103 protein-coding genes and 11 pseudogenes (1 of these 114 only partly in view) are annotated in these 115,343 nt (G+C 40.6%); 55 read left to right on the forward strand and 59 right to left on the reverse strand.

Features of this window, described 5'->3' with window-relative positions; genetic code table 11:
* Positions 1 to 163, reverse strand: partial view of a CsbD family protein gene (locus RS130_RS22425; RefSeq protein WP_316027769.1) — the 5' portion only. The gene continues 26 nt to the left of window position 1, outside the view; the window shows 163 of its 189 coding nt (coding positions 1–163); its start codon is at positions 161 to 163; its stop codon lies off the left edge, out of view.
* 248 nt (positions 164 to 411) lie between these two features.
* On the opposite strand from RS130_RS22425, the gene RS130_RS22430 reads away from it, so the two are divergent.
* From RS130_RS22430 to RS130_RS22440, 3 genes are all read left to right on the forward strand, one after another.
* Positions 412 to 846 (forward strand): alpha/beta fold hydrolase, encoded by a 435-nt coding sequence (locus tag RS130_RS22430; protein WP_316027770.1) that lies wholly within the window; start codon positions 412 to 414, stop codon positions 844 to 846.
* Between the two features lie 70 nt (positions 847 to 916).
* Positions 917 to 1,420 (forward strand): alpha/beta fold hydrolase, encoded by a 504-nt coding sequence (locus RS130_RS22435; RefSeq protein WP_316028126.1) that lies wholly within the window; start codon positions 917 to 919, stop codon positions 1,418 to 1,420.
* 105 nt (positions 1,421 to 1,525) lie between these two features.
* The gene (locus RS130_RS22440) at positions 1,526 to 1,711 is read left to right on the forward strand and encodes an SEC-C metal-binding domain-containing protein (RefSeq protein ID WP_316027771.1); all 186 of its coding nucleotides are present in this window, start codon (positions 1,526 to 1,528) and stop codon (positions 1,709 to 1,711) included.
* 167 nt (positions 1,712 to 1,878) lie between these two features.
* Here RS130_RS22440 and RS130_RS22445 read toward each other — a convergent pair whose 3' ends face one another.
* Complete coding sequence (locus tag RS130_RS22445; RefSeq protein ID WP_316027772.1) at positions 1,879 to 2,796, reverse strand: class I SAM-dependent methyltransferase; 918 nt, start codon at positions 2,794 to 2,796, stop codon at positions 1,879 to 1,881.
* A gap of 546 nt (positions 2,797 to 3,342) precedes the next feature.
* Between RS130_RS22445 and RS130_RS22450 the strand changes: the two genes are divergently transcribed.
* Together RS130_RS22450 and RS130_RS22455 are read left to right on the forward strand one after the other, a co-directional pair.
* On the forward strand, positions 3,343 to 5,442 hold the full coding sequence (locus RS130_RS22450; protein ID WP_316027773.1) for an ATP-binding protein: 2,100 nt from the start codon (positions 3,343 to 3,345) through the stop codon (positions 5,440 to 5,442).
* Positions 5,443 to 5,583: 141 nt separating this feature from the next.
* Positions 5,584 to 6,006 (forward strand): helix-turn-helix transcriptional regulator, encoded by a 423-nt coding sequence (locus RS130_RS22455; RefSeq protein ID WP_316027774.1) that lies wholly within the window; start codon positions 5,584 to 5,586, stop codon positions 6,004 to 6,006.
* Positions 6,007 to 6,035: 29 nt separating this feature from the next.
* Here RS130_RS22455 and RS130_RS22460 read toward each other — a convergent pair whose 3' ends face one another.
* Complete coding sequence (locus RS130_RS22460; RefSeq protein WP_316027775.1) at positions 6,036 to 6,707, reverse strand: hypothetical protein; 672 nt, start codon at positions 6,705 to 6,707, stop codon at positions 6,036 to 6,038.
* Between the two features lie 567 nt (positions 6,708 to 7,274).
* On the opposite strand from RS130_RS22460, the gene leuA reads away from it, so the two are divergent.
* The 4 genes from leuA (at position 7,275) to leuD (ending at position 12,129) form a co-directional block, all read left to right on the forward strand.
* Positions 7,275 to 8,834: a 2-isopropylmalate synthase gene (leuA, locus tag RS130_RS22465; RefSeq protein ID WP_316028127.1), complete on the forward strand. Its 1,560-nt coding sequence runs from the start codon at positions 7,275 to 7,277 to the stop codon at positions 8,832 to 8,834.
* A 6-nt stretch (positions 8,835 to 8,840) separates the two neighbouring features.
* Positions 8,841 to 9,929 (forward strand): 3-isopropylmalate dehydrogenase, encoded by a 1,089-nt coding sequence (gene leuB / locus RS130_RS22470; protein WP_316027776.1) that lies wholly within the window; start codon positions 8,841 to 8,843, stop codon positions 9,927 to 9,929.
* 135 nt (positions 9,930 to 10,064) lie between these two features.
* Positions 10,065 to 11,492: a 3-isopropylmalate dehydratase large subunit gene (leuC, locus tag RS130_RS22475; RefSeq protein WP_316027777.1), complete on the forward strand. Its 1,428-nt coding sequence runs from the start codon at positions 10,065 to 10,067 to the stop codon at positions 11,490 to 11,492.
* Between the two features lie 19 nt (positions 11,493 to 11,511).
* Positions 11,512 to 12,129, forward strand: a complete 618-nt coding sequence (leuD, locus tag RS130_RS22480; RefSeq protein ID WP_316027778.1) for a 3-isopropylmalate dehydratase small subunit — start codon at positions 11,512 to 11,514, stop codon at positions 12,127 to 12,129.
* Positions 12,130 to 12,200: 71 nt separating this feature from the next.
* On the opposite strand, the gene RS130_RS22485 is transcribed toward leuD, so the two are convergent.
* Positions 12,201 to 12,947: a hypothetical protein gene (locus RS130_RS22485; RefSeq protein WP_316027779.1), complete on the reverse strand. Its 747-nt coding sequence runs from the start codon at positions 12,945 to 12,947 to the stop codon at positions 12,201 to 12,203.
* A 307-nt stretch (positions 12,948 to 13,254) separates the two neighbouring features.
* On the opposite strand from RS130_RS22485, the gene RS130_RS22490 reads away from it, so the two are divergent.
* Together RS130_RS22490 and RS130_RS22495 are read left to right on the forward strand one after the other, a co-directional pair.
* Complete coding sequence (locus RS130_RS22490; RefSeq protein WP_316027780.1) at positions 13,255 to 15,591, forward strand: Ig-like domain-containing protein; 2,337 nt, start codon at positions 13,255 to 13,257, stop codon at positions 15,589 to 15,591.
* Between the two features lie 19 nt (positions 15,592 to 15,610).
* Positions 15,611 to 16,969 (forward strand): carbohydrate binding domain-containing protein, encoded by a 1,359-nt coding sequence (locus RS130_RS22495; protein WP_316027781.1) that lies wholly within the window; start codon positions 15,611 to 15,613, stop codon positions 16,967 to 16,969.
* A gap of 347 nt (positions 16,970 to 17,316) precedes the next feature.
* Here RS130_RS22495 and RS130_RS22500 read toward each other — a convergent pair whose 3' ends face one another.
* Entirely contained in the window at positions 17,317 to 18,201 is an 885-nt protein-coding gene (locus RS130_RS22500; RefSeq protein ID WP_316027782.1) for a LysR family transcriptional regulator, read from the reverse strand.
* A 146-nt stretch (positions 18,202 to 18,347) separates the two neighbouring features.
* Between RS130_RS22500 and RS130_RS22505 the strand changes: the two genes are divergently transcribed.
* From RS130_RS22505 to RS130_RS22525, 5 genes and pseudogenes are all read left to right on the forward strand, one after another.
* Positions 18,348 to 19,073 (forward strand): outer membrane protein, encoded by a 726-nt coding sequence (locus RS130_RS22505; protein ID WP_316027783.1) that lies wholly within the window; start codon positions 18,348 to 18,350, stop codon positions 19,071 to 19,073.
* Between the two features lie 97 nt (positions 19,074 to 19,170).
* Complete coding sequence (locus RS130_RS22510) at positions 19,171 to 19,521, forward strand: siderophore-interacting protein (protein WP_316027784.1); 351 nt, start codon at positions 19,171 to 19,173, stop codon at positions 19,519 to 19,521.
* A gap of 52 nt (positions 19,522 to 19,573) precedes the next feature.
* A pseudogene (locus tag RS130_RS22515) lies at positions 19,574 to 19,941 on the forward strand (siderophore-interacting protein).
* 98 nt (positions 19,942 to 20,039) lie between these two features.
* On the forward strand, positions 20,040 to 20,543 hold the full coding sequence (locus RS130_RS22520) for a nuclear transport factor 2 family protein (RefSeq protein WP_316027785.1): 504 nt from the start codon (positions 20,040 to 20,042) through the stop codon (positions 20,541 to 20,543).
* A 190-nt stretch (positions 20,544 to 20,733) separates the two neighbouring features.
* On the forward strand, positions 20,734 to 21,336 hold the full coding sequence (locus RS130_RS22525; protein WP_316027786.1) for a DUF4202 domain-containing protein: 603 nt from the start codon (positions 20,734 to 20,736) through the stop codon (positions 21,334 to 21,336).
* Positions 21,337 to 21,788: 452 nt separating this feature from the next.
* Here the strand turns inward: RS130_RS22525 and RS130_RS22530 are convergent, their stop codons facing one another.
* Entirely contained in the window at positions 21,789 to 22,694 is a 906-nt protein-coding gene (locus RS130_RS22530; RefSeq protein WP_316027787.1) for a DUF2608 domain-containing protein, read from the reverse strand.
* 264 nt (positions 22,695 to 22,958) lie between these two features.
* Here RS130_RS22530 and RS130_RS22535 point away from each other — a divergent pair, with 264 nt between their 5' ends.
* From RS130_RS22535 to RS130_RS22550, 4 genes and pseudogenes are all read left to right on the forward strand, one after another.
* On the forward strand, positions 22,959 to 23,213 hold the full coding sequence (locus RS130_RS22535; RefSeq protein WP_316027788.1) for a hypothetical protein: 255 nt from the start codon (positions 22,959 to 22,961) through the stop codon (positions 23,211 to 23,213).
* Positions 23,214 to 23,401: 188 nt separating this feature from the next.
* Complete coding sequence (locus RS130_RS22540; protein WP_316027789.1) at positions 23,402 to 23,761, forward strand: hypothetical protein; 360 nt, start codon at positions 23,402 to 23,404, stop codon at positions 23,759 to 23,761.
* A 324-nt stretch (positions 23,762 to 24,085) separates the two neighbouring features.
* On the forward strand, positions 24,086 to 24,382 hold the full coding sequence (locus tag RS130_RS22545; protein ID WP_316027790.1) for a hypothetical protein: 297 nt from the start codon (positions 24,086 to 24,088) through the stop codon (positions 24,380 to 24,382).
* A pseudogene (locus tag RS130_RS22550) lies at positions 24,351 to 24,856 on the forward strand (GGDEF domain-containing protein). The gene RS130_RS22545 and the pseudogene RS130_RS22550 overlap by 32 nt, the downstream one beginning before the upstream one ends.
* A gap of 578 nt (positions 24,857 to 25,434) precedes the next feature.
* Here the strand turns inward: RS130_RS22550 and RS130_RS22555 are convergent.
* From RS130_RS22555 to RS130_RS22570, 4 genes are all read right to left on the reverse strand, one after another.
* Positions 25,435 to 26,007, reverse strand: a complete 573-nt coding sequence (locus RS130_RS22555; protein ID WP_316027791.1) for a hypothetical protein — start codon at positions 26,005 to 26,007, stop codon at positions 25,435 to 25,437.
* 297 nt (positions 26,008 to 26,304) lie between these two features.
* Entirely contained in the window at positions 26,305 to 27,021 is a 717-nt protein-coding gene (locus RS130_RS22560) for a M48 family metallopeptidase (RefSeq protein ID WP_316027792.1), read from the reverse strand.
* A complete protein-coding gene (locus tag RS130_RS22565; RefSeq protein WP_316027793.1) occupies positions 27,018 to 27,284 on the reverse strand; it encodes a hypothetical protein in 267 nt (88 codons plus the stop codon). Before RS130_RS22565 ends, RS130_RS22560 begins: the two co-directional genes overlap by 4 nt.
* 87 nt (positions 27,285 to 27,371) lie before the next feature.
* The gene (locus tag RS130_RS22570) at positions 27,372 to 28,451 is read right to left on the reverse strand and encodes a YjgN family protein (protein ID WP_316027794.1); all 1,080 of its coding nucleotides are present in this window, start codon (positions 28,449 to 28,451) and stop codon (positions 27,372 to 27,374) included.
* 275 nt (positions 28,452 to 28,726) lie between these two features.
* On the opposite strand from RS130_RS22570, the pseudogene RS130_RS22575 reads away from it, so the two are divergent.
* Positions 28,727 to 29,708 (forward strand): annotated as a pseudogene (locus RS130_RS22575) (transposase).
* A 547-nt stretch (positions 29,709 to 30,255) separates the two neighbouring features.
* On the opposite strand, the gene RS130_RS22580 reads toward RS130_RS22575, so the two are convergent.
* The 16 genes and pseudogenes from RS130_RS22580 to RS130_RS22650 all read right to left on the reverse strand — a co-directional run bounded on the left by RS130_RS22580 (position 30,256) and on the right by RS130_RS22650 (position 48,692).
* Complete coding sequence (locus tag RS130_RS22580; protein ID WP_316027795.1) at positions 30,256 to 32,181, reverse strand: CRTAC1 family protein; 1,926 nt, start codon at positions 32,179 to 32,181, stop codon at positions 30,256 to 30,258.
* 94 nt (positions 32,182 to 32,275) lie between these two features.
* Positions 32,276 to 32,452, reverse strand: coding sequence for an ASPIC/UnbV domain-containing protein (locus tag RS130_RS24020; protein ID WP_428982882.1), 177 nt, complete (start codon positions 32,450 to 32,452; stop codon positions 32,276 to 32,278).
* Complete coding sequence (locus RS130_RS22585) at positions 32,443 to 33,201, reverse strand: FG-GAP repeat domain-containing protein (protein ID WP_316027796.1); 759 nt, start codon at positions 33,199 to 33,201, stop codon at positions 32,443 to 32,445. Before RS130_RS22585 ends, RS130_RS24020 begins: the two co-directional genes overlap by 10 nt.
* A 35-nt stretch (positions 33,202 to 33,236) precedes the next feature.
* Positions 33,237 to 33,794, reverse strand: a complete 558-nt coding sequence (locus tag RS130_RS22590) for an FG-GAP repeat domain-containing protein (RefSeq protein WP_316027797.1) — start codon at positions 33,792 to 33,794, stop codon at positions 33,237 to 33,239.
* 1 nt (position 33,795) lies between these two features.
* A complete protein-coding gene (locus RS130_RS22595) occupies positions 33,796 to 34,227 on the reverse strand; it encodes an FG-GAP repeat domain-containing protein (RefSeq protein ID WP_316027798.1) in 432 nt (143 codons plus the stop codon).
* A 75-nt stretch (positions 34,228 to 34,302) separates the two neighbouring features.
* Positions 34,303 to 34,806, reverse strand: a complete 504-nt coding sequence (locus RS130_RS22600; RefSeq protein WP_316027799.1) for an alkaline phosphatase family protein — start codon at positions 34,804 to 34,806, stop codon at positions 34,303 to 34,305.
* Complete coding sequence (locus tag RS130_RS22605) at positions 34,790 to 35,797, reverse strand: sulfatase-like hydrolase/transferase (RefSeq protein ID WP_316027800.1); 1,008 nt, start codon at positions 35,795 to 35,797, stop codon at positions 34,790 to 34,792. The genes RS130_RS22600 and RS130_RS22605 overlap by 17 nt, the downstream gene beginning before the upstream one ends.
* A gap of 14 nt (positions 35,798 to 35,811) precedes the next feature.
* Positions 35,812 to 37,263, reverse strand: a pseudogene (locus RS130_RS22610) (aldehyde dehydrogenase family protein).
* Positions 37,242 to 38,393 (reverse strand): mandelate racemase/muconate lactonizing enzyme family protein, encoded by a 1,152-nt coding sequence (locus tag RS130_RS22615; RefSeq protein WP_316027801.1) that lies wholly within the window; start codon positions 38,391 to 38,393, stop codon positions 37,242 to 37,244. Before RS130_RS22615 ends, RS130_RS22610 begins: the two are co-directional and overlap by 22 nt.
* 187 nt (positions 38,394 to 38,580) lie before the next feature.
* On the reverse strand, positions 38,581 to 39,321 hold the full coding sequence (locus RS130_RS22620) for a hypothetical protein (RefSeq protein ID WP_316027802.1): 741 nt from the start codon (positions 39,319 to 39,321) through the stop codon (positions 38,581 to 38,583).
* Positions 39,322 to 39,453: 132 nt separating this feature from the next.
* Positions 39,454 to 40,878, reverse strand: coding sequence for an Ig-like domain-containing protein (locus RS130_RS22625; RefSeq protein ID WP_316028128.1), 1,425 nt, complete (start codon positions 40,876 to 40,878; stop codon positions 39,454 to 39,456).
* A 20-nt stretch (positions 40,879 to 40,898) separates the two neighbouring features.
* Complete coding sequence (locus RS130_RS22630) at positions 40,899 to 41,234, reverse strand: hypothetical protein (RefSeq protein WP_316027803.1); 336 nt, start codon at positions 41,232 to 41,234, stop codon at positions 40,899 to 40,901.
* Positions 41,235 to 41,310: 76 nt separating this feature from the next.
* Positions 41,311 to 41,850, reverse strand: a complete 540-nt coding sequence (locus tag RS130_RS22635; RefSeq protein ID WP_316027804.1) for a TonB-dependent receptor domain-containing protein — start codon at positions 41,848 to 41,850, stop codon at positions 41,311 to 41,313.
* Positions 41,804 to 45,019: a TonB-dependent receptor domain-containing protein gene (locus RS130_RS22640; RefSeq protein ID WP_316027805.1), complete on the reverse strand. Its 3,216-nt coding sequence runs from the start codon at positions 45,017 to 45,019 to the stop codon at positions 41,804 to 41,806. Before RS130_RS22640 ends, RS130_RS22635 begins: the two co-directional genes overlap by 47 nt.
* Before the next feature lie 589 nt (positions 45,020 to 45,608).
* Complete coding sequence (locus RS130_RS22645; RefSeq protein WP_316027806.1) at positions 45,609 to 47,102, reverse strand: sulfatase-like hydrolase/transferase; 1,494 nt, start codon at positions 47,100 to 47,102, stop codon at positions 45,609 to 45,611.
* 27 nt (positions 47,103 to 47,129) lie between these two features.
* On the reverse strand, positions 47,130 to 48,692 hold the full coding sequence (locus tag RS130_RS22650; protein ID WP_316027807.1) for a sulfatase-like hydrolase/transferase: 1,563 nt from the start codon (positions 48,690 to 48,692) through the stop codon (positions 47,130 to 47,132).
* 547 nt (positions 48,693 to 49,239) lie between these two features.
* Here RS130_RS22650 and RS130_RS22655 point away from each other — a divergent pair.
* Complete coding sequence (locus tag RS130_RS22655; RefSeq protein ID WP_316027808.1) at positions 49,240 to 49,554, forward strand: hypothetical protein; 315 nt, start codon at positions 49,240 to 49,242, stop codon at positions 49,552 to 49,554.
* Positions 49,555 to 49,805: 251 nt separating this feature from the next.
* Here the strand turns inward: RS130_RS22655 and RS130_RS22660 are convergent, their stop codons facing one another.
* From RS130_RS22660 to RS130_RS22705, 10 genes are all read right to left on the reverse strand, one after another.
* On the reverse strand, positions 49,806 to 52,247 hold the full coding sequence (locus tag RS130_RS22660; protein ID WP_316027809.1) for a beta-galactosidase: 2,442 nt from the start codon (positions 52,245 to 52,247) through the stop codon (positions 49,806 to 49,808).
* Positions 52,248 to 52,540: 293 nt separating this feature from the next.
* Positions 52,541 to 55,306 carry a hypothetical protein gene (locus tag RS130_RS22665; RefSeq protein ID WP_316027810.1) on the reverse strand — a complete coding sequence of 922 codons (2,766 nt, stop codon included), beginning with the start codon at positions 55,304 to 55,306 and terminating at the stop codon, positions 52,541 to 52,543.
* Positions 55,257 to 56,477 carry a hypothetical protein gene (locus RS130_RS22670; RefSeq protein WP_316027811.1) on the reverse strand — a complete coding sequence of 407 codons (1,221 nt, stop codon included), beginning with the start codon at positions 56,475 to 56,477 and terminating at the stop codon, positions 55,257 to 55,259. Before RS130_RS22670 ends, RS130_RS22665 begins: the two co-directional genes overlap by 50 nt.
* Positions 56,444 to 57,184: a hypothetical protein gene (locus RS130_RS22675; protein ID WP_316027812.1), complete on the reverse strand. Its 741-nt coding sequence runs from the start codon at positions 57,182 to 57,184 to the stop codon at positions 56,444 to 56,446. Before RS130_RS22675 ends, RS130_RS22670 begins: the two co-directional genes overlap by 34 nt.
* A gap of 271 nt (positions 57,185 to 57,455) precedes the next feature.
* A complete protein-coding gene (locus RS130_RS22680) occupies positions 57,456 to 58,205 on the reverse strand; it encodes a FadR/GntR family transcriptional regulator (RefSeq protein ID WP_316027813.1) in 750 nt (249 codons plus the stop codon).
* A 144-nt stretch (positions 58,206 to 58,349) separates the two neighbouring features.
* The gene (locus RS130_RS22685; protein WP_316028129.1) at positions 58,350 to 58,628 is read right to left on the reverse strand and encodes a beta/alpha barrel domain-containing protein; all 279 of its coding nucleotides are present in this window, start codon (positions 58,626 to 58,628) and stop codon (positions 58,350 to 58,352) included.
* Positions 58,577 to 58,942 (reverse strand): beta/alpha barrel domain-containing protein, encoded by a 366-nt coding sequence (locus tag RS130_RS22690; protein WP_316027814.1) that lies wholly within the window; start codon positions 58,940 to 58,942, stop codon positions 58,577 to 58,579. The genes RS130_RS22685 and RS130_RS22690 overlap by 52 nt, the downstream gene beginning before the upstream one ends.
* Positions 58,943 to 58,980: 38 nt before the next feature.
* Entirely contained in the window at positions 58,981 to 59,367 is a 387-nt protein-coding gene (locus tag RS130_RS22695) for a 2-dehydro-3-deoxygalactonokinase (protein ID WP_316028130.1), read from the reverse strand.
* A 28-nt stretch (positions 59,368 to 59,395) separates the two neighbouring features.
* Positions 59,396 to 59,860 (reverse strand): 2-dehydro-3-deoxygalactonokinase, encoded by a 465-nt coding sequence (locus RS130_RS22700; RefSeq protein WP_316027815.1) that lies wholly within the window; start codon positions 59,858 to 59,860, stop codon positions 59,396 to 59,398.
* 14 nt (positions 59,861 to 59,874) lie between these two features.
* Positions 59,875 to 61,443 (reverse strand): MFS transporter, encoded by a 1,569-nt coding sequence (locus RS130_RS22705; RefSeq protein WP_316027816.1) that lies wholly within the window; start codon positions 61,441 to 61,443, stop codon positions 59,875 to 59,877.
* Between the two features lie 292 nt (positions 61,444 to 61,735).
* Between RS130_RS22705 and RS130_RS22710 the strand changes: the two genes are divergently transcribed.
* From RS130_RS22710 to RS130_RS22725, 4 genes are read left to right on the forward strand one after another with little or no spacing between them, the layout of a single operon-like run.
* Complete coding sequence (locus tag RS130_RS22710; protein ID WP_316027817.1) at positions 61,736 to 63,361, forward strand: WD40/YVTN/BNR-like repeat-containing protein; 1,626 nt, start codon at positions 61,736 to 61,738, stop codon at positions 63,359 to 63,361.
* Positions 63,352 to 63,639 carry a hypothetical protein gene (locus RS130_RS22715; RefSeq protein WP_316027818.1) on the forward strand — a complete coding sequence of 96 codons (288 nt, stop codon included), beginning with the start codon at positions 63,352 to 63,354 and terminating at the stop codon, positions 63,637 to 63,639. Before RS130_RS22710 ends, RS130_RS22715 begins: the two co-directional genes overlap by 10 nt.
* Positions 63,596 to 64,231, forward strand: a complete 636-nt coding sequence (locus tag RS130_RS22720) for a WD40/YVTN/BNR-like repeat-containing protein (protein WP_316027819.1) — start codon at positions 63,596 to 63,598, stop codon at positions 64,229 to 64,231. Before RS130_RS22715 ends, RS130_RS22720 begins: the two co-directional genes overlap by 44 nt.
* A 41-nt stretch (positions 64,232 to 64,272) precedes the next feature.
* The gene (locus tag RS130_RS22725; RefSeq protein WP_316027820.1) at positions 64,273 to 64,485 is read left to right on the forward strand and encodes a hypothetical protein; all 213 of its coding nucleotides are present in this window, start codon (positions 64,273 to 64,275) and stop codon (positions 64,483 to 64,485) included.
* 90 nt (positions 64,486 to 64,575) lie between these two features.
* Here RS130_RS22725 and RS130_RS22730 read toward each other — a convergent pair whose 3' ends face one another.
* From RS130_RS22730 to RS130_RS22740, 3 genes and pseudogenes are all read right to left on the reverse strand, one after another.
* Entirely contained in the window at positions 64,576 to 65,217 is a 642-nt protein-coding gene (locus tag RS130_RS22730) for a hypothetical protein (protein WP_316027821.1), read from the reverse strand.
* Positions 65,218 to 65,474: 257 nt separating this feature from the next.
* Positions 65,475 to 66,083, reverse strand: coding sequence for a glycoside hydrolase family 127 protein (locus RS130_RS24025; RefSeq protein ID WP_428982883.1), 609 nt, complete (start codon positions 66,081 to 66,083; stop codon positions 65,475 to 65,477).
* A gap of 132 nt (positions 66,084 to 66,215) precedes the next feature.
* Positions 66,216 to 67,492 (reverse strand): annotated as a pseudogene (locus tag RS130_RS22740) (glycoside hydrolase family 127 protein); the annotation flags it as partial.
* A gap of 511 nt (positions 67,493 to 68,003) precedes the next feature.
* On the opposite strand from RS130_RS22740, the gene RS130_RS22745 reads away from it, so the two are divergent.
* Entirely contained in the window at positions 68,004 to 68,462 is a 459-nt protein-coding gene (locus RS130_RS22745; protein WP_428982833.1) for a rhomboid family intramembrane serine protease, read from the forward strand.
* Positions 68,463 to 68,548: 86 nt separating this feature from the next.
* A pseudogene (locus RS130_RS22750) lies at positions 68,549 to 69,248 on the forward strand (VC0807 family protein).
* A gap of 220 nt (positions 69,249 to 69,468) precedes the next feature.
* Here RS130_RS22750 and RS130_RS22755 read toward each other — a convergent pair.
* Positions 69,469 to 70,755, reverse strand: a complete 1,287-nt coding sequence (locus RS130_RS22755) for an alkaline phosphatase (RefSeq protein ID WP_316027824.1) — start codon at positions 70,753 to 70,755, stop codon at positions 69,469 to 69,471.
* A 240-nt stretch (positions 70,756 to 70,995) separates the two neighbouring features.
* The gene (locus tag RS130_RS22760; RefSeq protein WP_316027825.1) at positions 70,996 to 71,949 is read right to left on the reverse strand and encodes a chemotaxis protein CheV; all 954 of its coding nucleotides are present in this window, start codon (positions 71,947 to 71,949) and stop codon (positions 70,996 to 70,998) included.
* Between the two features lie 198 nt (positions 71,950 to 72,147).
* On the opposite strand from RS130_RS22760, the gene RS130_RS22765 reads away from it, so the two are divergent.
* Entirely contained in the window at positions 72,148 to 73,092 is a 945-nt protein-coding gene (locus RS130_RS22765; protein WP_316027826.1) for a LysR family transcriptional regulator, read from the forward strand.
* A gap of 43 nt (positions 73,093 to 73,135) precedes the next feature.
* On the opposite strand, the gene RS130_RS22770 is transcribed toward RS130_RS22765, so the two are convergent.
* The 6 genes from RS130_RS22770 to RS130_RS22795 form a co-directional block, all read right to left on the reverse strand.
* Positions 73,136 to 74,251 (reverse strand): nucleotidyltransferase family protein, encoded by a 1,116-nt coding sequence (locus RS130_RS22770; protein ID WP_316027827.1) that lies wholly within the window; start codon positions 74,249 to 74,251, stop codon positions 73,136 to 73,138.
* Positions 74,244 to 75,113 (reverse strand): HprK-related kinase A, encoded by an 870-nt coding sequence (locus tag RS130_RS22775; protein ID WP_316027828.1) that lies wholly within the window; start codon positions 75,111 to 75,113, stop codon positions 74,244 to 74,246. The genes RS130_RS22770 and RS130_RS22775 overlap by 8 nt, the downstream gene beginning before the upstream one ends.
* On the reverse strand, positions 75,103 to 75,315 hold the full coding sequence (locus tag RS130_RS22780; protein ID WP_316027829.1) for a hypothetical protein: 213 nt from the start codon (positions 75,313 to 75,315) through the stop codon (positions 75,103 to 75,105). Before RS130_RS22780 ends, RS130_RS22775 begins: the two co-directional genes overlap by 11 nt.
* A gap of 80 nt (positions 75,316 to 75,395) precedes the next feature.
* Complete coding sequence (locus RS130_RS22785) at positions 75,396 to 75,824, reverse strand: hypothetical protein (RefSeq protein ID WP_316027830.1); 429 nt, start codon at positions 75,822 to 75,824, stop codon at positions 75,396 to 75,398.
* Between the two features lies 1 nt (position 75,825).
* Positions 75,826 to 75,957, reverse strand: coding sequence for a twin-arginine translocation signal domain-containing protein (locus tag RS130_RS22790; protein ID WP_316027831.1), 132 nt, complete (start codon positions 75,955 to 75,957; stop codon positions 75,826 to 75,828).
* A 158-nt stretch (positions 75,958 to 76,115) separates the two neighbouring features.
* Positions 76,116 to 76,895 (reverse strand): S1 family peptidase, encoded by a 780-nt coding sequence (locus RS130_RS22795; protein WP_316027832.1) that lies wholly within the window; start codon positions 76,893 to 76,895, stop codon positions 76,116 to 76,118.
* A 425-nt stretch (positions 76,896 to 77,320) separates the two neighbouring features.
* On the opposite strand from RS130_RS22795, the gene RS130_RS22800 reads away from it, so the two are divergent.
* The 10 genes and pseudogenes from RS130_RS22800 (at position 77,321) to RS130_RS22845 (ending at position 89,217) form a co-directional block, all read left to right on the forward strand.
* Complete coding sequence (locus tag RS130_RS22800) at positions 77,321 to 77,500, forward strand: hypothetical protein (RefSeq protein WP_428982834.1); 180 nt, start codon at positions 77,321 to 77,323, stop codon at positions 77,498 to 77,500.
* 525 nt (positions 77,501 to 78,025) lie between these two features.
* Positions 78,026 to 78,301, forward strand: a complete 276-nt coding sequence (locus RS130_RS22805; protein ID WP_316027833.1) for a YdcF family protein — start codon at positions 78,026 to 78,028, stop codon at positions 78,299 to 78,301.
* Between the two features lie 47 nt (positions 78,302 to 78,348).
* A pseudogene (locus RS130_RS22810) lies at positions 78,349 to 79,178 on the forward strand (patatin-like phospholipase family protein).
* Positions 79,179 to 79,207: 29 nt separating this feature from the next.
* Positions 79,208 to 80,031 (forward strand): annotated as a pseudogene (locus tag RS130_RS22815) (PEP-CTERM/exosortase system-associated acyltransferase).
* A gap of 52 nt (positions 80,032 to 80,083) precedes the next feature.
* Positions 80,084 to 82,048, forward strand: a complete 1,965-nt coding sequence (locus RS130_RS22820; RefSeq protein ID WP_316027834.1) for a ThiF family adenylyltransferase — start codon at positions 80,084 to 80,086, stop codon at positions 82,046 to 82,048.
* Between the two features lie 200 nt (positions 82,049 to 82,248).
* On the forward strand, positions 82,249 to 82,965 hold the full coding sequence (locus RS130_RS22825; protein WP_316027835.1) for a PEP-CTERM sorting domain-containing protein: 717 nt from the start codon (positions 82,249 to 82,251) through the stop codon (positions 82,963 to 82,965).
* A 423-nt stretch (positions 82,966 to 83,388) separates the two neighbouring features.
* Complete coding sequence (locus RS130_RS22830; protein ID WP_316027836.1) at positions 83,389 to 84,105, forward strand: PEP-CTERM sorting domain-containing protein; 717 nt, start codon at positions 83,389 to 83,391, stop codon at positions 84,103 to 84,105.
* Positions 84,106 to 84,536: 431 nt separating this feature from the next.
* Positions 84,537 to 85,253 carry a PEP-CTERM sorting domain-containing protein gene (locus RS130_RS22835; protein ID WP_316027836.1) on the forward strand — a complete coding sequence of 239 codons (717 nt, stop codon included), beginning with the start codon at positions 84,537 to 84,539 and terminating at the stop codon, positions 85,251 to 85,253.
* A 283-nt stretch (positions 85,254 to 85,536) separates the two neighbouring features.
* Positions 85,537 to 88,251: an XrtA/PEP-CTERM system TPR-repeat protein PrsT gene (gene prsT, locus RS130_RS22840; protein WP_316027837.1), complete on the forward strand. Its 2,715-nt coding sequence runs from the start codon at positions 85,537 to 85,539 to the stop codon at positions 88,249 to 88,251.
* Between the two features lie 93 nt (positions 88,252 to 88,344).
* Positions 88,345 to 89,217 (forward strand): JmjC domain-containing protein, encoded by an 873-nt coding sequence (locus tag RS130_RS22845; protein ID WP_316027838.1) that lies wholly within the window; start codon positions 88,345 to 88,347, stop codon positions 89,215 to 89,217.
* Positions 89,218 to 89,726: 509 nt separating this feature from the next.
* Here the strand turns inward: RS130_RS22845 and RS130_RS22850 are convergent.
* Positions 89,727 to 90,809: a glycosyltransferase gene (locus RS130_RS22850; protein ID WP_316027839.1), complete on the reverse strand. Its 1,083-nt coding sequence runs from the start codon at positions 90,807 to 90,809 to the stop codon at positions 89,727 to 89,729.
* Between the two features lie 120 nt (positions 90,810 to 90,929).
* Between RS130_RS22850 and RS130_RS22855 the strand changes: the two genes are divergently transcribed.
* Positions 90,930 to 92,048, forward strand: a complete 1,119-nt coding sequence (locus RS130_RS22855) for a GNAT family N-acetyltransferase (RefSeq protein WP_316027840.1) — start codon at positions 90,930 to 90,932, stop codon at positions 92,046 to 92,048.
* Here RS130_RS22855 and RS130_RS22860 read toward each other — a convergent pair.
* The 4 genes from RS130_RS22860 to wecB all read right to left on the reverse strand — a co-directional run bounded on the left by RS130_RS22860 (position 92,032) and on the right by wecB (position 96,543).
* Positions 92,032 to 93,072: a FemAB family XrtA/PEP-CTERM system-associated protein gene (locus tag RS130_RS22860; protein WP_316027841.1), complete on the reverse strand. Its 1,041-nt coding sequence runs from the start codon at positions 93,070 to 93,072 to the stop codon at positions 92,032 to 92,034. The genes RS130_RS22855 and RS130_RS22860 overlap by 17 nt on opposite strands.
* Positions 93,073 to 93,127: 55 nt before the next feature.
* Positions 93,128 to 94,105: a right-handed parallel beta-helix repeat-containing protein gene (locus RS130_RS22865; protein WP_316027842.1), complete on the reverse strand. Its 978-nt coding sequence runs from the start codon at positions 94,103 to 94,105 to the stop codon at positions 93,128 to 93,130.
* Positions 94,106 to 94,168: 63 nt separating this feature from the next.
* Positions 94,169 to 95,416: a UDP-N-acetyl-D-mannosamine dehydrogenase gene (gene wecC / locus RS130_RS22870; RefSeq protein WP_316027843.1), complete on the reverse strand. Its 1,248-nt coding sequence runs from the start codon at positions 95,414 to 95,416 to the stop codon at positions 94,169 to 94,171.
* Positions 95,416 to 96,543 carry a non-hydrolyzing UDP-N-acetylglucosamine 2-epimerase gene (wecB, locus tag RS130_RS22875; protein ID WP_316027844.1) on the reverse strand — a complete coding sequence of 376 codons (1,128 nt, stop codon included), beginning with the start codon at positions 96,541 to 96,543 and terminating at the stop codon, positions 95,416 to 95,418. The genes wecC and wecB overlap by 1 nt, the downstream gene beginning before the upstream one ends.
* A 189-nt stretch (positions 96,544 to 96,732) precedes the next feature.
* Between wecB and RS130_RS22880 the strand changes: the two genes are divergently transcribed.
* From RS130_RS22880 to RS130_RS22895, 4 genes are read left to right on the forward strand one after another with little or no spacing between them, the layout of a single operon-like run.
* Positions 96,733 to 97,098, forward strand: coding sequence for a polysaccharide deacetylase family protein (locus RS130_RS22880; protein WP_316027845.1), 366 nt, complete (start codon positions 96,733 to 96,735; stop codon positions 97,096 to 97,098).
* Positions 97,099 to 97,135: 37 nt separating this feature from the next.
* Positions 97,136 to 97,642, forward strand: coding sequence for a polysaccharide deacetylase family protein (locus tag RS130_RS22885; RefSeq protein ID WP_316027846.1), 507 nt, complete (start codon positions 97,136 to 97,138; stop codon positions 97,640 to 97,642).
* Positions 97,635 to 97,952, forward strand: coding sequence for a hypothetical protein (locus tag RS130_RS22890; protein ID WP_316027847.1), 318 nt, complete (start codon positions 97,635 to 97,637; stop codon positions 97,950 to 97,952). Before RS130_RS22885 ends, RS130_RS22890 begins: the two co-directional genes overlap by 8 nt.
* A 56-nt stretch (positions 97,953 to 98,008) precedes the next feature.
* A complete protein-coding gene (locus RS130_RS22895) occupies positions 98,009 to 98,608 on the forward strand; it encodes a glycosyltransferase family protein (RefSeq protein ID WP_316027848.1) in 600 nt (199 codons plus the stop codon).
* A 518-nt stretch (positions 98,609 to 99,126) separates the two neighbouring features.
* Here RS130_RS22895 and RS130_RS22900 read toward each other — a convergent pair.
* Positions 99,127 to 99,885, reverse strand: a complete 759-nt coding sequence (locus RS130_RS22900) for a hypothetical protein (protein WP_316027849.1) — start codon at positions 99,883 to 99,885, stop codon at positions 99,127 to 99,129.
* Positions 99,886 to 100,202: 317 nt separating this feature from the next.
* Between RS130_RS22900 and RS130_RS22905 the strand changes: the two genes are divergently transcribed.
* The 5 genes and pseudogenes from RS130_RS22905 to RS130_RS22925 all read left to right on the forward strand — a co-directional run bounded on the left by RS130_RS22905 (position 100,203) and on the right by RS130_RS22925 (position 106,534).
* The gene (locus tag RS130_RS22905) at positions 100,203 to 100,766 is read left to right on the forward strand and encodes a hypothetical protein (protein WP_316027850.1); all 564 of its coding nucleotides are present in this window, start codon (positions 100,203 to 100,205) and stop codon (positions 100,764 to 100,766) included.
* A 13-nt stretch (positions 100,767 to 100,779) separates the two neighbouring features.
* On the forward strand, positions 100,780 to 103,200 hold the full coding sequence (locus RS130_RS22910; RefSeq protein WP_316027851.1) for a putative Ig domain-containing protein: 2,421 nt from the start codon (positions 100,780 to 100,782) through the stop codon (positions 103,198 to 103,200).
* A 295-nt stretch (positions 103,201 to 103,495) separates the two neighbouring features.
* Positions 103,496 to 104,671, forward strand: a pseudogene (locus RS130_RS22915) (UbiA family prenyltransferase); the annotation flags it as partial.
* Positions 104,668 to 105,039, forward strand: a complete 372-nt coding sequence (locus tag RS130_RS22920) for an EamA family transporter (RefSeq protein ID WP_316027852.1) — start codon at positions 104,668 to 104,670, stop codon at positions 105,037 to 105,039. The pseudogene RS130_RS22915 and the gene RS130_RS22920, both read left to right, overlap by 4 nt.
* Before the next feature lie 325 nt (positions 105,040 to 105,364).
* Complete coding sequence (locus RS130_RS22925) at positions 105,365 to 106,534, forward strand: hypothetical protein (protein ID WP_428982835.1); 1,170 nt, start codon at positions 105,365 to 105,367, stop codon at positions 106,532 to 106,534.
* A 52-nt stretch (positions 106,535 to 106,586) separates the two neighbouring features.
* Here RS130_RS22925 and RS130_RS22930 read toward each other — a convergent pair whose 3' ends face one another.
* The 6 genes from RS130_RS22930 to RS130_RS22955 form a co-directional block, all read right to left on the reverse strand.
* On the reverse strand, positions 106,587 to 107,465 hold the full coding sequence (locus RS130_RS22930) for a glycosyltransferase (RefSeq protein ID WP_316027853.1): 879 nt from the start codon (positions 107,463 to 107,465) through the stop codon (positions 106,587 to 106,589).
* Positions 107,440 to 107,733, reverse strand: a complete 294-nt coding sequence (locus RS130_RS22935) for a glycosyltransferase family protein (RefSeq protein ID WP_316027854.1) — start codon at positions 107,731 to 107,733, stop codon at positions 107,440 to 107,442. Before RS130_RS22935 ends, RS130_RS22930 begins: the two co-directional genes overlap by 26 nt.
* Positions 107,733 to 108,998 carry an asparagine synthase (glutamine-hydrolyzing) gene (gene asnB / locus RS130_RS22940; protein ID WP_316028132.1) on the reverse strand — a complete coding sequence of 422 codons (1,266 nt, stop codon included), beginning with the start codon at positions 108,996 to 108,998 and terminating at the stop codon, positions 107,733 to 107,735. The genes RS130_RS22935 and asnB overlap by 1 nt, the downstream gene beginning before the upstream one ends.
* A 98-nt stretch (positions 108,999 to 109,096) precedes the next feature.
* Complete coding sequence (locus RS130_RS22945; RefSeq protein WP_316027855.1) at positions 109,097 to 109,627, reverse strand: asparagine synthetase B family protein; 531 nt, start codon at positions 109,625 to 109,627, stop codon at positions 109,097 to 109,099.
* A 33-nt stretch (positions 109,628 to 109,660) separates the two neighbouring features.
* Complete coding sequence (locus RS130_RS22950; protein ID WP_316027856.1) at positions 109,661 to 110,044, reverse strand: acyltransferase family protein; 384 nt, start codon at positions 110,042 to 110,044, stop codon at positions 109,661 to 109,663.
* Positions 110,045 to 110,070: 26 nt separating this feature from the next.
* Entirely contained in the window at positions 110,071 to 110,724 is a 654-nt protein-coding gene (locus tag RS130_RS22955; protein ID WP_316027857.1) for an acyltransferase family protein, read from the reverse strand.
* A 479-nt stretch (positions 110,725 to 111,203) separates the two neighbouring features.
* Between RS130_RS22955 and RS130_RS22960 the strand changes: the two genes are divergently transcribed.
* The 6 genes and pseudogenes from RS130_RS22960 (at position 111,204) to RS130_RS22980 (ending at position 114,710) form a co-directional block, all read left to right on the forward strand.
* Positions 111,204 to 111,890 (forward strand): glycosyltransferase family protein, encoded by a 687-nt coding sequence (locus tag RS130_RS22960; RefSeq protein WP_316027858.1) that lies wholly within the window; start codon positions 111,204 to 111,206, stop codon positions 111,888 to 111,890.
* A gap of 192 nt (positions 111,891 to 112,082) precedes the next feature.
* On the forward strand, positions 112,083 to 112,493 hold the full coding sequence (locus RS130_RS22965; protein WP_316027859.1) for a sugar 3,4-ketoisomerase: 411 nt from the start codon (positions 112,083 to 112,085) through the stop codon (positions 112,491 to 112,493).
* Positions 112,490 to 112,717: pseudogene (locus tag RS130_RS24030) on the forward strand (LbetaH domain-containing protein); the annotation flags it as partial. The gene RS130_RS22965 and the pseudogene RS130_RS24030, both read left to right, overlap by 4 nt.
* 69 nt (positions 112,718 to 112,786) lie before the next feature.
* A pseudogene (locus RS130_RS24035) lies at positions 112,787 to 112,918 on the forward strand (DapH/DapD/GlmU-related protein); the annotation flags it as partial.
* Positions 112,919 to 112,959: 41 nt separating this feature from the next.
* On the forward strand, positions 112,960 to 114,075 hold the full coding sequence (locus RS130_RS22975) for a DegT/DnrJ/EryC1/StrS family aminotransferase (RefSeq protein WP_316027861.1): 1,116 nt from the start codon (positions 112,960 to 112,962) through the stop codon (positions 114,073 to 114,075).
* Complete coding sequence (locus RS130_RS22980) at positions 114,072 to 114,710, forward strand: glycosyltransferase family A protein (RefSeq protein ID WP_316027862.1); 639 nt, start codon at positions 114,072 to 114,074, stop codon at positions 114,708 to 114,710. Before RS130_RS22975 ends, RS130_RS22980 begins: the two co-directional genes overlap by 4 nt.
* Positions 114,711 to 115,343: the final 633 nt, after the last annotated feature.

Genomic DNA, 115,343 nt, shown 5'->3' on the forward strand with positions numbered 1-115,343 from the left:
CAGCTTGCTCTTTACTCATTCCATACTTTTCTTGCATTTTGCCGTAGAAAAGATCGAATTCTCCGTCTATTTCGGCAACTTCATCATTGCTCAATTTTCCCCACTTTTTTTGGATTGAGCCACTTAGCTGATTCCATTTACCTTTTGCTATTTCTTTGTTCATGATAACTCCTGTTTAGGTGTTGGGTTAATACTCACCTGAACCAGAAGCGAAACCTGTGCCATCAATTAAAATGTTGAAAAATAACAGTTTTATTAACAAGCATTACCTATAAATACAATTAGGTATGTAGTTATTACAGAGTTACGTGCAATTTGTACCGAGTCCTGTCAATTGATTAATCAAGCCTATTGTTAATTGCTTTGGTGATGGATAGTATTCATGCTCATTTTTGAAAAAAGAGAGTTATCTTGAAGAAAGGTCTACCATTATTTACAGCAGTATTATTATTAATAGGGTGTGAACGAGCGCAATTTGACGACGAAATTACCCGAACTCACGGACTGCCAGACAAAAACGCTGAGTACCAAAAACTACTTACGCAAAAAGCTGTAAACCTTAAAGATGACGAACTCTACAACCGCGTACTTACTCTATGGGACACCCCTTATCGCGAATTGCGTTTGCCAACATCTATCGGAAAAGCGCATATTATTGTTTCAGGTCCGGCGGATGGAAAACCCCTATTCTTACTTCATGGAATGAACGCAGATGCAACTATGTGGTACCCCAATGTTAAAGCGCTATCAAACAATTATAGAGTGTATGCTATTGATGATATTTTAGGCCAAGGGCAATCTACATTAGGAGATGTCAACCCATCCATTGACAATCTAACAACCTGAGTACTTTGAAATTTTTGCAGCGCTTAAATTAGAGAAAGTAACACTGATAGGCGCATCCCAAGGAGGTTGGATTGCAACTAATTTGGCACTCAGTCAGCCAGACAAAATCGAACAACTAGTCTTACTAAGCCCTGCACAAACCTTTACTTGGCTTGACTTTAATATGGATATTATAGAGAACATATTATTTGCTTTAGATCCGCAACGAGACGCATTAAGCGATATATTAAAAACCCTATCTAGCAATGTGCAAGGTATTGATCAAACCTATATTGACCATTTTTATCGAACCGTCAAAACAGCCTCTATTTCCCCATTATTAATGGATATGACCCCCTTCACAGATGAGCAACTAGCCTCACTAACCATGCCAATATTGTTTCTGGCAGGTGATCAAGACTTATTTAATAACCAGCAAAGCGTCGATCGCGCAAAGTCTTTGTTACCTTGTGTGCAGGCTGAAATTGTTTCTGACAGCGGCCATTTCATCACCGTAGATCAAGCCGATTTGGTTAACAATAAGGTAATAGAATTTCTTAATTTAGCCGGACATAGTAAAACAACTGCATGTTAGCTGTTTTGACTTGTTGCTCGATTAGATTAACCTCTTAATTAAATTCAGTTAGACTGGTCTAAGACCACACAACAGAAGTATTGTAGAAGTAGGATTGAAAAGACAATGACTGATAAAAATGACAGCTTTACTGGCAAAAGTAACAACAGTAAAACAACGACTTGTACTAACACAAGCTGTTGCCCTCCCCAAACACCAATTATACGAGCCACTCCCAAAGTTGGCCGTAACGATCCATGTATTTGTGGAAATGGCCTCAAGTACAAAAAGTGCTGTGGAAAAAATGCCTAACAACACTTTTGCCTATAGATAAACTATACAGAAGGAACCACAAAAATAAGCGACGTATTCTGCTATTGCCTGCTGCTAATCAGTATGAAATAAAAAAACCGACTTATTTATTTGCTAGAGGTGCTGCTACCTCTAGCATTCTGTCAACTTATACTCACCACTGTCTGTTATTTGCTGATCTCAATAACCTTAGCCCCTTTAAAGCTGAGATTGAGAAACATATAGTCCATATGGTATTTCTCGGGAATAATTTTTTTGATTTCACTCGCACTGATTGGTGCGTGCGTCAACAATTCAGCTTGTTCTCTAGGCACGCCAATCACTAATTGAAACAATTTGAGCCCGTTAGGTACAATATGAAACCATCTGTTATCAGAGTTTTCTGGTATCGACTCTTTTAACTCAGATGTTGTCCACGCCGCGTACATTGAATCTCTGAATTGTTCATAAAAATGATTAAGACCTTGGTCCAAGTAATCCTTACCAGACACTTTCAAGTAAAGTTCGGTTAGTGATTTAGTTTTTTGCCTAATTGGATCAAGTAAAACAATTGCACCGTCAGGACGGCATACTCGCTGGGCTTCTTCTAATACTCGCCTTACGTCTTTTATGGTATCTAGATGATGGGCTCCGTCTGCAAAAGTCACTAGGTCAAAAGAGTCATTCTCAAAATCTTTTAGATCCATAATATTACTCTTACAAAAAGTCACATTATCCTGTTCGTTGACCTCTTCAGCATGGCTGTTGGCAATGTCTATCATTCTATCTGACAGATCCACACCAGTTGTTTTTTTCATATGCAACTGTTGATGCAAAAAGACGGTAAGGCGCCCTGGACCAGAACAAAGATCCAAGCAATGGTCTATTTGTTTATCCCCTTTAACTTGCTTAGCAACATTGAGCAACATCGCATAAATGCTACTCATATTGGTGTTCATAACCTTGGAATATTCCCTGACGTCTTCTTCGCTAGTAGTAATTGTATTGGGCTCAGGAACTCTTACTAGTTCCTGCTTTGAAAATGAGTTTTTGCATAGGTACTTTATTACATAAAAACCTTTTAGCACTTCAGAAACTATATTCATCTTCACTCTCATGTTGAGCTAACGCTCAAATATCTGGATAGATTAGCTACCAAACATTTAAGGCATCATTAAAATTTCATTAATTGTTAATGAATCTCGCCCACCTGACAAGCACTTTATATGTCGGTAATTCGAGTCCAGCATGCTGGGTGATTTTTGTATAACGCCGCATATTTAAGTCAGTTTTAAATGCAGAATTATTCGGTATATTTAATAAAAACAACAGATTACATCGAACAATCAAAAATTAAACACAACTAATATAGGTCAAAAATATAAACCAAAATGAACTACCAGTCCCCTATTTTTTAGCTGTGGCCTATAGCCACCAAAGCGCTTAATTCTCCCTTCGTTATGCACAAATCATGTACAAATCGACATTTTTACCAGTATGAGATCAATATTGTTAATAATAAGCCCATAAGCATTTAACCTTAGTACTCACTTTTTGACAAAGACTACCTGTTTTTTAAAAAACACTGTTTTTCTGACCGAATTGGCTTAAATTGTCAGTAAGTGGACGTCGTAAGAACATAGGTAACCTCCATGCTTTTAGAACGTGAAACGGCACTTAGTGAAATATTTAACTGTATCGAAACTATGCCAAAATCTGGAAAAATTCTATTGCTTAGTGGTGAAGCAGGCATAGGCAAAACCACACTGCTTGAACATATACGCTTGCAGATAGATACCACAATAGACATGCATTGGTCGGGGTGTGACCCACTATTTACCCCACGCCCCTATGCACCTATTTATGATTTTGCGCAAATATTTTCTCCTACATTACTTTGTCAACTTGAAAGCTGTGCTACACCGAACATAATCTTTGCTAGTTTTTATCAAGCCATCAGCCATCTAACAAAACCCACCATTTTAGTCATTGAAGATGTTCATTGGGCAGACAATGCCAGTTTGGATTTAATCAAATACTTGGTTAGGAGGATTTCGTTTTTGCCCTGTTTATTATGTTTAAGTTATCGCGATGATGAGATTTCGCAAAGTCACCCTTTGCGCTCAGTGCTAACGCTGCTGCCCTCGGCCCACACAAAGCGGATCTGTCTGACTCCTCTAGGAAAAGAGTCAGTCGCTAAGTTGAGTCAAAAAAGCCACTACGACCCAGACAATTTACATAGAATTACAAACGGTAATCCTTTCTTTGTCACTGAGCTGTTAGCAAACAAACAAGTAAATCAGCCACTTATTCCTCTATCAATTAAAGAAGCAATAGGTAGTCGCGTGCAAAATTTAGCCCAAGGAGAATGTCAACTAATTCAGCTGTTGAGCCTTATTCCATATAGTATTCCCGTCACCCTGATCCACGCTCTTTTTGGTGAAAATGGTGACTCATTCGCCATGGCATGTGTGGCTCGAAAACTATTGCAGTGCGATCCAAACCAAGTTTTTCGATTTAGACATGAACTAGTTAGACTGGCAATTTTGGACAATCAACCTGCACACCAACAAAAATCCGGGCATAAGCGGATATTACAATGCCTAGAGCAAACATTGCTAAGTACCGACTCAGCTTGGCTTGTGCATCACGGTGTGGGCGCACTCGATGAAAAGTGTGTGCTCAAGTATGCCCCTATTGCCGCGGCGAATGCTGCCGCTTTAGGTGCACATAAAGAAGCCGCTTCATTTTATAGCAAAGCCCTTAGTTTTGTTGAGTATGCCGATACTGAGCTTGCCGCTAGCCTGCATCAAGACTGGGCTTATGAAGTAGGGCTAACAACGCATATGGATCAATCAGTCATCGATGCTAGGCGTCATGCAATTAGCTTATGGCGGGCACTAGGAAGATTCGATAAAGTCGGAGAAAATCTACGCTCCCTATCACGTTTGTACTGGTACCAAGGGCAAGCAGAAAAAGCCGAACGATACGCTACTGAAGCAATTCAAACCTTTGAATCCATTCCTGCCTCAAATGGCTTAGCCATGGCATACTCTATGCGTTCTCAATTAGACATGCTGAACGAAAGAACAGATGATGCAATATTTTGGGGCAACAAAGCCTTAGCGTTAGCCGAACAATTTTCTAGCCCAACGATTAAAGCTCATGCCTTAAATAACATTGGTTCTGCACTCGTGATGCAAGGAAACACCGAAGGCGAAACATTACTCGAACAAAGCTTAGTCATCGCCGAACAAAATGGATTGCATGAAGACGTAGCCCGTGTATACACGAATTTTTCTGACTATTGTATTCGATTCAAAAAGCTCGACATGGCAGAAGCGCTAACCACTAAAGGGATTCAATATGATATTGCTCATGATTTAGACTCGTGGACCTACTACCTAGTTGGATTGCAAGCACTATTACGCCAAGAACAAGGACGCCTAATCGATGCACAAACGATTGCCTCAGGGGTGCAACAAATTGATAATCAAACCTTATTAATGAAGCTCCCGTCGTTAATCGTACTTGGCCGAGTAAGCTCCCGTTTAGCCACCTCAGATAGCCATGACTTGCTTTGTCGAGCATTAGAAGATGCCGAATCAACCAATGAATACCAGTACATGATCCCAGCAAGGTTTGCCTTAATCGAGCATTTTTGGCTTTCTGCAGATATTACGCAATCTAGCAAGGCTAACAATCACCTTAATTGGCTAAGTCAATTGCCAAAATCGGTGCTCAACACCTGACAACTTGGGGAATTAAACATTTGGCAAAAACGCTTCAATTTAACTACCGATAAGCTGCTACTGCATTCATTACCAAAACCCTATCAATTAGAGCTTAAGGATAATAATCTAGGAGCTTTTGCAGCGTGGCAAGCCCTTGGTATGCCATTTGACGCTGGGTTAAGCCTATTACACGCCCCTACAAGTAATATAAATGAAAGGCAAGAGAACTTGCTAAACGCATGGCATATTTTTGAAAAAATCAGTGCAAAAGCAGCCTTACGCTGGATCCGGATGACAGCCACTCAGCAAGGATTTGCCCATATTTTGCCTAGAGTTCGTCGAGGCCCTTATTCTAAAACCCGTCAGCACCCCATTGGTTTAACAAACAAAGAACAACAAGTGTTAGCCTTACTCATGACTGGCGCGAGTAACCATGAGATAGCAACCTCACTGTCCCGTTCTAATCGTACTGTCGAAAACCATGTATCATCCATATTAAGTAAACTGAATGTCGACAATCGTGTTGAAGCCTTACTTAGAGTGCAAAACGAACCTTGGCTTTCGGATTGCTCAGCAAAATAACGCGCTTCAAAACTCAGCAACCTTCTACTTTAATCTTGTAGGGTAATGGCAATCAGATCTTTTATGTCATAATTAGTTTGCGTACGCACCTCTACGACATCTAGTCGCCTGAAAGCAGAATCAATAAAATCCAGATTATTGCGTTCTAATATTACTTCGTCTCCCTGAGTAATAGTGACGTTTGCAGCATACCCTGCCGAATGCCCACCATTCATATCTAATACTACACGTATTTCATGAGGTAAATTTGGTTGTAAGGTGGCGTAACCAATTCCCACATCATCCCCCCAAACCACATCAATTCTATTCAACTCGTATCTAACACGTACCGCTTCATCTCCTTGCTCATCCCGAAAAATAATGTTCGTTACAACTCGACCTATTGATTCCCGAGAGCCCGTCCACACGATCTGATAACGATCTGGCACAGCGTGTTCTGGGTCTGTTTTAAATTCGGCGCGCTCACCTATTCTAATCGCGCGTCCCAAATCAAAAGCCGTGTCATCGGTGACAAATACAGGGGCATACAAAGTACCAAACCGATCCCCATCAGGCGGACCGAGAATAACTTTACTTGGCAGCATATCCAATGATGTACCCGCACTGTAACGATCTTGGTCGACGTTAAGGATCCCTGAAACACAACTACTCATCAAAACCAAAACAATGCTAATCGCTCCAACCTTCTTAAAATTAAACATAGCACTTCCTTTTTAATTTGATTGACTCTATCTAAACCTGTCGGTTTAAATCATGACGCCCTGTAATGTTAGTTTCTGGCGAATTGACTACCATGAGTAAATGTACTCAATTTCTTAAGCACCCTACCTATTTTTGGGTCATGAATTTTCACTCAACTGAGAAACCAACAAAGGGACGGTGATAGGGCAGAGCAAAACTATAGCGAATGATAAATTTGCTCAATTTTTAAACGACAGTATCGATATACGCCAAATTTGGCCAAAAATTTAATTTTATACTTTTAAGTTATATGCTTTAGGACAAACGGCAGTTGACCTTAAGCCCCTTCCGCGTTACAAATACACTTATAAATTGTACGTTTACTTTTTAAAGAATTTAAAACATGAAATACGCTTTTATTACTCTATCACTCCTGCTGGCAGCAAGACTGCACGGGTAGGTTGTAAGCAAGCGTAACGCATTTACAAAAACCCGTGCTAAGCACGGGTTTTTTTGTATGTATTTTTCATTTATTTCACACTCAATCAACAGAGCACATTAAGGAGAAGTTATGTCTAACGGGGTTAATACTAGCCAAGGTTAAGATTTTTGACACCACCTTGCGGGACGGCGAACAAGCCCTACCTGCCAGTTTAAGCGTTAAAGAGAAACTGAAAATTGCTCTGGCGCTTGAGCGTTTAGGTGTAGATATTATAGAAGCAGGCTTCCCGGTGTCATCACCAGGAGATTTCGAATCGGTGCGAGCCATCGCTCGTGAAGTTAAAAATGCGACCGTCTGTGGCTTGTCTCGTGCATTAGCGAAAGATATAGACGCCTGTGGAGAATCCTTAAGCGTGGCGGAACATTTCCGCATTCACACTTTCATCGCCACCTCAGACATTCATGTCAATACCAAACTACGTAAATCACAAGATCAAGTTGTAGAAATGGCCGTCAGAGCGGTTAAGCATGCTTGCAAATATACCGACGACGTAGAGTTTTCATGCGAAGACGCTGGTCGTACGCACATTGATTACTTATGCCGCATGGTAGAAGCCGCCATCCATGCAGGTGCTACCACAGTCAATATTCCCGATACGGTTGGATACACTACACCAACTGAGTTTGGTGGCATTATTCAAAACTTATTTAACCGCGTACCTAATATCGACAAGGCGGTTATTTCGGTACATTGTCACAATGACTTAGGGCTAGCTGTGGCCAACTCTTTAGCCGCTGTTGAACAAGGCGCACGCCAAGTAGAAGCCACGATTAATGGTTTAGGTGAACGAGCGGGCAATTGTTCGCTAGAAGAAATCGCCATGATATTACAAACCCGCGAAGCCCGCTTAGGTTTACAAACCAATATTAAGAGCCAAGAAATATCTCGTACCTCAAAGTTAGTCAGTAACTTGTGTAACATGCCAGTACAAGCCAACAAAGCCATTGTTGGCGCGAATGCCTTTAGCCATTCTTCGGGCATTCATCAAGATGGCGTGTTGAAAGGCCAAAACACTTACGAAATTATGACGCCAGAAAGTGTCGGCATTAATAAAAACAACTTAAATCTGACCTCTCGCTCTGGTCGCCATGTGATTAAACATCGTTTAATGGAATTAGGGTATGCTGAAGCTGATTTTGACTTAGAAACCGTTTATGCCGCATTTGTTAAATTAGCCGATAAAAAAGGCCAAGTATTTGACTATGATTTAGAAGCACTATTATTTTTCAGTCAGCAAGAACAAGAAGAGCAATATTACCAACTCAAGTATTTGCAAGCCAATTCAGGGAAAGAAATCATTCCAAGTGCCACCGTTTGTATGCAAGTTGGAGGCATCGACATTACCGAATCAGCAGTAGGTAATGGTCCTGTAGACGCAGCTTACAATGCGATAACCAAAGTATTAGGTCACGAAAATGTAGATATTGTTGACTTTAAACTCGACTCAAAAGGCGAAGGTGCTAATGCCCTAGCTCAAGTATCAGTAGTAGCCGAGTACAATGGCCGCCGCTTTAACGGTATTGGTTTGGCCACTGACATAGTTGAATCTGGGGTAAAAGCCCTTATCTACGTACTCAACAATACACATTTAGCAGATCAAATCGATCAGCAAAAAAGACAAAACGTTAAAATTTCAGGGGTATAGAAAAGAATGTCTGACTACAAGTTAGCAGTATTAGCAGGCGATGGCATCGGTCCAGAAGTCATGGTTGAGGCCAAAAAAGTATTAGCCGCAGTGAGCAACAAGTTCGACCTTAAGTTTGAGCTAAATGAATATGACGTAGGTGGGATTGCCATCGATAATCATGGCCAAGCACTGCCACCAGCTACCCTAAAAGGTTGTGAAGACGCTGATGCCATTTTATTTGGTTCAATTGGTGGCCCTAAGTGGGATAACTTACCACTAGAACAACGCCCGGAACGTGCTGCTTTGCTTGCCTTACGTGGACATTTTGATTTATTCAGTAATTTACGCCCAGCCAAAATATATAAAGGCTTAGAAAACTTCTCGCCTTTGCGAGCAGACATCGCAGCTAAAGGTTTTGATGTATTGGTTGTTCGTGAATTAACCAGTGGTATTTATTTTGGACAGCCGAAAGGCCTAGAAGGTGAAGGCGAAGAAGAGTTTGCATTCGATACCATGCGTTATACCCGTGCAGAAATTCGCCGTATCGCTATCAGTGCATTTGAAGCCGCGCAGAAACGCAACAAGAAAGTCACCTCTGTCGACAAAGCCAACGTATTAGTATGCAGTCGTTTATGGCGTGAAGTCACAGAAGAAGTCGCTCAAGACTATCCTGAAGTAGAGCTTGAACACATTTATATTGATAATGCAGCGATGCAACTGATCCGTGATCCAAGCCAGTACGACGTCATGCTATGTTCTAACCTGTTTGGTGACATTATTTCTGACGAATGCGCTATGATCACCGGCTCAATGGGATTATTACCTTCTGCCAGTATCAATAGTGATGGTTATGGTATGTACGAGCCTGCAGGTGGTTCAGCGCCCGATATCGCAGGTAAAGGCATTGCTAACCCAATTGCTCAAATCTTGTCTTTGTCTATGCTCCTGCGTTTTAGCTTAAACGAAGTGGCAGCTGCAGATGCAATTGACACAGCCGTTACAAAAACCCTCAGCGACGGCATTCTCACTGGTGAGCTATTAACTCCAGAAAACAGAGATCAAGCTAAGAGCACCAGCCAAGTTGGTGATTACGTTGCTTCGCTAATAGCCTAAGTCAAACATATCTAAGCTATAAATGGCTTAGTGAATAAATGTAAGAAGACTTAAGCCAGTAACTAAAATTCAATACCTAGCAACAGCTTTTACACTGTTGCTAGGTACCACAGATTAACTAAAAGAGTACGCATAATGGCGACAACCTTATACGACAAAATTTGGCAAGACCATGTAATTGATAAAAACACTTCATCAGCCGTTGGCAGTGAAGGTTTAATCTACATCGACCGCCACTTAATTCATGAAGTGACCTCTCCACAGGCTTTTGCCGGTCTGGATGATAAGAACCGCAAAGTGCGTTGCCCGCAGCGCACTTTTGCCACTATGGATCACAGTATTTCAACCCGCTCTTTAGCGATTGATGCCTGCGGCCCTACCAATAAACTACAATTACAAACCCTTGCCGACAACTGTGAAAAACATGGTATTTCGTTATTTCCGGTTGGTCACCAAAAACAGGGAATTGTCCATGTTATGGGTCCAGAACTAGGCCTTATTCAACCCGGAATGACAGTAGTATGCGGAGACTCTCATACGGCGACTCATGGTGCATTTGGCTCTTTAGCTTTCGGCATCGGCACATCTCAAGTCGAACATGTATTTGCTAGCCAAACGTTAAAACAAACCAAAGCTAAAAGCATGCTAGTCAAAGTAAACGGGCCACTACCGATTGGCATAACAGCAAAAGACATTATTTTGGCCATCATTGGCAAAATAGGACATGCTGGGGCAACAGGTTTTGTGATTGAATACAGCGGTGAAGCCATTTCAGCCTTGAGCATGGAAGAGCGTATGACCGTATGTAACATGAGTATCGAAGCCGGTGCTAAAGCGGGTTTAATCGCACCAGACCAAACTACCTTTGATTACCTTGAAGGCCGTGAATTTGCCCCTAAAGGCGATGATTGGCAAGAGGCCGTTACTTACTGGAAAGGCTTAGTGTCGGATGAAGGGGCAATATTTGATTCAGTGGTTGAATTAAACGCCGCCGATATCACCCCACAGGTCACATGGGGTACGAACCCAGGGCAAGTTATTGGGGTCAACACACCTGTCCCTGCTGCAACAGACTTTAGTGATCCTATTGATCAAGATTCAGCAGTAAAAGCCTTAAAATATATGGACTTAACGCCAGGTCAGAAATTATCTGAGTTAAGCGTTAACAATGTGTTTATTGGCTCTTGTACTAATGGTCGCATTGAAGATATGCGCGCGGCGGCTGCCATTGCTAAACAAGGTAAAGTAGCCAATGGTGTAACCGCAATAGTCGTACCTTACTCAGTTGCAGTAAAACAACAAGCTGAAGCTGAACAACTAGATAAAATATTTATAGAAGCTGGTTTTGAATGGCGTTTACCAGGCTGTTCAATGTGCCTAGGTATGAACGACGACATATTGCAAAATGGCGATCGTTGCGCCTCTACCAGCAACCGTAACTTTGAGGGCCGCCAAGGCCGTGGTGCACGCACCCATTTAGTCAGTCCTGCTATGGCAGCCGCAGCAGCACTAGCTGGTCACTTTGCTGACGTACGTGACTATCAACCTAACGCCCAAGACTGATAACCAAAAGGATCGACTTATGACAACTCAAACATCTCCTGCTGGGATTGACGTACATACGGGTATAGCTGCGCCTTTGAATCAAGCAAACGTAGATACCGACCAAATCATCCCAAAGCAGTTTTTAACGGCTGTGACTCGCAGTGGTTACGGTAAACATTTATTCCATGATTGGCGTTACCTAGACGATCATGAACAAGTATTAAATCCTGATTTCGCGCTAAATAAACCTGAGTATCAAGGTGCCAGTATTTTGTTAGTACGTGAAAACTTTGGTTGTGGCTCTAGCCGTGAACATGCTCCTTGGTCTTTAGATGACTACGGTTTTAAAGTACTCATTGCCACCAGTTTTGCCGATATATTTTACGGTAACTGTATCAACAACCAATTGTTGCCGGTACAGCTTACGAGCGAACAAATGGATCAGTTATTTGCTTTAGTTGACGCAGAGCCTGCTACTCAAATCACGATAAATTTGCAGCAACAAACGGTTTCCACTGGAGATCTCAGTTTTAGTTTTGATATTGCAGAGCAACACAAGACGAATTTATTAAAAGGTTTAGATGCGATTGGTCAGACCCTAGAATTAGAAGAGCAAATTAGCGCATTTGAAAACAGTCGCCCTAACTGGCAATAAGCGACATTCAATTTGCCATAAAAAAACGACTCATATGAGTCGTTTTTTTGTTTAAATACAAAGAATCACAGTTATTTTTCACATATTCTATTTCTCATCATCAACATACCTGCAAGCAAAAAGAATGACCATACTGCTGGCTCTGGCACATCAGTGGCACGCGTCTCAACCTTGGTCAAAGCCAAAGAAACGTCAGTTACCAAAGAAAACTCAGATACATCATAACTATAAGTGACTAAATCAACCAAACCACTAAACGTCAGTTGCTCAGAAGCGCCCACTACAAACGAAAAGTCTAAACTGTCGGTAAAAATCTGTAAGCCATCATTTAGATTAGATGCTAAATAAGAAGAAACTAAACTGCTCCCCAATTCATCCTCTAACTCAATATTTGAATCGACAAACGCATCACCGCCAACACTGTCATTGGCCGTAGCATCAGCCTGCTGGCTGTAACTAAAAGTGAAGAAGAATTCGGTAGTATTCGCTAAGTTATTTTCTAATGTCACCTCGAAAAAATAAGACACAAATTCAAAATCAATGTCTAAATTTTCCGCGGACAAACTCGAGCGAATAAACAACGGATCGGTTAACTGAGAAGAGATTGGGTTATCTCCAGTGACGTTTGCATCGGTGATTGCACTAGATGTAGATCCGGCTCCCATACCATCATTTTGCGTCGTTAAGTCTACATAAGACCCCAAATCGTCAAAATGTACTGTCCCTTCAACACTGACTCCCGTTGGGATAACAATCGCCTGTGCAACGCCTATAGGTAATATCATTGGCAACATCAACAACCATCTACTTAACCTCATACTCCCACCCATTAATTTATATATTAAAAATAACAATTACAAACAATGTAAACCATATGTAAACAATTTAACAGAATTTTCATGCTTTAATTGCGATTTTGCAAACCCATCGAAATATCATAAAAACACAAATATAACCATTAGAAAGACAATTAAAAGCGAAGTGTTTGATATTTAACAACAATAAACACAAACAAAAAACCAGTAATTAGTAGTTTTTAAAATCAATTAAATTCAACATTTGTTATTCATATGTAAATAATGTTAATTTAAAAATGAAACATACTTAAACCTCGAGACAAACAAGATGAAATTTAGATTAAATAGAACTTATTTGGCCCTTAGCTTATTACTTGCAAGTACACCTAACATATCACTAGCAGATTCAGCTAAGGTCAAGATAGACCTAAACAGCCAACATTACATTGGTGATACTTCTGAGTTGCAGAGAAACAAATTTTTCAATATTCATACTCGAGGTGGGGATTCTGGCCTAGCAGAAATAGACCAACTTTATATTAAGAACCAGTTAAACGCCGAATATGGTCGTTCATTTTGGGGGCCAATGTCAGCCGCTGGCAGTGCAAACTATCCTAGTACCGAACACGCCATGCTCAATGGTCCTATCGCTAACGCAGCAGCTAAAGCTCATCCCATGTACAAATACGGTTCAAGCCGCACCATCAATACTGAGCACCCTTATAATGTAATTGTTGAGAATAACGATCCTATCGATGGCGCGAGATGGGCTGCTGATTATTATCAATATTATTTTGATGATGAAACACGTCCGGTATTTTATGAACCCATGAACGAACCCTTTGTACATGCCTCCGATTTTGTGGATGGACCATGGGATCCAGTGGCCAACGAGGCAATGCAGTTACACATGGCAAACTGGTTTAACGAAATTGGCAAAGAGTTTGACGATCGAGGATTAAGTACAAATGTTATCGGCTTTTCCTCGGCCTGGCCTTCCTTCGAACTAAATGACTTTTCTAACTGGGAAACCAGAATGAAAATGTTTATGGATGTCGCTGGCGAAAATATCGACGGCTTGTCTTATCATTTATATGATGGGGTAAACGTAACCGGCCAAGACAATTTTCGTTCAGGTAGTAATGCCGAAGCCATCATTGATATTATCGAAACTTACAGTCATATGAAGTGGGGTGAAGTAAAACCCCACGCGTTTAGCGAATATGGTGGTATCATCGACGGTTATCCAATCGAGTATAGCCCTGAAAAGAGCTCTCAAGAATTGCGCTCTTACAACCATTTGTTGTTTAGCTTTTTAAGTCGAGAAGACCGAATTCTCACTTCAACTCCATTTATTACAGGCACAGCCAAATGGTTTTACGAGGCCAACGACTTCCAGCCTTATTCGGCCACTGTGCTTCGTCCCGATTTAGACAGTATCGTGGCCGGCAAAGTAAACAACTTTCTGCCCACCGAAAAAGCCAAATTTTACTATTTATGGAAAGATGTTAAGGGCCACAGGGCAACCATAGATACACAAGATCCCGATTTAGCTGCCCATGCTTTTGTATACGGCAACAAAGTCTACATTGCCTTGAACAATTACGAAGACCATAGCAAAGATGTCAGCTTAGACTTTGTACCGCACAATGCTGAATTAGTAAATGTGAGAATAAAGCGTTTAGACGTACCTTACGATGAAGCCGCCATTTATACCGATACTATTGTAGCCCAAGCACCGAGCCAGTTAACACTAGCTGGCCACGAAACGGCAGTATTAGAATACAACTATGCAGAGCCCATCACCCATAATAAAATTACCCGTACTAGCAGTTATTATGCAGATACTTACCTTCAACCTATTGTTGAAAATGCCTCGATAACCTTTGATTTTTCTAATGTAGTTACTAACCAAGATAACTTAAGCTTCGCCGATGCCTATGCGGAAAATATTCACTATGACCAAGCTATTGTAGATGCAATAAATAGTAAGAACGTGAAGCGCTATGAATCAACTTTACGTAGCTACAATAAGCAATTTTCCAGGATTCTAGCTAAATACCCCGACACTTGGCGTACTTCGAGAGATTACCAAAACTTGGTTACGCGAGCCGGCCGTTCGAGCACGACTCAAGCTGCCTTGCAATACCATTATTCGCAGCATGGCTATAATGATGGACAAAATACAGCCCTACTGAAAATGAGTATTGGCCGTAAGCATGACAAATCTAAGCAACCAGTGGTTACGGTAAATGGCCACGCAGTGACTGTACCAAATGACTGGAAAGGATACGACCAAGCAACCCGTAGCGACTTTTTCGGTACCATCGATATTCCTGTACCCGCAAAATACTTAAAAGCGAATAACACAGTACAACTCACTTTCCCTGACACACAAGGCCATGTTAGCTCGCTCGTACTAGAAGTCGATACTCAGGAAGATTATAAGCATACTGCTGTGACAGGTTTCACGTTAAAAGACACTGACTTAACCATTAATAAAGACAATACTTATCGCCTACAAGGGCAAGTGTTACCCACTAACGCAAGCAATCAATATGTCACTTGGACGTCAAGTTCTAAAGGTGTAGCAACGGTAGATGATCATGGAGTAGTTAGCCCTATAGCGCCTTGGCACAACCACTATTACCGCAACCACTTATGATGGCGGATATACAGAATCCTTGTTTCTGGAAGTAAAAGACCAACTGACAATCAGAAACACGGTTGCGGTTAAAACGGAGCTAGCGAACTTAGATCCTACCGACACCTTAACCCTTGATATTGCTTTTTCTTCTGACTCAGACAGAGATGTTGCATTCGAGCTTTATTCTCCGGCCAATGAATGGTTAGGCTCGACAAAAACAACCATATCTGCGGGTTCGGCCGAAACAAGCCTAAGCTTAACCTTTAATGAAGAACTAACGCCTAGCAAAGGTTACAGGTTAATTGCTTCACTACGAGCAGTAGACGGAGACTGGCGCACTGCTGTAGATACGCACACAATTAATAACATTGAAATTAATTCCCCTTATACGCCCCCTGTGCCAGAAGAAGGTAACTTACTTGGTATAAATGCAGGGGTTGAACTGGGCCATCTCAACGACTGGAAATTCAGTTGGGACACACAAGGCACGGCTGAAGTGGTAGAAGAAGCCGCAAAAGACGGCCAGTTCGGTGTAAAATTTGATACCACAGACGGTCGGGTGGGCATATTGATCGACGAAGACGTGTTACCTGAGGGACTAGTAAAAGCCGGTAAAACCTTTACATTTTCCTTTTATATGAAGCGAGTCTCTGGCAGCGGTTGGGCTGGCGGCTTTACACAGCTAGTCAATAATAATGGCGGATACAAAGCCTCTTCTCAAGCTCCTTGGCATGGCACAGCGGCTTCGCCTAGCGACTGGATATTGGTAGAAAAAGACATTGCCGGCGAAGACTGGCCAGACACTGGTACCCTGATCCAGGTTAATATGCAAACACAGGGAAGCGTTTGGTATGCCGACAACTTTAAATTAGAAGACACCACGCCTGTGGTCGTTGAGCCCGACAATAATATACTGGCCAACGTTAATCCTAGCTTTGAAGAAGCGACGGTTGCGCCTTGGGCAGGCTATTGGGAAAACAACGAAACCACCAACATAACCTTAACCACGCATGCGGCCACTGATGGACAACAGAGTTTACACCTTACCTCTGATGGTAATAGCAACACCGGAATAAACCTTGCTCCAGATGTTACGCCACAAGATTTAGGATTAGGCGAAAACCAAGAATACACCATCAGTTTTGATATAAAATCAAACAACGGTAATACCTCCGGATATTTCCGAAATGTAGTACAAGGCGTTTGGGATTCACGCGTTGAAACGTGGTTTGCAGCAACAACCGAATGGAAAACGGTAACAGTCACCCGCACCCAACAAGACTGGACCAATTTAGATCAGCAAGCGAGACTAGACTTGTACTTGTTTGCCAACGACGGTGCGGGCATCGATGTATATATCGACAACATAGTCATCAAACCCGTGACAACACCCTAAATTGACGCCACAAATAAAGCACAATCGGTTACCCTAAATTAACCGCAATAAAAAGCCTTTTAATCTCCATGCTAAAAGGCTTTTTCGTTAGCTAACCTGAGTTCTGAATAAGAAATATCGTTTAAGCTAAGCACTTCTTTCGCTAAGTAATATCAATACAATTCAATAAGTTAATATATTTTATCTACACAACCTCAGCTAAATGTTACTCGGTAACGAAATTTTTAGTGTATAGCAAGGCGAATTGTTGTGCGAAATAACGTGTTACTGCTAGACAATCCAACGCCGCTAGACACAAAAAGAGCGTTATCCAGGGTTCAATACAGTTAGCCAAGATCTATTGGCATCTAACAAGCACAGCGCTCAGCCAAAAATCTCACTAAAAGTAAGGTCAGATTTTCCCGTCGTGACTTATTCGGCCAAACGGCATAATACCCCAAAGGTTTTAGTTTCCAATCCGGCAAAACATGAACTAAGTCACCGGTTTTAATATCATCTGCAACAATATGTTCAGGTACATAAGCTAACCCCATATCTTGCTTAGCAAAATGTGACAACGCATTGGCGCTGTTTACTGTCAGGTTCGAGTTTTCAGAAACAGATATTTTCTCCCCCGTAACAGATTCGAATTCAACAGAATTAGTTCGTATATCAAATTTTATCCAATCCCAATTGACTAAGTCTGTTGGATGGGATGGCGTCGTTTTAGTCGCCATATATGCTTTGCTCGCAACCAGTAAGCGCTGGCCCTCATATAACTTACGGGCCATCATCGTACTATCTTGCAACCAACCAACTCGAATACTCATATCGATACCCTCGTTCAAAATATCAACAATGTGATCTGAAAAGGTCAAAGACAACGAGACTTTAGGGTATTGCTTGGCAAAATCAGCTATTGCGCTTGAAATGGTGGAGGAGGTAAGAAATACCGGCAGAGACACTCGCAAAGCGCCAATATGTTGTTGCGAAAGTGCGTTTAATTCATTTACACCTGCCTCTGCATTTCTGACGACTTCCAATGCGTGAGCATAAAACTTACGCCCCTCATTAGTCAGCACCAGTTTACGAGTGGTTCTGTATAACAAGGTTACACCTAAGTATTGCTCAAGGTCTGCCACTGTCTGACTAGTCCGAGACGGCGCCAGATCTAATGTTTTTGCAGCGCGGCGGAAAGACCCTTCGTCCACTACCCGGGCAAACACTGCCATGTGTCGTAGATGATTTATCATTATTCTGTTTTCCAGATTTATAAAATCAAATTATTGCATATATTCAGATTAATAGTGGAAAGATATGATCCTCCTGACTTCAATAAAACTACACCGCAACATGCACTACTCATGTTGCAAGTACAGCCAATACAACAGGATAAATAATGATAAGCAACACCAGAAAAAACCTAGCGCTAGTCATCGCCCTAACGCTAACAGCCCCGCTTCTAGCCCAAGCAGAAGGCTTTTACGGCACTGCGCAACTCGGCGTTAGCCAACAAATCAATGACTCACAAGCCATTGGTAACAACATTGCTGTAGATCCCGATTTCCCCGCTGAGTTTGATGCCGGTGATGGCACTGTCGGTGGCATTGGCCTTGGCTATGTCATTAACCAACAGTTCCGAGTAGAAGCGAGAATTGCTTATCGCGAAAGTAGTTTCAATGAGACTCAGTTTGGCACGGGTGCACGAAACGGCGAAGAGTATAGGTTAAATGGTGAGATAAAAAGCACCACGTTAAGTATTGAAGGCTTTTATGACTTTCAAAATAGCACGGCCTTTACCCCTTATATCAAAGCAGGTTTAGGGATGGCCGACAATAGCTATTCCGCGAAGTTAGGCGGTGCAGGTGTGGCAGCATTTGACGCCTTTGATGGCCAAACAGATGGCTTTTATGACGCATACGCCGATGATGATTCTACTGGGTTGACATGGAATCTAGGCTTTGGGGGTAATTATCAGCTAAGTGACACGACCTCAATTTATGCAGAATACCAATATGCCTCGTTTGGCGATGTGCAAACTGGGCAAGACTCTTTTACCGACGGCTTCGAGATAGGCAATCTGTCAAGCAATGAACTGTCTTTGGGTCTACGAATTCACTTCTAGAATTATAAGAAAATTTCGGTAAGGCATCCCCTTCCCTCGACCATTATCTAACACCCTTTCGATTGTTTTATTTGAAAGGCTTTATTTGGAGCACGTTATGAAGAAACCAGTACCAATACCACTAAAAGTAGTAGAGATAGTCCAAATCACTCCGAATATGCAGCGCTTGGTATTAAAAGGGGATGAACTGGTTAACTTCCCCAAAGACTGCGAAGGGAGTTATATCAAGTTTTTATTCAATCAAGCTGGAGGCACTGATTTGAGCCTAGTGGCGCAAGGTCAACAGCCCATTATGCGAACCTATACCATAAGACGTTTTTCTAGAACAAATCGTACCATTGAAGTTGACTTCGTTCGCCATTTTAGCAACGACTTAACCAGCGGTTTTGCCACACGCTGGGCGACATCTGCGCAAGTAGGAGACGCAGTCACCATTGCAGGGCCCTAGCAGTACTAAAGCGATAAATACAGAAGCCGATTGGTTCATGATGGTAGCCGATATGACCGCGCTACCGGCCCTATCCGCCAAAATTCGTCAGCTACCGTCTCAAGCGAAAGGATATGCCGTGATTCAAGTCAGCCACAAAGACGACATTCAATCTCTCGCAGCGCCACAACATGTGCAACTCATTTGGCTAACTCAGGGCAGGTCACTGCTAAAAAAGTGAAGTCACTGCCTTGGTTAGATGGCATTGCATCTATTTGGGCCGCCTGTGAATTTGACGATATGCGCGAATTACGCAGCTATTTTCAGGATGCGCAACACGTAGACCGGGAACATATCTACATCAGTAGTTATTGGAAAAACGGCATGACGGAAGATGGACACAAAGTCATCAAACAACAAGATTCTCAAAATAGTCAATAGAATAGTCGGCCATTTATGGCGTTCTAACGACATGGGCGCACTAACTAAATAACCAACAAACCAATTTAAAAACAACACGTTAATAGAGGACATTCAACATGAAAAATAAACTAATGCTAACCCTAGTAGTCGTCTGCAGCTTAACTTCTGCAACAATCCAAGCCACAGATAATAGCAGTAAAGCTAAGACTAAAGGTACACTAGCGACTGCCCAAGCTTTCTTAGAGGCTGCTGGAACGGGCAACGGAATCGTACTAAACGAACTGATGACAGAGGATTTTGTTTGGCACAACGAAGGTGACAAATCTATTCCTTGGATAGGCCCATGGCAGGGTAAAGAAGCTGTTTTCGACACGTTTATGCCTGCATTTGGCGCTGGCTTAAAGGTTACTAGCTGGACAACAGACTACCGTTTTGAGAATGGCGAACAAGCAGTTTTCATGGGAACAATGAGTGCAATAGCCACTAACACGGGTGTTGATACAGGAAAGTTCACTTGGACTGTACGTGTGCATGTAGTTGATGGCAAAGTAAAAAGCTGGAACTGGATGGAAGATAGCTTTGCTGTGTCTGAAGCATTTCACGCTACTCAAGTAAAATAGGATATTGTTAATAATCTACCGACACTGTACCCCGAAAGCTAGCTACTTAGCGAACTTTCGGGTTATCCGCCCTTTGCCAACTTTCCCCAAATGCAAACTAATTAAAAATTCTTGCAGCCAAACTCTTTCAGTTCAAGGTAATATTGCCAACTAAAAAGATATTCAGCCTAATTTTTAACGGAGCAAACTTATGACCCAAGCAGCTTATGAACAAGCCATTAATCTTATCGACAATGCTAACAGTGAAGATCCAAATGTAGAACACGCTGATGGCAAAGATTGGCCTAAAGAGTTGCTATATAGCTTGCGTATGTCTGACATGCTAGAACGTTACAAGAGTGACACAGATCATGCGATTAAATTAGCGATACGGGGCCAACACATTCAGCGCTGGCAATCTCCACGTAACGCCTATCCGATGGATCGTCAGGGCTATCATAAATGGCGTAGCGACCTTTATGTTTTCCATGCAGACAAAGTAGGCAACGCGTTAGCAGAAGCAGGCTTTAATGAACAAGATATCCTTCGTGCTAAAAATGCAGTCGCAAAGAAAGGTATTAAATCCAATCCAGATGCGCAACTACTAGAAGACGTAGCGAGTTTAGTTTTTATTGAACATTATATGTTGGCATTTGCAGAAAAGCATACAGATTACACAGAGCAAAAATGGATAGATATTATTCGTAAAACTTGGCGAAAAATGTCTGAAGATGCCCATGCTTTTGTACTCGCTGGCAATATCACCCTTCCAGAACCTTTAACACCATTAATTTTGAAGGCGGTACAAGCGTAGATTTGGCGAACTAAAATTAAAGACTTTGCCGTTAACAACTGAACGCCGATGATTTTGGCGATAAAAAATTATCGCCAAATTTAGAGTAACAAGCGTAGGAATATAAGAAGTCTTGTACCTTAGAGTCTCAGACCAGCGCAACATTCCTATTACTAAAGCGTGATGCAATTATCCAGAACTCAGGTTAAATAAGCATGTAGCCGCTTGAGTCATGAGCCAGTACTACGACAGTACAGCGCCTATCAAACTCAATTAAAATCGAGGCAGGCTATAACCAACGCCGGTAAATAAATCTACATTCAGCGAGATTTTAAATGCACACAATCGAGACGCTAAAATGAAAGAATAGTTATTTGCTCAAATTGCTATTGAGCACAGATTGTCGGTTCCCCCAATGAAAACAGCGCTAGCATATACAAGCGAATCGACGTTTATGACTCAAACGCACTTCGCTAATAATCGCACTGCCTTTGTGAAAGGTGTGTAGAACGGTCGACAAAGTGTGCGTCAAGCAAGGCATTTAACCCTATATTTGCGGCTTTTGCTTGAGCAACTTCATGCTCTGAAACCGCTTTTGAAATACGTGTATAATGGAACCCATAGTAATTTATATTGGCACTTTTCAAGGCGTTGGCCATATTGTCAATGTTGTGTTTTTTGTCATCCACAAACACTACAGACTTATATTGTTTACCACTTCTCTTCAGTAAATCGAGTAATAAAACCCCTTTGTTCAAACCTTGTACCATAAACACACCATTGACATAACTCACCTGGGCAGTTCGCCCACCTAATGTATAATCATAGTGGTAGCCCATATCGGTTGGAGCGAGAGAGTTATCTGCGAAGTTCAACTGATTTCTCGCTAGTTCACGCATAGTCGCAGCGCGATAGGCACCTGAACGCGCCGTCAAAATTACAACATCATTGTTCACTCCTGCGACAATGTCAGCCATGTTAGGTTGAGTGGGCCGATTGACAGCAATTTCAAATACCATTCCAAGCACATCAAACAAACAATTCACTTTGTCGCTAGTAGCGATGTTGACTAAATCTCCTGCTTGATTCAATGCTCTGCCTCGTTGCCAGTCATACCACTTGTCACTGCCAAAAAATTCAGTAGCAGTGAGAAGTGTGTCATCAATATCAAATACGACTAAGGTTGAGTCTTTATCTAGGGATTTAGCTTTATCAGCCGCGTCTTGCAACTCTTTCGTTTGGTAGACAACACTCAAGGGGGCACTTTCACTCTTTAGTAAATGGGCCCGAGAAGTAGCGGTGTCAGAGGCACAAGCCGTTAACAATAAACCCGTGCTTAGTGCGATAATTGCGCCATGAAAAGTAGGTCTAAACTGCATAATTGCTCCTGATACTTCAGCTTTTAGATTGGTGAGAGATAAAATGAAGTAGCAATAATACATTATTCCCCTGAATTCAGCACAGTAAACAGCCTGAGTTTGAATAGTTCAAGGCCTTACAATCGCGGCCACAACTAACAACCTAGCCACGTTGTTCCGCACATATCGAATTAGGCATACAAAATAACTAAACCTTTGCATACAAATAATCCATTATATTGTTAATATTAGTCTTTATTCTCCACCAATTAAGGATAGATGGTAGTGTTCCAAACGAGCCAAGATGAGGCCACGCATCAAAAACCTCAACGAGTCAATTGGTCTAGACCTCTATCCATCATTCTTTTTATTATCACTTCTTTGATATTTTTGCCTCTTATCTATCATTTTAGCGTCGCTTTACAACCTGTCGCTAAAGAGGCGGTAAAAGGTGAACTCTTTATTTTGCCAACCGATCTAACTAAAAACAAAACCATTGCGTTAACGGGGATTGGTATTTTTTCTGGAAACAATTACTGACCCCAGAGCAAATCGAATCCTCTGGTACTCCTGCTGCTTTTATAAAAGGCACAAAAGGTTGGCAAGATAAGACAGACAGTAATGATTACCCCGCTATTGGACTAGCAACCTATCACCTCAACGTACATTTACAGAAAAAGACTCATAATTTAGCACTGCATATTCCTCAAATTGATAGTGCTTACAAAATGTATTTAAACTCAGAACTGCTGGCTAGCGGTGGAGTTGTAGAAGATTCAATCACCACTGCTAAGCCTTATTACAACAGTACCATTGTCAGGATCCCTAACGGTTTAGAATTTTTCAGTATTACGATACAAGTGTCGAATTATCACTCAAATTGGGCTGGTTTGTGGACGCCTGTAGTAATAGGAGATGCCGACGATTTACATATTCACCAAAGAGATAAAGTGGCCTTGAGTATGTTTATTTTAGGGGCTTTGTTGATAACAATCATCCATTCACTTATTCAGTTTTTTTACGTCCAGCTGACAATATTCCACTCATCTTTGCTTGTTTGTGCTTATTGTTTTTCTTACGGGAATTAACCGCTCAACATATTGGTTATGCCTTATCAGGTATTATTGGCAACTTTGTATTACTGAACAAACTAAACTTTTTTAGTTTTTATGCAGGTATGCCTATGGCCTTGTATTTCTTTCATTTAAGTTACCCTAGGGAGTTTCACCCCAAATTTTGTTCAGTTGTTTATATTGTTTGCTTAATCTTTTCGACCTTTTCCTTGGTTTTTCCGACCCGTTATTTAGGTTATTCATTGGCTACATACCAAGGCTATCGCCCTCTCAATCATGCTATATATATTATGGAGAACTTGGATCGCCAAACGTCAAAAACGAAGAGGCGCAGATGTCATGTTATTAGTTTCCTTAACGACATTTTTATTTGCCGCCAACGATATATTGTTTATGAATAACTTGATAAATACAGGTGAGTTTTTTAACTTAGGAATCATTTTCTTTATCGCTGGTCAGAGTTTCGTCACCAATAGTCGGTTTGATAATTTTATCAATAAAAACCTACAGTTAACTGAAAAGCTAGAAGAGCGAAATAACGACTTAGAACTAATGAGTGGCTTACTAGAAACAAAAGTGGCGCAACGTACCAAAGCAACTCGAGTTGGCCAATGCAGAACTCAAAAACCTAGCTAACAACGATCCCCTAACTAAAGTCCTGAATCGATATGGCTTACAGCAACATATTCAATCCACCTTCGAGCGTTATCGTCGCTCCAATACCCCCTTTAGTATATTGCTACTTGATTTCGATTACTTCAAAGAAATTAACGACACATACGGACATGACGTAGGTGATGAAGTATTAAAAGTGGGGGCCACTATCATTCAAAACGGCATTCGAGAACAAGATAAACTAGCCCGCTGGGGGGTGAAGAATTTCTGGTTTTGCTGCCTGATACCAAGTTGCAAGGTGCATTCGACACAGGCCAAAAACTACGAGAGTTTATTAATGCCAAACCTTTTAGTAAAGGGCTAGACTTGAAAGTGTCAGTTACAGGAGGCGTTGCAGAAGTCAATGAAAATGACACTTTCGACACCCTGTTTAAACGAGCGGACGACGCCTTGTATCAAGGTAAAGAGCAGGGAAGAAATCAAATTTGTAGCTAACGGAAACTCATTTTCAAGTGATTCGTAGAGCATTTTGTTTTAGCCCTAAAAGCCATTCTCGGCTTCCGTTAGCATGTATGAAACGAAGCCGTTTAGCCAATTAATGCATATACAACGCAACAAAAACCCCTCCAGCAAAGTAAATTCTACTAGCAGACCTTTACATCCTGATGTATAGCCAACTCATAAACGCTCCTCTATAGCAAACACCTCACAGCAACTGCCTTGGTTAGGCATAATTATGGGTGTCTCAATTGGCATTGTTATGGGTGTCTCAATTGGCATTGATTATGGGTGTCTAAATTGGCATTGGTATATCTGTTGACTAGCTGATCTTTAACACTGTAAGTATGATTAATTTTCAGTTAACGCGGTCAAAATTATCTTATCGCAAGCTTTGACAAGGCGATTAACCACTCTTTGTTCCGAGGGGACATACGCCAAGTCATATTTGTTCATCACCCTGTTAAAATGAGCAATATATTGGCACCTGTATTGATGGTTAGGGGGTAGCCAATCGTTAATCCCTTTAGCTCCCTTTTGACGATTCAAAGATGCCTGCGCAAGAATTAAATTATCTAAATCATTCGCAAATATGGCTTTTTCTCCCTGCTCCAATTACTCGCGCCGTGCCCATGAGCAAACTTTAGCGGCACTATATGGTCAAGATCTAGCTCTTTAGATGTAGTAAATACCTCGCTTGAATAGGGGTCATACCATTCTCCCGCTAATACATTACATTGTTTATCAGACTTAAATGACACAACCTTAGTGGATGTACGCAGCAATATTTCATGTCGAGTATTTTGACAGTCTTTATCAATGTCTAACCAATGTGGCCAATCTTTTCGGTCATAGAGCGCAGTAAAAGATCTACCTTGCTCAATCGCCTCATTCGTCGCTTTGTGCATGCCTTTAGTTTTGGACTTGGGTAAACGACCTCCTTGTGCAATACAATTGGCAATTGAATCAAATGCCCGAAACTTTTGGGTTCTTTTGAACGAACGACTGGATTGATCGTGACAAATACCTGAGGCAGACAATTTAACTTCAGGCTCTTCTTCAGCAGCAGTGGCTAGACTAACTCTGCTAAACGTAAAGACACACAACAAGAAAAGGGGTATAGCTCTAAATAATGGAACAGCTTTCATTAACAACTTAGATTAAATAATACGCTGCCATATTTTGCCACGAGCAACAAAAAAGGAAAGCAAATAATGTAATTTGGTAAATTAAGCAAACATCAATAAGCTGCTGAAAATAGTGACTTTAATAGAAAGAAGTATGAGCGGTTAGGCCTTAGTCCTGAAGTGTGGCTTTGAGTTTCAATCGTTCACTATGGTGTACACCATTCAGATATTCATGCGTTCAAAGCCCCACCCTAGATTAGTTAAGAGCAGCACTAATTGCATGCTTCTTAATATAAAACCATCTTGAAATAACAGCGCTTAGGTTGCGAATAGAGTTTGATAAGTACATGGCTCAAACACTATTTTTCTGGCTCTGGCATTTTCGATCCGCTCCTTCATCAACGGATGAGATTGCATCAGTGTATCTAACTTAGACTCATCGGGTAAGGACTCCGCTAGTTTCTCCATCGCTAATGCAAAACTTTCAGGATCTAACCCCAAAGCCTCTATTTGGGTTAAAGCAAAGTTATCTGCTTCCCATTCGAGTTTCTGTGAAAATTGATTTTGTACTATGGTATTGGACAAGCCTGCAAATACTTCAATCATACCTCCAAGATCGCCAAAGAAGTAATCTATGGCTAATGATGTTGCTAAGGTCTCGGCAATTAAACGCATAGAGTGGTTGCGCTCAACATGGCCAATTTCATGTAGTAAAATTGCTTGTAACAGATCTTGGTTATTGTCTATCAACGATAACAAATCGTCGGTTACCACAATAGTGCCGTCAGGTAGAGCAAAGGCATTCGCCCCCATCTTATCTGAATGTCTAAAATTTAAACTATATTGGGCATCTTCTAGAGTTAGTTGACCTAATGTTTGCTGCCAATGCTCTCGATAACGCTGTTGCAGCTTTGCATCTACTTTACTTTCATCCAATAGAGTTTTATCTAGAGAATATAAGGTATGTTCCGATGCAATTTGAATCGCCTTATTAGGCACATAATCGGCAAAATGTACCGCAACCCCCGGGATCATAAATTTAAAAAAACATACAAAAAAGCTGGTACTAAAATTAAACTTAATAGCACCATTAAATGACTTTTCTCTAAGTTAGCGATACGACTTGAGTTATTGCCGCCTGCTAGCCATAAGTCTATATCAGGGGTAGACGCGACAGACAACAACCCTTGCCCTCGTATAATTATTTCACGAGGAATAGAGCCTAGTTTATCGTTAATTGCCAGTTCATCACGTTGCTGAGCAATACGTATGTCTTGCTCAGCAACGGTAACTACCAAACTCCCGATTGGCTAAATCTAACTTCAGCCAATAAACATTGGGATCCTCCCTCGGGATAAAACTGTCCTTGTACTTTCATCTTTGTTTTAACCTAACGCAATATCTACGTCAAACACACCAGCGACTTCCTCAGCCACTGCACTCGCTGAACCAGATTCATCCGCCAGCACCTTATCAGCGCCCGTCAAGACATTTACTTGAGTAGCATCAGCATAAAGTTTAGCACTACGTATATGAGCCCAAGGCATAGCAAACCCTAAAGTGCAAACGAGTGCTACAAAGTTACTTAAGTGCAACCAAACTAACTGCCCGACACCCAACTCAGATTTAAAGCTCGCCACTTCATCAATATTTGAATGATTGAAAATGTGATTGCGGATACGGGCGGTGTAAAAGCTAGAGGCTAGAAATATCACTAACATATAAACCACGGCAATAAACAGCATAGACATAGGCATTTGCGCCGCCATTTCAGGATCTTGCAGCGCTGCTAACGTCCCCCCCATGGCAAATATTGCTACCGCAAAAAGTGCGGCGGCGATAATAAGCGCGCCGAAAGAGGCGATGTAGTATTCACCTGTTTTCAAGTCAGTTTTAACTTCTTTGTTCCCAAAAGTGATATTAGCGTAGATATATTCATCCATCTTTTTTAACACCCAAGGCATCATTAAATACAAGGTGAAAATTGACGCAATAGGTAACAATACAAACATTATAAATGCGTCACCAAAACTACCGTTAAAATTAAACCTAACATTACGATAAGCTGTCATTCTCATATTGAAACGAATACTCAGACAGATTAGAAACGGAGTAGCAGCCAATAATAGCAACATAATAACTAGGGCCAGAATCGGACTAAATGCCGAAGCGAGAAAATATGCGCCAAACAATATTACACCAATAATTCGACCTTTTAGTATTTGAATGGGATCGGCTAAATAAGAAAAACGATGGCCATCAATTTCTGTATTTGAATAAAAATAACGATTAGTACGCACTTTGGCCCAAGCAGAATATATGCCTAGAGTTACAATTGAGAGCAATAAGTTCACTATCCATATGGCAAAAAACTCACCAGTTTTACCGTAAAATTTTACTTCTGTAGTTTGCTTGATTGACTGGTTGTCAATTGAGGTTGGTGTATCCATTGCGGAATTTTCCATAATTATTCTCCTATTTTTATAGTGATATTCCTTCACCCATTTACTTAAGCGAAGCTCAAATAACGGGATATGTAGACTACGCGATAGCCAAAAAATTAGAAAGAAAAAAATGACCGCTCATAAAAATATCTAACAAAACGTTAACTAATAGTATTGTCATACACCTCAGTAATCCTCCTAGAGTTCCCTCCCCAATCAAGACACCCATAATTAAATTCGACGAATCCGCAATTTGAACTAGACTAATGGTAGTGATTCAACCAAGGATGGCCATGATGCCTCAGTCTCGTAAAAGCCAAATCAGTTTAGTCGACACCCCTTATTATCATTGTGTTTCACGCTGTGTTCGCCGTTCATTTTTGTGTGGTGAAGATACGTTGACAGGCCAGAGCTATGAACATAGGCGGACTTGGGTTGAAACACGCTTGCTTCATTTAAGCCGTATCTTTGCTATTGATATTTGCGCCTATGCGGTGATGAGCAATCACACTCATGTGGTGCTGTGCGTGAACAAACCTTTGGCTGAGCGCTGGACGGTGAAACAAGTGCTCGTTCGCTGGCATCAACTGCATAAAGGCACCTTGTTGTCGCAGCGGTTTATGCGAGATGACACGTTGAGCAAGAGTGAGCGGCACACCCTTCTAGAAACCGTTGAAATTTACCGGCTGCGTTTGTATGACATCAGTTGGTTGATGCGTAATCTCAATGAGTACATAGCCCGAGAAGCCAACAAAGAAGATGCCTGCACTGGCAGATTCTGGGAAGGGCGGTTTAAGTCTCAAGCACTACTCGATAAATCAGCCCTACTGGCCTGCATGGCTTACGTGGACTTAAACCCCATTCGCTCCAATATGGCCAACACACCTGAGGACTCTGACCACACCAGTATTCAAACCCGGATACAAGCTTTGAGACACCACCAGCAACCCAAAGGTTTAATGCCATTTGTTGGCAACCCTCAGGCAAAACATGCCGAGAGGCATCGCTTTTTCACTAAAAGATTATTGCGACCTCATCGACACCACAGGTCGTGTTATCAGAGATGATAAGTCAGGATTAATCGATACACAGCAACACCCCATTCTACAAAGGCTGGGCCTAAACAACGAACAATGGCTGACCTTAACCACAGAATTCGAAAAGCACTTTTGTTATGCCGTAGGCAGTGAACATTTAATGCGAAACTTCAGCCTACACACCCAACATCAAAAAATACGAGGCATAGGTAAAGCCAAAGCCCTACTTAAACACGCTTAGCCTTTTTCTAACTTCGCAGACCTTTATCAACATCACTGTTGAAGCTAAGGCACGCCTAGCATTCACCACACCCCACAAAATCTCGTCATCATACCCGCAAACATCGTCAATTGGGTTGTCTGGCGCATAATTTAAACCGAATGGATTGGAAAAACGGGAGCTAAGATGGTTTAAGAGCCATTGCTGATATGGGTGTCTCAATAGGGGGATTAGAAAAGCGGGAGCTGAGATGGTTTAAAGCTCGAATTTGTTATGGGTGTCTCAATAGGGGGATTTATTGAGAGAGTTACTACTATGGGTGTCTAATTTAGGGGGAATTGGAGCTGACTTTTGCTTCTGGCGAGTAACTAAGAGCTATCAGTTATATTTTACTATTTTACTATTTTACTATTTTACTGTTTTACTGTTTTTAACCTTCTTTCCTATAAGCATTGTAGTGAGTCGATTTACCCTGCTTTATCCTGTCTTGCTTACGCTACCCTATCCAAGTTTTGGGTAGCGCATAAATGAACTAACTGTCATCTATACGCCACTATTGGAGTAATTATCAACCTTTAATCGACACTTTTTGATTAAAGTTAACCACATTTTTGGAAGAGACGCTGCCATCAGACCAAGTCACTTGAACTTTTGCCGGTTGGGTACAAGCTCCTAAACCAAAATGCACCAATAGGTTAGAGCTTAACGAGTAATTAGCGCCTGTCGCACCAATGCGTTGGCTCTGAGTACTACCACAAGCGCTCACTTTGACCATAGCCCCGAGTGCAGAAGGTTTGGAAGAAGTAAAATCAGTAAAGTCCAGCGAGAGATAATTCGCTAAACTAGTTGAGCTACCTAAACTTGCGAAGGTATTTTTGAATAAATGCCACTTCCCTCTTTCATTCCCCACCACTAAGTCGACTTGTCCGTCTAGGTCATAATCGACGCTTTGTACGCTCATGCCAATGGCCCCTAACTCCGTCGACACAACGCCGTGTTCTGCCATTTTTTCGAATTCGCTACCATTATTTAGATAGATCTTTGCAGAATTAACATTGACTAAATTTCCTCGCTCTACCACCACTATATCTTGATAACCATTGTTATCTAAGTCGGCAATAGTGACACCATTAGAGTGATATTTATCTGTCAGATTTTGTTTAATGGTGACATCTATGAACTGACCATCGCGGTTTTCGAGCAGTACATTTTCTAAACCAGGTTTATGTGTACTGGCAGTATAGGCTTGTACGCCATGCACTATACCCGTAGACGGAGACCAAATATCGCCGGCTATTTTCCACTGTTGATTACCTACATAACCTAGATAGGTTCCTTTTTTAGGACGAGAATCAGGGAAGCCCAAGGCATCACTATTAACTATTCTAAGATCTCTACCTGAATGCGTTTCTCCTGCAAATTCATAGTCATATGCGGATTCACCAATATACAGGTTTTTGTTTGGCCATTGAGACTGAAGGTTTTCGATATTTATAATATCCCCTATTTTTAGGCCATCAAAATCAAATTTTCCACGCTTAGTGTAAAAGCCCCAAGTTTTGCTCGAGGCATCATAAAAAGTTTCGCCAGCGGCAAAACCTTCACCCCGAGTAAAGAACAAGTCCATGTCGCCGTCATTGTCATAGTCTATTTCTGCCACACCAGTTACATCTAGTAACGGTGTAGGGAAGATGGTCGCGCTGACGTCAGAAAAACTAAAATCCCCTTTACCCAAAAACGCTTTGACAGGCCCATCACCGTATACCACTAGATCAACAATGTTATCGCTATTCAAATCTGTGATTAACGTTTTCTGCCCATCTTGCCGCATAGGCGGTAAAAGACTGGCTAAAACTAGTTCGCCTTGCCCGTTATTTTGATAAACATAACTTTCACTCTGTTGCTTACGCTCTTTAGAACCTGCAGATTTAGCCGCAAAATTTCTAGCCGGAAAGGCAAAATTTAATAAGTCTACATCACCATCATTGTCTACATCTACAAACTTAACAGTACGACCGCGCATCATTGCCAATGGCGTATTAAAATCTGCTATTGGGGTAAACTGACGGTCTTTGCTTACTCTAAATATTTTTGAATTGCGGGCGTTACTACCAGAACCGCCACCTCTGGAAAGGACGATTTCTTGATCCCCGTCTTGGTCAAAATCAGCGACTGAAATACCATGCATATCGCCCATGATCAGGTCATATGGTTGGCTGTACTCTCCTTGGTTATTCCACATGACACGCACAGCAAAGCCATGGTCATTCAAAAGTAGATCTGGGAACCCATCTTGGTCTAAATCTGCAACTACTGCTGCATCCCACTGGCGAAGGTTTTTCTCTTCACGGGGAAAGTCGGCAAACGCCTCAACAAAAGCTATGTTGGAGGTAGGCTGAGCTTGCTCTAGCTGATTACTAGTACTTTGGCATGCCACCAATAAACTGGATGACACCAAAACAGAAATGGCGAATGAAATTTTTGATAGTTGCATAGTTGTCTCTCTAATAAAATTCAGATTAATTTGTCTACTAGTAGCATTATGTTCGGCAAAAATGCGCACACTGTTGAAACTGGCAACACCTCATTTAGAACCGTCCGGCCTTGTAGCTTTTGTTGGTAACCGGCATGTCAACCGCACGTGTTTCACCGTTGCTCCACATAACAATAGCGTTCTCAATCTTGTTGCATCGGCCCAAGCCAACATGTAAATGATTGTTAGCACTATGAGAAAATGCCGACGACGTCGCCCCAACTACTCGGATATAAGTATTGCCACAAGCCTGAAACTGCCATTTCGCACCTTGTGCGGTGGCAAAACCTTGAGGGAGTCACCTACTTCGAGCATAATGAATTGCTTAGCATTGGCGTCACTGTTTATTTGGCTACTAACAGTAGGATTGGTTAAATTTTCGAATAGGTGCCAGCGACCTCGCTCGTTAGCAAACACCATGTCTAGGTCGCCATCTTTGTCAAAATCAAATGATTCAGCGCCACCACCGGTAGCCCCTAACTCATTTGAGATAAGGCCGTGATTAGTCGCAGCCACAAAACTTTTACCATGCTGATTGGTCAGTAAAATTTGTTCGTTGGCTTGCGCCATGTTGCCGTATCGCACAATAAAAATATCTGACCAACCATTGTTGTCAAAATCACCTACAGTGGCACTAGTGGTTTGCTGGCGGATATCGATACCTAACTTTTCGGTGACATCAACAAATGTCCCCTGACGATTTTCAAATAATTTGACCGGTAACAACGCGTCTTCAATTACCTTTGGTTTAGAGATCACGTTGTGTACTACGCCTGCAGTCGGCGAATGAGTATCACCGGCGATACGCCATACACCATCACCTAGATAACCTATGTACAGCCCTTTATGCGTTAATTCTTGCGGCCAACCTGCCGCTTGCTCTGGACGTAATACAACTTGATGGCCACCATGTTTATCTTCGCTAAATGAATACAGGGTTTTATTTTTACCAAGATATACATCGAAGTTCGGAAACGCCATTTGCAAGTTTTCTAATTTGAAATTGCCGTTAATGGTTAAATCATCAAAACGGAATGTTTGATTTCTAACAAAAAAGCAAAGCGTTGGCTAGCTTGATCGTAATAACGTTGTTCAGTGAATTGGTGTTTAGCCCGCGTAGCAAATAAGTCTAAGTCGCCGTCATTATCAAAATCAATTTCAGCTAAGGTGCTAACATCACTAGTATTTGCCAATTTGGCAAATACAGCAGAGCTAACGTTCTTAAACTGTCCGCCTTTCTCACCCGCAACTGCGACCATATTTTTGCCGCCGTAAAAAACTAAATCACTTATATTATCGTTGTTGAAGTCTGTAACTAGTGTGCGATACCCTAGCCACTTTGCTGTGGGTAACCAAGTGTCAAACACTAGCTGATGCTTAGCTCCTTCAGCTTGTTCGCCGCGATTCACATATAAATGGTTTGCCCCTTTTTTCTGTGATGGCAATGGGAATGCAGATAACACGAGATCTAACTTACCATCTTGATTACTATCCACTAATTTTGCAGCTCTGCCCCTAGTGCGTTCAACCAAAGTAAATTCTTCACCACCAACAATGCTGCGGTTTGCGTTCACACTAAAAATTTTTGGATAACGAGGTTTTTGCCTCCCCCTCCCCCTGAGATACCACGATATCCATACGTCCATCATGGTCATAATCACCTACAGCTATACCATGGGTATCACCTAAGACAATATCTACAGGCTCAGCAAATACACCTTGGTTATTCCAAAATAATCGCACCTTGGCGGCATGCTCTGTTAACAGCATATCTTGGTAGCCGTCTTTGTCTAAATCGGCAATCACGGCCGCATCCCACTTTCTACGAGAGCGCTTTTCAAGAGGTGCTTGTTCATTGGCTTCAACAAACCATGTATTGATTATTTTATGCGTCCTGCCTTGCGAACTCGGCAAAGAGCTTTGATTTTCGCCGCTTGGAGAGTGAGTATTTTGACAGCCAAATAAGCACGTCAAAGCTACACCAACGAGCATGATGGGGTTACGCATAGTAATGATTTCCAGGTTAGAAGCTGACCTCAGTCGAGCAATACCACTTACCGCTCGACTGAAGAATTTATAGCGCTAATGAAGCTGAGGTTTTAAGATGACCTTGCCTTGTGTAGGTTTGTGATCAATAGGCTTTTTACGATACATATCCATGCGATCGATATCGTAGTTTTCGAATTTACGTTGCAATAACCACCGAGGTCTTTCTAATGTAGACTCCCAAGCAAATAGGGTCTTAAACATACTTCTTACCAATTCTGGCTCTTGGGCTGCCATATTATCTAACTCTTGAATATCACTGGTGATGTTATACAACTCCGCTGGGCGATCAGGGAAACGAATCAGCTTCCAGTCTCCCATACGTATTGCCGCTCTAGCGTCTTTTTTCCAGTATAACAACTCATGTGGACGCCCGGCTTCAGTGCCATTTAGGTAAGGCAGTAAATCTACGCCGTCAATGTTCTTAAGTATTTGGGTATCACCGCCTGCCGCAGCAAAAAACGTTGGTAATAAATCAAGGGTACTTACTGGGTAAGGATACTCTGAACCCGCTTGTATTTTGCTAAGGCCACTTAACAACGTAAGGTACCCGAACACCACCTTCTAAATGGTTTGACTTTGAACCACTTAATGGTGAATTGTCAGACGCATTTTTATCGGTTGGGCCACCATTGTCGTTGGTAAAAACAACTATAGTGTTATCGTCTATGCCAAGCTCCACCAACTTGTCGAGAATTTTTCCAGATGCACGATCTAACGCTAAAGTCATGGCCGCGACAGTTTTTCTTTTACCGCTTAATTGTGGAAACTTAGCTAAGTCTTCGGGCCTAGCATCCATTGGCGTATGCACCGCGTTAAATGACACAAAAGCAAAAAACGGCTTGTTCTGTTTAACTTGGCGTTCAATAAAATCGATAGATTCATCAGCCAATACATCGGTTAAGTAACCCTCATGTTCTTTTAAGTTACCAAAGCCTCGTTCTAGTAAGTCAAGATCACTAGGTGGCGCTTTAGAGTAGGCAAAATAACTACGTGCACCGCCCCTAAAACCGTAAAACTCATCAAAGCCTCGTTTGGTCGGGTGGAATTTATCATCTCCGCCTAAGTGCCATTTGCCGTAAAATGCAGTGGCATAACCTTGCTGTTGCAAGTATTGCCCCATAGTGGTTTCACTAACCGGAACACCCATTTCGCGGCCATCAGCGGCTGAGTTTTTACTCATGTAACCGGGCACATTATTTTCTTCAAAGCCAAATCGTTGTTGATAACGTCCTGTCATTAAGCCTGCCCGCGAAGGACCACAAGTAGGATCAGACACATAACCTTGTTCAAACCTCATCCCTTGTGAGGCGAGCTTATCAAGATTAGGCGTGATCATCACCTTACTGCCCTGAAAGCCAAAGTCGGCAAACCCAGCGTCATCAGAAAACAACAGCACAATATTTGGTTTTTTGTTAGCTTTTTGCAGATCATTAGTGTGAGCGTTTTCTACCGCCTGCCCCAATGGCATAACCAATAAAGATGAAACTGTTAAGCCTACTAGGACTTTAAGTTTTAAAAATAATTTCATTATCATTTCCTCAACTAGTCATTGACTAAAATAGATACACGTTTAGTGGTGAAATATTCACTCATACTATATTTAGAGCAATCTTTACCAACACCACTTTGTTTCAAGCCACCATGGGGTAATTGCACCGAATAATGCACTTCATTTACGCACACGCTACCCGCTTCAATTTCAGCCGCAGCTTGTAAACCACGTTTAAGATTGGTGGTGTAAACATACGCACTCAAGCCATACTCACAATCGTTAGCTAAAGCGATAATGTCGTCATCATCCGAGAAAGGAATAACCGCTAACACGGGACCAAAAATCTCATCACTGACAATTTCCATTTCTAGATTTACGTTTGAAAGAATAGTTGGCTGCATAAAAAGCCGTCAGTATGAGTCGTTGGGATGCCCCACCTAACTCTATTTTAGCCCCCTGAGCAACAGCGGCATCGACTCTAGCAATAATACTAGTCCGTTCTTTTTCACTGCTAAGAGGGCCCATAAGTCTTCCTCTTGGCGGCCTACGCCTAAAGTTAAACCTTGAGCATGAGCTTTAGCGGTAGCGACAAATTCGTCATACACAGATTCATGTACAAAACAACGGTTGGGCGATACACACACCTGACCAGAATTAGCATATTTTAGATCCACTATGTTGTGAGCAGCTTTGGTTAATTCAGCATCATCATATACAATAACTGGCGCATTGCCGCCCAATTCAACCGAGAAGTGTTTCACGCTTGTACAAGCCGTTTGCATACATTTCACACCAGATGCAGTGGAGCCAATCATAGTAAACATCGACGTTATTTTACTGGTCAACAACGGATTGGTAACATCATAGTTGTCACTAGTAATGATATTAACCACACCAGCTGGAAAGCCTGCTTTATGAGCAAGTTCGGCACATAACAAGGTCGCTAAAGGGGTCACCTGTGACGGCTTAATAATGGCGCTACACCCTGAGGCTAAAGCGGGCCCTAATTTGTAACCTAAATTAAGTAGCGGGAAGTTCCAAGCCAAATAACCTACAACGACTCCTAGAGATTGACGTTGAACGTAATGATGAAAACGTCCATCTGGATCAACAATTACCGGTTGCTCAATACGCTTCGCTTCTTCGATAAAAAACTGCAAACAGTCAATCAACATCCCAAAATCGTACTCAGCGTTATCTAAAGGTTTACCTGTTTCGGCAATCAGCAAATCAACAATTTGCTCTTTATGTTGTTGTAACAAAGCCGAGTACTTCATGATTAACACTGCGCGGTCATTCAACGACACTTTAGACCAAACTTTAAAACCTGCTTGGGCACTGTCTAACGCTTCGCTAACCTGCTCTGGATCCATGTCCGGCACTTCTGCTAGTACTTTTCCCGTCGCAGGATTAAGCACTGAAAAGGTTTTTTTAGCACTGACCAACTCACCGTTGATCAACATTTTATACTGGGTATTTTTCATTTCGTTTCCGTCGTACATACGTCAAATTCTTTTAAGGCGTCAAGATCTATTTCCACACCTAAACCCGGTGCAGTAGGTACAGTCGCATGACCATTTTTCACTTCCACTTCAAGCGAATACAAATTATCGCGAAGAGGATTTTCAGTTCTGTCATATTCTAAGAATAATTTTTTCTCTTCAGCTCGGCCTGGCTCCGCATAACCTGATGCGAGAAAGTGAGTCGCTGCGGCAAGGTTCAATTGAGTGCCCCAAACATGCGGGATCATATTTAAACCATTGGCCGAAGCTAGCGTCCGAATTTTCAGTGCCTCACTAGGACCACCGCAATACGCCAAATCGGCTTGTACTAGTTGCACACCGCCGTCTTGAATTAGCTTTTGAAAACCATAGCGGGTTTGCTCACATTCACCTGTGGCAATAGCAATGTTGGTTTTTTCGTGTAACTGGCGGAACAAATGCGGATGCTCAGGCGATAAAGGCTCTTCGAACCAAGCATAATTATTATCTTCTAACACCTTAGCAATCCGAATGGCTTCGGGTAAATCAAAGGCGTGATTTGAATCAGCCGCTAAAATGGTATCGGGCAAAGCTTGACGCAGAGCAATAATGAATTTTTCGTCAAACTCTGGATTTTTTCCAACTTTGATCTTCATGGCCTTGAAGCCTTCATTAGCATAACTCACGCCTTCCGATACTAATGCCGGCAATAATTCGTCTTCAGGTAGGTCTTGATAATACATGCCTGTAGCATAGCAAGGCACTTTGTCTCGTAAGCGACCGCCCATTAGTTGACTGACACTCAAACCTAACGCTTTACCTTTTAGGTCCCATAGCGCCATATCAATGCCTGACATACCGGCCATCATCACCCCCGAACGGGCAAAATCTAAAGAAGAACGCCACATGTGATGCCAAATCATATCGGTAGACAACGCATCGAAACCTAAGATCCGTGGGGCGTAGAATTTCTCAACCGCCGCTTGAATAACATCCGCCGGGCCATAACATTCGCCCCACCCAGAAACACCATTGTCGGCAATCACTTCTATCGCCAAAACGTTCCGTTGATCATAAGACCATTGAGAAAAACCAAAGGGCTTGTCTAAGTGGCAACGTAGATGGTGAGTTTTAATACATTCAATTTTCATAATTATTTTGACCTACTTGTGGGGCAGACCTAGATGTCTATCCAAATTTATCCCTTGTGCTATTTATATAAACATATGATGTTTGAAAACACAATGTTTTTATAACACTGAATTAACAGAAAGTACCGATACCCTTCTGAAATTCAAATATATATTCTGAAAAATCAGGTGGATAAACAGTCAACACTTAGTCATTAATTAACAAAAAGTGTTTACCCTGCTTTTTGCTGATAGGCTCTGACTTACTTCTCTCAGTTAAGAATATTACCCATGCATATTTACTAGCGGGAAAATCAGTTGTCATATCAGTTAAGGGGATAGTGATTTGGCCATTCTCAGCCACGGGAAATTTTAGCGCGCCAAACTCTTTCCAATTACCGCTGTCTAGTAACTTTATGTGCAAATCTCTTGCCTCTGTCACTTCATAGTTGATGAGTAAATCAACCGCCTGTGAACCCACGACTTGCTTAGGGAACTCCACCTTTTTAATTTTATCTTGCTTCGCAAAGGTCAACTTCTTTACGACCTTGAATTGGGGCTCGTTAATAACGGTCATATTTTGTCTAACTGGTTCAGAAATTCTATCATTCCAATCTTTACGTCTGGGCGTGAGGTAAGCATCTACCCTATAATTGCCCGGCTGGAGGTCGGCTATGGGTAATTCAAAATGAAACTTACCGGATTGCTTAATTGGTTTAGTCGCTTTTTTTACGGTTTTCCAGCCCTCAGTATTCACGACCGCAACATGTAGATCACGTTTTTTACTAACCGACACCTCAATATTGACCACAGGCGTCTCCTTAAAACCTATTTTTTCTTGAATCGAAAAGTGATTGATCTGGTCTTCATCAGCTAACACCAAAGTAGAAAACAGCAAAGCTGAGATCAACGTTACCAGAGGCGCGCTAAAGTAGGTTTGAATCTTCATGGTATTTTCCTCAAAACTATAATTGTTGAAGTAAAAAAGCCACCTAGAGGTGGCTTTTATAAAGGGGCTAACAAACAAATACCTACAACACTGGCATTTTTCAGCCCCTACTAAATTTAACCTGCAGTTGGGTTATTTAGTTTGTACGACCCCTGCTTCATCAAGCAACAAGGTTTCACCTTGGGGCAAGCCATACACTTCCCATAAGGTAAATACATCGGTGACCACATTCCAAGTCGCTGGAATTTCCCACTCAAATCCATCGGTCGCTTCGTTCACAAACTCCACATATTGCCATTCGGTTGATGACTCAAGTGTTGCCGTCAATACCCCCGCACCACCACGACGGCCACCAAAGCCAGCGGCACCTGCTGGAATACCTTCATAAACCCAAGGCGTAATAACCTGTTTAACCGTGATGGGAGAGTCAGGTACCTTGGCTAACTTAACCCATACAGAGTATTTATAGGTTTTGCCAATAGACTCCACACCACGACCATAATTCCAGCTATACCAGTTGCGTTGTTTATTCCACACCTGTTGAGCGACCCAAGTATAAGGCTCATTGTCAGCACTCATAAGTGCCCCTGCCGTGATTTGCAGAGAACTGCCTGTACCGGTTACAGATTCGGCATTGGCAGTGGCGCTACCACCTCCACCGTAACCCGCACCGGCGCCGTCTAAATTGAAGTCCGTATTAAAACCAGCTGCATGCAAAGATTCACCTGGCTCACACATTTCATTTTTAACGGTCGTCACCATTACTGACTTACCCGCCACGTCAGCAATGGCAGTAGCACCTGTATCACCCGTCGCCACGTCCACCGAAATCTCAGAAGTTGCACCAACAGTCGTTGCCGCCTTAAAGGCACCAAAAGCACCAAAACCGCTGGCTATGCTTTGTGAAAAGGTCACATCTGAATCGTTCGAAGACATCCAGTCATAGGTATAGGCACCATTCAATTCAGCATTAATCATTGATGGTTCAACTTTAATACCTGCCGTCACACATGTTGGAATTTCTTTCGCTCCGGTAGAGGCACCGAGAGAATCCTTATCATCGTTGCTGATGGCTAAACTAAAGGCCGCTGTCACCGTGACATCAGCTGTGGCACTCGCATCAGGGTTGTCTTCACTGGTCACAGTCACTGTCGTGGTGCCTGTTCCTACCCCAGTAAGCTTGCCATTAGCATCGACAGTTGCGATATCTGTATCTGCCACTGAAAAGTTCAAATTAGCATTACATGCATAAGCTGGCACAGCTGAGGCCACTACTGTGGCTTCACCACCAGCAGGCAATTCTACTGCAGAGGCAATAACACTAGAAACAGGGTCATGATTAGCAGTAATAGTCACCTCTAATTGACGACGCTCGGACTCAGTACCTGGCGCTAGTTTCAAGCCGTTATCAACTACATAGCTTATGGTGTACACAACAGACGATGGAAAATCGGGAAATCCGTCGCCAATAATGTTGTCATCAGCGTCTCTTGCACCACGATTATCAGTGTCGTCACATTTACGCAATGACTGTGCAAACGCATCCGTATCGACCATCAAACTTGTGCCATCTGCAGCTAACTGAAAAGGTGAGATGGTTTGATTGGGCGTTGATACGCTGGGTGCTTGCGGTGTAAAAAGTTGTTAGATGCCAATATTTCTATTTGATTAATAAAAATTGTGCCGTCAAAGTCACTGGCAGCCTTACCATCAATTGTAGCACCTGCCAATAAGTCTATACTTTGCGACCCGGTTTCTTCAGTCAGCATGACAGTAATTTTGTCATCACTATAAGTCACGCCAGAGGTGCTGTTAAAGTTGGGATTATACCCCTCGTCCACACCAGAACAGGCGTTTAGCACCGATACGATAGAAGCTGCGATCGCCGTTTTAACTAGTAAGTTGTTTTTCATCTTACTTCTCCAAAATTCTTAAAGTGACGAGTAGCACAATAGCCACTCGCTCATTTTCATTTTTAATAAATTACGCTTAGAAAGTGCCTCGGATACCAACACGGAACTGACGTCCTGTTTTGAACTCAGCCGCGGTACGAGAAGTCGTTATGCTAGAATCTTCCAACACATTTCCTTCTTCTAAAACAACCGTTTGATTGTTGCCGTCTGTCGCATCGGTTGCACCATTGGTAGTAAAGAACACACGACGAGTGTCGTCTGTTAAGTTCAGTCCTTGGAAAGTAATCGCGATGTTTTTCGTCACTTGATAACTTGAGCTAAAGTCCAAACGATTAGTGGCGTCTTGCCATGTGGCGCCATCGGCACCACCGTCATTCACTAACTGAGTGTCGTTATAACGATTAGCTAAACGTAATTGAATGCCATCACGCTCCCAAAATAATGTTACGTTAGCAGAGTGTTTAGGCGTATAAGGTTGTGGTAAAGGCTTAAAGAAACGACCCGTGGTACCGATTTCCTCTACTTCATTTTCTGAATGTTGGTAAGTGTAGTTAACACTTGCCCCTAAGCTAGATAAATAGTACAGGTAAAAAGTCGTAGTTTTGAGTGTAACCAAATTCTAAACCACGGATATCGGCACCAGCGCCATTACGCACTGTGTTGACGTTAACAACGTCACACTCAAGGGTCCATTGAGAAATCCAGCCAGCTGAATAACGAAGCGGCATACAGTTATCCTCATCACCAGGCGCTCGATTAGGATCAAAATCTAGCAATAAATCTGCACTTTCTAGGTTGTAGTCCTCTTTAACATTTTTGTAGTGATAAGGGATCAACACTGACTGTTCGAAGTTTTCCATTTTCTTGAAAAACAAAGCAACAGACACCATGCTCGATGAGTTGAAATACCACTCATACGAGAAATCTACGTTAGTTGATTCGAGCGGTTTCAGCTGGGTATTACCGGCAGAACCATAAGACGCTCCCCACTGGTTTTCAGTCAACTGTGTTCTAGGATTAAGTGAATCAAAACGTGGACGAGTCATAGTTCGACTAATAGCGAAACGACCGATCATTTCTTCGTTAATTGCGTAGTTTAAATTCAAGCTAGGTAGAACCATGTCGTTTTCACCAGTGTTGGTTACTAGCGCAGTACGCCTACGAACTTGCTCTCCAATATCATCAAATAGTGGCGTAGTAAATGTAGTGGTGCGGTCAATCCAAGGCCAAATTTGCCCGGCACTACCAAACCTCAACCATAAGCCTGCGTTGGTATCGACTAGGTTTCCGTCATTGTCGAATACTTGAGCTGGCAGTTCGTTGTTTTGAGTAATGACAGGTATGCCATTGGTGTAATCAGCAAAGAATATACGGTTAACATCCGGTCCGGTTTGACCATCAGCCCCTTTAACCAACCATTCTCCCGTTTCGTTGTCGTATGGGAACGTGCCTTCGTCAGTACGGTTAAAGGCATGAGTCACTTGCCATGCCCAGCAATCTCGCAACTGGTCATCATTAGCAGGTATGCCACGCACATCATTGTTGCCAAGGTATTGGCCCATGGCGGCATCTGGACAGGCCGGTAAGTCCATATTACCTAGTTGACGTGTCACTAATAAATCGTATGGGTCAATCATTTGTGGCGGACGAATAAAGTCAATGCCACCTAAACCTGTCGCTTCGGACTTATCTTTAATGAAACGCATACCAAGATTACCCGTTAGACGGCCATCCATAGCTTCAAAATTCACTTTAACATAAGCGGCTGTGGTTTCTGTTTGAATATCTCGGCTACCTGCATTACTCTCGCGAATAGCCAAATCACTTGATTTTTTGCCACCGACCAATTCTAAAGCACGCTCCGAACTGAGCATTGGCCAGCCACCAAAAAAGGCTGCATCACGGTCTGCTTGAATATCTTCAGCAAAATTATCAAATGGAAAGGCTTCGCCCGACAAAATATCAGACAATTTAATCGTTCCTAATCCTCGAGGATCGACAGTGGCATCAGGATCGTCTGGATCATAAAGCTCTTGACCATTGGTCGTGGTTAAATTTTGAATGTGTACTGATTTCGCACGATCCGACCACTTCACCCCAAATTCAACTGAGGTGAAATAGTCACTGTCTAGCGCATAGTCAAAATCAACAAATAGTGACTTACTTTCATCTTTTAATTTGTTGTTACGTAAGGTCAATGCACCTAAGTGATTGTGCTGCATATCAAATGGGTTGAAACGACTCGTCACTAAATTGGCTGTACCGTCTAAGGCGTCAAATTCACCCGGTGTTGTGCCGGTAAAGTAACTACAGTCCGCCAAACTACCAGACGTACAGTCGTAACCTACATCTTCATATATTGGCATAGCCATAACCGCTTCACGACCCGCTGTTCCCCAAGTATTAGTACCAATACTAATAAATCGGTTGTCTTCGCCTTGGTCAGGGGTTTCATCTGTTGTTCGTGAGTACCCAGCTAGTACCTTCATATTTAGGTCGTCGTTGATGCTGTAGTCAATTCGTAAAGAAGCCACATCGGTGTCTACTTCACGTAACCCATTATTTCGTAAAAAACCACCGGTAATCGCTCGGCCAAATGATTTTTCGAGGGTATTGGTTGATCGGTCAACCACATTTACGTCGGTATCAGCTAGTAATTGATTGACCGGAGCAATGTTCATGCGAAGCAATTGATTGTCTTGAAAGATGTCTTGTTCTGTATGCGTGAGATCTAACTGAATATCAAGATTGTCTGTAGGGCGATATTGGATCCCTGTTGAAACAGACAAACGTTCACGCTCATCAGTATTGAGACCAAAATCAACAATTTCACGGGCTGCAACATATAGGTCACCTTCATGTAAGGTTTGGCTAGATGCATCATAATTAGTCAGTGTATCGATTGACTCGGTCACTCGATTACCACCTTCATCTAACATGTAGCCACCTTCGTCATCACGCAGATAATTCAACACACGAATAGGTTGGCCAGTTGCTAAATCTGTCGCCTTTCGACCAGAGTTTGCTTCCCAGTCAGCGATAGGCAAAACGCCTTCGCTCCAATCAGTAGAAATTCGATCTTGACGGGTTTTCTGATTATCTTTTGAGGCGGTAATAATGAAACCTAATTTTTCATCCATGAATTTGTCAGAAAAACTGAAATTCATTCGGGAATCGGTTTCATCTGAGAACTCATTGTAGCGACCTTCAATTGTAAATGAACGACGAGACTTTTTAAGATCTAGAGGTTGTACAGTACGTAACGTAACGCTGCCCCCTAGTGAACCTTCATCTTGATCAGCTGCGGCTGTTTTCACCACATCAATTGATGACAAAATATCTGAAGAGAAAGAACTTAAATCAACACTGTTATCGTTGGTTGCACCGGCGTTAGAGCCGTCAGTGCTTAACCCACCAGTTAGTGCAACACCGTTAACCGAAATTTGGTTTAACGAAGGACCGGCACCACGAATTGAAATGCGGGTTCCTTCACCTGCTTCTTCTTGCACGGTAACACCTGTTACTCGAGACAAGGCATCTGCGATGTTTTGGTCGGTTGACTTACCTACATCTTCTGCATGAATTGAATCAGTCACTGTGTCTGCAAAACGCTTCGCATTCATGGCTTTTTGTAAACTACTCTTAAAGCCACTGACTTCGATAACTTCAATGTCATCGTCTGTTTGAGTATTGGCTGTTTCAGCTTCTTGAGCAATTAATGGCAAAGCCATAAGTGACGCAAGCACACCTGCTGATATTGTATTTAGTTTAAAGTTGTACTTCATGTGGTCTCTCCACGTTCATATCAATTATTTGGGTATTCCGGTGACTTCACACCCGATTACCTATCGCCGCATATACGGTATTGAGTCATGTGTTTATCTGCCTAAACAGAATTTTCTGTGTTTTAGAGCGGGTTAGCGATTAACCCCAAATTCAATTAACCCCAAAGAATTTGAATTAATTATGATCGGTTGAACATATTCGTCCCTTAATCATATTAATTAAATCTATATAAACATATGATGTTTGCACTTGCAATACTTTTATAACAGAGAGTTAACAAGTCTGGTGAATAAATGAGATCTGCGCGAGGCCACTACCCACCCACATTGATACCTGCTGTTATCAAATTCAGCCCGAAGTTTTTTCAGAACTGAAATGGCATTGACAATAGTTTTTCCTTTGCAAATACCGAAAACAGGGGACAAAATTCGCTGGGCCATTGCTTGCCGGCGAATGTTACGTGAGTAGCCACTTAGCAATACGGATTGGTTCAATTAGAAAAACGTCAACGACATAGAAGACAAACAAAAAAGGCAGTCTATTTACAGACTGCCTTTAAAACCTAACGCCATGCTTACACTAGGATGGTTATTTCGTACTCAAACTAAAAGTTTCGTGAAATCTAGGCATAGATTGTTCACGCCACTGCGTTCCTTCTTGATGAATATGGAACCATTTAGGTTGAATGTTTGTCCAACTCCATGCTTCCATTTCAGCCACCATTTCACGAACTAACAATGGATGTTTTTCTGCTAGATCCTTTGTTTCAGAGGGGTCTTTATCCACATCAAACAGTTGCCACTGGTTGTTGTTATCAAGTTCGCCGCGATTAATAATTTTCCAATTATCCTTTCGAGCCGCCGCTTCCGAAAAACCTAAACGATGACGTACGGCATAAATCATTTCGCCCGCTCTAGGATTAGTTCCGGCTTGAATGCTAGGTAAAATATCCTTGCCATCTAACTTTTTACTTTTAGGTACTTTGGCATTGGCTAGATGACTAAAAGTAGGAAATAAATCTAAGGTCGATATCGGATGGTTAAATTTTCTACCCACCGGTACTTTATTAGGCCAGTGGAAGAACATTGGCGTACGGTAGCCACCTTCCAACACGTCTCCCTTACGCCCTCTAAGTGGTCCATTGTCAGCCCCTAAATTAGGTTTACCGCCATTGTCACTAAAGAACACAATTAAGGTGTTCTCAAATTGCCCGGTCGCTTTTAAAGAGTCAACAATACGCTTTACCCCGCGATCAACCGCATACACCATACCCGCATAGGTTTTGCGCTTTTTATCCTTTATATTTGGAAACTGCGCCATGTCCTCTGCCTTGGCCTGCATCGGAGAATGAGGGGCGTTATAAGCTAAATATAAAAAGAAAGGTGTAGATTTATCTTCAGCAGCCGCCTCAATAAAATTAACCGCTTCGCGAGATAAGCCGTCTGTTACGTATTCCGTTTCTTCTACTTCTTTACCGTTATGCTCTAACGGACGTAAGTAACCAAATATTGCGTGGTCTAATCCTTGTTTTCGCTGGCTATTATATTGCTTGCTGAATTTGTCCGGAAAATAATCATGACCACCATTTAAGAAACCATAAAATTCATCAAAGCCACGATTATTTGGATGATACTGCGCTTCTTCACCTAAATGCCATTTGCCAATTGCCCCCGTGTAATATCCAGAATCTTGTAATACTTTGCTCATGTATGTTTCTTCTACTGGGATCCCCAATCCGCCAGAACGACTTGAGCGAGGCAAATTAAACTGTGAGCCAAACTTATGTGGATAACGCCCTGTTAATAGTCCAGCTCGACTTGGCCCACAAAACGGATGCACATTATATGCAGAGCTAAAAGTCGTGCCCTCTGCAGCCAATTGATCTAAGTTAGGCGTTTTGATGTCTTGACTGCCATTGAAGCCCACATCGGCATAACCCATATCGTCAGTTAATATCACCAAAATATTGGGTCGTTCGGCATGCTTTGCTTGCCCCTCATTGGCCATGGCAATTGTGGCCCCAAATGTTGTGACTAATAACGTTGACAACATACACATTTTTTTCATCGATAACTTTTTCATAAATGTCTTTCTCATCATTACTTTAACTTAATGTGCTGACTGTTTTTGCTGCGGATCTAAATATGCCTTAGCGTGATAGGTAAGCATTTTCAAAGAAGGATCATCTACACGAGCCAATTCAGCTTTTAGTAAGGTCACCATTTCTTTACGTTGCTTTTCATAGCCCTTATGCTTGATCAAATTGTTGAGTTCCAACGGATCGTTGGCCAGATCATAAAATTCATCTCGATTATCACCTAGGTTCCACACAAATTTGAATTCAGGAGTACGAATAGCACGAATACCAAACCATGAGCCGTTGTACCATTCATAGGCATACAATGCCGTGTCTGGCTGTCCAGCTTCTGCTTGATCACCCTTTTTCATTAGTGGAGTTAAGGTATGGCCATCGACGTCACCATCTGGTTTCAATGCCATCCACTCTGCCAAGGTTGGCGTCACATCCAACATAGACACTTGGCGCTTTACAATTTTAGGGGTGATATTTGGATCACGGATTAATAGTGGCATACGCATTAGTTCATCATAGGCATAGGGGCCTTTATCGTATAGGCCGTGCTCACCTAACATACTGCCTTGGTCGCCCCAAAGCACGATACGTAAATCATCATAAATTCCTTCTTCTTTAGCCGTTTGTAATAACTCCCCAACGATCCGATCGACCATGGCTATCGCGCCGTAATAATGAGCGCGAGACTTTCTCCAATCCAAATCGCTCATATGACCCACATCATGCCAAGGCCACCAAATTCCACCTTGAGCCAGCGGTTTGTTTACCCGTTTTGCCAAGTGGTTCGCGGGTAACTCAAGTGTGGCTGGATCGTACATGCTGGCGTAGGGTTCTGGCACTCGATAGGCCGGATGAGGCTGATTAAAGCTGACCACACCGAAAAAGGGTCGCTGGTCTTTCGCCATTTTTTTCAACATGGCTTTACCCAACACTACTTTTTTGTAGGCCTCAGTATCTTCATAGGTCCCGTCAAGCGTTTTGTAGTACTCGTGCTTTTCATTACCTTTGTCTAATTTACCTTGATAGTAACCTTCAACTTGGCTGACCTTTGAGTAAGGTGTATACACGCGACTAAATCGCTCTCTGGGTTCATGTCCTTGCCCTTCATCAAATTCAGCCCCACGCAATTCTGTGCCGCGTGCGCCTAAGTGCCATTTGCCTACGTGCCCAACAAAATAGCCTGCATCTGAGGCTCTACGAATTAGCCCGCCTTCTTTTAAATCAAGTTCAGCGAGTCGAGTGTGATACAGCTCAACGTTATCATCTAACCCTGTTTTATGCCCCCAACGACCAGTATAAAAGGCAGCTCTTGAGGGAGAACATAGCCCTGTTGTGGTCATGGCATTGTCAAAGCGCACAGACTCAGCGGCCAAGGCGTCAATATTAGGTGTGTTCACTGGCCCACCACGATATGAAAAGGTATCAAATCGCATATCATCAAACATTAAAACCAATACATTTGGTTGTTTATCCTTTTGCAAGGGGCCAGTAGCTTGCGCAGTATTATCTACCGCGCTACAGGCTGTTTGGCTGACAATGCACATTGCCAATAACGTTCGTTTTATTACATTGAAGCTCATATTTTTATGCCCTAAAAATTATCAATTTTCGAATGATCCAACTCATCTAGTTTCTAATTTCAACATCACAATAAGTAATATCTATTTAAACATACTATGTTTAAAAATAAAACCAAATTTACAACAAACAGAAAACCTATAATTAACAACTGAGGGCATTAAAGGTAATGCGGTAACGCTGCTGCGCAGTACGTAACAATGCAACCAAACTATAAACGGCAGCAATAACAGCTAACAGAAGTCGCACTTGGCAATAGCACAATTGACCACAACGACCTCGTATCAGCCACAGAAACACGCAGTGTGCCAGTTAGCCTATTGCTCTTATCTCATACACATCTAAAGCACGTGCGTTTCTAGCCCCTAGAGACTGTGATATGACATTGCAAAAATATTGAGACTGACTGCTAGTATTTAACCTGATGTGATGGTCCCCTCCCAAATTCGGCACTAAAGGAGGTAAGCTTGAAATCTAGTATTGAGATTGCATCACTGACCTGAGAAGTTATGCATACAAATTGTAAACAATAAATGATCAATATTTGGTATGGATATGCTGTTAGTTATTTTTATAATCACCACTACTGTCGGCGTTTTACCGCTAATTGTAACGGGATATTTTATTGCACTAAAAGGCAAGCGCCATTGGATCAATGGTGTTGACCAATCCAAATTAGCTAACCCAGATGGTTTTGGAAAATTTGTTGGGCATAGTATTTCAATGACTGGCGTAGCGATTTTTATCATTTCGCTTCTTTTATATTTACAATTAATCGGCTTGATAGGTTTTATAGTAGGCCTGTCTATTGTCTCTTTCTTACCCCTACCTTGTCTTTTCTATGCAAAAGGGAAATATGCATAATCCTCTGAACAGATAGCGCCATCCAGAATGATGTGTCTACGCCAAGAAAACAGTGGCTATGTTAAGCAATCAGCAATCTTACTTTTCACTTTTTTAACAGATGCTCCCGCCCTAAGCTGGGGATGTATGCAACGGGTATTCGCTGTTGAATGACTTTGCTATTTCTCTTAACAAGGTCTAGCGACCAACAAAAAAGCCCCCGTGAGCCAACTTCTCTCGGGGGCTTGATAATAGCAATCAGAATGGCTCGATTATTGAGGTGTTACCTCTAACAACAATACCCCTTCAGATGCCAATTCAAATTTAGGATCTAGCGTATTGCCAGTCATTATATCGGTGATAGCTACTGACTTGCCATTTCTTAGCGTTAAATCCAACTTAGCGGTATTGTGACCTACATTTAAGATATTCACTAAGTAACTGCCGTTTGGCTGCTTGACTGTACGCCAAGTAGTGGTTTTATGCGCGACACCGTTGTCTTCAGCAATAACAACGTCTGGCATGTTATCCGCCACTTCAGCAAGGGCAAGTTGTTTAATTTTGGCAATATCAGCATCGGCATCTAAGGTAATAAGCTTACCTTTTCCTGCTACTAATTTTTTGGCACGTTTTTGACCATATTCATTCATCGTCAAACTCTTTGCATCCACAATGATTGTGCCACCAGCACTTAGGTAAGTTTGTAGCGCGTCAAATTCAGCATCGTTAACATATTCGTTGTTATAAACAACGACCGTGTCCCAACTGTTATTGTCTTGTTTCTCAATAATGTTTTTGGTGACAAACCCCATAGGGAAACCTTCAAAGAAAAGTGCTTCATAGAGTTCATAACCTTTGGTCATGTAGTCATCAATATTGATAGCTGTTGTTTCAGAGTAAAACAAACGCAACGGGCGCGGTTGCTCTCGTAGCTCGATGATTTCTTCTGAGAAACTATTTAGGTCATACATAACCTGTGTTACTTCATTGGTGACATGAGGCTGCATATTGTTTGAACCTGCATAGGCGCCACCAAGTCCGGGGTCAAAAAAGTCTAGGTCGCCTTCTAAGCGATCTTCAGGCGAACCGTCTGGATCACGAGCCCAGAACCATCCCATATTGGCGTCCATTCCTAACAAAGTAGCCAACCAATATACGCTACGCACATAACTGGTACGTGTATCTAGGTCACGCCATTGACCTGACGACAAGAAATGAGACTCAGAATTAACATTAATTTTGTCTGGTGCAACTGATTCCATAAAGTCATGGAACATAGCAACATAACCCCAATGATAAGCATATTTTTCAAGCCACTTTGAAGACTTACCGGGTCTGATATTTTTACTACCAAATGATTTAGCATCATGTCCCACCATAGTAGTGAGTTCGGCTAACGCCTCGGTGTCGATGCCACCAGAACGAGCATTTTCCATAAACATACGTGGCATAATTTTAATATGAGTATCAGCATCTGCGTTGACAGAATGCAGTTCATTTTGCACATAGGTAAACCAGTTGGTGCTTCTATCCATATTGTAACGCGTCCAGTCGTACCAAATTGGCTGACCTTGTAACGCAGAATCAATAGGAATTTCAATATCCACCTTGTCAAAACTAGCGAACGAACTTCCCCAGTTGGTATTTAAGCTAGCAAGATCTCCAGCATATTTATCTTCCAGCCAACGACGAAAATTGTTTAAGGTATAAGAAGAAATATCGTTCATTTCTTGGAAGCGATAGGTCCAGTGGTCTTTTTCAGCAAACCAGTGGGGTTCATTAGCTAATACAAAGCCTAACTCAGTTACCTTTTTACCTTTCGTCAGCTCACCTGTTCTTCGAATAATTTTCCCCCAAACGTCACGTGCCAAAGGGTTATCAATATCAAAACCGGTGAACAAAGAACGACCTATGCGTACTTCTGGCTCTTGCTTTTCAACCCACTCAGGAATACCCATGATCCAATAATACAAAAAGCCCACATTGGTATCCGGTATGTCGGTCAACTCTTTCATTAGCTCTTGATCAAAGGTACCGTCCTCTTTCAATAAGAACGAATTAATCGCTCGGTCATGATCAACCGGGTAAAGATTTTCGCCACCATGATAAAGGGCGCCTAAATGATCATTGTATACATCAGTATTGGTCAACGGTTGGCCGACCGTTTTAGAAAAGTAATCATATGGAAATATAGGTTTGCCATTACTGATAAACATATTGTCCCCGGCTTTAGTGCCCTGCCAATCAACTTTATTAACCGGACGACGCTTAATTTCGCCTCTAAGTTCTTGACCTAACACATCAATGCCTTTGTCCAACATTTCTACTACTTTTCGGCGTTCAAAGTCTGGTAAGTCTGCTGCCAGTTGCTCTTTATCAGCCGCATAATAACGTTCGTAACCAAAGGCCTTTTCGATAGTATCAGGGTTCGCTTCATCCCAATTGGCGAATTTAAGAAACTGTTCAGAGAACCAAACTAAAGTTTCCTCTCTGGCTACATCAATGTTTTTGTCACGAGCTTGGTCCATCATACTCATAAGTGTTTTTAACTTAACTCGAGCTTGCTGTTCTAAAGCACTGGTGCCGGAAATACTCGACGCGGCGACTTCTGTTGTTACTTCAGGAGCGGTGCCTTTGCTACTTGTTTCATTACTACAAGCCGATGTAAACAATAGAGCTGAAGCAATAGATACTCCTATGAGTTTCCTATTCATGATTTTCTCTCACTGTGGTTCATTAACAATTGGATTTCGTATAATTCACATTATACATACATAAACATCATATGTATATATTAATAGTAAAAATGAATATGACTTTTTAATATACAGTAGACCATGCTGTAGACCATGGTAAATTGATGACGGTCCAAAGCACCAATAAGACCATAAAATAAGCCGTATTGATGAGTACTCGAGCAGCATGCTTCCATTTGAAGTGGTATAAAAAAGGCCAGAAGTATTTACTTCTGGCCTTGCAAACTAACTCAACGAGATATCGTTAAACACTAATAGTTAAAATTCCAACGCTGATCTGAACAATCTGGCAACTGAACCGCGGTACCATAATTGGTTACCGTTGGATTCAATCGCGCTGAATTTCCATCGATAACACCGTGATGCGCGGCAGGGAAACCACTGGCTGTAAGCTGGTAGACGTTAATATTAAAATCATAAGCTACGCCAGCTTGCATGTGATTTTCGACAGGCGCTACCGAATCCCCCATAAATATTTGTGCGCGATTTGGCCACTGTGAACTTGCTGCAATACAAAGATTGTCTGAAGACGGTATGTAGTACAGATTTTGTAGCTTCAAGTGGGCATTCGTGCCGTAATTGGCTGTTACATTGTAAATATAGGACTCTTCAAACCAGTAAGGTTTTAAGTTGGTTCTTTGGTGAACGGCGTCTAGACAAGCCTTAGTTTCGGTAATACGAGTAGCCCATTGGTTTACACCGCGTCCGTAAGTCGTACCCGCACAACCTGCACCATAGGTGTCGTTTACTTCTGTCATCCATTGATCACGGGAATAGTTTTGTGGGCTGTACAGCTCGACAAAGCCATCATCCACCCGTACTGCGAAACTACATCCATTTGACGTAACACCATTGACCTGCACAGAACCATTTTCCTGAAAGTGAGGGCCAAACATAACCGGCGCTAAACAATCTGTACCGCGAATATCTTCGGCAAAGATATGATGAATACCGCCTTTATCAGGCGCGCCAAAACCAAACTCTTTAACAGACAAATTATCCGTTTCCATGCGCAAGGTAATACCACCTTGAGAATGTAAGTTTCTGAATAATATGTTGTCCGCCATGTACATTTGGATGATGCCATATCCAAATAACGAGTTGCGTTGATCGATGTTTTCAATAATGCCTTTGCTTGGACCGTAAAAAACACCATCTCGAGAAGTAGGACCCACTAAGAAAGAAGCAAAAATGGTTTTATTGTCTTTGATCCTGATGTTTGAGAACTTAAAGTTTTCAATGTCACCCATTCTAAAAACAGCTACACGTTCATTCTGAGCACTATTAGCGGTATAGGTTCGGTCTATCGACAAGTCGACAGTGAAGCCCTCACCTAAACCAACCATACTAAAGTTTTCTGCCTTGCCTTGCTCACCGTTGCCCATTTCAAATAACCAAACGTTGTAACCCCCACCTTGTGACATATGGAAAGTTGCATCTTCGTCAACTTCAAGATGAACATTAGACTTAAGGTGTAAACTGCGTACATAGTAGTCCCCAGCAGGTATGGTTAACTTACCTCCACCAAGATTATTGCTCATATCATCAATCGCCGCTTGCAGATCAGCTGTATCATTTTTACTGTTGTCTGCAGATATCTGATTGTTCACTTGATAATCAGTAATCGCATTGCGGGTTGCGGCAAATGACGAAGGCTCTACATAGAAATCACTTTCGATCACCGCTAATGGGGTAGTGCGACCATTTGCAGTAAAAGTGTTTGTTCCGTCATGAGTACCGTAGTCAGGTCCTGTCCATTCCCCCTCACCACCATCGGTCACTGATCTGGCTAACGCCTTATCCCCGGTCAGCACATAATCATCAATAATGACTTTGTCGCCCACTTCTAAGCCACCAAAAAAGAACGAAGGTAATACGTCAACGATATCGCTGTCGGTAGTTAATTTCCACGTCTCTGGAATAGAGAAACTGGTTAAACCACTATTGGCGTCGGTAAAGGTCACTTCAATCCATTGACCGAAGTTGGTAGCGTCTATATTTGCCGTATAGTCAGCAGTAATGGCTTGAGCAGCGGTTACTTTACCTAACTTTCCTCCAGTTAAGGTCACGTTCCAAGGCAATAAGTGATGTTTAATTATAACGTCATCACTCCCCGTATTCCCCGCGCCTTTTTCAACTTTAACACGCAAGGTTACTGACTGTATTTCTGACTCGATCGCCCCGCCAGCTAACGCTTGACTCCAAGGGTTTGCATTCCCCCATTTGTGCCAAAGCAAGGATTGATTCAGTATATTAGTCCCTTGATTATCATCCACATAAGAAACTGCATTGCTGCCCAAATAGCCCTGTCCCTCTTCTAACCCTATAGTGCCATTTCCGGCTAATACAAAACCCCAACCGCCATTTTGCGCTACGGTTGCATCATTGAAATCATATTCAATACTAAAGTCTGTAGGCACCGCTAAAGGTTCGCCCACTACCGTTTTAACTTGATAATCATCAAGGTAAATTTTGTCGCCTACTTCAGTGTTAGCGAACTTAAACTCTGGGTAAACTTGTAAATCTCCGTCGGTAACATGTACCCAAGTAGAAGGAATAGTAAAATCAGCCGACTGTGAACCTTCTAGTACAAAGTTAACTTCAACCCAATCCACGCTGCCAGCGGGAATAGTGCCGACAAACTTGGGCGCGGCTTCTATCGCAGCCGGGTAGTTAGCACTTTTGTTACCGCTGACTAATCCGTAAGGCAATAAGTAATGAATAATGTCGATGTCTTTTTCAGCAACCAAGTCTGTTTTCATCCACATTTTTACACTATTAATAATGTGACCATGATTGTTAAATCTGGCGGTAAAGGGATTGGCCGTCCAGTCCTGTAGATAAAAGCCGTTTTGCTCAGGGTTAATATTGACGCTGTTGTCAGTATAAGAAAAGGCAGAACCAGTTTTGCCGGCGTTTTCTTCAAAAACGAGAGTACCTCTGTTTAAAACAGAATAAATCCAGCCCTTAGCTACCCTGACCCGAAGCGATGTCGTTGAGGTCAAACGTATAATCAAATGTCAGTTCATCGCCTAAGGTGTAATCAGGCTCGTTACCACCGCCCGAGTTGCCGCCATCACCGCCTGACCCCGTATCTCCACCATCCACTATGACACAACAAGGATTTTCAAGAGTTGTATCACTGATTAAATAGCTGTCTACAGTTACTTTATCGCCGACTTCTAAACCACCGAATAAGATCTCTGGATAAACTTGAATGTCGGATTCACCGTCGTAATGTACCCATGATTGAGGAATGGTAAAATCAGGCTTTCCAGTATTACTATCAATAAATTCAATTTGCACCCATGTATTATTCAAAGAAGCAGGGATCACCATCTCATATTGGGGCCCAATATCTATTCCAGCCGTAAGCGTTGCTCCTTTTTTATCGTCAATCACTGGATAGGGAATTAAATGATGTTGCACTGTCACATCACCGGGCACAGCCTTTTCAACTTTGGCCCACAAAGATACAGAGCCTAACGTTTTGCCATGAGCATCCGCTAGAATACTTGTCCATGGATTGATATTGTCTTTGTTAGTACGGTTGTTAAAGCGAATACCATTTTGACTAATATTGCTATTGGTGCTGGTATCTTCATACACATACGCGTTACTGTCGTCTTCGCCGGCGCCTTCAGCAAAACTGACCACACCTCTGTTTTTAGCGGGATATACCCAACCTTCCCAGTTGTTATTTTCAGTTTGGATTTGGTCTTGATTAAAATCGTAGCTAAAGGTAACAGCGTTAGGGTTAACATCTGGCTCTAGATATTCTTGCAATTCTGCGGTGTAAGTAAACGCGCCTCGTTTAGCAGCAAAATATATTTGTGTCGCATCTGTTAATGCCTCTACATCGAAGTATGGGCGCGCATTTTCATCGATGCCATCTGGTTCGAGTACAGTATGACTAGAATCGGTAATGACCAATCTTAACGCCCCTGTCACCGAAGAGCTATCTGCCAGAACAAGATTGTTATAGGTGTAGTACCCCACGCCTCGCTTAGTATAACGTGCACTTTGTTCAACACTCGCGGTATCTACTTTTGCCCATGTTCCGTCCGTTAAGGCCAACGCATTAAATGAAAGCTGGCAATTAAGTGTCAAAATAACAAAACCCATCAGCGCTTTCTTGGCACTATGCATTTTGCTTAAAAATAGTTGTGTGTTACTGGAAGTAACCATATGTGTTCTCCAATTTTCTCAAAGTCGATCGATTGTTGTATCAATACAGATTGGCATAACTCAGGTTTCGCTTTACCGGCCGCTGTGACGTTTTTTGATTGATGTCTTAAAGCAAGTAATGCAAGTGAAAGCAAAACAAAAGTGGAAGGTTCTGGTACTGACCTAGTACTAATAGAAATATTCGACACGGTTAACGACTCGTTTAACACAAAATCTATATCTTCAATGCCCATTTCTAAAGACACTAATGAGCCTGCTAGACTACTCATATCAAATGTTAAGCCCCCATTAATAAAATCATGAATGAGGTCACCTTTATCATCGACTAGCGTAACAAAAGCGGCGCTAGGATCATCGGCTATTGAATTAACCTCGAGTGAAAGTTCAAAGGCGTTATTATCGACTATAAACCCTTGAAACAAATAAAACCCAAAGTAGTCATTATCAGCATCAGCAGAAGTAGTCAGTACCACTGAGTTTGCGCCGATAATGTAGTTATCTGTAAAATCGGCGAGGTTACCGATAGGCTCAAAGTAATATTCCTGATCATCTACGTAGCTATAATAATTGAACTCTTGATCCCACCCGTTCAAACCATCGCTAAAATCACTATTTATTAACCCTGCGTAACTAGCGTTACTCAAAGCTAGCGCGATGAGCAAACAAACTGTAGTTAGCATTTTTTGATAAGTGCCCTGTAGTTGCATATTTTTCCCCAATGTTAAGTTTATTAGTTAAAAGCCTGATTGGCTCTCTTGATCAAAACAAACACATTTGAATTCCCCAAAAAACAAAGGTCATATGTTTACACTCAAATGATGAATAGTAAAATAACATTATGACAAATAAAATCCACACATATACAACAATAATTTTACAAATGAGCACTTGAAACAGTATGAATCGGAGAACGGGGACTTTTTGCGGGCAAAAAAAAAGGCCGAATTGATATTCGGCCTTCTGCTATTTAATTATTTTCTACTTTACGACTAACTCGTCACCAAAAGATTCTTTAAGACGACGTAAGGCGTCATTTAGCAATTTTTCAGTAAGTTTTTCTGCTAACGCGCCATCTTTACTAGCAATAGCGTCATATACTTCTCTGTGGTATGCCACTGAATCACTATTTTTACGAGGATCTTGGTTGGTAATCCTAACACTGACCAATAGTGCCGAATAAATCACCCCTTCCATCGCGTTTAAAAACTCATTGTGGGCCGCTCTAAGCACAGCCTTGTGGAACAACGCATCGGCTACGATGAATTTCTCTAAAGAGCCACTCTCTTGCTCCATACGGGTACAAGCTTCATCAATCTCTTTAATGTTTTGCTCAGTAGCTCGCTCAGCAGCCCACTTAGCAGCCTTGGGTTCAAAGGCTAAGCGCACATCCATCAATTGGCTAATAAACTCAATGCGGGGAGTCGCTGTAATATGCCAAGCTAACACATCGTCGTCTAACAATATCCACTCATTGCGAGGGCGAACTTTAGTACCAATACCACGACGAACATCTAATAAGCCCTTGCCCACTAGAATCTTTACTGCGTCGCGCACCACCACACGACTTACCTGATAACGTTCTGCAAGGGCATTTTCGTCATCAATTAAGGTATCCGGTTCAAATGTGCCAGCGACTATACGTCGGCCAAGCTCCCTAGCAACTTGAATTGACAAGCTAGGGGTCATTTTAGCTGCTCGTTTTAGATCGTAGTAAACTAACTCACTCATAATTATTTCTTTTTCTTATTCGTAATGCACACAATAAACGTATTATGTTTATATATGCTTTACTTTACCAGTAAAAAATTATTTGCTTTAGCAAATTAAAGATCTCGGGTACACGCTTTATAAGCCGCCACATAATCTTTGGCGTTAGTTCGAATTTGTTGCTCTGTCATACTGGGTTTGTACAAGGCGAGAACCTAAACCAAAACCTGCCGCGCCTATTTCAATATACGGACGCATGCTCGCTTCAGTTGGCTCAATGCCGCCCACTGGATAACATAAAGTGCCTTTCGGTAATACTGAGTTTAGGGCTTTGTAACCATCTAGCCCAAGCATAGAAACAGGAAACAATTTTATTCCTGTTGCACCTGCAGCTAGGGCATTAAATGCTTCTGTGGGAGTAACGACATCAGAAACGTTGCGCAGCCTGCTGCCACAGAAATTTTAATCACCTCTTCATTGCAGTTAGGTGTCACAACCAAATTAGCGCCCGTTGCCACCACTTTCTTAGCTAGCTCCGGCGTAGTGACGGTACCAGCTCCAATCAAATAATTTTTGCCAAAAGTATCCACTAGTAGTTTGATACTTTTTAACGCTTCAGGACTGTTCAAAGGCACTTCTATTGCAGTAAAGCCTTCTTCCACTAATATGGTTGCCACCGTGACAACTTGTTCGGGAGTCACGCCACGAATAATGGCAATTAATGGTAAATGTGCGTCTAAATCAAACTGTTTGTTCATTTCAATTCCGAGTTGTTTATCTTATTTCTTCTATTAAATCAGTGATACCCGCTAAAAAAGCACTGGTTACCGCTGACTATTTCTGCGCTTATGCTAAGTTTTTCACAGGCTAATTGATATCGCTCACATAAAGCTTGTCCACCCACTAAATAAACTTTTTTGCTCGTTAGGTTTTTAAGTTCATAACCTATCAAAAAGCCAGATAAGTAGTCTGGGATCTGTGCTTCAGTCAGATTACTAAATAACCTATGACTCCAGGCCAAAAATATACGATTCGTCAGTTGACCGGTTTGTCCTTCAATCACACCTTTGTTAAACGCTTCTATATCTGTCGGCGGGTTTTCTGGCAACCCTTTACCTAACAATGAATGGTTAGACAAAACAGAGTAGAACTCTCCGGTAAGGTAGCTGGCAAAACCTGTTATTTTAGCATTGGCATAAGTAGCATGTTTGCTATGTGTCGCCTAGTAAAATAGCGTTAAAATCGTCCATTTGAAGAACGTTAGCTAATCCAAATATTTGCACTTCTTCACCGCGCATAACATCATAATTATCGCCTTCGTAATTATGACAAACACAAGGTAGGATCACAGCTTCAGGTCCCCAAGGCAGTGCAAAGCGATGCGCTTTCTTGACTAAATCATGGGCCCCTGCTGGCGTTTGAACATAATCTACGTTGACCCAACCTTTTAACGAACCGATCATGCCAGCCATAAAAATGGGTAAGGTTTTGTAATCGGTCAGCCAAGCCGCCAATAAGGTTTCTAAGGTCTCAGCAAATTTCCCGTCTTGTACTTGCAGCAAGCCTAGTGGCGCCTCTTTGCTCTCAACTAACTGATTGGTATTGTCCATCGCAAAAGCACGGAAGTTTGTGCTTCCCCAATCAACGACCAAGTAACTAACCTGCACTTCATTCATATCGATTTTATACCTTACGAGCGCACTAATTGACGCTCAATATCCTCAATTGATTTACCTTTAGTTTCAGGCAAAATAAACCACATAACGATTAATCCAGCCAGTCCTAGCACCGCATAAATAAGGAATATACTGGCGGCTCCCATATTATCTAATTGCCACGGGAAAAACTGCTGTATCGACCAAGATGATACTGTTTGCACTAGCGCCGCAAATGGCAATGCCACACTTCGAACCGAATTAGGGAATACTTCCGAAAAAATCACCCACATGATCGGCCCAATAGACAAATTAAAAGCAGCTAAGAATGCGAAGATACCAAACAACACCATAGGGGCATTAATTCCAACAATGGTATTGTTAATGATTATCCCATTGACCAATGGTAACTCCTTTTTACTAAAAACTTTAGCAAGTTGTTGTTTTAAAGCCACATCATCCTCAAAACTTTGGCCAATTAACGTTGATATCTTTTCGGGGTCAATATTCTCATTGCGTAATTCCGTTTGGATCACTGCTACCGATTCATGGTCAAAAGTATAACTAGCCTGACTAAATCCATACCATGTTGAGCCATGTGCAAATACCACTAAAACCAATCCTGCTATGGTAAGCACTCTGCGCCCCAGCTTTTCAACAAAAGCAATAGCAACAAAAGTAGCGACTAAGCCGACAACACCTGTTGCGATAGTTTGCATGAACGTATCTTCAACGCTCATACCCACTTGTTCAAACACCATAGGCGCAAAAAACAATACCGCATTCATACCTGTTGCACCTTGAACAATGGCATAACAAACTGCAATAAAAAGCACAAACCGTAAGCGCTTGCTGAATAGTTCTTTTAATTGGCTTTTGACAGCCAGCTTTGGTTCATTGTGCAAACTTTGTTTCACACTGTCGATTAACCCAGCTATTTGTGCTTGGGGAGCGATGCGAGCAAATACCTCAGCCGCTTCCTGTTCTCTACCCTGCATCACTAACCAGCGCGGAGATTCAGGAATTTTTAACAACAAGGCAATCCATAACGCATTAGCGATTAGCTCGGCGCCCAACATATAGCGCCAAATATTGTCGTTATTTATCCAACTGATTTCATCAATATATTTAATTAAGAAATAATTAATAACAAAAGCCAGTAAAAGCCCTAAACCAATCATGAACTGATTGACCGAAACGAATCTGCCACGCTTTTCAGGGGGCGCTATTTCACCAATATACATTGCTGACACAGTAATTGATGCGAAAGCAACTCCACCAATAAAGCGGCCAATCACCAACATTTCGTAGTTAACTGCGGTCGCAGACAACAACGAAGACAAAGAGTAAGTAAAGCCTATCGCTAATAAGGTCTTAGAACGACCAAACTTTTCACACAAAGAGCCTGTAAAAAATAGTGCAACGATAACACCCAACAATGCGCACCCTACTACGGTCCCCTGTTGAATACTGTCTAATTCAAATAACGCACTGACAAAACGTATTGCTCCAGAAATATTTGCAGCATCTAAGCCAAAGACAAACCCACCAAAAGCAGCAATAAGTGAAAATCGAGTAACATTTCCATTAGGATTGTTTTTCATTTGCAAAACCTATATACGTATAATATTAATAAACATACTATGTTTAATTCACTGCAAAAACAATAAAAAAGTCAAATTACTTAACATTTTATTCACAGCATTTATTCAATATTGCTAGCCAAAACCAAGGCCCATAAGGCTTTACGCGCTTAGCCTTCAACTTAGGCACTCATCCCACCCAACAGTTTCAATAGTAAAAGTATAAATTCAATGATAAATTGTTAGCAATATTCAATTCTATACTTCACCTTGCGGGCTGGGGACATCAACAGTCAAATTCATGGGGACAGCAATGAAAATAATAAAAAGTAAAACTTCACTTATACTTGCAACCTGTTTGTTGGCAAGCGTTAATTTAGGTTGCAGTAGTACAGACGAATTGTCCGACAACAAACAAGATAGCTTCTTTAACACAATCCGAGCAGAAAGAGTCGCCTCATCGCCAGACGTCGAATGGCAAAGTATTGGCCCGGGAATGTCTGGCTATAATGAAAAATTGTGGACTCACCCAACCGATCCAAACGTCATATTTTTGGGTCCCGATATGCACGTTGCTTATGGTAGCTGGGATGCAGGCCAAACGTGGCATAACATCCAAGATCCTGACGGTCTTGGCCAAGAGATGAAGCGCATACTAGATATCGAATTTTCTCTGCAAGATGCCGATTTTGGTATGGCAATTGACTGGAACGGCTGGGTTTATCAGACTACAGATCGCGGACGCTCTTGGACAAAATCCCATGAACTTGCCGGTAGTTATAAAGACATAGGGGTAGATCCTTATGATCCCGTTGCTTTTAAAAAGGGCTGGTATGATGAACAAATAGGCCGCCGTTTAGCGGAAATTTCTGTCGACCCGTCTAATGACAACATTTGGTACATAGGTGCGGGAGATTTCTGGAATACCAAAGAGAATCATCGCAGCATGCTTCGTCCTCAAGGCAATAAATTAGCCTATGCAGATTATGGATATTTATTAAAAAGTACAGATAAAGGGCAAACATGGAACAAAATATCCGAGGGCTTAGCAGAAGATCTTGATATTGGCAGAATTTTGGTTCATCCAGAAAACTCTAATCAGGTTATTGCCGCCACTAACCGTGGTTTAATGCATAGTAGTGATGGTGGGTTAACTTGGCAGTTTGGTGCCAATGGTTTACCTCACAATATTCCTCGTGATTTAACCTACCACTACGACAAAGCAACGGGACAATATACTTTATATTTGATTGAGCAAACCACTTATACTAAAGCAGGACAATCTGTAACCTCATCAGGTGGAATTTACACCAGCACTGATGGAGGTAAAAACTGGACAAATATTACTGGTAACTTATTCCTAGATTTGACTCAAATTCATTACCCAGAAGAAATTCAACGTTACTATCGTACCTTGGCCAATTGGTTTAACATCAGCCCCAATGCTGCCAAAAAGCAGTTTTCACAATTACCTACCTCAGTATTACCTGTTTATAACCGCATTGTAGTTAACCCCAATGACAGTCAAGAAATTTATATTACATACAATAAAAAGCACGATCGTACCTTTGGCTCAGGGGAAGTTTGGCGTACCTTGGACGGTGGTAAAACATGGCTATGTGTTGCTCGTCATGGTAAATACTGGCTAAGCGGTAAGGACCAAGAATATTGGAAAAATCGCAATAACCCCACCCATACCAATATTGATTTTGCCCATGTGCAACCGGAAATGGACCACGCAGCAGAGAATCAAGGAAACCGCTTGTTGGCTATCAACTTGGCGGGTGAAATATTTATGAGCATTTCTCAGCAAACCCACCGTTCATCTGATCATGGTGAAACATGGCAACAAATCGATGACGATGAAGTCACTGCCCACAGCGACGTTTGGGTTGGCCGTGGTGACAGTAATTTGCCTATGGTCGTTTTATGTTGTTAGAAACGGGGATCCCAGAGAGACGTTTGCTAGCCAGTGGGGAACACGGAGTGTGGCAAACTGTTGCTGCCGACTTACCTAACAAGCAAGATGTCGCCTTAAAGCAAATTGAAGGACAAACTAACCTGACAGGAATGGTCTCAATTTCGACCATAGCGGTGCATCCACAGGATCCTGATACCATTTACATTTTAGCCTGGCGACAAAAACACATGGGCAAATTACGTCGCTCCACTGATGGCGGTAAAGCTATGGCAGAATATTGCAACAGTAGTCGATAACGACATTAAGAAAGTCGACGGCTATGCAGCCAAAAGCCAAGACAAAACGATCAATCAAGTGGTGCAAGGTCCTAAAGGATTGATGCCCGCCCAAAACTCACTAATTATCGATCCCAAAAACCCTGACAATATGTATTTTGTCATGACCAGAGATGCATTCTCTGAGATTTATCGAGCTCCTCGACGGAATCCAACGATAGGCGCATATGGTGTGATGAAGTCTACGGATGGCGGTTACCACTGGCAAAGTAGCAATCAAGGTATTCACGCAGGCGCTAGTTTACGGACTATTACCTTTGATCCTGCAAACTCAAATATTCTATATACCGCTGCAACAGATGAGCAAGGTGGCTTATATAAATCGATTGATCAGGGTAAAAACTGGCAAAGAGTGTCTATTCCTAACGTCATTAAAAGTGTCAACAATGTATTCATTGACAGAAATACCAAAGCAATATTTATTAGTGCTGGCGGCTTTTACCAAGGCGAATATGAAGAAGGTGGCGCTTGGCGCAGCATAGACAATGGCGCCACCTGTAGCAACAGATCTTTAAAGCGCCTTTGGTACTGCAAGTTGAATCCTCACCTGTAAACCCAGATTTGTTAGTACTGACCGTGGGTAACCAAATGCGTATGGACAGACAATTTATGAACCCCGGTATTTATGTATCTCAAGATGGTGGCAATACATGGGATAAGGTCAACAAACAATTAGGTAACTACGATAAAATTATTGATGCCAAGCCAGATCCTTATAACCCAAATGTAATATGGGCCGCTGGCTGGGGAAGCGGTTGGCATGTTGCATACCTGAATGGCTATCAAGGCGGATATTTAGCCAAGTAACAAGGCATCCCTAAAAACCAAGAGAAGTACTCAAAAAGCCAACGATTCTGTTGGCTTTTTAGTGCTTACAAGAATGCATGGCAACGTTAGTCAATAGCATACAAACGAACGTTGTCTACAAGCAGAATGCCTTGGTTGCTTGCCTTTAATTTGATCAATATGAAAAGCTAAGGGCTTCCCTGTTTTTAAGTGTTTTCCTTCAAGCACAGTTCCCACCACTTGCCATCCCAGCTGATCTTTAATAGCTGCTCGTTGCCAATTTGAGCCGCCTACTTGATTAAACAATACGGCATGCCCTTCAATCAAATTTACATCAATTTCGAAACGATAACGTTTATTTGCATCAATTTGATCCCGCAAACGCCAAATACCGTACTGTAACTTCATGCTGCCTTTTTCTAAGGTAATGCCTAATCCTTGTTTACCTGACTTGGCCGCTTCCTTCATGATGCCGAACTCGGCTTTACTCACTTGCCCTTTATCTTGTCGGGTAATTAACACCTTAGGATCAATCTCTTTTTCAAAACCAGGATTGGCGTAAGCTAATAAATTATTAATAGACTTTTTGTTTTTTGGCTTGGTCTTTTTATTGGCGGCTTGTTTTTTGTTGTTCTCGACTTGTTGCTTAGCGAGTTTCTGCTTATTTGGTTGGGTTTCTGTGGTTGAGTTGCATGCCATCATTGAGCTTAGAGCAATCACAGCCAGTAAGGTTGAACGATTAAGTTTGTACATTTTGTTTCCTGTTAGAATAATTATAAACTTGACATTAACGCCTTTTGAAGCACTAGTAAAGCAAAGCATTTATATACAAACATCTATTCAACAACTGCCTCTCAAACAAAAAAGCTCAACTGTTTCCAGTTGAGCTTGTTTAATATCTGTATATCAACTAGCCGCTAAACGGCGAGTTATTGTGCGTCATGCTTATCCCAATCCGACAAGATAAGTAGTCACTCAGCGAGTGATTCACTTACTAATATGGATTGCAACTACTTCCAAACAACGGGTACAAACACCGTCATTTCTGCTGTACCTCGGTTACTCCAAGCGTAATATGGTACAAACTTGGTTCTTGTTTCTTGCCAATCTGGCTTTTTAACGGCGGTGTACATCGCTCCTTGCTCCCTGGAGCGTAAATAAGTATCAGCCGTGATAATTGCAGTGCCACCTAAGAAATCTGGTTGGTAGTCAACAGCTAACTCACTATCTCCTTTTACGTACACATCTAGAACACTTACATCGTCAGGCAGGTCTGGAGTTTCAATACAATAAACCACTGGCCCGCGCTTAATGGCCACTTGATTACGCACTTCTTCGATGCGTTGATGACCTTCGATAAACGTCGCTTCCATAGGGATATCAATCACAATGACATCACCCGCTTTCCAATTACGATGTAAAACAGCGTAAGTTGCTGGCGTCGCTTTGACGCCGGCATCTTCACCATTAATGGTAATCGTTGCGCCAGTCGCCCACTCAGGCACACGTAAAGCAATATCAAACGCGTCTGATTTGCAGCTTTCCACGGTGAGCTTAACCAAACCTTTCCATGGGTATTCGGTATCTTGTGTCAGCTTAATAGCAGAGCCATCTAGCATAGTAGTGGTTAAGTTGTTGCTACCGTACAAGTTTACATGGACACCATTGTCGGCCAAGCTATAAGCCCAACCAGACAAGTTTGAAATAGTGCGCACTAAGTTTGGCGGACAACAAAAACAAGCTAAATAGCCTTCACGATCTGGCGTTTCTGTCACATCGGCATGGGCGTTATAATCTCGCGTGTTATGCAGCATTCTAAGAGGGTTAGCATAAAAGTAATCTTTGCCTTCAACACTAATGCCTGACAAACCACTGTTATGCATGACCAACTCTATAATATCAGCATATTTAGCTTGACCATGAATACCTAACATTCTGAAACTAAACATGGCATTACATAAATTTGCGCAGGTTTCGTTGTAAGCGGTTAAATTCGGCATCATGTAATCGTCGATAAAGCCTTCTTCGATCATATCGCCATTTTCAGACGCCCCAAAGTGAGTTTGACCAACGGCACCGGTCGCGTACATTTTTTCTGGGTAACACTTTCCCATAAACGATCTAAAGCAGTAATTAGCGCGGTTTCGCCAGTTTCAGCATAGACATCAGCAGCGCCAGCATAATAATACAATGCAAGTACCGCGTGACCAACTGGGTCGGTTGCTTCACGCAATGGCGTGCGCTCTTGCACCATGTCACCAATTGGATAACCAATAGTTGTGGAGTCATGCACAATGTCATAGGTTCCGCGGCGGTCGATAAACTTTTGCGCCAATTTGAGATACTTAGCATCACCGACAGTACGGTACAATTCTACTAGCCCCAAAATTTGAGTTTGATTAAAACCAAAACGTTGAAAATGACGAGTATCAGGGTAGAAAATGGTGTATAGCAATTCAGCATGTTTCAGTGCAATATCCAAGAAGTTGCGCTGTTCGGTTAACCGAAAATGTGCACAAGCACTTATAAACAAATGCCCAGTGTTATACATTTCATGATATTTACGATTTTCATATCGATCAGCTTGCGGATCTAACTGAATCTGTGTTTGTAGGTAACCGTCGGGCTCCTGAGCTTGCGCGAGAATATCAATATATTCATCTAATTCCTTAAGCAATGCCTCATCTTTACTCAAGGCATAAGCATAAATCTTAGCTTCCATGAACTTATAGAAGTCGCCATCATGCCAATACATGCCTTGATGCTTGCCTTCTTTTAAGCCGGCAGCAATCTTAAAGTTATTCAAAGCGTGGCCTACGTCACCACACAAAACATCCCCCATGTAGGGGATCATTACGTCAATTGCTTTTTGTGTTTTCTCAGCCCAAAAACCATGAGTCCAAGTACAATCACCAAAATTAATATTTTTCAGCTTTACATGGGGGCTGGCTGAATTAGCATTTATAGCCTTGTTGTGCGCATGTATTGAATTCAAAATAATGTCCCGCCTATCATACAAACTGAGCATTCACACCGAATAAATTGGCATTACACTCAAAGTGGTTATCAAAAAAGTCGTCTGATTTCAGTCAAAGCAATAAGTTTTGTAATGACTTTGTTAAATCAATAGCAACATTTAAACATATGATGTTTATAAAAACAATACCTGAAATCATATCCTCAAGATTGAATCGCTACAGGTCAAAATTGCTATGTTCCTTGTTGTATGGTTCTCTTATTGCCCGATTGTCTTTAACAGCAAAAATTAGTTTTCTCATAGTCATGTCTAAAAACATACTATTATTCAATGCGCTACAGATATTCTCCGGCAATTAGGCTTGCTGAATATACTATTTGTCACAATTAGAAATAAGATTTACATTAAAAATAGTTCAGAATAACCACTTAAATTTAGCCAATGTAACATTACATGAGTCAAACATTGAGAACCCTTAGATCACAAACAACAATTCAAGCTAGTCTTCAGTATTTTTGTATTGTTCACTGCCATCGAACTTATCAATTTGCTGACCGGCAGAATGTTAAATCAATTTGGCAACATCCCAAGATACGTCCCTGGTTTAACGGGAATTATAACTGGCCCTTTTATTCACGGTAGTTTGCAGCACTATTTGTCTAATATTTTTCCTTTGTGCATTTTCAGTTATTTGCTGTTGCAATACGGCATTCACCGCTACCTGCTAGTAACAGTTTGGATCACACTATTAACCGGTATTTTGGTTTGGTTATTTGCTCGCTCAGCAACTCATATCGGCGTCAGTGGCGTGGTATATGGCTACTTTGGTTATTTGCTATTAGCTGGTTTTTTAAGCAGAAAAATCAAACTTATGATCATTTCACTAGTTGTGGGATTCTTTTATGGTGGTTTAATTTTTGGCGTACTTCCATCCAGCCCTTATGTTTCTTGGGAGTCTCACCTTTTTGGATTTATATCAGGCTTAGTAGCGGCCAGATTGTGGGCCAAGCCTCGAGTATAAATATGTGTAAACTAACCTTACTCCTAAGGAGTAAATTGAATATACTAACCACACAAAAATCAAGTCAGTAATTTATTAGGTCAGGAATGTCTGAAACAAAACCTCAAAAACAAGGCGGCCTGTTAGGCAACTTAGCATTTAACATTATTATCCCTGTCGTCATCATGTCTAAATTAAGTGGAGATGAGTACCTAGGCCCGGCCTGGAGCATAGTGGCAGCACTTATCTTTCCAATAGGGTTTGGTATTTGGGATCTTAAGAAGTCAGGAAAATTTAACGCATTTTCTATCTTAGGTATCGTCAGTGTATTTTTAACCGGTGGCATTAGTCTTTTAGAGCTACCTGCAGAGTACATTGCGATCAAAGAAGCAGCGATACTCTGGCATCATCGGTTTGGCAGTGTTAATTACCCAACGTACTAGCAAGCCTTTATTAAAAGTATTTGTATTAAACGAACAAATAGTTAATTGGAAGAATTTAAGTCAAGCGCTAGAAAACGCCGGAAACACTCAAGCTTTTGAAAAGAAAATGGCGAATAGCTCATATATTGTGGCGGGATCGTTTTTCTTATCATCCGCACTTAATTATATTTTAGCCAAAGTTATTTTAGTTAGCCCTCCTGGAACGACAGCATATACCGAGGAACTAGGCAGAATGACGGCACTAAGTTATCCGGTAATAGTGATACCTAGCATGATCATGTTAATGGCCGCATTGTGGTATTTATTCGCCCAAATTAAAAAGCTAACAGGTGAAGAACTCGATAAGTTTTTGGCTGAAGTATAATTCAGTATACTTATACCAATCCGTATTAATGAGTAACTTGGCTCCTGGATAAGCCGAACCTCTCGATAACGCTCTTTTTGTGTCTAGCGTTGAATTATATTGATATTGTTTAGCCAAACGATACTGCTAGTTCAAAACTCAGGTTAAGTAAAAATGAAAAGCCCGCTATAAGAGCGGGCCTAAAAACCGTCAACTTCTTCTAGAGCGGAACATGCCCCCTTTACTTTGCGTTTAACAGTTCAAATATCTGCTTTGCAATATCGGTATTGTCCGAATGACCAATAAATTTTTCCCGACCCATGCCCAAAGCATAAACTGGTACGTCAACTCCAGTATGCCCACCTGTTGTCCAACCGGTGATGGTTCTAGCATCAATAATCTGTTTGATGGCGGTTGTTAAGGCTTTCTGTTCTGTTGGCTTTAACACAAGCTGTGCTTCTTCATCTGTTAAGTTAAACTTTAGAAGAGTCGAAGCAAGTTTAACTTTGTCTGCAGAGGGCAATACCTGCTTGGCAATTTCTAGCGGAGAATGCTCCAGCTCAGTTAAAATACTTGGCAACCAATTGTAATTTCCATTTGCCCCTATGGTCATCCCACCAGTGCTATGGTCTGCGGTCAATACAACTAAGGTATCGGGATTATTTTCAACGTATTGCTCTAGCCATTCTAATGTAATAGCAAGGTCTCGCATTTCCCACATAGCGGCGGCTATGTCATTCGCATGTCCAGCCCAATCAACCTGACTTGCCTCTACTAATAAAAAGAATCCTTTATCGTTCTCAAGCTGGCTTACAGCCGTTTTGGTTAATGCTGGCAAACGTTGTTTACTGGCATAATCTAACGCCCATGGCAATCCTGTATCAGCAAACAGGCCCAGTAAAGGTTTACCCGGCTGTGCTTGGTCTAATTTGTCTATTTCATCAATATATTGATAACCTGCCTGTTGAAATTCTTTGATTAAATTACGATCGTCCCTATCAAAGTATTTCCAACCTCCTCCAAGCATCACATCTAATACAAACTTGCCATCAACCTTATCGTCAAAATAACTGTCTGCGATTTCATTATAATTTTGGCGGCTTACATTGTGCGCGCTATACCCAGCTGGAGTGGCATGGTTAATTTGAGAAGTGACTGCGACCCCCGTTTTCCGTCCTTGTTTTTTTGCCAATTCTAATACAGTGCCTACCGCAGCTTTTTCCACATCAACCGCTATCGCTCCGTTATAGGTTTTTACCCCAGCAGACAAGGCTGTAGCACCTGCGGCCGAATCGGTAACATAGCCAGTATCAATATCAGGATGAGTACTTGCCATGCCAACTAAGTGGCGATCAAAGACCGTTTCTTCAACCTGCGGCGTAGATATGTCATCAGCAAACATACGATAGGCTGTAGGGTAAGCTGGCCCCATACCATCCCCTACTATCATAATTATATTTTTAGGTGATTGTGCTGCCATGGCAGAAGTACATATTCCTGCCAAAAATAAAGAAACCAGTCGCTTCATTTTGTCTCCATTGAAATTAATTGATTTTTAAAAGTAACGAGGTAGATATTATCTTATTTATGTGATGGTTTTATAAAAAACTACAAGGGATTGTGTGCGAACGCTAATTTAATTTGATTTCTGGATATGAAGCATCGTTCTAATTTAACATTATGATTCAATAACTTAAAGTCATTCATTCACATCACTTGCCTTAATGGCTTACTCGCTGACGAAATTTTTCGTGTATAGCAAGGCGGATTATTTCGCTTGTTCTAGCACTTCACGCATTCTTTGTTGTGCGACATCCACCAGCAAGTCTGGCTGAAATTTAGAAATAAACCGATCACACCCCACTTTTTCAACCATAGCTTCATTAAAACTACCACTCAAAGATGTGTTTAAGGCAATGAATAAATCACTCATTCGAGGGTCTTGACGAATTTCTGCAGTCAACCGATAGCCATCCATTTCTGGCATTTCTGCATCGGTAAACATCAACAGAATTTCATCTGTCACTTTTTTACCTTCATCGGCCCAAGAGCGCAATAAATTCAGTGCTTTCAAGCCATTATTCTGTTCAATAACTTCTATGCCGAGTTGACAAAGAGTGTCTCTGATTTGTGAACGCGCAGTGCCAGAGTCATCGACTATGAGTACTTTTTGGCCTTTAAGGTGCTCAACTACCTCTGCATCTAAGACATCTTGCGAAATAGCAATATCGTATTCAATGATTTCAGCTAACACTTTTTCTACATCAATGATTTCAACCAGTTCATTCTGATCCGCTATTTCTACTTGTGTTATGGCCGTTAAATAATTGTTCTTTCCTGTAGCGGTTGGTGGCGGTTGGATCTCACTCCAAGAGGTATTCACGATATTCATAATTTGACCAATCAAAAAACCCTGCACCGTACGATTGTACTCAGTAATAATGACATTCTCGGGCTGGTAATTATCGGCGCCGATAGTAATTTTAATTGCACTTCGTAAATCAATGATCGGTATTGATTTGCCGCGATAATTGGTGACACCTTTGAGGTGGTGATGGGAGCCAATCATTTGATTCATTTTAGGCACGGTCACCACTTCTCGCACCTTAAACACATTCAAAGCAAAGGTATGTCGCGTGCCTAATTTAAACATAAGTAATTCCAACCTGTTTTCACCAACAAGTTGAGTTCTCTGATCAATAGAAGACATTAACTCTGACATAAATACCCTACCTAAAACCCGCTAGTAGTTAGATTGTTTAATCAATAAAAGCCTATACCCAAATCAGGCTTGAATACAGCATTAATTTTTCCCCTTGTGGTGTGACATTTTTTGCCAATTAAGTTAAAAAGTGATATCGCCAAATAAGGTATGATTAAATCCATTATTTGACCTTCAAAAGTAGGCCTCACTAGACACATGAATATCGCCAAGATCGATCTAAATTTACTCGTTCATTTGGACGTACTATTGCGCGAAGGCAATGTTACCAAAGCAGCGAATCAAATAGGCATTACGCAGCCAGCCATGAGCAATAATTTGAAGCGACTGCGCGAGCTTTTTAAAGATCCATTATTAATACGCACCAGTAGCGGCATGTTACCCACCAAAAGAGCGACTCAATTACAGCCTATTGTTCGTGATGTACTTTCTACACTTGAAAATACGGTCAATACCGAATTAGAGTTCTTGCCTTTAATGAGTGACAGAACCTTTAGAGTCATGGCCAGTGATTACGCCGAATCAACCTTATTGATGGAAGTGATAAAACGGTTAGACAAGCTTGCTCCGAATATCACCTTAGACTTAATCACCCCTAGTGATGTGACATTCTATGACGTAGAGCAAGGCAAAGTTGATATGGCCATCAACCGTTTCGAAGAGCTGCCCCAATCATTCCACCAAAAAGTTATCTGGAAAGACTCTTTTGCCTGCGTCATGAATAGCCAAAATCCTTTGGTCGGCCAATTCGATTTAGACAATTACCTACGGAACAAACACATCTGGGTCAGTAAAACCGGATTTGGTGTTGGCGTAGGTATCGATCCCAATGCGGTACAAAAGTTGGGGTGGGTAGATGCAGAATTAACAAAGCTGGGTAAAAAACGCGATATAAGAGTATTTACACGGCATTATCATGTAGCGCTGCAACTAGCAAAAGAACAGAACCTTGTGGCTACCTTACCAAAACGCGCAGCCAATCTTTACAAGCATGATCCGAATGTAGAAATACTTGAACCACCGTTTTATATTCCACCTTTCCCTCTAAAAATGGCATGGAGCGCCATCTTACAGCATGATGCCGGGCATATATGGCTTAGGCGATTGATCTCAGAAGTAGCAAATAGCTTGCCCTTAGACTAAACACTACCTTACCTGAGCCTAAGATAAGTCGAGTTCAGATTAACTACGGCTGGTCTTGCTCTAACTCTTTAGTGAAGAAGTGCTTGCCCAACAAGGCTTGGGTCATACCAATGAAACTTTTGGTCGTAAGATGGAAGATCAATATGTGCAACGGCATCTTCTGGAAATGCCCTCTCAACAAAATTAAAAAGGTGGCCAGCCCAAACATATTTGGCCGACAAATTGGGTGGTTAGGCTTTAATACCCGTTTATAAATAAAGTCTAAATATTTCATGTTCCAAGGTCGATTGACGGCAATGTGTTTTGTTACCTTAGCCGGTATTTTGGTGGCAAAAAATTTCTCGCTATAACGACAAGCTAGGAACAACTCCAACTCAAACCCCGATTCTCTTGCTAAATTAATTAACTCTTCCCAGTATTCGTCATCACTGTGATCGGTCATGAGCGTGTGAATATCGATAAGGTCTCGATAACCTTTTTTGACATCTTCATTAAAAAACAAGTGTATCAAACTATGCATAGTCATTGCTGCATAAGACAGAATTTGAAAACCATCCTTAGTGATCACACTGTGCTTAGCAAATTGATCTGCATCAATATGTCGACCAGAAATAATCGGCACAATATTATGATGAATGTCGACCACAGTCCCTCGGATACCATGACGAAGCGGCGGTATTTCGTGGGCCCATTTGCGATAGTATTTTTCGTCATGCTCTGTTAGTTCTTCAGATTGCCAACCATAAAGCGTGAGTTTTTTCTCTATGCCATCGATGGACTTTTTGTCTGTTAAAATATCGATGTCGTTGTAAATACGAGTTTGACCAATACTAGAATTTGACAATGAATAGCCTGCGCCCTTTAAAAAGATCAGATATTGTTGCCTTCCTTCCACCTCGTGTTTGAGCTCCAGTGCTTCGAACAACACTTGCTTTTTGTGATTATTAGCCAACACATCAGCGTTTAAAAAATGCCGTTGTGTTTGTTTGGGTATACTGTCAAATAGGCCAGCTTGTTTAAATAATGCTGAGTATCTGGCTAACAATTGTTGATTGCGTAGTATTAAGATCAATTGTTGCCACTGTTTTTTAGTCAATGATAATGACAGCTCGGGGCGAACAAATATCCTACAAACTAAGTCAGCCGACAAACTATCCATGTTCAATTATTTCCTGCTCAAGAAATTCTGCAACTTCAGCTAAATCATTGTGGAAAATTTCAAAGGTTTGCACGCCTTCAACAACCTGAGTGAGCGTACTAAATGCGGTTTCTCGCAATATACTGTAATTAAATGCATTGTTAACTAGCTGCATAAACCCTTGGGTTTTGTCCAATTGATAAATCTGCAAATCTTGATTGGCTCGATAATTTGGAAATACGATACCTACCAACTCGGCTGTCTTTGTTTGATTTTGCCAACTTAGCTCTGGTGGAGAAAGGTGAATCACATCGCCTTTGTGAGTATCTTTCGCTATGTTCGAAAATTTACCATTCGGAAACAGTCTTTTAGCTATTTCAATTGATTGATTTTTTAAACATATTGGCCGCACAAAAGGTATTACCGTTTTAGTATTGGGAATGATCAAGGCCATTTCATCGGACAAGAGTCGCCAACCATTATGAGACAAATAAGCGGTGAGAGTACTTTTGCCTGAACCCGGTGGCGCAGGAAACAAGATTGCCTTATTACCTTTTGCTAGTACCGCGGAATGAATAATGACATGTTGTACTTCATTGGCGGCAACAGTCCAGTTCATTCCCCATTCTAAAAAGGCAAAGGATTTTTGCAAACTGAGTGGTTTAAAAGGTTCAAGTTGATCACAGAAAAATCGAGCTTGAGGACGAAGAAAGCTACGCAGCCCTGCTGATTTTTGCACAGACAACTCGTAGTCTGCCACTTCACTCGTTAGTTTTTTAAACCTGTCGCCATAGATAGTGGATAAATTACTAATAACTTGAGTAATATCAGTTTGAATGGAAAATGAAAAGGGGTGTAAATCAAGGAAGTAGCTAGCTGTCATCGGAACATTTTCTATCAAGAGGCAACAGTATATTTTTCTGAATAAGTGCGTCTATAGCCGATTTTTGCTTATCATCATCGTCTAAAGTTATGTCTCCAGACAACACCTTAACAATCTCAGTTTCTGACATTAAAACACTTAGGGTGTCTGCTGATTGTAATTCTAAAAAAACACAGCCTGATTGATCAGAAAAGGAGTGCATTTGCACTCCCTTGTTTAAGAATTTTTTCATTCTACTTGCATACTAATAGTCAAACACTAACGAAGTAAGCATGGCCAGTGTTAACAAGTGCTTAGACTAGAGTACTTGGCTATAGTGTCGCTTAGCAAGGCTCCAACCGTAGCAGGATTAGTCTTAGCTTCTGCATACAAATACTTAGCATAAGCATCTAAGCTACCATGCGTCTCTGCCGCAGTATAATAAATACCAGAGTTACCATGATTAGCAGCGTTTAAATACATAACAACTAAACCGATATTGACGTCATTTATTCCAGCTTCGTCATCTCCAGAATTTAACTGTAAAATTGTCTTTAAAGTCATATTTCTATAGCCGTTAGTTCCATCCTTTTTAAATGGCTTGTCACCAAATATGCCCTTAAATTTCACATTATAACTACTAGCAGAAAAACTACTCGCCCCGACTAACTTAGTACATGCACCACTCAGGGCTTCAGAGCCTTGACTCGACGCCACAATAGAACCAGCCATGTTAGCCCAAGCTGAACGCCCATGGGATAGATGCAATAGCAGCCCCCGCAGAAGCTCGTTTTAAGAATGTACGACGTTGAGTTGTATTTGTTGAAGCCGACGATTCTTTTCCATTAAGACTATTGTTACTCATAACCATTCCTTAAATTAAAATTCTTTACTACACATCCGCCAAACAAAGCAAATATCAAGCCATTTCATAAAGCATTGAAATATAACAATAAAAAAGGATTAACATTTAATATTGTAAAAATTAGTGACACCACGAAATGGCACTTGACATATATCGTGTCATTTTACCTTTAGTCCTTCGCGTTTGGCAAGGTCAATTAGATACCTAACGGGTATTGCATAACTAATTGCGGAAGGCTTTTCTAAAACGGATTCTTTAGACTCTTTGACAAAGACCTTATTGAGTATTCCTATTACCTCACCAGAATGCGCATCATACAAAGGGCTTCCGCTATTGCCTGGATAGGCAGTAATATCTAGCTGATAAATCATAAATTTTTTCTCTAACCTATTAAGCATCTGAATAGAAAGCTGGCTAGAATGTGCTGTCGGTATTACATCCGGTGTAGTCGCAGCCACAATACCTTGGTGCGTTGCGGGATATAGGCCCAAAATGGCCCCGATTGGAAAACCTGTTAATAATACGTCTGTACCATCCTCCACATACCGCTCTGAGGCTAACGTTAAAGGCACAAGGCTTTTGTTCAACTTTAGAATTGCTAAGTCATGTTCTCGGTCTGTTGCAATAATCTCAACTTTATGAATATTTGGTTTACGTCCTGTACCCGAAAAAACAATATGATATTGCACCTTTTGCGGGTCAAGCGCTTGATCAATAACATGATAATTCGTTGCCACTAAACTTCCATCACCAAATACAAACCCGGTGCCTTGCAGTTTATGTGTTTGAGTGCCGAGAGCATCGTATAACCCCACTCCCACAACAGAGGGTTTAACTTTGGCTACGGTTTGCTTGGTTGAATGGGCGTAACTGTTAGCGATGAAGATAACACTTAGCGTGTTAATCAACAGCCACTTAGCCGTTTTTTTAAATAACATTGCTTTTGAATACTGCTCTAAATAAGTATAGGGGTATATTCACAGATAATTTGTTTTACTTCCATTAATTACTGTTGGCTGAAGTGCGCCAGTTTCGCCAAGTTAGCCGAAGATCCTATGTCTAAAAACTTTACATTTATTAAATTAACCTGAATCCTGGATAAGCCGAATCTCTCGGTAACGCTGTTTTTGCGTCTAGCTGAGGTTATGTAAACAAAAACACTTAGAGCCATTGAATGATATTAATATTGCTTAGCTTAAACTAGTGTTTAGCTTAAACGATACTTCTTATCCAGAACTCAGGTAAAATTAGACATTGCCGACAGAGAAATAGAACAACGGGTTACGCAGCAAGAATTTGCTCGATATACCTACCACTGGACTCAGTTTTATTCTGCGTGTATGGTCCTTTAGGGCGCCTCGACATGGTCTTGTTTAAATTCACTAGAGCGATAATAGACATGCTGCCGATGCGAGCTAGTAATGTTCCCGACACCTGTGCAGATGTATCTGCTTTAGCAAAAGATACGGGCTATCAGCCTAAAACTAAGATAGAAGAAGGCATTCAACGTTTTGTTGATTGGTATCAAACTTATTACGCTTGACCCGTAAAGCGCCCAAAGTGCATGTTATTACTTGGATCCAATAATGTTGTCACAAATTGCCAATACAATCAGTTCACCTTTAGTGCATGTTCCGTTGCTATTTATTTTATGCAGACTTTTTGTCGCCTTCAATTGGTACCGAAATACCTTTAAATGGCTATCTTGTATACCTATTGTCTGGCTGTGCATTTGCTCATTACCATACCCAAGCGAAGCAATGATTCATTCTTTGGAAACGCAGTATAAAGTCATACCAATAGAGTCTGATGAATGGAAACAAACCGATGCTATAGTTGTTTTAGCTTGCTACTACTACGATGATCAAGCGCTGCCCTTTGTTTCACGGTGGCCGAATTGCTCATTACAGAGAAATTTGCATGCCGCGTTAATGTATCAAACTCACCCACTTCCGATATATCTCGCAGGCGGCGTGTTAGACGAAAGCCTAAACAAGTCTATCGCTGAATATAATCAGTCTTTTTTGAGCATATTAGTCATGGCGCAAATAGTAATGAGATCTTTACTGTGGCAGAGGGGTCTAACACAGAAACCGAAGCTGCTGCACTGGCTCCTTTGCTAAAAGACAAGTATATTTCTCTCGTAACCAGTGCCAGACACCTACCCAGAGCGGTAACGTACTTTGAAGATTTAGGTATTAAAGTACTGCCCATCCCAGTAGAACATTTGGCAACAAAAAAGATTCAATTTAAACTGGGATGGCCCAGTGCCCGTAGCTTACGGAAAAGTGAGAAAGCCATTCATGAATATTTAGGCTTGATATATCAGAAATTCATCCGATAACTAAACGAATTTTTAACCTAGGCAGGTTTAATATGGAGAAGCTGGAAATGAAACAGGTTATACCCATTTTCTCTGGAGGGGGTACACGTTTATCTGCTCACATAGGGATTTTAGATGCCTTAGTTAAACTTGACATTACATTTGATCATATAGTGGGGGTGTCTGGAGGCTCTATTGTCTCATCACTGTATTGTTCTGGTATGCCTTTAAAAGAGATTAAACAGCTCGCAGCGAATACTGACTTCAAGCAATTTCGAGGCTTCAGCATTATCACTTTGTTGTTTCAAGGTGGTTTAAGCACTGGCGATAAGTTTGAAAGTTGGATGGATGAAAAGCTAAAAGGCAAAACGTTCTCGCAAATCCCTTACAACCTAAACATTTTAGCAACCGATGTAAATGGTGGTGGTCCGGTCACTTTCAACAAACTAAATTCTCCCGACCTAAAAGTATCAAAAGCCGTAAGGTTTTCTATGTCTATCCCGCTGTTTTTAGTTTTCAGTCATACAAGCACCATGTATTAGTTGATGGAGCAATATTATCTGAAGACGCATTATACAAAGACTGGGATGGCAAAGGCACACAAGTCATTTGTTTTAGATTAAAAAGCGACCAAGTGACCGACACCGAATTTAAAAAAAGTTGGTTACCTATAAAACAATATGTGATGATGTTAGTTAGAACATTTATGACTGCCATGTCTCGAGAGTATGTGCACGACCAGTATTGGAAAAACACTATTATTGTCAATACTGGTGAACTTTCACCTGTTGATTTTAATATAACGATCCAACAGAAAGAGCAGTTATATCAAGCTGGGTATCAAACCGCGCTACAATACGTACCCAATAGGCTTGCAAGAAAAAGCAACAACAATTGATAATTTACAGAACAGCAACGGACTAAAACGTGAAAAAACTAAAGAAATTTGCTAAGACCCCTATAATTGGCCCATTGGTAAAGAAAGTAATGGATTACGCTGTTAATCACGAAGTTAAAACAGTTGCGAGACATTTTTCGACTTACTTAGGTCCTGTCGAAGCCGTTTCTGATGAATGTCGTAAACAAGCGTTCCGTATCCGGCACGATGTGTATTGTGAAGAACTTGGCTTTGAGGAAGAAAACGAAAGTAAGTTAGAATTCGACGATTTTGACAGTTACTCCAGCCACTGTTTAATTCAACATTTACCCACCTCAGGTTACGCTGGTACAGTCAGAATTGTGCGCCCACAAAAACCGGGAGAAATAATTCCGATTCAGAAATACTGCTTGAATTCTATTTCCACAGGGAAAATTAATCCCAGCGATTACGAGCCCCACGAAATATGCGAAATATCCCGGCTAGCAGTCCCTAGTCGATTTAGAAAACGTCAAACGGATAAATTTAAAGGTGCGGCAACCGGTGTAATCAACCAAGAAGTGTATTCTGAAAACGAGTTGAGATGTTTTCCATTTATAGCGGTTGGTTTGTACCTTTCGGCTGCATCAATTGTCATTGAAAACGGCATTAAACATACGTTCGTCATGATGGAGCCAAGGCTCGCTAGGAGCATGAGATTTGTAGGAATTCAGTTTGAACAAATCGGCCCGACTGTTGACTACCATGGAAAAAGAGCGCCATATTATATCAATCCATCATTGCTGATGGAAAACCTCACACTATAGGTTTCCAAATAATGTTAAAAGGCATTCGTAAGTCTCTTAACCATTCCGTAAAAACTCAAAAGAAATGAACAAGTTAGATCATATTTAAGATTAACCTTACCACCACTAGGGGTGTTATCGATGTTTAATTATAATAGAGCATTTTCAAGAAATATTGGCTGGGTATCGAAAGAAGAGCAAAGGCTGCTAAAATACAAAAAAGTGGCCATCGCTGGCTGTGGTGGCGTAGGTAGTGAGCATGTTGTCACCCTCAGTAGATTAGGTATCGGACGATTCAGCATTTCTGACTTCGATGAATTCGAAGTGCATAATTTTAACCGCCAAGCAGGCGCGTTTATGTCTACCATCGACAAGCCGAAAAACCAAGTTATGCATGATATTTGCTTAGATATTAATCCAAATGCACATATTGATGACTTTCCAGAAGGGGTAAATGAAAGCAACGTTGACGAATTCCTCAAAGATGTAGACGTTTACGTGGATGGCCTTGATTTCTTTGCAATGAATGCAAGATTAATGGTATTCAAACGCTGCGAAGAATTAGGTATTCCTGTGGTGACAGCCGCCCCTATGGCAATGGGTGCTTCGCTATTATGTTTTATGCCCGGTAGCATGTCTTTTTCCGAATATTTTGATCTAGACTCTTGCCAGACAGAAGAAGAGAAACTAGTGAAATTAACCATCGGGTTATCACCCACTATGATGCAACGCCACTATTTGATCGACCCAACCACTACTGATTTTATTAATAAAAAGGTTCCATCAACTCCAATGGGAGTTAAGTTTTGTGGAGGCCTAGCTGGCACATACGTACTTAAGATATTGCTTAATCGAGGCGATGTGCGCACAGCACCTCATGGCTTGCACTTTGACGGTTACTTAAATACCGTAAAGAAAACGTGGCGCCCTTGGGGAAATAAAAACCCGTTACAAAAATTCATGTTTAACCAAGTTAAAAAAATCGTTCTCACCCCACAAGCTCCTTTGACCTTCGATGATGATATGACTCCCATTCAAAAAGTGATGGATGGTGCAAAGTGGGCACCGAGCGGTGATAACGAGCAGTGTTGGTCGTTTGAATTCACTTCTGATATGACCTGTACCGTACATGGCAGGGATACCCGTCATTCTTGTGTATACGACCTGCAAGGTAACGCCAGCAAGTTTGCCATTGGTGCACTAATTGAAACCGCCAAAATATGCGCATCAGAATCTGGTCACAAAATAGAAGTGGAACAAGCAGAAACCAGTAGCGATGAAAATCCAACCTATAAACTAAGCTTAGTTGCAGATAAAACAGTGGAGTTTGACGAGTTGATCCCACATGTCAGAACGCGCTGCGTGCAACGTAAATGGATGGGCACTAAAGCGTTAACCGACATCCAAAAAAATGAACTCATCAACGCTCTACCCGAAGGGTTTAGTATCGTTTGGTTCGAACCTTTAAAGCTTAGGTATCAAGTAGCGAAGTTAATATACGGAAACGCTTACACTCGCGTGTCGATGAAAGAAGCACATAGCCATCACCAAAAAATAATTGACTGGGGAAAACAGCACAGCACCGACAAAATACCCGACAAAGCCTTAGGCGTGGGTCCTATGATGCGCGCAATGATGAAATCAGCACTGAGTAAAGACTGGCCACAATTTGAATTTATGGGCAAGTATCTAGCAGGTACAGTTGTTCCTCGGTTTATTATGGATTTTATGACTAGCATAAAATGTTCTGCACACTTTGCTTTAGTTGCGCCTGAAGAATGCATAGCAGAGACTGACTACATGAAAGCGGGAGCGGCATTACAACGTTTTTGGCTTACAACAGACAAGTTAGGCTTAGGATTTCAACCTGAGTACACGCAAATAATATTTTCAGAGTATCTACGTAGAAACGTAAAATTTACTGACAATTTAGCGACCATTAAGAATGCTCGAGAAATGGAGTCCTTGTATGTTGAGCTAATGGGCGATATTCCTGTCAATCGAGTCTGCTATTTTGGTAGAGTCGGGCAAAGTAGCCGACCAAGCAGCCGTTCTATTAGAAAATCGTTGGAAGATCTTAAGTATATTCCTAACAAAGCAGAGTAAAAAATGTGTCTGTATTTTTTACAATTTTGGAAATTTCAATTTTACGTTTTTCTAGCAAAACACGTAAATAAATGAAATATATAAGGTTAATAATTATGGCACAGGTGATGCATATAAGAGATTGCTTCATTTAACCAACGTTTTTTGTCTAGAAGCACGAATAGGCAAATAACAAAACATATATTAATAAAGGATTAACCATGTTGAAATCAATTTTAGTAAAAACAGCCGTAGCATCTTTATTGCTTGGTAGCATCTCTGCATCTGCTAACCAAGTAGTAGATTTGTTTTCTGACGACCAAGCTTATTTCCAAGCATCAAATAGCTCAAATAGCGCTTCTGCAACAGGTGCTGACATTCTTGGTGGTGAGCGTGATATCGCACTTGTAGCAGCTAAAGATGCACGTGTTTCTGCCGAAGTTAGAAACAACCAGTTGCTAATTGCATCAAGCGGCCTTAGCGGCTCTGGTACTATTGCACCAGACGAGTCATGGAGCGTTGAGGTTCAGTGGGACGGTATTGATAACTCTTCAGTTCTTGACGTAGATGGTCTATCACCATCTGCTGATTTTTCGTCATTAAATGGCTTCACTGCTGACATCAACTCTTCTGATGGCGACGGGGCTTTCATTGTAACGATTAACGATACTTTTGGTACTAGTGCCATAAAAACGTTTGGCTTTACGAAAGTAGATTTAGGTTCGCCTCAGACGTTCTCTATTCCTTTCTCTTTGTTCACTGCAGTGTCTGCATCGTTAGACTTAAGCTCTATTGGTTCAATCGTGCTTAACTTAGCGTCTTCTGGTGATACAGATATTCGTGTAGCAGCTATCCGCGCTGTACCCGCTCCTTCAAGCCTTGCAATTTTAGGTCTTGGCTTAATTGGTTTCGCTGGACTTGCACGTCGTAAAGCTTAATTGAATATTTTATTTAGCATCAAGGCCGCTTATTAGCGGCCTTTTTGTTTTAACACATCTGATATTAACCAGACATATTCCCCCATTCAAAACCCCGCTTGAGTCACAACATCATTGCTTAGTATTGTGGGGGGTAGATGAACGTTTACCACTTCAATAAATAAAATACCTTTGTGGCAACACGAATAACTAACCTTAAGTGTTGCTGAAATAGCCCTTTATGGCACAAAAACCTCCCCGACCCAACTTGCATATAACACTCATAATAGTCGGACTTTTTTACAATACCTAGAAAACCAAATAGATAAAAACCCCTAACCCACTGTAATATAACAAAAATAAAAGTTGGCACAGATATAGCTTTAGCAAGTATATCTCTTGTAGTAATGCTGTTAATTTTATAATTATATTTTGGAGTTTAATATGTTTAGAACACTACTTTTAAGAACAACTATGGCCGCTTTCGCACTAGGTAGCATCTCTGCATCTGCTAACCAAGTAGTAGATTTGTTTTCTGACGACCAAGCTTATTTCCAAGCATCAAATAGCTCAAATAGCGCTTCTGCAACAGGTGCTGACATTCTTGGTGGCGAGCGTGATATCATACTTACAGCAGCTCAAGATGCACGTGTTTCTGCCGAAGTTAGAAACAACCAGTTGCTAATTGCATCAAGCGGCCTTGGTAACGGTGGTGCTGTTCCAGCAGATGAGTCGTGGGGCGTTGAAGTTCAGTGGGACGGTCTTGATAACTCTTCAGCTCTTGACGTAGATGGTCTAGCGCCAGCTGCTGATTTTTCTACACTAAATGGTTTCTCTGCTGATATCAACTCTTCTGATGGCGACGGGGCTTTCATTGTAACGATTAACGATACTTTTGGTACTAGTGCCATAAAAACGTTTGGCTTTACGAAAGTAGATTTAGGTTCGCCTCAGACGTTCTCTATTCCTTTCTCTTTGTTCACTGCAGTGTCTGCATCGTTAGACTTAAGCTCTATTGGTTCAATCGTGCTTAACTTAGCGTCTTCTGGTGATACAGATATTCGTGTAGCAGCTATCCGCGCTGTACCAGCTCCTTCAAGCCTAGCTATTTTAGGTCTTGGCTTAATCGGCTTTGCTGGACTTGCACGTCGTAAAGCTTAATTGAACATTTTATTTAGCATCAAGGCCGCTTATTAGCGGCCTTTTTTATGTTTTAACGTATCTAATGTAAACCAAACAGTTTGCCTACCCCATTCAAAACCCCGCTTAAGTCACAACATCATTGCTTAGTATTGTGGGGATTAGATGAACATTAACCACTTCAATAAATAAAATACCTTTGTGGCAACACGAATAACTAACCTTAAGTGTTGCTGAAATAGCCCTTTATGGCACAAAAACCTCCCCGACCCAACTTGCATATAACACTCATAATAGTCGGACTTTTTTACAATACCTAGAAAACCAAATAGATAAAAACCCCTAACCCACTGTAATATAACAAAAAATAAAAGTTGGCACAGATATAGCTTTAGCAAGTATATCTCTTGTAGTAATGCTGTTAATTTTATAATTATATTTTGGAGTTTAATATGTTTAGAACACTACTTTTAAGAACAACTATGGCCGCTTTCGCACTAGGTAGCATCTCTGCATCTGCTAACCAAGTAGTAGATTTGTTTTCTGACGACCAAGCTTATTTCCAAGCATCAAATAGCTCAAATAGCGCTTCTGCAACAGGTGCTGACATTCTTGGTGGCGAGCGTGATATCATACTTACAGCAGCTCAAGATGCACGTGTTTCTGCCGAAGTTAGAAACAACCAGTTGCTAATTGCATCAAGCGGCCTTGGTAACGGTGGTGCTGTTCCAGCAGATGAGTCGTGGGGCGTTGAAGTTCAGTGGGACGGTCTTGATAACTCTTCAGCTCTTGACGTAGATGGTCTAGCGCCAGCTGCTGATTTTTCTACACTAAATGGTTTCTCTGCTGATATCAACTCTTCTGATGGCGACGGGGCTTTCATTGTAACGATTAACGATACTTTTGGTACTAGTGCCATAAAAACGTTTGGCTTTACGAAAGTAGATTTAGGTTCGCCTCAGACGTTCTCTATTCCTTTCTCTTTGTTCACTGCAGTGTCTGCATCGTTAGACTTAAGCTCTATTGGTTCAATCGTGCTTAACTTAGCGTCTTCTGGTGATACAGATATTCGTGTAGCAGCTATCCGCGCTGTACCCGCTCCTTCAAGCCTTGCAATTTTAGGTCTTGGCTTAATTGGTTTCGCTGGACTTGCACGTCGTAAAGCTTAATTGAATATTTTATTTAGCATCAAGGCCGCTTATTAGCGGCCTTTTTTGTTTTAACACATCTGATATTAACCAGACATATTCCCCCCATTCAAAACCCCGCTTGAGTCACAACATCATTGCTTAGTAGTTAGCATAGAACGCATACTCAGTCACAATCAGCGAGACGAAACTCAGAATACCGCTCAATGGCTATAACATTGTATAATTTTTTATCAGTATCTAGTGGTCATCAAAGCCCAACTAGCGTTATCATATTGATCAATATCTCAAAAAAGGATTATGGATGAGCTACATTAAGAAAATGAGCCTTGTTATTGTCATTGCAGCTAGTTTAAGTGCGTGTGCAAAAGAATCGACAAGCGAAAAATTAGTTAAGGCAGATAAATGGTTAGCCGACGGCAATCATCAGGCCGCAATTCTAGTTTTGAAGAGTGCTGCCCAAGCAGACCCTAAGAGTGCAGAAGTAAGATTTAAATTAGGTACAGCATACTTAGATACAGGCTTAGCGGCATCCGCTGAAAAAGAGCTTAACTTTGCGCTGAAGCAGGGCTACGAACCTAATCTTGTCATGCCTCTCATTGCTAAATCTTTAATACAACAGTTTAAAAATGAGGAAGTTGTCGAATTAGTTAATAATGCAAAAGGCCTTAAACTTGAGGCTATGACCACCCTATATACAATTCAAGCACAAGCCTATTTTGCATTAAAAGATAATGAAGCCGCCAATACTGCAATATTTAATGCCAACGAACTATCGGCCGAGTCACCTTATGCTAAATTAGGCCAAGCTTATGGCGCTTTTAATAAAAATGAAATAGTTGTCGCATTAGATACGGTTAACCAGCTGTTAGAACAAAATCCTAACTTCACCGAAGCACTTTTGTTAAAAGGTCAACTTGAAACTGCCAAGGGAGACTTTGCTACCGCACTAGTAAACTTTGAAAAATATCATTCTTTGCAACCAGATTTATTCCAAGGCAAAGTATATCTAGCGGATAGCTACATTAAGAATAACATGCTCGATAAAGCAGAGAAGCATGTAAATGGCCTTCTATCCATCAATAAAAACTCTCCTTTTATTAACCAGTTAAAAAGTCATATAAAGTATTTACAAGAAAACTACGCTGAGGCCAAATCCTATGCTGAAAATGCTATAGCCTATGGCGGAGAAAATGCGACAACCAGTACTATAGCAGCCGTTTCTGCATATCAATTAGGCTTAAATGAACAAGCTTACACACACCTTTCCAATTCAGTTGATCTACTGCCAGAAAAGCACCAGTTACGTGGTTTATATCAAATATTGAAAGTTAAACTTGGCTACGGCTCTGAAGACGGCATTGATCAAAACGCGCTATTGGGATTGAAAGATAGTAATCCAACCATTTTAATCGATACAGGACTTGCGTTAAGTCGAAAAGGAAAACTAAATGAGGCAAAGAATTTCTTAGATATTATTGATAGTGCAAAAATAAAAGATCCGGCGGAACTAACAAGATTAAGTTTGTTAAAACTTTCTTTACAAGATGATACTGCTTTTATGGATTTGCAAAAAATCATCGACAAATCCCCAGGAGATATAGATGCACAGAGTATTTTAGCCAACGTCTACTCTGCCGAGGGGAATGAAGACAAAGCAATAGCAGCTGCTCAAGCTATTATTGAGCATCATCCTAAAAAAGTGGATGGTTACAATCTAAAAGGCTTAATTTTAACTGAATTTAAAAAATTTGATGAAGCAAAATTAGAATACCAACAGGCGCTTGATATCGACCCTAAAGACATTTCGGCCAATTTGTTTTTTGGTAAACTTGCCTTAAAAAACAAAGACGAAGTGAAAGCGTTAGGCATATTTAAACGCCTCATTAATTTTGAACCTATACATCTACCGTCTTTAATCACATATTATGCGTTAGAACATAAAGTAGGCGTACCCTCAGATGCCATAAAGCCAATACAAAACGCGTATAGTAAAAATCCGGACAATATTAAGTACGCTTTAAATTATACAAAACTTTTAGAAGTAGAGAAGCAATATGAGGACGCGCTTAGTATCCTTAACAAAATTAAAGTAAGTAAAACACTCCCTGAACCCTACTGGACATTACGCGTACATCTTCATCTTATGCAAAAGAATGAACAAGAAGTAGAGAAAGCACTGCTTCAATGGACCTCAACCAATCCAGAATCGGGTATAGCTTGGCGTTACTTGGCTAACTTATATGAAAGCCGACGAGAATATTCTAAAGCACTATCACAGGTGAAAAAGGGTAAGAGTTTAGCGGAAACCGCCATTGATAACCTTAATGTATTAGAAGTACAACTGCTACTGCAACTGAAACGAACTTCAGAAGCACAATTAGTCTTGGATCAACTTAAACAGTCTTATCAAGCAGATAATCCAGTTATCGCTTTACTCAATGGTCAATTGCTACTTATTCAAAAGAATTATGAAGACGCTTTACCGTTGCTTATAAAAAACTATGAATTTAAACCTAGCACCGATGTGTTGAAGCTGATACTCGATTGCCATGTGAAACTTTCACAAAAAGGTAAAGCAATCGCCTTTACTCAAAAACATATAGAGTTATTTCCTAAAGACATTGCAGCTAAGCTTTATTTAGCTGGCTTAGCTATGGAAGAAAATAAACCTTTAGCTGAAGAAGTTTACAAAAACATCTTAGAAACAGAGCCATTAAATAGTATAGCCCTTAACAATTTAGCTGCGGTATTACAGCAACAAGGCAAATCTGACGAGTCGGTGACAGTAACCAAAAATGCTTTATCTCAAGCTCCAGAAGAGCCATATCTGCTTGAAATATATGCCAGCGCACTGTTAGTGAACAATCAGCCTAATGAAGCTATTTCTGCTTATGCCAAGGCCTATAAAAATAGCGACAAATCTATTAAGTACGCTAAATTTTATGTTGCGGCTTTACGTAAGACAGGAAACGAGTTAATGGCGAATAAAATAAGTCAGGATGCTGGTATCCAGTAAACCTATTGATAATTTATCCACAAGGGCATTATCATGCCCTTGTGAGTTAAGTAACTATTTTTCTAAACCGTCTACCACAATTGAGGCCTATTGATGAAATTAACAATTGATAGGATCCCTTATGGGGATCTAAATTTTGATGAGTATTTTGATAAATACGTTAAATCGCAAACGCCAGTGATTGTTGAAGGGGTTTACGCCTTTGATAGTGAAAAAATCACCCCTGAATACGTCAAACAAAAATTCTACAATGAAGAGAAAAAAGAGCTAGGTTGGTTTGACTCGGAACTAGTCGACAATGACATCATTACTATCCCACAATTTGTTAAAGACATCCTCAATAAAGATGAGTTCTCAGTTAGAGAATTTCCAATGCGCGTATTTATGCAACCCTATGGTCATGTAACTTTGCCCCACTATGATGGCAACAGTTTGCACGGGCTAAACTTACAAGTATTAGGTGAAAAAAGATGGATCCTTACCTCACCCAACACACCACTACCTTGCACCCCCTTTATGTTTGCGGGACTAGTCGGTAAGCACTTTGAGTATGATCCTAACAAACTTGATGTATATGATTTTAAAACCGGGCCAGGTGATTTGTTATTTATTCCCAGATATTATTTTCATGAGGTACATTCTTTAGGAAAAATAAACCTAAACAATAACTGGGTGTTCACTCCTAAAACCCCTGATGAATCAACTAGCTTAGGCAGACGAGAAGTTGAAATAGTTAAATTGCGTAAGTCATGGCCTTTTGTTAACAAGGCTTTTTTCCCCGACAAATTTTCAAGCTATGGTGGACAAGGCCAAGAACTAATTGAAACCTATAGTAAAAACGTCAGCTACTTTAGAATGGTTGTTCGTTTTTTGCGAGAATTGGCAGGCTACCCTAAGTTGATAATTTTAGCGAAACAAATCAAGAGTAGAGCAAACGACTTTTCTAAAAATAACTTTAACGTATAGTGTTTAGTCATACCCATTCGTAATGATAAGTAGCCACTCAGCCAGAGTTTACAGGCGCTTAATCAAGGCGCTTGGATGAGCGTACTTGAATAAATCTCGTTATTAAAAAAGAAGACAGTGCTCTTTCAATTTCGAGCAACACAGAGAAAGCGCATTTAAAATTCGCCTGAAAGGAATGTCCCAGCAGCTTTTGCTCTGCATTTTCGGTATTTGAAAGGGAACAAGCATTCCTTCATACCGACGCCTTGTTCAAAAACCGCTAGATGTATTCTGAGTGATCATTTATCAATATGCCTTGATATTGATGATTGGCAGAACAGCACAGTTCTGCCACCCTCGAAAACATCTCACTTTTTCTACATCAATAAAATCTATCTAACCTGAGTTCTGGATAAGAAGTATCGTTTAAGCTAAACAATCCAACGCCGTTAGATACAATAAAGAGCCTTATCGAGAGGCTCGGCTTATCCAAGACTCAGGTTATCTAGCAATAGCTGAACTACCGGTATTTAAATGACTTTATATACTTGCATATAAATTTTACACATTTGAGCCAAACTATACTGACTTGAAACTAATGTGTATGCCTTATCAATTTTATCAATAAAGTCATGAGGGTTGGTATATAAGTTGATGAAGCTGTCTGCCAGTAGTTCTACATTTGACGAGGGAACAAAGGTGACTTCTTGATCCGAAATAAAATGCCGAATTCCCCCTACGTCAGTGGTTACAACAGGCACACGACTTGCCATAGCTTCTAGAATAGTCATGGGCATTGCTTCGTAATTAGAAGATAATATAAAGGCATTGGCTTGTGACAAAATTTCAGCAATATTCTCACGATAACCTAGCAACTTAATGTGAGAGCCCAATTGGTGACTTTCAATTAAGCTCGCCAGCTCCGCCTTAATTGGACCGTCTCCAACAATCTCCAATTTCGTTTGCTTTAGCGCCTCGTTTTTTTGTAGTGCTCGCGCATAAGCGTTTATCATAAGGGTTTGGTTTTTAACAGGATCAAGCCTACCTACCGTGCAAAACTTGTAATAGGTAGCATCTTTATTTTGTGCCGTGTAATTTTCTAAAGCCACACCATTTTGAATGATCCTGACCGACTTAGATTTAATCTTTATGACATCTTTAACCCAGCGATAAAGATCTTTAGAAACCACTATGTATTCGTCGATAAACCCCGACATAAATCGTCGAACAAAGTTATTTCTGCTGTTTTGTCCCTTAGCGTCATCCCCTCCTCTCCCATGATCACTGTGCACCAACCATTTGATTCCTGACAAAGAAGCGATCATTTGATATTCAATCGTACCAAAATTATAAGTATTCAAAACATCAGGTTTTATTTGCTTAAACAACTTAAATAAACGCCAGTGACACAAAACATCTTTACCTAGCTTTTTATCAACACAATAAACCTGAATGTCCGCTTCAATAAGATCTATGAGTTCATATTCTGGCGTTAAGGTTACAATAATATGTTCACAATCATAGTCAGCGCTGGCATTAATTAAATTAACGATAACTTTTTCTAACCCACCACACCCCATGCTGTAGACTAGGTGAACTATCTTTTTAGTCATGAAAACACCCAAATAGAGTCATTTAATATATATTCGCTGAATAACATATTCATAGTACTTGAATAATTTGCGTAGAATAATAGTTTACCAGAAAAGAACACCAGCTAAAGCAGAACTGAATTGGAAAAAAACATTAAAATTCAAATAGAGACATTAACGTCAAAGCAGCAAATACAGGATAGCTGGAATTATATCGATTCGCATGCAGAAGAAAACTTCTTTTTGAGCTGGGATTGGATCGCTGCTTGGTTAGAGGCTACGCTTGATAAGTTTGATGTTTTTGTCTGTACCGCAACCCTAAGCGACAAACCAATTGGCATGGCGATTTTTGCTGAGGTACAGGGTACTCGTCATCGCCTATTAAAAAGTAAACAATGGTGGTTACATAAAACTGGTGATGAAAAATATGATCAAATTTGGATTGAGCATAATGACTTTTTATTAGACAAAAACCATGCTGAAGCAGCCCGTCATGCAATGTGGTGCGAAATCATTAAACAAAAAAACGATATTGATGAGTTCATTCTAGGCATGACCACCACCGATACACTTAGCGCTCACAAAACTTGCTTGCCAAACTTTCTGCGATGGAATGTTATTGAATCCAAAGGGTGGCAAACACAACTTACTGAATGGCCTGATTTCGATCACTACTGGCAAACTAGAAGCAAAAACTTTAAAAGCCAAATAAAGCGTTCCGATAAACTATTAAAAGCCCTAAATGTAGAAGTGTGTATCAATACAGACAACGATTCTTTTCAAGCAGGCTTGCAGCTAGCCAAACCTTGGCACATTCAACATTGGGGAGCAGAAAGTGGTTTCGAAAATGAGCTATTTACTCAACACTTCCACTCTGTAGGAAAGTCGTCAGCTCAAGGGAAAAGACAAAATCTACTCACACTGGTGATGAAAATAGATAACAAACCTGTCGCCGTGTGTTTAGGGTTTTATAATGCCACGACCTTGTATTTTTATTTATCAGCTCAAGAAAATATTGACGATAACAGAATAAAAATAGGTCTTTACATGCATCATCAAGCAATAAAATGGTGCTTTCAAAACAACTTAACATGTTACGATTTTTTGGCCGGTGATTACCGCTACAAGCGTTCTTTTGCCAACAAATCCACTATGTATTATTTAGCTCATTTCCAACGAAACAAATTTAAATTTCAAGTCGAAAACAAGCTACGAATACTAAAAAACAAAATTCGCCAGCTTTCTATGGCAGGCTCCTAACTAGTATGGGTCCAATTAATTTGGTAAACCAAAGAGGCAACTTTTGCCAAATTTTGATAGCCATATCAAATTTGCTGTTCGAAGGTGATAAGTTAGGCAACTCCTTTCCTTCAGGTACCCAGTTATACCAATAGCACTGCTGAGGCTGTGCACCCCATTGCTTTTTAAATTTATAGGTGCCCGCATCAACTGTAGAACGGCCAAAGTCAAAGTGTGAACAACCTTGCGCTATACTCCAACTCAATATTTCCCAATATAAGTACATATTGATAGAAATTCGATTGGCATACCTAACTGTGCTAGCCCAAGGAATTTCCATTTGATCTTTATGTCGGATCAGAAATCCCGTTGATACCGGTTTATCGTCCCAATACACTACACATAGCTGAGCCTCTTTTACAAAGGTTTGCAGTATAGATAAAAAGAAAGCTCTAGAATAAACTGGCGTACCTAAATCCCGCATGTTGATACAGAATACGTGATAAAAATCATCTAATAATTCGACCCCACCAAATTCAGCACGTACATTTTCTCTTTGCGGCCGTTTAATTTGAGAGCGTCGTTTAGAGCCAATTGACTTACCTAATGCCTCAGCTGACTCAGGGAGCGCTAGGATCATATTGACTTTATCTGTTTTAGTAACAAACTGCTCAACCAGAGCGTCGCTTGATTCTCTGATCTGTAAATAATCTATCTTGTGCTCTTGGCCCAAGCGCTTTGCTTCTTCAAGCAATTGGTCTCTGACGACATCTGAATCAGCCAATATCCCGCCGTAATTGAAATATGGCATCGACACCATAAATCGGCCAAATGCTAAGCTACTCAGCTCAACTAAAGGAAATACACCACAAATATTGCCGCTAGAGTCTTCTGCATAAAGAAAAATACAATCTTGCTTCAACGATGCACTTATCACACTTATCCAGCGGCTTTGATGATAAATACTGGCATCATCACAGGTAGCAACATATTCATCCCATTCTTTATACAACGCAGGACTAAGCTTTTTAATGACAACTGACATAAACAATATCCCTAATACTCATTATTTAATTCCAAAACTATATTCGATGTAAGCGCTAATTTTCTGATATTCCATTTCGAAGAATCGAATCCCTTGTATTGGCAATATTATCAATTGATGGAACAAAAGGATAAGGAAGAATGTGGGCTCTTTTGCGCGATGTGTACCATTTATTGTTTCCGATAAATTTTAAGGGCGAATTAAAATAGCCTATTAAAATATTATCTTCATTAAACAACTCGTCAGCTATGCGATATGAGATATAAACATTACTCTGGTGATTGTCAAAAAAGATAATATTATCCGTTAATTCAATTCGATTGACGGCAAATTTTGCTGGAACATTTTTCTCTAATCCATAAGCCAGTAGTTGGCTATTTGAGGTATGGCTGCCTTGCTGCAAAATACTATTCTTAATGATCAATTCACCATAGTTAGCCATATCGACTAAGCGACTATCTTTGCCTTCCATAGTGGCAAGCAAACTGTTATCAATGATGACTTTTTTAGATCGGGATTTAATCCCAGATCCCTCACCTTTAGTGGCTATTACTTTCGATTGCTGGAAAGTCAACTGTTCGGCAATAATATACAACGCATGGGCATATCCCTCCCCTTGCGCCTTGCCACCCAAACGCTCAAATGTAGAATGTTCGACGTTTACCTGTCCAGTACCAGAACTGGTCATCACTCCAGATTGGCTATCGTGAGCATATAAATGCTTAATTGAAATATTCTTACCTTCGAATCGAATACAAGCCCCATTCAAATCTGGTACGTAGATATTTCTACATTCAATATGCTCAACCAATACATTATTGCCGGTTAATACAAGCGCCGCCTTTTCATCGGCCACTGCGCCATCGAAAATAACGCCTTGTTCACCAGTAATAGTAATATTACTTTGCTGGAGGTAAATGCCCTCTTTAAAAATACCAGCGAATAAATGAACATGACTACCGTTGCGAATAGCGGGCCTAGCTTGGGCTAAGGACGCATACACTTTCCCATCTACCGATACATTATTTGCCAAGGTCATCGCTGAAAGCAGGCAAAGCACAAAACCTAATAATAATGTCTTGTAACCGCACACTAGTTACAAGATACCTCTGGTATCAATCACCACTTTCTTAGCAAATACAGTTTTGTCTGCCGATTTAAACTCTTTATGATCCACTAACACCACAATAACGTTGGCATCTTTAACTGCCTCTTGCAGACTGGCTAATTTCACTTTGCCAGCTAAATCTTTTGGCAAAGACTTTACATTAGGTTCAACAGCGATAATTTCACCAATATTTTCCTTGCTTAGCGCCGTGACAATTTGCAGAGCAGGACTTTCCCGTAAGTCATCAATATCAGCTTTAAATGCTAATCCCAAACACGCAATGACCGGGCGCTTAAACTGGTCAGCGGCTTCGCGAATTTGCTCAATCACATAATAAGGTTTAGCGTCATTCGTCAATCTTGCTTGTTTGATTAACTTAGCTTGTTCTGGACAGCTATCAACAATAAACCAAGGATCGACTGCAATACAATGTCCCCCTACCCCTGGCCCCGAATTTAGAATATTGACCCTAGGATGGCGGTTTGCCAGTTTAGTTAATTCCCAAACATTAATATTCAACTGGTCACAAATAGTCGACAACTCATTGGCAAAGGCAATATTGACATCTCTGAATGAGTTTTCGGTCAGCTTAGCCATCTCTGCGGTACGGGCGTTCGTGATAATGCATTCACCACGTACAAAGGTCTTATATAAAGTTGCCGCTTTTTCACTACACGCAGAAGAAATCCCACCAATGACGCGATCGTTAGAGACCAATTCCTGCAATACATAACCCGGTAAAACACGCTCTGGACAATGCGCAACATTGATATCAGCACTATCGCCAACATCTTGTGGGAAAGAAAGGTCTGGTCGAGCCTGTTTCAACCAACCCGCTAATTTTTCAGTTGCCCCTACAGGCGATGTGGATTCAAGAATAACCAAGTTGCCTTTTTCTAATACTGGCGCAATCGCTTTGGCTGCTGACTCGATATAACTTAGATCAGGTTTATGTTCGTCTTCTTGGGTATGCAAAAAAGGCGTAGGCACTGCAATCATAAATGCATCTGCCTTTTCAACCTGCGTGGTCGCTTTCAAATTTCCTGTCGACACAACACTTTTAACCACTATATCTAAATCAGGCTCTACAATATGAATCTCGCCCTTATTAATGGTATCCACTGCAGCTTGGTTAATTTCTACGCCAATGACATTGATACCTCTGGAAGCAATAACCGCTGCAGTCGGCAGCCCTATGTATCCCAAACCAATGACTGATACAGTATTAAAATCCATTATTTTAGTTCCTCTATTAATTGTTTGACTATTCTTTGGCAGGCTAATCCATCACCATAAGGGTTGTGGGCTTGTGACATAGTTTCGTATACACCGCTATCGTCTAGGAGCAATAACGCTTGCTCTACAATCATATCAGAATCAGTACCTACCAATTTAACTGTACCTGCCTCAACCGCTTCTGGCCGTTCGGTGGTGTCTCGCATAACTAATACAGGTTTGCCTAGAGAGGGAGCTTCTTCTTGTACTCCACCAGAATCCGTAATGATCAAATAAGAGAGATTCATTAAATATACAAAAGGCAGATAGTCTTGCGGTTCTATCAAAAACACGTTGGGTAACTCGGATAAAAGACGATTAACAGGCTCCCTAACATTTGGATTTAAGTGCATGGGATACAGAATTTGCACATCAGGTCTTTGAGTAGCGATTTCAGCTAGTGCCACACAAATTCGTTCAAACCCTCCACCAAAACTCTCTCTTCGATGTCCAGTCACTAATATTAACTTCTTGTCTTTATCTAAGAAGTTAAATTTCTCAGCAAATTGATTCTTCAACTTGTCATCATCTTGCAACTTTTTAGTCACCCACAATAGTGCGTCAATCACGGTATTGCCTGTGACAAAAATAGACGACGCTAAGGTCCCTTCATTCAATAAGTTTTGTTGCGATAATTTAGTGGGAGAAAAATGAAAATTAGTCAGTGCACCTGTTAGCTTTCGATTTGCTTCCTCAGGCCACGGGGAGTATAAATTACCGGTACGTAATCCAGCTTCGACATGACCAATCTTTGTTTGAGTATAAAATGCAGCCAGTGACGCAGAGAAAGTCGTCGATGTATCGCCATGCACTAAAATCACATCTGGCTCAAACTCCGCTATAACCGACTTGATACCTTGTAAAATATTCACTGTTACATCAAACAAATCTTGACCTGGCTTCATTATATTCAAGTCGAAGTCAGGTGTAATTTCGAATAAATTTAATACCTGATCTAACATTTCCCTATGCTGCGCCGTTACACAAACTTTAGAAACTAGGTGCTCAGATTCTGCTAATTTGTGTACTAAAGGTGCCATTTTGATAGCTTCTGGACGAGTACCAAATACGGTTAAAACTTTTTTCATAACAATACGATCAATCCACTTGTCTGTTTTGCACTACATTGTTAAACCTATTGTAACTTAGGTCTAGTTTTATTTTTAATAACTATTAGATTACTATACTTAGCTTTACATACAATTGTCTCAATTTGAGTTTTAGGTAAGGATATCGATGCTGTCTCTCGGATTAAATTTACTAGCCAAAATCAATAAATGGCGATTAGGGAGTATCCCTTAGCGATTCTTTATTTTCATCGTGTTTTGCCACAGAAAGACCCGTTTTTACCTGACGATCCTACTGCCGAAGAATTTGAAGATTTAATCAAAACGATTAGCCAATACTACTCAACATACACAATATCAAAAGCACTAGAATTACAATCACTTGGTAATTTACCCAAGTTAAGTGTTTGTATTTCTTTTGATGACGGCTATGCCGATAACTACACACATGCTTTACCCATTTTACAAAAGTACGGCGTGCCTTGGCACTTTCTATGTGACCTCCAAAGGCACTCAAGATGGTTATCTTTGGAACGACACCCTGTTAAACCATATAAGAAATACGGATGTCACTGAGTTAAATGCTCTGGATAGCCTGTGGCCACTGAATTCTATGCAAAACAAAGTAGCCACCTACCTAGCATTGGTATCTAAACTTAAATTTTTAGCGAATAGCAAGCGGGATGAAGCACTGGAACTGATAGTTAACTTACTCGGCAATTTGCCCCCACAAACTTGTATGATGGATGAAGAACAACTAAAGAATTTACAACGCTTAGGGCATGAAATTGGTGCACATACGGCCAGTCACAGCATTTTAGGTGAGCAAACCAAAGACGTTGCCTTTAGTGAAATTCAAACAAGTAAATTGTATTTGGACCAAGTTTTACACTCACCTATCGACACATTCGCCTTCCCAAATGGTTACTTTCCAAGAGATTTTAACCAAGAACATATTGATATGGTTAAGCAATTAGGTTTTAAATCAGCATGTTCAACCAATGATGGTGGTATCATATCGAGTTCGAATAGATACGCAATTTCACGATTTATGCCCCATAGAAAAGAAAAAAATCAATTTTGTCTATCAATACAAAAAATAGCAGGTGAACATGTCTAAAACAGTTTTAATGGTTGCATTTGATTTTCCGCCTAGCAATGCAGCATCGGTGCAACGCACTCTAAAGTTTTTCGAATACTTAAATGAATTCGGCTGGACAACCATCATTTTAACAGCTAAACCTCTGGCCTATCCTTTAGTCGACGAAAACTTTACGCCAGCACTGAAAGATAACCAATTTGTCTATCGAGCGACGGCATTAGATGTTCAAAAACATTTGTCAATTAAGGGCAAGCATTTCAATTGGATGAAAACCCCTGATCGGTGGGGGACTTGGATCCCTTTTGCAACTAGGCTAGGGAAAAAATAATAGACAAGCACAAGCCTGACATTATTTGGTCAACCGCGCCAACTCCTAGTGCCAATGTGATAGCGAATAGACTAGCCAAATATAGCAATAAACCTTGGGTTGCCGATTATAGAGATCCTGCTTCTCACATTAATTCGAACAATGGAAACTGGCTAAATAAAGTGCATAAAAAAGTGGATGACGTGACATTTACCAATGCCGATCAATTAACCTTTGCAACCGAAGCGACGCAAAACACTTATAAAACTCAGTACGGTCAGCATGATAAATTCAATGTGTTGGAAAATGGTTTTGACGAAAATAACTTTATATTGGCTGATGAACTTGCTAAAACACACAAGACTATTTTTAACCAAGAAAAATACAGTCTTTACTATGCAGGCGGATTATATGCCGATGGACGCGATCCTATTCCTTTGTTTGAAGCCATATCCAATTTAAAAAGAAAAGGCGTGCTAGACGAGAGTAACTTTGAATTGATTTTCCAAGGATCTGGCGATGGTTTAGAATTTGCTGACACATTAAAAAAATTGAATGTTGATAACTTAGTTTCTTTTATCAAACCGACCTCGTTTTTATTGGCGCTGGTTAATATGACACGAGCCGATTCTTTACTGATCATTCAAGATTCTCGGTTTAATTTACAAATTCCTTAGCAAAATTTTTGAGTATTTACGCACAGGAAGGCCGCTTTTACTAAAAACAGATAAAGCTGGCGCTACCGCTGCAATAGCCAACAAGCACGATAATTGTTTTGTCGCTTACCAAGTAGATGAACTAGAAGAAAGCCTAGTTACATTACTTTCACTGGAGGTGAGTAGCATCAATATGGAAAAAGTATCTAAACTCTCACGTAAATTAAAAGCCAAAGAACTAGACAATATTTTAAATAACTTACTAGAGAATAGAACTCTTCAATAACTGCTTTTACTGCTAATAATGGGGTATTCATACAGTAAAATACCCTTGAGTGCGGTAATAGTTGAAAAACTAACGACATTCAAGCAATACCTTGCTTAACCTGAGTTATGGATAAGAAGTATCGTTTAAGCTAAACAATCCAACGCCGCTAGACACCAAAGAGCGTTATCAAGAGGTTTGGCTTATCCTGGATTCAGGTTACTTACGCAGCAAAAACATGCACCTGCTCTGCCGTTAACTTAAGCCCGTCGCCCTACCTTTTTATCCAGCTGGCTAACCTATGTGCTAAGTTGCTATGCCTGACTTTTTTGTATAAAACTTGGCTAGCAGTATCTCGCTCTGCCCTAGCACCAATCAAGACAGTCCAGCGACCTTGCGCGCCTTCACCGGCTTCTCGCGTCGGCTCTACTTCATGCTCCAAGCGCTTATTAAATATAACAGCGTCTCCTGACTTTAGATTAAAATCACGTTCTAAATAAATACTCTCGCCGTTATCAGTGTGAATAATTATGTTGCCATTTTTATAATCCACTTCCGGTTCAGTCAGTAGTACCCAAAACTGAATCAATGGCAACGTTGTCGGCCCTGAATAATCACGATGTCTAGGTAACATGCCGTGATTCCCATGATAAGAGGTGACAATGACATAATCTTGAAGCTTTTCTTTTTCCGATTTATAAACGTCATCAGATAGCCACTGTTGTTCAATGCTCTCTCTGAAATCAAGAGCTTTCTTTAGGAAGCTGGACACACTGCTGTTTTGATGATTGTGAAGGTATTGATAAATTCTGGTGGTACGATTTACCTGATCGTGTGACCGAGGATGAACGTAATCTTTAATAGTATCGGAATTTATTCGATCATGAATAACAGGGCCATTTTCCAAAAATGTTTGGCAATAAGAGAGATAATGTTGCACCTCATCCTGCCCGTAAAAATTTCTGATCAAAAAGTACCCTTTGTCAGGTGATTGTAGATCATCCCTTATTTTAACTAAATCGCGTTCTTTCAAGAATAATTTCCTTTTAAAAATGAACAAATACCGACTCAAAATATCAACGAGTTAAACAATAACTGTAAGCGCACCAATTCAATTACCGTTATTTTTGAAACATTGATAATTCTTTTACTTTAACAATTAGTCACTAAGCTTGACTACACATAGTCCATAGCATCAAAATTTAGCATATATCTGTGCAATATTAAATATGCCCTAATGGCCCATAACTGATAACTTCTAAACCTATTATTTGTTATGATAATTTGTTTGTGAGAGACAGCAATATTCAGTGAGTGAACAGTAAGATAACTTAGGACTAAGACAAAAAGATGAACAGATCAAGATTAAGCTGCTTAGTAGTTTTCCTTACTGTATTTTTCGCCACTTTCACTCAGGGAAGTACGGACATCAGCAATCACTCTGCCATTAAGCCAAGTGAAAAAAATTCATTGTTTATGGATTTCAATTTTATCGATGATAAAATCGAAAACGGTTTTGGCGATTGGTATTATGCTGACAAAGGCAAAAATCCATGTGGTGTATACAATGGACACAAAACATCAAAGCTGTGCTCTGCTGACAACCTAAAGCTGTATCTATACTACAACTACTACAATAATGACCATATGGGCTGGACCCGATACGGTTACATTGATTCAGATAATTCATTCGCCATTTCTGGTAGTTCGTTAAAAGTCACCTTAACTGGTGGCGCCTACCCCAATCAGGATGGTGAACTATCCCATTTAGGTAAACCTATTTTCTCCAAAAGTGATTACTCTGATGAAAATGACTATGGCAATAATCCTAGTGTTCCTATGAAACCAGAGTGGGGCGGGGTTGTATTTAAAAGGCCCGACTTCCACCTCGACTTTTTCCGAGTTCCAGAATAAAAATCGACTTACAATGTGGGTGTTATGGCCTGCTCCTGACGCCTCAATTGAAGCGTATTCTCTCGGCCTAAATCTGCACAGACCTAATGTCACTTTTTCACTATACCCTTTTATCAATCGCAGCAATGGTGGGCATTACTATCACCACATTTCTAACATTCCTATGGGCGGGTGGACTAAGATTCAGTTTGACGCTCACCCCCAACACCACAATGGAGGGTCCAAAAATCCCTATAGCGCTTTTTCAGTTGGCGGATACGAATACCCTGGCGATGGGGTTAGCTACTTTAATAACATTACCACAGTCTCATTTGCCGCCACTTTCCCCGGAAGCCAGTTTCCAAGTTCAATTTATATCGACGACATAGGAACAGACTTAGTTTTATTCGAAAACGACGAAACGATAAATAATTTGGCTATCGGCTATAATCAACAAAAACGTCTATTTGATATAGGGCTATCTGATAAGTATCGTTGTGGCAAATGTAGCGCCACTTACTTAGTTAAATATTCGTTTTCGCCGATTACCCAAGCAAACTTTGCTCAAGCTTATACACCTTTAGAAGTCATAAATTTCAACCGCAAGCATAACAACAGTGAAGGTAAGATTATTAAATCTAGTCCTGGCTACAATAACCTATGGGCCGCATTAAAATTGCAACAAAAACACCTAAAGTTGTTAGTAGATAACGCGACCGTCTACTTTGCCATTAAAGATATTTCAGATAGGTCTAGCATTAACCAAGAAGCCATTGATTTTGTAGTTCAAGATGTACCAGGTAGTGGAAAAATTAGAACCATTGATTTAATTAAGACCATTAGCTATCAAATTCACAATGTAGATTATCCCTTAGATATCTCATCTACTTCTCTAAAGGAAGGAGTTTCTGGACATTTTTATGAAGCTCAAATTAAGTATTCTGGGGGCATTCCCCCATACCATGCTACAGCACTGACACCGTTACCACCGGGTTTGACCTTAAAGCCCGATGGCGTCTTATCTGGCATCCCAACATCATCAAAAGACGTTAATTTTAAAGTAAAACTGACCGATGGTAGCAATAAACAAACAACTAAAAACATAAGCTTAGCCATTAAATCAGAAGCAGATTTTGATGTTGGTCACTGTACTGCAATAGTTGATTTCAGTGCGAATAAAGGCTACTCGGATCTTATTTTGAGTGACGGATTTAGCCAAACCATCCATGATCAATACACAGGAAACGTTGCACAAGGGACCACAATAGTGATTGGTAATAACGGAGGGTATGACTATCAAGGGGTAACTGGAACTGGCATCAACGTACACCCAAAAGATATCATTAGAGCGCTTTGGTACAATAGTAGTGATGAGATAGTTAACTTCACGCCGCAAATTAGTTTCAATGATTCAGATAGACGAGGAAGTGGTTCACAAGGGCAATGGTTTTCTATGACCAAAACCACTGTTAAACCACAGCAATGGGCCGTCAGCAATTTTATAGTTAATACGGCACTAGCTGGCAAGGTTCCAGTAATTAACATCAGCGTCAATTACAACAATCATAAGACACTGGTTTTAGATAAAATTGAACATGTATCTCAACTGTTTGGAGCAGATAGTGTCTGTTCCTTACCATTTTCTTCTGTCTCAAAAACGACTACCGTTCCTCTATCCTTCACGCCGATTTTTCTACAGAATGCAGACGTTGACCAACATTACACTGCAAACTTTACTGCAAAAGGAGGAACTCCTCCCTATAAATTCACCCTGAACTCTGTTCCTCCTGCTGGCATGAGCATCAGTGAAGACGGTTTGTTGTCGGGTAGCCCGTTACTATCTAAAAAATATACTTTGAAGGTTACTTTGACCGATGCCGATAATAGGAAATTGACTAAAAATCTTGATTTTGTGGTTAATTCAAAGGAGAACAAGATAGCCGAACAATGTCAAACCTTAGTAGATTTCGCTGCAGGAAAAGGATATAGAGATCTAATTCACTCAGATGATTTTGACGAAGTTTTATCCGACCGATATACCGCTAATTATAATCAAGGTAAGACCATTGTGGTGGGGCAAAATGGCGGGTATGACTATCAAGGTATAACAGGAGTCGGCATGAACTTTAAGGTGGGTGATACTGTGCGTAGTGTATGGTTTAACAATAGCAATGATACCATTACCTTTACCCCTCAGATTAGTTTAAATGATCCCGATAGACGAGGCTCAGGCGTCACCGGAAAGTGGCAACCAATGAGCACTGTTGCGATTCAGCCAAAACAATGGAAAGTTAGCAGCTTTGTTATAAGTGAGGAAAATCAAGGATATAGTAAGTTGCTAAATATTAGTGTCAATTATAACAATCATAAAATACTGATCCTTGACAAAATAGAGTATGCTAGCGCCAATTTAGCTAACAGTGATTTATGTGTTAGGCCTTCTACTGTAAACTAACGCTAAACCTGAGATTAATACCCTTAAACTACAATTATTTTGATATTTGGTGACTTGTGCAGAAAGAGAATTTGTACGTAGATTTAGATGGAACTTTTATAAAGGCCGATATGCTATTTGAAAGTTTAATTGTTGTAATTAAAAGTAACCCTTTCATAGTTTTGTTTTTCCCATTTTGGTTATGGCGAGGACGAGCATATTTGAAGCATCAACTTTCAATAAGAGCCACGATCCCTTCAGAGTCATTACCATTGAATAGTGAATTTTATGACTTTCTTATCGAACAAAAAAATCAGGCCGAAAAATAATTCTAGCCACAGCCAGTATTGAAAAATTTGCCAAGGATATTTGTTTAAAATATCCGATTTTTGATTCATACATTAGTAGTAACGCTACGGTTAATTTAAAAGGACGAGAAAAGCTCAAGAAGATACAATCGATGACGGATACATTTTCCTACGCTGGAAACTCTAGCGAAGACTTTTATCTTTTTGCTGAGGCAGAAGAAAGTTTCTTAGTCAATCCCACTAAGAAAGCGAAAAAATTATCTCTAAAAACGCCCCCTACCAAAACGTTCGACGATACTTCCAAGTCCATCATGATCTGGGTGAAACAATTGAGAATGCATCAATGGCTAAAGAACTTTCTCATTTTTGTCCCCTTGTTAGTTTCGGGCCTTTTTATGCAGCTAGAATATATTACGTTGTCTGTACTAGGCTTGATTAGCTTTAGTTGTTTGGCGTCGGCAACTTATATTATTAATGATTTACTTGACCTCACGTCCGATAGAAACCATAAACGAAAAAAGTTTCGCCCCCTAGCTGCTGGCCAAATTAGTATTGTTAACGGTATCGGTGTAGCAGTCTTGTTGTTAGGTGTTGCCCTAGCTATTGCTATCGCGCTACAGGGTGAGTTTATTTATGTCTTATGTACATACTTAATCGTTACCCTCGCTTATTCCTTCAAAATTAAACAATATGTTGGTATCGACGTTATTACCTTAGCATCGTTATACACCATTAGGATCCTTGCAGGCTCTATTATACTGGACGTTCCCGTCTCATTTTGGCTGCTATCGTTTTCAATGTTTGTATTTTTGAGCTTAGCGCTTGTTAAAAGGTGCGCCGAACTAAAATTATTCGAACAAGAAAATAAAATCTATGCAAAAGGCCGTGATTACAATGTGATGGACTACGGTGTTCTAATGAATCTAGGTATATCCTCTGCCATGCTGTCCGTCCTAATGTTTTGCTTTTATGTAAACAGCAATATTTTGACAAACCAATATCAAGAACCGACAGTGCTATGGTTAATTGTGCCCGCCTTATGTTACTGGTTAATGAGAATGTGGATCAAAACCCACCGTGGTGAAATGCACGATGACCCGATTGTATTTTCACTAAAAGATAGGGGGAGCCGAATCACAATTGGCTTTATCGCATTAACGGCAATATTGGCCCAAGTATTATGAGCGCTTTAATACTCGCATTGATATTAGTGAGCATTTCGCTTTCTGTTATTGCGCAAATCTTATTAAAACACGGTATGTCAAATCCAATTGTGCAGGCATCCTTCAAACTTGATTTATTTAATACGGTTTTTACAACACTCACAAACATCTCTGTTTTGGCGGGCTTAATTGCTTACGTATCAAGTGCAGGAATTTGGCTAGTCGTGCTATCCAAAATTGACGTTAGCAAGGCATACCCTTTTGTGGGTTTAGGCTTTATTGGCACGATGTTATTCGCCCACTGGTTTTTAAACGAACCATTAACTACGGTAAAAGTTGTAGGCACTGTGCTAATTGTGGCGGGTGTACTGCTTATATCTAGCAATTAAATATTTTGTATATGGAACTTATGAAAAACACTTATTCTGCTAAATTATTATTTATTTTTGCCCTCTCCGTTAGTTTACTTTTTTCTCTCTATTTTTATTTAGGGGCCACCCCGATTACTGGAGACCAAATATGGGCTGCAACCACCGTACTAGGTAGCCCCTTAGACAATATCGTATTTACCCTACGGTTTGATATACACCCCCTTTATATTATGCAATTCTAGACTTGTGGGCACTGCTTGGACACAGTGACTTATGGTTAAAAGCAAACTCAATCGTTACCCATTCATTGCTTATCACGTCTACTTATTACATTGTCGCAAAGTTGTTTAATTCAAAAGCCGCCGTTTTTGCTACCATCTTAATGTTTGTTTCTCCGACGCTTCTACACTATTCACACCAATTAAGAATGTATTCGTTAATTTCAGTACTTTCTTTATGGATTTTCTATTTTACTGAAAGAGTTAGAATGGAAGGGATGCATGGCAAGAATGTAAAGCTTTTGGTTATTCTTGAGTTAGCACTAAGTTATTGTCACGCCATTGGCATAGTCTTTGTATTTTTCCACTATGTTTATGGCCTATTTTCAAATACTAGTCATGATCGTAAAAAGCACCTTACTCACTGGACACTTTTGCATGCAGTAGTTTTTATAATGAGCATTCCGGTCATTTTAAATTCTCTATTCAAAGCGGCTGAACATGCAACCCACCCCAAATTTAACGATATAATTGAATTAATATCGTCGCTGAATATAAGTATACCGAGTATCGATTCATGGTATTCATTAATTGCTTCAGCATGTGTAATCTTAAGTTTACTTGCCTTAAAGAAAACTCGGTTACTTGTTTTTTGTTACATGGTCTGCCCAATATTTTTATTTATATTGCTGTCATACACAATCAAGCCTGTATGGTTGAGTAGAAACTTTATTTTTGCCATGCCTATCATTATCGTGGCTCAATCTTTAGCCTTAGCATACCTTTACAACACATTTAAAAAATATAGAATTGTTTTATTTTTGAGCGTCGCGCTAATATCTACTGGTCACTTGCCAGCCTATTTACAATCCGCAGTCAAGAATGACAGCAGCTTCTCAGATTTATCCTTTTATTTAAAAAGCGTAAGCGCCAACAATTCCAAAACTTGCATTGTATCAACAAATCATCTAAACGCGTTTTGGTCACTTTTGCGCTACAACGCTGCAGTTGACTGGGGAAACCCGTTACTTATTCAACCGCCGAAATCAGAACGATGGGAACAACTAATATCGAAAGTACCTGCTGTAGCAGTTGAGTACTTTTCACTTGATCCAGATAGAAATTACTATGAGGATGAGAAGTTGATAATATCGTCTGGTTGGACAGATAAGTGTAGAAGCCAGCAAGTTGACGAAATTTACGTGATTGATGATAACCATAAAATAGGTGACTTAAATGTTCAATATGCCAAAGTCGCCTCTTTTGGTTGGTATGAAGTTTATAAAATACCTTAAAAACCCTTGCCCATTAATTGATAACGTCCATAACTTTAGTTGCACACCAATCCTAGGTGTATTTACTAAAATTCTGTGCGTTTACTTGACGGTTAATTTCTTGCGTTAATAATTGTTCTAGTGCTGCTTCAAGTTCTTGAGTATTTTCATTTTCAAAAGCGATACCTAGATTATCTTCACTAGCCATTATTTCTGGCACACTACCGACTTTAGATGCCACAGCCGGCGTACCACATGCCAAAGCTTCGGTTAATACGTTAGGGCTGCCTTCGCCGCGACTAGACAAACAAAATACGTCCACCGCGTTGTACCAAGTGACTAAGTCTTGATTGAGCACGGCACCTTGAAATACAACGTGGTTTTCTAACCCATGTCGATTTACATTGGCTTTAAGTTCGGTTCGAAAATCACCTTCTGCACCTTCAGAGCCTAAAATATAAAAAACAAGATTATGAAATTGTGCTTGCTTAACTAATCTAGCCAAAGCAGCAATAACCAAATCAAATCCTTTGCGCTTGATTAAGGCACCAACCCCCAAAATAATTTTTTGATCTTGCGCCAGTTTTAGCTTTGTTCTACAGCCTGCCTTATCTTGGTAAAAGAACTTATCAGTGTCTACTCCATTTCTAATGACACTGGTTCTAGCCCCCGTATCAGCAATTTTATTGGCAGTAAACGCCATTTCTTCACTAAGTGAAATAATATGACCAGCCTCTCGAAGGTACTTAGCCACTATCTTTTGACGAATATCATTATCTTGGAAATGAAAAGCTTCCATTCCCCTTAGGGTAATATTAAATGGGAGCTGGTATTTTTGCTGTAAATGATAACCTGTGGGTAAATCAGGAAAAGTCCAATGTAAATCCACTAAGTCGAACTCAGTTCCTATTTTTGCTAATACTCCCTCAACGGCTCTTTTGTAAGTGTGCACTTCGATGGACTTGGCAAAGCCAGGTAATAGACAAAAATCTAGGGTGATGCACCGACAAGCCACCTAATTCCTCTTTCTCGGGGATATCTTTGAGCACAGCAAACTTGCCAATAAAACCATGAAGGGGAGAATTAGGAATAGGATTAATAACCGTAATATCTGCATAGCGACTCATCGCTTTTAACCGATTTAAAACAAAAACGCCATGGTTGGGCTGATTGCAATTAGGAAATAAATAACTAATTGCCAAAATGCGTTTTTTTACCATCAGCTGTTCTTTCTCAACCATTCTTCTAATACTACCAACTGCCATAGGGTTTTATGATGATCATATTTATCAGCGTTATGTTCTTGAATGAGCTGCTCAATTCGATCTTTTCTAAAAAACTGATGTAATTTAGTTTCTTCTGACAACAATAAGGTTTCAGCATAATCCCGTAATTCATTTTGAAACATGAGTTTCAGTGGGGTTGGAAAACCCATTTTCTTACGGTAAATAATGTCATTAGGTAAAATCCCTTCCATCATTTTTTTCAACGGGTACTTACCTTCACCTTTTTTGATTTTGTGATGGCTGGGAATAGTGGCGGCAAATTCAACTAAACGATAATCTAAGAATGGCACCCGTAGCTCTAAGGAAGCTGCCATACTCATGCGATCAGCTTTAATCAGTAGGTCATCGACTAACCAAGTTTTAGTATCGAAGTAGAGCATTTTATTCAACTGATCCTGCCCTGCCATTTTGTCGAATAATTGCTTAGAAAACTGACGGCTACTTACTTGCTCTTGTTGTTCCATAAGCGCTTTAAACTCAGGTTTATATAACGCCTCCTTTTGTGCATCTGGATAAGTCGACATGCCTTTATAACGTTTTTCAATAGGTTGCGTAGCCATAGTTAAATACTTAGATACTTTATGGCTCTTCCCTAAGGTTTTATTTGCTACGCCAGCAAAAAAATTGGTACCTCGTTGACCGACTACATTCCTGTATTTTTCTAAAACGCTCATGTATTGATAGAGGTCATAGCCTGCAAAAATTTCATCTGAACCTTCACCAGACAAAGCAACCGTTACTTTTTCTTTAGCCAATTTAGCCACAAAAAACAATGAAATAGCAGCAGCTTCGGTAACAGGTTCGTCCATCAAGGCGATATATTCGGGGATGAATTCTTTAAACTGTTTGGGAGTAATTTTAATTTCATGATGGTCGGTTTTAAATTTATCAGCAATAATCTGCGCGTACGGCGTTTCATCAAACCCTTTGCCAAAATCATAGCCAATTGAAAATGTTTTTAAAGGCTCTTTGACTCTTTCAGCCAGTAGGCCCACTACAGCACTAGAATCTATACCGCCACTTAAAAATATTCCAAGTGGCACGTCACTTCTTAGCCTCAGGTCAATTGAGTTTTCTAATAATTTCTTACTTTCATCTACATAATAATCAAAACCTTTGTCATTTTGATTATCAAATTTTAGATCCCAATACTCAGAAATCGTGAGTGTAGGTTTGTCCTGCCCATTACACTTGAGTATCGCATAGTGCCCTAGGCATCAAACGTTTTATACCTTGATGCAAGGTGTTTTCACCCGGAATATAGCCAAAGCTCATGTAACTATCGATTAACTGAACATTAAGCTTCAGGCTTAGCATCCAAGCCTTTGAGAATTGCCTTAGTCTCTGAAGCAAATATAAACTCATTCTCATTGTGCATGTAATAAACAGGTTTAATGCCCAGACGGTCACGAGCCAAGAACAGTTCTTTTTTATTACCATCCCAGATAGCGATGGCAAACATTCCATTAAAATGTTGTAGACAATCCACCCCATATTCAAGGTAGGCTTTAAGCACGACCTCAGTATCAGCACCTGTTTCAAAGGAATAACCTTTGGTTTCTAAAACCGAACGAATTTCAAGGTAATTATAGACTTCACCATTGTATGAAATGACACAATTATGTGATGCCTCAACTCTAGGCTGATGACCCGCTGGAGTAGGATCTAAAATACTTAGTCTTAGGTGAGCTAAACCAATCTTAGCTTCATCATCAAACCACAATCCCTGACTATCTGGCCCGCGATACGGCATAGTATCCCGCATCGTTGACAGTTTTTCTCTATTTACAGCGCTAACTGTACTTTTAATTCCTAAAATGCCACACATTTAACGTCACTCATAAATAATTTAAGTATATTTTCACATCCATTTTCTAACTAGATTTTGTCCGGCTTTCTCAATATACAAATATGAATAATGAGAAATAACTAACGAACCGATTGTCACTATAAAGAAATATATTAGTAAATCAGTGGTGTTAGTAATAACGAACCAATCTTTAAATAGAGTGTAATTCGCCAGTTGAATAATAATCCAATGCCACAGGTACAGTGAATAAGAAATATTTCCTAACCATACAAAATAATCTTTTTCAAACATACGGCTGACAGCGTTATCAGCAATACTCAGGTTAAGTAGTAATAGCGCTGATATAGGCAAAAACACATAATATAGTTCTTTAGCTAACAGTGCGAGTATGGTTAGAAAAACAAGCGCAAGTGTAAAAGAAGAAGAGGCTATCACTTTTTTACTTTGTGCAATATTAGCCCTTATTCCATAAAGAAAAAACCTAGGGAGAACTCAAAAAACACTTGAATCATCCCGCCGATTGACATACCACCATAGCCGTCTAATTGCAGCGTATAAATAGCTAAGTAATGGCTTGCTAAAACAAATAAAGTAATGAACGGATAGACTTTTTGGGTCTTAGCTAATTTAAAACGACTGACCCCACAAACCATAAATGGAAATAACAAATACATAAACCACTCAGCGCTGATCGACCAAGACACCATATTCCAAGACGGCGGGATAAATCCCCAATTTTGCACAAGGAGTAAGTTTAAGAAAAAAGATAGTCCAGTATAATATTCTGGATTATACCTGTCAGAAAAATCATCCAATACAAGGGTGATAAAAAGCAATGTGAGCAAGGTCACTAAGTGCAAGGGATATATTCTAGCAAGCCGAGTAAAAACAAACTTTCTGTAAGATTTATGGATGTTCTTGTCTTTATAGACATGGTGAAGAATAAAACCACTTAGGACAAAAAACAGATCGACACTTAACGATCCATTCAAGAATAAGTTAAAAAACGTAAAATCATAGGCTGTAAAGCTAACCGCCACGTGATACCAAACGACAAATAAAGCAGCAAAGCTTCTAATACTAGTTAACGATAAAATTGTTTGAGACTGGCTCACTTTATGTCCTATTGATCAACAAATTACTGTTTATTAGTAGCCGAAAAAACTAAAAACTCAGTGGTCTACGTTAATTTGTGATAATCGCAGTACTTTACTTAACAAATAAAGTATCTATATCCCTTTTGAGTTATGCAACTTAAAAGCCTACATCTGTATACTCATAACTTTGTTAAAGTTTACACACAATATATTGAAAAACTAGACTTTTGTTTAGCCACAACGCATTATGGCGCAACAGTTGTGAGTTCTAAGCGATGATAAAAAAGCTTGTTATTTTGAATGAGCACTTTACTCTATGCACTCAAAATATGAGCATTAAATGTAAGACTCAATTGCTGATAAAAAGAAAAGGAATCACAATAGCAAAAAGTGTGAAAATAAATTAAAAACCCAGTTTTTAATTTAACAACGTTATTTAACTCATATTAGTATGAGTATTAAATAACACTTTTTAGCTTTTAACGACAAGGTTTACGATGTTACCCATTAGAATTAAGCAGTTCCCTAATTTTCTAAAAGAGTTATATAAAAGAAAACGTATCTTATCTTCTACTCCCCGTGGCAAACGTGTATTTCATTTGTGCTATTTCAGCTGTCATTCTTATTTTCCTTATTTGTACTGTGCGCTGCATAGCATGAAAAAACACCTGACGGATATAGAGTTTAAAGTTTACATTTTTAATGATGCAGAAATGCCAATTTCAGATGCCCAGTTTTCAACTATTCAAGATTTAATTCCCGGAGCAGAACTGATTCTTTGGCCTAAAAGCATGGGATGGGGAGCGGAACAAATTTCCAACATTTGGAAAGCGTACGACTATGCTGCAAAAAATGCTGGCGAAAACGATATAGTGGCTCGTATTGATTCTGACGTGTTCTTTTTTAACGACCGAATCTTTCAAATGATCGAACGCTCTAACGCAGATTTAATCGGAGATGGACACTTTGTTGATTTCAAATATTCGCAAGGTGGATGTTATTTTTTCAAGTCTACGGCTATCAAAAAAATAAACGATTTGATCGAACAACAAACCATGGACAAGCTAACAAAAGAAATAGATATAGTGGTAGAAGACATTGCTGCTTATCATTTTGCTAAAAAATTAGGCTTAAATACCATGGCTAACGTGGTTTATGGTTTTTCCTCAAGAAATACAAAATAGCGGCGGACTTAGCAATTGGCTGCAATGGAAATTTAGTTGCGCTCATTTTGTCATGAAAAATAAAGATAAAATGTTAGAGTCATATAAACAGGACATACTTGTAGAAAGTGAAATTGATTCGTTTACAGACGTGCTAAAAACCCAATAAAATTAGAAAGATCAACATACACATAATGAGAAGCAAGGTAGATTATGTATAACACAATGGATATGCAACTAATAAAATTTCAAAGCCACGGCGACGAACGTGGTTCATTAGTGGCAATTGAGCATGGTAAAGAAATTCCATTCGACGTAAAACGAATCTACTATTTGTATGATACCAAAACCGATGTAGCCAGGGGCTTTCACGCCCATAAAAAATTAAAACAAATCCTCATCGCCGTGAATGGTTCTTGCACCATCATTTTGGATGATGGCAAAGAACGCAAATCAGTTAAGTTAACCAATCCTGATGAAGGCCTATTTATAGACTCTTTTGTTTGGCGAGAAATGCACGATTTTTCAGAAGATTGCACCTTACTTGTTTTAGCAAACTCCCATTACGATGAAGCAGATTATATTCGCAGTTATGACAAATTCTTGGAGATGGCTAAATCATGATCCATCCTTTGTCCGATGTGAAAAGTGAATCCGTTGGTGAAAATACAAACATTTGGCAGTTTAGTGTGGTTGCTGCGGGAGCAATTATAGGCAACGATTGCAATGTATGCTCACACTGCTTCATAGAGAATGGCGCTATTATCGGCAATAATGTCACTATAAAAAATGGTGTGTTTGTGTGGGATGGCGTGCACATCGAAGACAATGTGTTTATTGGTCCAAATGTAACCTTCACCAACGATAGGAATCCAAAGTCTAAAAATAAAAACTTTCTATTAGAAAAAACAAGAGTTATGAAAGGTGCCTCAATTGGCGGAAATGCGACCATTTTACCGGGTGTTTCAATAGGTGAAAACGCCGTGGTTGGAGCTGGCTCAGTTGTCACGAAAGATGTTTTGGCAAACACGGTAGTAAAAGGTAATCCCGCAAGATAGATTTAAGAACATATTTCAAGTAGAGATACAAAATGATCCCCTTTTTAGATTTAAAAAAAATTAATCAACAGTATGCTAACGAACTTAAAGAAGCCGCTAACCGAGTAATTGATTCAGGGTGGTACCTTCTAGGCGATGAAGTTCAGTCTTTTGAAAAAGCATTTGCCACATACTGCAATACAACATATTGCATAGGCGTAGCAAACGGCTTGGACGCACTTAATTTAATCTTTAGGGCTTACAAAGAGCTAGGTATCATGCAAACAGGTGACGAAGTCATAGTACCTGCTAATACTTATATAGCGTCAATTTTAGCCATATCAGAAAATGGCTTAGTCCCTGTTTTAGTAGAACCTAACCTTGACACTTATAATTTAGATCCAGCCCTTATTGAAGCCGCTATAACAAAGAAAACTAAGGCTATCTTAACCGTTCATTTGTACGGACAAGTGAACCATATGAGCGAGATAAATGCGATAGCGCAGAAACACACTTTAAAAGTAGTTGAAGATTGCGCCCAAGCACACGGTGCGTTGTACAAAGGCACCAAAGTAGGATCTTTGGCCGATGCAGCTGGTTTTAGCTTTTATCCTGGCAAAAATTTAGGGGCCTTGGGCGATGGAGGCGCAGTGATCACCTCAGACCCTGCTCTTGATGACACCATAAGAGCACTAAGAAACTATGGTTCAAAAGAAAAGTACGTCAATAAGTATAAAGGACTAAATAGCCGATTAGATGAGATACAAGCCGCATTTTTAAAGGTCAAACTCAAATATTTAGACGATGAAATTAAGGCCCGTAGAGAAGTTGCTAATTACTATTTAGCCAACATTACAAACCAACAGATTGTATTACCTATAGTTGAAAATCAGACGTCTCATGTATGGCATTTATTTGTGATTCGTTGTAAAAACAGACAACAACTGCAACAGTATTTATTAGACAATGGCGTACAATCTTCGATCCATTACCCTATTCCACCTCATCAGCAAGATGCATATAAAAACACCTTTAATGGCTCATTCCCTATCACTGAATTTATTCACGAAAATGTCATGTCACTGCCTATTTCACCGGTATTAGAGTTACATGAAGTAGCTAAAATAGTAGATATTGTTAATCACTTTCAAGCGCCAGCAACATTATGAAAAAAGATCTAATTACTGTCATTATTCCAGTTTACAATCATGAAAATTATGTTCAGCACACTATAAATAGCATTATTCAGCAGACTTATAGCAATATCGAACTCATTGTCATTAACGATGGCTCTCGTGATAAGTCTAATGAGATGATTAAAGACATTGCAGACAAATGCACAGAACGTTTTACCCACTTCACCCATATTGACAAGAAAAACGAAGGGATAATCAAAACCCTAAATGTGGGTATCAACATGGCACAAGGAAAGTACTTATACATCATTGCATCAGACGATATTGCTGAAACAACCGCGCTACAAATCCTGCATGAATTTCTATCGCAAAATGCAGACTATGGACTCGCAGTTGGGGGCAATAAACTCATCGACAGTGACAATACACAGTGCTATTGGGATAAAGACCAGAATATTGTTTACGACAAAAGCGAAGCAACTTACCTTACTTTTGATGAGTACTTACGGAAGAAAAGACCCAATATTGATTTTCTATCAGAGCAGTTTGGTTTATATAACAATCTTATTGCCGACAATCACATACCGAATGGATATTTGTTAGAAAAAAAGTGGTGGATGAATTTGGTGGATACTCTCAGAGCTCCCCAATGGAAGACCTTTACTTGATGTTACAAATGTCGAAAAGAAAAAACTTAAATTTATTGACACTCCACTATTTAACTATCGTTGGCATGATTCGAATACAATTAAGAATCATACCAAAATGTATCAAATCCAAAGAAAAACCCTTATCAACGAGTTTGGCTACTGTTTGCAAAAAGGATTGATTTTTCTGTGGTTTAAGCATACGTATTGGCCAGACATTAAATATTATTTCCGCCGACTAACAGCGTCAGCCAATTAACTCCTATTCGTTATTTTTACGTTTTCATAAAATTAAGGTAATTCAGTAATGCTTTCAATTTGGCTGCGAATTTCAATACAAAATTATAAATATTTTGCATCCAAGAAAAAGTCCAGAATGGAAGCGATTAGATGTTACCTGCGAATAGAACTATTCTATTTATCCAGACTAGTAAGGGTGGGCTTGCAACGGCATCATAGCTTGTTAAATGTAGAAAGTAAGAGTATAAGTTCAGGATTATATTTTACAGCACACACAAGTCTTGATTTGCCACCTTGGACAATTCATCAGGCAGAAGATATAGAGGATATTTCAGTCCTAGCAAATCATCACTTAATTGATCGTGAATACCTAAGTGAATTACAACAAGCTAACTTTCCCTGCTCGCTCGAAGA

The sequence above is a fragment of the Paraglaciecola aquimarina genome (assembly GCF_032464635.1).
GTDB lineage: Bacteria > Pseudomonadota > Gammaproteobacteria > Enterobacterales > Alteromonadaceae > Paraglaciecola > Paraglaciecola aquimarina.

What these genes read in the sequence shown, in the direction of transcription:
- RS130_RS22440 (WP_316027771.1), top strand. Translation starts at nt 1,526, where the DNA reads ATGACTGATAAAAATGACAGCTTTACTGGCAAAAGTAACAACAGTAAA.
- RS130_RS22445 (WP_316027772.1), bottom strand. Translation starts at nt 2,796, where the DNA reads ATGAATATAGTTTCTGAAGTGCTAAAAGGTTTTTATGTAATAAAGTAC.
- RS130_RS22450 (WP_316027773.1), top strand. Translation starts at nt 3,343, where the DNA reads ATGCTTTTAGAACGTGAAACGGCACTTAGTGAAATATTTAACTGTATC.
- RS130_RS22455 (WP_316027774.1), top strand. Translation starts at nt 5,584, where the DNA reads ATGCCATTTGACGCTGGGTTAAGCCTATTACACGCCCCTACAAGTAAT.
- RS130_RS22460 (WP_316027775.1), bottom strand. Translation starts at nt 6,707, where the DNA reads ATGTTTAATTTTAAGAAGGTTGGAGCGATTAGCATTGTTTTGGTTTTG.
- leuB (WP_316027776.1), top strand. Translation starts at nt 8,841, where the DNA reads ATGTCTGACTACAAGTTAGCAGTATTAGCAGGCGATGGCATCGGTCCA.
- leuC (WP_316027777.1), top strand. Translation starts at nt 10,065, where the DNA reads ATGGCGACAACCTTATACGACAAAATTTGGCAAGACCATGTAATTGAT.
- leuD (WP_316027778.1), top strand. Translation starts at nt 11,512, where the DNA reads ATGACAACTCAAACATCTCCTGCTGGGATTGACGTACATACGGGTATA.
- RS130_RS22485 (WP_316027779.1), bottom strand. Translation starts at nt 12,947, where the DNA reads ATGAGGTTAAGTAGATGGTTGTTGATGTTGCCAATGATATTACCTATA.
- RS130_RS22490 (WP_316027780.1), top strand. Translation starts at nt 13,255, where the DNA reads ATGAAATTTAGATTAAATAGAACTTATTTGGCCCTTAGCTTATTACTT.
- RS130_RS22500 (WP_316027782.1), bottom strand. Translation starts at nt 18,201, where the DNA reads ATGATAAATCATCTACGACACATGGCAGTGTTTGCCCGGGTAGTGGAC.
- RS130_RS22505 (WP_316027783.1), top strand. Translation starts at nt 18,348, where the DNA reads ATGATAAGCAACACCAGAAAAAACCTAGCGCTAGTCATCGCCCTAACG.
- RS130_RS22510 (WP_316027784.1), top strand. Translation starts at nt 19,171, where the DNA reads ATGAAGAAACCAGTACCAATACCACTAAAAGTAGTAGAGATAGTCCAA.
- RS130_RS22520 (WP_316027785.1), top strand. Translation starts at nt 20,040, where the DNA reads ATGAAAAATAAACTAATGCTAACCCTAGTAGTCGTCTGCAGCTTAACT.
- RS130_RS22525 (WP_316027786.1), top strand. Translation starts at nt 20,734, where the DNA reads ATGACCCAAGCAGCTTATGAACAAGCCATTAATCTTATCGACAATGCT.
- RS130_RS22530 (WP_316027787.1), bottom strand. Translation starts at nt 22,694, where the DNA reads ATGCAGTTTAGACCTACTTTTCATGGCGCAATTATCGCACTAAGCACG.
- RS130_RS22540 (WP_316027789.1), top strand. Translation starts at nt 23,402, where the DNA reads ATGTATTTAAACTCAGAACTGCTGGCTAGCGGTGGAGTTGTAGAAGAT.
- RS130_RS22545 (WP_316027790.1), top strand. Translation starts at nt 24,086, where the DNA reads ATGTTATTAGTTTCCTTAACGACATTTTTATTTGCCGCCAACGATATA.
- RS130_RS22555 (WP_316027791.1), bottom strand. Translation starts at nt 26,007, where the DNA reads ATGAAAGCTGTTCCATTATTTAGAGCTATACCCCTTTTCTTGTTGTGT.
- RS130_RS22560 (WP_316027792.1), bottom strand. Translation starts at nt 27,021, where the DNA reads ATGATCCCGGGGGTTGCGGTACATTTTGCCGATTATGTGCCTAATAAG.
- RS130_RS22570 (WP_316027794.1), bottom strand. Translation starts at nt 28,451, where the DNA reads ATGGAAAATTCCGCAATGGATACACCAACCTCAATTGACAACCAGTCA.
- RS130_RS22580 (WP_316027795.1), bottom strand. Translation starts at nt 32,181, where the DNA reads ATGCAACTATCAAAAATTTCATTCGCCATTTCTGTTTTGGTGTCATCC.
- RS130_RS22585 (WP_316027796.1), bottom strand. Translation starts at nt 33,201, where the DNA reads ATGGCGTTTCCGAACTTCGATGTATATCTTGGTAAAAATAAAACCCTG.
- RS130_RS22595 (WP_316027798.1), bottom strand. Translation starts at nt 34,227, where the DNA reads ATGCGTAACCCCATCATGCTCGTTGGTGTAGCTTTGACGTGCTTATTT.
- RS130_RS22605 (WP_316027800.1), bottom strand. Translation starts at nt 35,797, where the DNA reads ATGAAATTATTTTTAAAACTTAAAGTCCTAGTAGGCTTAACAGTTTCA.
- RS130_RS22615 (WP_316027801.1), bottom strand. Translation starts at nt 38,393, where the DNA reads ATGAAAATTGAATGTATTAAAACTCACCATCTACGTTGCCACTTAGAC.
- RS130_RS22620 (WP_316027802.1), bottom strand. Translation starts at nt 39,321, where the DNA reads ATGAAGATTCAAACCTACTTTAGCGCGCCTCTGGTAACGTTGATCTCA.
- RS130_RS22625 (WP_316028128.1), bottom strand. Translation starts at nt 40,878, where the DNA reads ATGGTCGATACGGATGCGTTTGCACAGTCATTGCGTAAATGTGACGAC.
- RS130_RS22630 (WP_316027803.1), bottom strand. Translation starts at nt 41,234, where the DNA reads ATGAAAAACAACTTACTAGTTAAAACGGCGATCGCAGCTTCTATCGTA.
- RS130_RS22640 (WP_316027805.1), bottom strand. Translation starts at nt 45,019, where the DNA reads ATGAAGTACAACTTTAAACTAAATACAATATCAGCAGGTGTGCTTGCG.
- RS130_RS22645 (WP_316027806.1), bottom strand. Translation starts at nt 47,102, where the DNA reads ATGAAAAAGTTATCGATGAAAAAAATGTGTATGTTGTCAACGTTATTA.
- RS130_RS22650 (WP_316027807.1), bottom strand. Translation starts at nt 48,692, where the DNA reads ATGAGCTTCAATGTAATAAAACGAACGTTATTGGCAATGTGCATTGTC.
- RS130_RS22655 (WP_316027808.1), top strand. Translation starts at nt 49,240, where the DNA reads ATGGATATGCTGTTAGTTATTTTTATAATCACCACTACTGTCGGCGTT.
- RS130_RS22660 (WP_316027809.1), bottom strand. Translation starts at nt 52,247, where the DNA reads ATGAATAGGAAACTCATAGGAGTATCTATTGCTTCAGCTCTATTGTTT.
- RS130_RS22670 (WP_316027811.1), bottom strand. Translation starts at nt 56,477, where the DNA reads ATGGTTACTTCCAGTAACACACAACTATTTTTAAGCAAAATGCATAGT.
- RS130_RS22675 (WP_316027812.1), bottom strand. Translation starts at nt 57,184, where the DNA reads ATGCAACTACAGGGCACTTATCAAAAAATGCTAACTACAGTTTGTTTG.
- RS130_RS22680 (WP_316027813.1), bottom strand. Translation starts at nt 58,205, where the DNA reads ATGAGTGAGTTAGTTTACTACGATCTAAAACGAGCAGCTAAAATGACC.
- RS130_RS22690 (WP_316027814.1), bottom strand. Translation starts at nt 58,942, where the DNA reads ATGAACAAACAGTTTGATTTAGACGCACATTTACCATTAATTGCCATT.
- RS130_RS22700 (WP_316027815.1), bottom strand. Translation starts at nt 59,860, where the DNA reads ATGAATGAAGTGCAGGTTAGTTACTTGGTCGTTGATTGGGGAAGCACA.
- RS130_RS22705 (WP_316027816.1), bottom strand. Translation starts at nt 61,443, where the DNA reads ATGAAAAACAATCCTAATGGAAATGTTACTCGATTTTCACTTATTGCT.
- RS130_RS22710 (WP_316027817.1), top strand. Translation starts at nt 61,736, where the DNA reads ATGAAAATAATAAAAAGTAAAACTTCACTTATACTTGCAACCTGTTTG.
- RS130_RS22715 (WP_316027818.1), top strand. Translation starts at nt 63,352, where the DNA reads ATGTTGTTAGAAACGGGGATCCCAGAGAGACGTTTGCTAGCCAGTGGG.
- RS130_RS22720 (WP_316027819.1), top strand. Translation starts at nt 63,596, where the DNA reads ATGGCGGTAAAGCTATGGCAGAATATTGCAACAGTAGTCGATAACGAC.
- RS130_RS22725 (WP_316027820.1), top strand. Translation starts at nt 64,273, where the DNA reads ATGGACAGACAATTTATGAACCCCGGTATTTATGTATCTCAAGATGGT.
- RS130_RS22730 (WP_316027821.1), bottom strand. Translation starts at nt 65,217, where the DNA reads ATGTACAAACTTAATCGTTCAACCTTACTGGCTGTGATTGCTCTAAGC.
- RS130_RS24025 (WP_428982883.1), bottom strand. Translation starts at nt 66,083, where the DNA reads ATGCTAGATGGCTCTGCTATTAAGCTGACACAAGATACCGAATACCCA.
- RS130_RS22745 (WP_428982833.1), top strand. Translation starts at nt 68,004, where the DNA reads ATGTTAAATCAATTTGGCAACATCCCAAGATACGTCCCTGGTTTAACG.
- RS130_RS22755 (WP_316027824.1), bottom strand. Translation starts at nt 70,755, where the DNA reads ATGAAGCGACTGGTTTCTTTATTTTTGGCAGGAATATGTACTTCTGCC.
- RS130_RS22760 (WP_316027825.1), bottom strand. Translation starts at nt 71,949, where the DNA reads ATGTCAGAGTTAATGTCTTCTATTGATCAGAGAACTCAACTTGTTGGT.
- RS130_RS22765 (WP_316027826.1), top strand. Translation starts at nt 72,148, where the DNA reads ATGAATATCGCCAAGATCGATCTAAATTTACTCGTTCATTTGGACGTA.
- RS130_RS22770 (WP_316027827.1), bottom strand. Translation starts at nt 74,251, where the DNA reads ATGGATAGTTTGTCGGCTGACTTAGTTTGTAGGATATTTGTTCGCCCC.
- RS130_RS22775 (WP_316027828.1), bottom strand. Translation starts at nt 75,113, where the DNA reads ATGACAGCTAGCTACTTCCTTGATTTACACCCCTTTTCATTTTCCATT.
- RS130_RS22780 (WP_316027829.1), bottom strand. Translation starts at nt 75,315, where the DNA reads ATGCACTCCTTTTCTGATCAATCAGGCTGTGTTTTTTTAGAATTACAA.
- RS130_RS22785 (WP_316027830.1), bottom strand. Translation starts at nt 75,824, where the DNA reads ATGGCTGGTTCTATTGTGGCGTCGAGTCAAGGCTCTGAAGCCCTGAGT.
- RS130_RS22790 (WP_316027831.1), bottom strand. Translation starts at nt 75,957, where the DNA reads ATGAGTAACAATAGTCTTAATGGAAAAGAATCGTCGGCTTCAACAAAT.
- RS130_RS22795 (WP_316027832.1), bottom strand. Translation starts at nt 76,895, where the DNA reads ATGTTATTTAAAAAAACGGCTAAGTGGCTGTTGATTAACACGCTAAGT.
- RS130_RS22800 (WP_428982834.1), top strand. Translation starts at nt 77,321, where the DNA reads ATGGTCTTGTTTAAATTCACTAGAGCGATAATAGACATGCTGCCGATG.
- RS130_RS22820 (WP_316027834.1), top strand. Translation starts at nt 80,084, where the DNA reads ATGTTTAATTATAATAGAGCATTTTCAAGAAATATTGGCTGGGTATCG.
- RS130_RS22825 (WP_316027835.1), top strand. Translation starts at nt 82,249, where the DNA reads ATGTTGAAATCAATTTTAGTAAAAACAGCCGTAGCATCTTTATTGCTT.
- RS130_RS22830 (WP_316027836.1), top strand. Translation starts at nt 83,389, where the DNA reads ATGTTTAGAACACTACTTTTAAGAACAACTATGGCCGCTTTCGCACTA.
- RS130_RS22835 (WP_316027836.1), top strand. Translation starts at nt 84,537, where the DNA reads ATGTTTAGAACACTACTTTTAAGAACAACTATGGCCGCTTTCGCACTA.
- prsT (WP_316027837.1), top strand. Translation starts at nt 85,537, where the DNA reads ATGAGCTACATTAAGAAAATGAGCCTTGTTATTGTCATTGCAGCTAGT.
- RS130_RS22845 (WP_316027838.1), top strand. Translation starts at nt 88,345, where the DNA reads ATGAAATTAACAATTGATAGGATCCCTTATGGGGATCTAAATTTTGAT.
- RS130_RS22850 (WP_316027839.1), bottom strand. Translation starts at nt 90,809, where the DNA reads ATGACTAAAAAGATAGTTCACCTAGTCTACAGCATGGGGTGTGGTGGG.
- RS130_RS22860 (WP_316027841.1), bottom strand. Translation starts at nt 93,072, where the DNA reads ATGTCAGTTGTCATTAAAAAGCTTAGTCCTGCGTTGTATAAAGAATGG.
- wecC (WP_316027843.1), bottom strand. Translation starts at nt 95,416, where the DNA reads ATGGATTTTAATACTGTATCAGTCATTGGTTTGGGATACATAGGGCTG.
- wecB (WP_316027844.1), bottom strand. Translation starts at nt 96,543, where the DNA reads ATGAAAAAAGTTTTAACCGTATTTGGTACTCGTCCAGAAGCTATCAAA.
- RS130_RS22880 (WP_316027845.1), top strand. Translation starts at nt 96,733, where the DNA reads ATGGCGATTAGGGAGTATCCCTTAGCGATTCTTTATTTTCATCGTGTT.
- RS130_RS22885 (WP_316027846.1), top strand. Translation starts at nt 97,136, where the DNA reads ATGCAAAACAAAGTAGCCACCTACCTAGCATTGGTATCTAAACTTAAA.
- RS130_RS22890 (WP_316027847.1), top strand. Translation starts at nt 97,635, where the DNA reads ATGTCTAAAACAGTTTTAATGGTTGCATTTGATTTTCCGCCTAGCAAT.
- RS130_RS22905 (WP_316027850.1), top strand. Translation starts at nt 100,203, where the DNA reads ATGAACAGATCAAGATTAAGCTGCTTAGTAGTTTTCCTTACTGTATTT.
- RS130_RS22910 (WP_316027851.1), top strand. Translation starts at nt 100,780, where the DNA reads ATGTGGGTGTTATGGCCTGCTCCTGACGCCTCAATTGAAGCGTATTCT.
- RS130_RS22920 (WP_316027852.1), top strand. Translation starts at nt 104,668, where the DNA reads ATGAGCGCTTTAATACTCGCATTGATATTAGTGAGCATTTCGCTTTCT.
- RS130_RS22935 (WP_316027854.1), bottom strand. Translation starts at nt 107,733, where the DNA reads ATGGTAAAAAAACGCATTTTGGCAATTAGTTATTTATTTCCTAATTGC.
- RS130_RS22945 (WP_316027855.1), bottom strand. Translation starts at nt 109,627, where the DNA reads ATGTGTGGCATTTTAGGAATTAAAAGTACAGTTAGCGCTGTAAATAGA.
- RS130_RS22960 (WP_316027858.1), top strand. Translation starts at nt 111,204, where the DNA reads ATGTTACCCATTAGAATTAAGCAGTTCCCTAATTTTCTAAAAGAGTTA.
- RS130_RS22965 (WP_316027859.1), top strand. Translation starts at nt 112,083, where the DNA reads ATGTATAACACAATGGATATGCAACTAATAAAATTTCAAAGCCACGGC.
- RS130_RS22975 (WP_316027861.1), top strand. Translation starts at nt 112,960, where the DNA reads ATGATCCCCTTTTTAGATTTAAAAAAAATTAATCAACAGTATGCTAAC.
- RS130_RS22980 (WP_316027862.1), top strand. Translation starts at nt 114,072, where the DNA reads ATGAAAAAAGATCTAATTACTGTCATTATTCCAGTTTACAATCATGAA.